The organism is Micromonospora sp. NPDC049004, from assembly GCF_040649315.1.
Classification (GTDB): domain Bacteria; phylum Actinomycetota; class Actinomycetes; order Mycobacteriales; family Micromonosporaceae; genus Micromonospora.
Map to the genome: position 1 here is coordinate 511731 of NZ_JBEZFG010000004.1, position 101463 is coordinate 613193.

Genomic DNA, 101463 nt, shown 5'->3' on the forward strand with positions numbered 1-101463 from the left:
CGTTGAGGGTCTGGGCGTGTTTTATACTACGGGGCCGGCGTGCGGGGGCCCCGGACGACCCCCGCGGGGGTTGGGGTTTCGCCCGAAAACAACACCGGTATCCGGACGAAACCGCGCCTTGCCGGATCGCCGCCCGGACTCCGCCTCGGCTCGACCGCCCTTATAAAACAGGCCCTTAGCTGAGAACGGTTCACATTGTTCCTACCGGCCAGTAGCGTGGGGCCTCGGTCATGAGGAACGAAGGGGAGCGGCGAATGACGGAGCGGATCGAGGGTCACGGCGGAGAACTGGCCCTCGCGGCACTACGCGCCCACGGCGTACGGGAGATGTTCACGCTGTCCGGCGGGCACGTCTTCCCGCTGTACGACGCCGCGCACAAGGCCGACTTCCCGATCTACGACGTCCGGCACGAGCAGTCCGCGGTCTTCGCCGCCGAGGCGGTGGCCAAGCTCCAGCGCCGTCCCGGCCTCGCCGTGCTCACCGCCGGGCCGGGAGTCACCAACGGCATCTCGGGCATGACCAGCGCCTTCTTCAACGCGTCCCCGGTGCTGGTGCTCGGTGGCCGGGCACCAGCGTTCCGCTGGGGATCGGGCAGCCTCCAGGAGATGGACCACCTGCCGCTGGTCGCCCCGGTCACCAAGCACGCCGAGACGGTGTTCAGCACCGACGACATCCCGCGTGCGGTGGGCGCGGCCCTCACCGCCGCGCTTACCCCGCACCGCGGACCGGTCTTCCTGGACTTCCCGCTGGAGACCGTCTTCTCGGTCGCCGACGCCGACCTGCCCGCGCCGTCCGGCGTCGACCCCGTCGAGCCGGACCCGGACGAGGTCAGCCGGGCCGCGACGCTGATCGCCGGTGCGCAGCGGCCGGTCATCATCGCCGGCTCGGACGTGTACGCGGGCGACGCGGTGGCCGCCCTGCGCGAGGCGGCCGAGGCGTTGCAGGTGCCGGTCTTCACCAACGGCATGGGCCGCGGCTCCCTGCCCCCGGAGCATCCCCTCGCCTTCGCCAAGGCCCGCCGCGCCGCGCTCTCCGGCGCCGACGTCGTTGTGGTGGTCGGCACGCCGCTGGACTTCCGGCTCAGCTTCGGGGACTTCGGCGACGCCAAGGTGGTGCACATCGTCGACGCGCCAAGCCAGCGCGCCACGCACGTGCAGCCGGCCGTGGCCCCGGCCGGCGACCTGCGCCTGATCCTCTCCGCGCTGGCCGACCACGCCGGTGACCGGGCCGACCACACCGACTGGATCGCCGACCTGCGGGTCGCCGAGGACGCGGCGAAGGCCCGGGACGCCGCCGAGATGGCCGCCGAGACCGACCCGATCCGGCCGGCCCGCATCTACGGCGAACTGCGCCGGGCCCTCGCCCCGGACGCGATCACCATCGGTGACGGCGGCGACTTCGTCTCGTACGCCGGTCGGTACCTGGAGCCGTCGCAGCCCGGCACCTGGCTGGACCCGGGCCCGTACGGCTGCCTGGGCACCGGAATGGGCTACGCGATGGGCGCCCGGGTCAGCCACCCGGACCGGCAGATCTGCGTGCTGATGGGCGATGGCGCGGCCGGCTTCTCGCTGATGGACGTCGAGTCGCTGGTCCGCCAGAAGCTGCCGGTGGTGATCGTCGTCGGCAACAACGGCATCTGGGGGCTGGAGAAGCACCCGATGAAGGCCATGTACGGCTACGACGTCGCCGCCGACCTCCAGCCCGAGCTGCGCTACGACACGGTGGTCAGCGCGCTCGGCGGCGCCGGGGAGACGGTCGCCAAGGCCGCCGACCTGGGCCCGGCCCTCAAGCGGGCGTTCGACGCCGGAGTGCCGTACCTGGTGAACGTGCTCACCGACCCGACCGACGCGTACCCCCGGTCGTCGAACCTGGCCTGAGTCGCACCCGCCGCCGCCGTCGCCCCTCGCGGGCGGCGGCGGCGCGGCGTCTTCCCGCAGCTAAATAGGCGGAATGTCAGCGTCGGTCGTCGTAACGTCAGCGCGGGATCGGCGGGATGTCAGCCCTGTCGCCCATGGTGGTGTCATCACCCGCAGACGACAGGAGTTGCGATGGACCACGCGATCCGCGCCGAGGGTCTGGTGCGGCGTTTCGGCGCCACCACCGCCCTCGCCGGAGTTGACCTGGCGGTCCCGACCGGGACGGTCTTCGGTCTGCTCGGGCCGAACGGCGCCGGCAAGACCACTGCGGTACGGGTGCTCGCCACCCTGCTGCGCGCCGACGAGGGACATGCCACCGTGGGCGGCTTCGACGTGGTCCGCGACGCCCACCGCGTGCGTCAGCTGATCGGCCTCACCGGCCAGTACGCCTCGGTCGACGAGACCCTGACCGGCGCGGAGAACCTGCTGCTGATCGGGCGGTTGCTCGGCCTGCGCCGGGCCGACGCCAAGCAGCGGGGCCGGCAACTGCTCGACGACTTCGGGCTGAGCGACGCCGCCGACCGGGCCGTGAAGACGTTCTCCGGCGGGATGCGGCGGCGACTGGACCTCGCCGCCAGCCTGGTCGGTAGGCCGCAGGTGCTGTTCCTCGACGAGCCGACCACCGGCCTGGACCCGCGCAGCCGCAACGACCTGTGGGACGTCGTCCGTACCTTGGTCGCGGACGGGGTGACGGTGCTGCTCACCACCCAGTATCTGGAGGAGGCCGACCAGCTCGCCGGCGAGATCGCCGTGGTCGACCACGGGCGGGTGATCGCCCAGGGGACGCCGGAGGAGCTGAAGGCGAAGACCGGCGGGCAGACCCTCACCGTGCGTCCGGTCGACCTCAGCGACCTGGGCACCGTGGTCGCCATCGCCGGCGAGGTGGCCGGCGTGACCCCCGAGGTCGCACAGACCGCGGTCACCGTCGCGGTGAACGACCCGCGCGTACTGCCCGTCATGGTGAGCCGCCTCGACGCGGCCGAGATCCCGGTCGCCGAGCTGGCGCTGCGCGGCGCGAGCCTGGACGAGGTCTTCCTCTCCCTCACCGGCCACCGGGCCGAGGACGCCCCGGCCGACACCGACCTGGAAAGGACCCCGGCATGACCTCCGTGACGCTCAGTCCCGCGCTCGCCCCGGCCCGGCGACTCGGAGTCGCCGCCGGGCTGCGGCACACCTTCACGCTGGCCTGGCGCAGCCTCGTGCAGATCAAACACAACCCGATGGAGCTGCTCGACCTCAGCATCCAGCCGGTGATGTTCGTGCTGCTGTTCACCTACGTCTTCGGCACGGCCATCGCCGGCTCGTCCGGCGAGTACCTCACCTTCATGCTGCCCGGCATCATGGTGCAGAACGCGCTCTTCGCCACGATGACGACGGGGTTCGGGCTGAACAACGACCTCACCAAGGGCGTCTTCGACCGGCTGCGGGCGCTGCCCATCGCCCGGTGGGCGCCGCTGGCCGGCCGGATCCTCGCCGACACCGTCAAGCAGGCGTGGTCGATCGCGCTGCTGCTCGGCGTCGGGTCGATCCTCGGCTTCCGGGTCGGCAACGGCGTGCTCGGCGTGGTGGGGGCGTTCGCGCTGCTGCTGGCGTTCACGCTGGCCGCGTCCTGGATCTCGGTGCTCGTCGGGGTGCTGGTGAGTGAACCGGACAAGGTGCAGATCTTCGGCTTCATGGTGATCTTCCCGCTGACCTTCACCAGCAACATCTTCGTCCCGACCGACCGGATGCCCGGCTGGTTGCAGAACTGGGTGGAGGTCAACCCGGTGACAGTGGTGGCCGACGCGCTGCGGGGCCTGCTGGTCGGTGGGCCGGTGGCCGGGCCGGTGCTCCAGACGCTGCTGTGGGGCGCCGGCATCGCGGTGATCTTCGCGCCGCTGGCCGTACGCGGCCTCAGGCGTCGGGTCTGAGGGGCGTACCGGCCGAGCTGGTGCTCACACCTCCGGCCGGTCACCCTCACGGGGCGGCTCACCGTCGCGGCGGCGCAGGTCGTCCTCACGCCGGCGCAGGTCCTCCTCCCAGCGGCGGAAGAGCTCCTGGTCCTGTTGGCGGGTGCGGTCCTGCACGGAGCGCAGGAACTCCGGGTCGTCGTCGGGAGCGAGCGGGCGGCGCGGCTGCCGGTCGGTGGAGCCGTTGCCGGAGGGCCACGCCGTGCGGGTCGCGGTGCCGGGCTCCCGGCCGGCGATGAACCAGGCGATCGACCCGACCAGGGGGAAGAACAGGATGATCAGCACCCAGGCGATCCGGGGAAGGGCGCGGATCTGGCCCTCCTCGGCGGAGAGGCAACTGATCAGCGCGCAGACGGCGAGGACGATCTGCGCCAGGAAGAGGAGAACGTACAGCCGGGCCATGCACCCATCATGGCGCACCGCGTCCCGTCACCACAGTCCGCGAACCGTCACCAGCACGCCGAGCAGTGCGAGCCCGACGGTGCCCAGCGCGACCAGCGGCAACGTCCGGCCGCCGGTGCGGGCGGCCCCGGTGCCGGTGCCGCGGGGCCAGCAGAGCACGAGCACGCCGCCCCAGAACAGGACGGCCGCACCGGCGACCACCGCTCCGAACGGGCCGCCGTTGGACGCCAACCGGACGGCGAGCGCGGTCACCACGGTCAGCGTCAGCAGGGTGCGTCGCCAGGCCAGCCGGGTCCGCTCCGGTTGCAGCCCGGGATCGCGTCCGGCGCTCACCGTCCGCCGATCGCGCGCGCCAGCACCGCGATGACCAGCAGCACCGCGCCGGCGCCCACGGCGAGGGCGAGGACGGCGGGGAAGCGGGAGGCGGGCAGCTCCTGACCGAGCCGGATGGCCCGTTCGGTACGCGCCCAGTGGTCCACGGCGCGGATCGCGACGGCGCCGCCGAGCAGCAGCAGCGCGACAGCGATGACCTCCCGCAGGTGGCTCATCGGCAGCTGCGGCAGGAACTGCGCGGCGGCCAGCCCGCCACCGACCAGCGCCAGGCTGGTGCGCAGCCAGGCCAGGAAGGTCCGCTCGTTGGCCAGCGAGAACCGGTAGTCGGGCGTCTCACCGACGGCCCGCGCCTCGGCCGGGTCGAACCACCGCCTGATCACCTCCCACATGCTGGGAGATTATCCGCTTCCCCCGGGTCTTAGCCTGAGCAGGTGACGGATCTTGATGTGACCACGCTGCGCACCGCCTACGACAACCAGCTCCGCCCGGAGATCCCCGACCCGGTTCCGGCCGGGGTGACCGTGGAGCGGGACGGGCCGCTGGTCCGGATCATCGGGCTCGACGCCGGGGGGTTCCTCACCTACCGCGACCTGGGCGGGTTGACCGGCGACGCGCTGGACGAGCTGATCGCCCGGCAGGTGGCGCTGTTCCGCGAGCGCGGCCAGTCGGTCGAGTGGAAGCTCAACGGGCACGACGAACCGGCGGACCTGGCGGATCGGCTGCGCGCCGCCGGCTTCGTGCCGGAGGACCGGGAGACCGTCGTGGTCGGGCCGGTCGCGCCGCTGGCCGCCGCGCTGCCCGTCGTCCCCGAGGGGGTACGCCTTCGTGAGGTGAGCGCCCGCGTCGACCTGGAGCGGATCGCCGCCATGGAGGAGGAGGTCTGGCGGGAGGACCGCTCCCACCTCGTGTGGGGTCTGGCCAAGGAGATCGACGCCGACCCGCACTCGATCACCGTGGTGGTGGCGGAGGTGGACGACACGGTGGTCAGCGCCGGCTGGGTGCGCTTCCCGGCGAACACCGGCTTCGCCACCCTGTGGGGTGGCTCGACCCTGGCGCAGTGGCGGCACCGGGGCATCTACCGGGCGCTGGTCACCTACCGGGCCCGGCTGGCCGACCAGCGGGGCCGGACGCTGCTGCAGGTCGACTGTTCCGAGGACAGCCGGCCGATCCTGGAGCGACTCGGCCTCGTCCCGGTCACCACCACCACCCCGTACGTCTACACTCCGTGATCATGGAACAGCGGTTGACGGACGAGGAGCGCCTGACCCTCAAGACGGGTGCCTTCGGCGCGGTCTTCCTGGTCTCGAACGCCGATCCGGGGATGCTGGGCGTGATCCGGGAGAGCGTCGCCGCCTCCGGCGCGTTGGCCGACGCCAGTGGGGTGGTCAAGGAGGCGCTGACCACCGGTCCGCTGCCCCGGCTGCCCCGGGACTCCCAGCTGGAGATCGAGTCGGTGGTGTTGCCGGCGCTCGGCCGGGCGGTGCGGATCCTGCGGGAGAAGTCGCCGGCCGACGTCGAGGCGTACCGCTCGGTGGTGTTGACCGCGGCGGACCGGGTGGCCCGCGCGCACGACGGGGTGGCCCCGGCGGAGGCCGCCGCCATCGACCAGATCCGGGGTGCGCTGGCCGAGCCGGCCTGACCGCACGAGGTGCCGGTGAGCTGTGTCACTCTGAGTGCCCGGTGGTCGCAACCTACTGGCAGGTAACATTGCGCCGTGGGCAACTGCACAGCAGCCCGCGGTTGACCTGGCGTCGACCGACGCGCGAGGCTGCGGCCCAACCGGGCGAGCCAATCGCAACACCACACAGGAGGGTCGTCGAAGCGCGATGAATATCGTCGTACTCGTCAAGCAGGTGCCTGATTCGGGCGCGGACCGCAACCTGCGCAATGACGACAACACCGTCGACCGCGGTTCGGCGAACAACGTGATCAACGAGATGGACGAGTACGCCATCGAGGAGGCGCTGAAGATCAAGGAGGCGCACGGTGGCGAGGTCACCATCCTGACGATGGGTCCGGACCGGGCGACCGAGTCGATCCGTAAGGCGCTCTCCATGGGCCCGGACAAGGCCGTGCACGTCGTGGACGACGCCCTGCACGGTTCCTGCGCCGTGGCCACCTCGAAGGTGCTCGCCGCCGCCCTCGGTCAGCTCAACGCCGACCTGGTGATCTGCGGCGCCGAGTCCACCGACGGCCGGGTCCAGGTCATGCCGCACATGATCGCCGAGCGGCTCGGCGTCGCGGCGCTCACCGGCGCCCGCAAGCTCACCGTCGACGGCGCCACGCTGACCGTCGAGCGGCAGACCGAGGAGGGCTACGAGGTCGTCACCGCCTCCACCCCGGCCGTGGTCTCCGTGTGGGACACCATCAACGAGCCGCGCTACCCCTCGTTCAAGGGCATCATGGCGGCCAAGAAGAAGCCGGTGCAGACGTTCTCCCTGGCCGACCTCGGCGTCGCGCCGACCGAGGTGGGCTTCGACGGTGCGACAAGCGCCGTCGTCGAGCACACCAAGCGCCCGCCGCGCTCCGGCGGCGCCAAGATCACCGATGAGGGCGAGGGCGGCGTCAAGCTGGTCGAGTTCCTCGCCACCGAGAAGTTCGTGTGAGAGGGGGGTTCTGACATGTCTGAGGTTCTCGTCGTCGTCGAAGCCACCAAGGAATTCGGCGTCAAGAAGGTCACCCTGGAGATGCTCACCCTCGCGCGTGAGCTGGGCACCCCGAGCGCCGTGGTGCTCGGTGGCGCCGGCGCGGCCGAGGCGCTGAGCGCCAAGCTGGGCGAGTACGGCGCGGAGAAGATCTACGCCGCCGAGGGTGACGAGATCGACGGCTACCTGGTGGCCCCCAAGGCGACCGTGCTGGCCGAGCTGGTCAACCGGGTGCAGCCGGCCGCCGTGCTGCTGGCCTCGGCTCAGGAGGGCAAGGAGATCGCCGCCCGCCTCGCCGTCAAGCTGGACAACGGCATCCTGACCGACGTGGTCGGCCTGGCCGCCGACGGCACCGCCACCCAGGTCGCCTTCGCCGGCTCCACCATCGTCAAGTCCAAGGTCACCAAGGGTCTGCCGCTGGTCACCGTCCGGCCCAACTCGGTCACCCCGGCCCCGGCCGCCGCGAGCCCGGCGATCGAGCAGCTGACCGTGTCGGTCACCGACACCGACAAGCTGGCCAAGGTCGTCGAGCGGGTCGCCGAGCAGAAGGGCTCCCGCCCCGAGCTGACCGAGGCCGGCGTCGTCGTCTCCGGTGGCCGGGGTGTCGGCAACGCCGACAACTTCAAGCTGGTCGAGGAGCTGGCCGACCTGCTCGGCGGCGCCGTCGGCGCGTCCCGTGCGGCTGTCGACTCCGGCTTCTACCCGCACCAGTTCCAGGTGGGTCAGACCGGCAAGACGGTCTCTCCGCAGCTCTACGTCGCGCTCGGCATCTCCGGCGCCATCCAGCACCGGGCCGGCATGCAGACCTCGAAGACGATCGTCGCCGTCAACAAGGACGGCGAGGCACCGATCTTCGAGTTGGCCGACTTCGGCGTGGTGGGCGACCTGTTCAAGATCGTCCCGCAGGCCGCCGAGGAGATCCGCAAGCGTAAGTGACAGTGCAGGAACCGAAAAGTGGCCGCCCGTCGCCGGGCGGCCACTTTTTCGTGGGGAGCTGATCAGCGGGCCGGGGAGCTGAGCCGGCCCGCTGATCAGCCCGTCAGGGTGCCTCTCAACAGGCTGTCGCCGGAGTGGCGGGTGTTGTTGTCGTACTTCTCAGCGGAGACGTCGACCACCGAGTAGCTCTTGAGGTCGACATTCGGAGGCAGGGGCAGCAGAGCGTCCGAGTCGACACCGAGGGTGCCGATCGAGAACATCTCCATGTTCGTCGGGTTGATGAGCCAGACCTCGTAGTACCCCGGCACGCGCGGGAGATTCGCCACATGCAGATGCAGTTGGCCGCTCTGCAGAACCCGCGCGTCACCCTGGGCGGACTTCGGCGTCGAACCGAAGGCCGCCAGGGGCGCGCTGGCCAGCACCGCGGGCGTCGGAGCGGGCGCCGGGTCGTCCGGGCGCAGCACCGAGACGGTGCCCACCACGCCGACCGCCGCCGCCGCGACGGCGGTCACCGCGGTGGCCGCCCAGCGCGACCAACCGGCACGCCGACGCGACCGTGACCGGCCGCCCCGTCCGGGGCCCGCGACATCCGGCGCCGCAGGCGCGGTCGGCGAGCCACCCGGCCGCTGCCCGATCGTCGCCTGCTCGGCGGCCTGCTGCCGGCGGGCCTCGGTCAGCGACGGTACGGCCTCGGCCGCCCTGATCTCGGCGGCGATGCCCCGCCAGATGTGCTCCGGCGGGTCGGGCAGGTCACCGAGACCCTGCGTCTCCACGCCGAGCCCGGCCACCTGCCGCAGAGCCGTCAGCTCCGCGCGGCAGTGCGCGCAGGTGTCGAGGTGGGTGCTCTCCCCGTTGTCCGCGTCGCTCTCACCGAGCGCCAGAAAAACCAGCCGCTCGTGCTCCAGGTGCTGCACCGTCCACCTCCCATCTGCGTTTCAAGCTCGCCATGCCGCGCCGGATGTGACTCTTCACTGTGCCCAGCGGCACCCCGGTCACCGTGGCTATCTGCTGGTGTGTCAGGTCGTCGTAGAAGGCCAGCTCCAGCATGCGTCGCTGGTCGTCGGGCAGGCGTGCCAGCTCGTCCGCGATGACCAGCCGGTCCACCACCCGGTCCGGGTCCGGTGTCGACTGCGCCGGCTCGGGCAACTGCCGGACCGTCTCCACCACGCGGGTCTCCCGCGCCGTGGCCCGCATCCGGTCGATCACCTTGCGCCGGCCGATGCCGAGCAGCCAGCCGATCAACGACCCCTTGGCCGGATCGAAGGTGTCCCTTCCCAGCCAGGCGGCCACGAACGTCGCCTGCGTCACATCCTCGGCGTCGGCGCGGTTGGCCAGCATGGAGGTGGCCAGGTGGAGGACGGCACGGCCGTAGCGGTCGTACGCCTCGCGCAGCGCCACCTCGTCGCCGGACCGAAACCGGGGCGCGAGGTCGTCCACCGGTGGGTCCGGTTGTTGTGGTAGCGCCGTCATCAGGCGTCCCGCCTTCGATGGGGCATACCCGACTGTAGCTGCCACAGTCCCCGCCCCACTTTCCCGGTCGATGTCATCTCACCAGCTCTTCGTCCGTCGGACCCGATCCGGATGCGGTGGTGGCCGGAAAAAGAAATCGCGTCGAGGGCGCATCCAGCCGTCGCGGAGCCGGCGTAACCCGTTCTGCAAGCCAGGCCTGAATCAGCACCAATCACCAGGAGGCAGACATGCAGCTCTCGTACTTCCGTCGGGTCGCCGCGGGCGGCGCCGTCGCCGCGTTGGCCTTCGCCGGCGTCGCCGCGTTCACCGCCAGCCCCGCGTACGCCGCCACCTCGAAGGTCTCCGTCGTGCACGGCATCCCGGACACCCCTGTCGACGTCTACGTCAACGGCAAGAAGACGCTCAACAACTTCAAGCCCGGTGACGTGGCCGGCCCGCTGAACCTGGCCGAGGGCGAGTACGACATCGCCCTCACCAAGCCGGGCGAGCCGGTCGGCAGCGCGATCCTCAAGGTCGACAACGCCGAGGTGCCGGGTGGGGCGAACATCAGCCTCGCCGCCCACCTCGACGCCGCCGGCAAGCCGAAGATCACGCCGTTCGTGAACGACGTCTCGAAGGTCGACGCCGGTAAGGCCCGGCTGATCGTCCGGCACACCGCCGCCGCCCCGGCGGTCGACGTGCGTGCCGGTGGCACCCCGGTCTTCAAGGGCCTGACCAACCCGAAGGAGGCCAAGGCCGACGTCGACGCCGGCACGGTGAAGGCGGACGTGGTGCTGGCCGGCACCGACACCGTGGCCATCGGCCCGGCGGACCTCAACCTCAAGGAGGGCACTGCCACGATCGTCTACGCGATCGGCTCGGCCGAGGACAAGAACCTCGACGTGGTGGCCCAGACGATCACCGGCCTGCACTCCGCCCCGGGCGGCGTGCCGAGCGGTGACGGTGGCCAGGCGGGCACCGGCGTGCAGACCTGGTGGTACGCGCTGGCCGGTGCCGGCGTACTCCTGCTGCTCGGTGGTGGGGTGCGGATGGCGACCGCGCGGACCGGTCGCAAGTGACGGTGCGCAACCGCGGCGCGCTGGCGGCCCTGGCCGCCGGCGTTGCCGCGCTCACCGTCGCCACCCTGGTGGCGTGCAACTCCCAGCCGGCCGGGAACGTCGGCGCCGAGGAGGCGAGCACGCTTGCCGCCAGCGCGACCCCCTCGGCCGTCGACGCCGACCCGTCGGTGCCGGTGGCCGCCGGTGAGCTGCCGGCCGGCGCCGGGATCGTCCCCCCGGTCCGGCTGGTGATCCCCGGGATCGACGTCACGGCCACTGTCAACGCGGTAGGCATCAACGAGCGGACCAACGAGTTCGAGGTGCCGCCCAGCGTCGATCAGATCGGCTGGTACCGCTACGGCCCCGGCCTGGAGGCGGACGCCGGTTCGGTGGTCATCGCCGGTCACGTGGACAGCGCAAAGCAGGGCAAGGGGGCGTTCTTCCGGCTGCGCGAGCTGGACCAGGGCGACACCCTGACCGCGACCGGCAGCGACGGCAAGGCGCGCGAGTACCGGGTCGTCGCCCGGGAGGAGTACGCCAAGACCAAGATCCCGCTGGAGCGGTACTTCGCCCGCGACGGCAAGCCGCGACTGACGCTGATCACCTGCGGCGGGCCGTTCGACGCCAAGGCCCGCAAGTACCGCGACAACATCGTCGTCACGGCGGTGCCCGCCTGACCGGGCGGCCGCGACGGTGCCGGGGTGGGGGAATCCCACCCCGGCACCGTCGCATGGAGCCCACTCCGCCCTCCGGTCCCGGACAACCCGGCCGTACGCTGAACGGTGATGGCTTACCTGGATCACGCGGCGACGACTCCGATGCTCGACGAGGCACTGGAGGCGTACGTCGCTACCGCCCGCGAGGTCGGCAACGCGTCCTCCCTGCACGCGGCGGGTCGTCGTGCCCGTCGCCGGGTCGAGGAGTCGCGCGAGCGGGTGGCCGCGGTGCTGGGCGCCCGGCCGTCCGAGGTGATCTTCACCGGTGGCGGCACGGAGAGCGACAACCTCGCGGTCAAGGGCATCTTCTGGGCCCGCCGGGGCGCCGGCCCCGACCGCCGACGGGTGATCTCCAGCGCCGTCGAGCACCACGCCGTGCTGGATTCGGTCGACTGGCTCATCGAGCACGAGAGAGCCGAGGTCGGCTGGCTGCCGGTGGACTCCGCCGGTCGTCTCGACCCGGAGACCCTGCGTGCCGAGCTGACCGCGCATGCCGACCGGGTGGCCCTGGTCACCGCCATGTGGGCCAACAACGAGGTCGGCACCGTACAGCCGGTGGCCGAGCTGGCCGCCGTCGCCGCCGAGCACGGCGTGCCCTTCCACACCGACGCCATCCAGGCCGTCGGTCAGGTGCCCGTCGACTTCGCCGCCAGCGGGGCCGCCGCGCTCACCGTCACCGGGCACAAGCTGGGCGGCCCGATCGGGGTGGGCGCGCTGCTGCTCGGCCGGGACGTCGCGGCCGTCCCGCTGCTGCACGGTGGCGGCCAGGAACGCGACGTCCGTTCCGGCACGCTGGACACCGCGGGCATCGTCGCCTTCGCGGTCGCCGTCGAGACGGCAGTGAAGGGCCAGCAGGAGTACGCGGCCCGGGTCGCCGCGCTCCGCGACGATCTGATCGAGCGGGTCCGTCGGGCGGTGCCCGAGGTGGTCTACAACGGTGATCCGACCGACCGGCTGCCCGGCAACGCGCACTTCTCCTTCCCGGGCTGCGAGGGCGACGCCCTGCTGCTCCTGCTGGACGCCCAGGGCATCGCCTGCTCAACGGGTTCGGCCTGCTCGGCGGGAGTGGCCCAGCCCTCGCACGTCCTGCTGGCGATGGGCGCCGACGACGACCGCGCCCGTTCCTCCCTGCGTTTCACCCTCGGCCACACCAGCACCCAGGCCGAGATCGACGCCCTCGTCGCAGCCCTCCCGGCAGCAGTGGAACGAGCCCGCCGAGCAGCAGCCCCCCGCACCCCCCGCTAACCCCCCCCCGGGCAGGCCCGGGCGGCTAGCCCCCGTTGATCATGAAGTTGTTGCCGCGACACGCCGATCGGCAGGACAACAACTTCATGATCGACGCGCTGGGGGCGTGGGCGCTGGGCGTGGGGGTGGGGGTTGGGTGGGCTGGTGGTTAGGGTTGGTGGGGGAGGGGATTGCTGGTGAGAGTTCTGGCGGCGATGTCGGGCGGGGTTGACTCGGCCGTGGCGGCGGCGCGGGCGGTGGCGGCCGGGCATGACGTGACAGGCGTGCACCTGGCGCTGGCCCGCAACCCGCAGACGTACCGGACCGGGGCGCGCGGCTGCTGCACCCTGGAGGACTCCCGGGACGCCCGTCGGGCCGCCGATGTGATCGGCATCCCGTTCTACGTGTGGGACATGGCCGACCGTTTCCACGAGGACGTGGTCGACGACTTCGTGGCCGAGTACGCCGCAGGTCGTACGCCGAATCCGTGCCTGCGCTGCAACGAGAAGATCAAGTTCGCGGCGGTGCTGGACCGGGCGGTGGCCCTGGGCTTCGACGCGGTGGTCACCGGCCACCACGCCCGGCTCGGCCCGGACGGGCTGCTGCGCCGCAGCGTCGACGTGGCCAAGGACCAGTCGTACGTGCTGGCGGTCCTCACCCGCGAGCAGCTGGACCGGTCGATGTTCCCGCTCGGCGACTCGACGAAGGCGCAGGTCCGCGCGGAGGCCGCCGAGCGCGGCCTGGCGGTGGCCGACAAGCCGGACTCCCACGACATCTGCTTCATCGCCGACGGCGACACCCGCGGCTTCCTCGCCGGTCGGCTCGGCGAGGCGCCCGGCGACGTCGTCGACGCGAGCACCGGCGCGGTGGTCGGCAGTCACACCGGCGCGTACGCCTACACCGTGGGGCAGCGTCGCGGCCTGCACCTGGACCGGCCCGCCCCCGACGGCCGGCCGCGCTACGTGCTCTCCATCACGCCCAAGACCAACACGGTCACCGTCGGTCCGGCCGAGGCGCTGGAGGTCTCCCAGGTACGGGCCACCCGCCCGGTCTGGACCGGTGGCCCCCGTCCGGCCGCGCCGGTCGAGTGCGAGGTGCAGTTGCGCGCGCACGGTGACGTGGTGCCGGCGACCGTCGACCTCGACGGCGACACGCTGCACGCCGAGCTGCGTCGGCCGGTCCGCGGTGTGGCTGCCGGGCAGGCCGTGGTGGCGTACCGACCGGACCCGGCCGGCGACATCGTCCTCGGCTCCGCGACCATCACCGGCTGACCGCACGGTCGCCGAGCGGCCGGCGCGGCCAGCGGGATAGCCTTCGGCCGTGACAGATCAGGCGTGGCCCTGGCCGGCCGGCGCGGCGACCGGTATCGGTTCGCTGCCCGGCACCGACATCGCCGAGGCCCAGCGGGTCGTCCTCGGTGAGCTTCCCGAGCTGCCGCACCTGCCCGAACTGCCCGCACGTGGCCCCGGCGCCGACCTGATCGGCCGCAGCGCCGGGCTGCTGGTCGAGCTGCCCGTCGAGCTGTACACCGGGCGTTGGCGGGTCGCCCCCCGCCCCGGCCGCGACCTGCGCCGGGCCCGGGACCTGATGGAACGCGACCTGGACCAGCTCGCCGAGCAGGCCGAGGGGTACGCCGGCCCGATCAAGGTGCAGGCCGCCGGCCCCCTCACCCTGGCCGCCTCGCTGGAACTGCCGATCGGCGGCCGGCTGCTGCGTGACACCGGCGCGGTCCGCGACCTCACCGGCTCCCTCGCCGAAGGGCTGCGCGGGCACGTCGCGGCGGTCGCCCGACGGCTGCCCGGGGCGTCGGTGCTGCTGCAACTGGACGAGCCGTCGCTGCCGACCGTGCTGGCCGGTCGGGTGCCCACCGAGAGCGGGCTGGGCGCGTACCGGGCGGTGGAGTCAGCCGACGCGGCCGCTCTGCTGCGCACTGTCGTCGACGCGGTGGGCGTACCCACTGTGGTGCACTGCTGCGCCCCGCAGGTGCCGCTGGAGCTGATCCGTTCCACCGGCGCCGTCGCGGTCGCCCTCGACCTCGACCTGGTCACCGACCTGGACCCGCTGGGCGAGGCCATCGACGCGGGCCTCGGACTGCTGGCCGGCGCTGCACCGACCCGGCCGCCGTCGGCCGGTGGCGCACCGACGTCCGCGCAGGTCGCCGACCGGGTACGCCAGATCTGGGACCGCCTCGGCTTTCCCCGTCGGCAGCTCGCCGAGCAGGTGGTCGTCACCCCGGCGTGCGGCCTGGCCGGAGCCACCCCCCAGTACGCCCGGGCGGTGCTCGCGGCCTGCCGGGACGCCGGCCGCCGGTTCACCGAGGAGTGACGTTTTCCTGTCGTACCCCGTGGGCAGGATGACGGTCATGATTGGACAGCTACGTTCAGTGGTGATCGACTGCCCCGATCCGCGGGCGCTGGCCGCGTTCTACTCCGAGCTGCTCGGCATCGCCCTGTTCGAGGCCGAGGGCGAGGCCGATGACGAGTGGGTGGTGCTGGGCGGCCCGCCCGGGCACCAGCCCCGCCTGGCGTTCCAGCGGGCACTCAACCTGCGGCCGCCGGCCTGGCCGGACCCGGAGCGCCCCCAGCAGTTCCACCTCGACGTGACGGTGGACGACATCGAGAGCGCGGAGAAGGCGGCGCTCGCGCTCGGTGCCCGGCGGCTGCCCGGCGAGGGCGAGGGCTTCCGGGTCTACGCCGACCCGGCCGGCCACCCGTTCTGCCTCTGCTGGGACTGAGCATGGCGTGGGTTGCGGCGGCCCGGCATCATGGCCGCCGTGATCCCCTCCTCTCCGTCGCGCGCCTCCGGTTCGCTCTTCGGCCTCGCCTACGGCGACGCCCTGGGCAAGCCCACCGAGTTCCTGACCGTCGCCGAGATCCAACGCCGCTACGGCCCGACCGGCCCGCGTGAGCTGACCGGCGAGCCGGCGCTGGTCACCGACGACACCCAGATGGCGCTGGCGGTGGGTTGGGCGCTGCACGAGGCGCCGTCGCTCACTCCGCAGGCGGTGGAGCCGCTGCTGCGACAGCGTTTCGTGGCCTGGTCGGTAAGCCCCGACAACAACCGCGCCCCCGGGATGACCTGCCTACGCGCCTGCGCCGACCTGGGCCGAGGGCTGCCCTGGCAGGAGGCGACGATCGCCGACTCCAAGGGCTGCGGCGCCAACATGCGCGTGACGCCGGTAGGGATGCTGGACACCGACCTCGACACACTGGCCGGACTGGCCCAGTTGCAGGCCGGCCTCACCCACGGCCACCCGACCGGGTTGGCCGCCAGCGACCTCACCACGTACGCCGTCTTCGCCCTGCGTGAGGGCGTCACGCTCGCGGAGCTTCCCGCGACTCTCACCGAGCGGGCGCGGTCCCAGCGCCGCGTCTACCACGGCGAGTGGCTGGGCGATCTCTGGCGGCGCCCCGGGGTCGACACGCCGGAGGAGTTCATCGCTCGCGGCTGGGACGAGTGCCTGGCGGCGCTGCGCCGACTGACCGTCGCCCTCGCCGAGCCGGACGACGGCGGCGACCCGTGCCGGGCAACGGGGGAGGGCTGGGTGGCCGAGGAGGCACTGGCCACCGCGCTGTTCTGCGCCGTACGCCACGCTGACGACCCGGTCGCCGCGCTGGCCCGGGGCGCGGCCACCGCCGGCGACTCCGATTCGATCGCCGCCCTGGCCGGCGCCTTCGTGGGCGCGGCCACCGGGATGGCGGCCTGGCCGCCCGGATGGGCCGACCGCATCGAGTACGCCGACCAACTCGCCACCCTCGGCGCGGCCTGGGACTGACCGACCGTCCCCGGGTCGGGGTGGGGTGATCGACTCGGGTTCCTTGAAGTCGGGGTGTTGCTGGCGAGCGGACACCCCGGGTTCCCGGAATCCGAGTCGATCATGGGTGCGGGGCCGGGGTGGCCGGTGGCCGGGGTGGCCTGTGGCCTGTGGCCCGGCGTCAGCTGGTGGGTAGGTGGCGCAGGCTGCGGACCTTGCGCCACAGGTCGGCGTCACAACGGCCGGCGCGGTCGGCGAAGTCGGCCGAGCCGATCCGGATCGGCTCGGTCAGGCTCAGGTAGCTGTCGTGCTCGGCGCCGGGATCCCAGTCCCGGGTGGGAATCCGGACGTGGTCGTCCCGGTCGCTCTTGTCCTGACTGGTGATCTTCAGAACATCGGCGCCCCGGGAGTCGGCACGCAGCACCAGGCAGGGCCGCACCTTCGAGCCGCTGCCGTCGACGTACGGCACGTCGGCCCACCAGATCTCGCCGGCCGCCGGAGTGCCGGCCGCCCGATCGGTGTCGCGGGAGCGCGGCGTGGTGGACGGCCGATCGGTGCCGCGTGGCCTCGGCGGCGCGGGACGACGACCACCCGTGCGGGTCGGGGCGCCGCGGCCAGGTCGGCCGGCCGAGCGTCGGCTGTTCGCCCGGTGCCGCCAACTGTTCCACGCCCAGCCGGCGGCCACCGCCAGCAGGATCGCCGCCGCCCAGAGCAACGCCCGGGTCATCGCCACCTCCGCGTCAGGGCGGCACGCCGGCCGCTTCGTTCGGCGATCCTCGCACGTCACCGCCCCTGCCGCCCGCCGACGACACCGCCGCCCGCGCCGCCCGGACCCTTCCCGCCCCGCGGGCCGACCGCGCACACCGCACGTGATCCACTCCACATCGCCGAGGTGGGGGCATCAGGGCGCTCGGACACCCCCAGGTCGGCGACCTGGAGTCGATCAACGGCCGGCGCAGGCCGGCGTCGATCGCCGTTCGGCGACGGGTGGGGCGTCGCCGCGCCCCGGGGGCGTGGCCGGGTTGGGCGGGGCGTCGCCGGGTTGGGCGTCGCCGGGCGGGGCGTCGCCGGGCCGCGCGGGGTGGTACCGGTGGCGCAGGTGGGCGCCGGATTGTCACCCCGGACCGATACCGTGCCTTAGTAGCGTGATCAGGGAGGTCGCAGGCGTGTCCGAAGGTGGCGGGGTGTCCGAGGAGCAGATCGGTCAACAGGTCAGCCCGGCTCAGGAGGCGGCGGCCGGCGCGGAGCCGACGCCGCAGGCGCGGGAGCGGCACGCCACGCTGAGCCGTGAGCTGACCGAGCATCAGTACCGCTACTACGTGCTGGACTCGCCGATCGTCACCGATGCCGAGTTCGACAAGCAGTTGCGTGAGCTGGAGGCGTTGGAGGAGGAGTTCCCGGCGCTGCGGACGCCGGATTCGCCGACCCAGCGGGTGGGCGGCACGTTCTCCACCGACTTCACGCCGGTCACGCACGCCGAGCGGATGCTCTCGCTCGACAACGCCTTCGCCGACGAGGAGTTGGCGGCCTGGGCCGAGCGGGTCGAGCGGGACGCGGGCGGGCCGGTTCCCTACCTCTGCGAGTTGAAGGTCGACGGTCTGGCGATCAACCTGACCTACGAGGCCGGTCGACTGGTCCGGGCGGCCACCCGTGGCGACGGCCGCACCGGCGAGGACGTCACCGCCAATGTGCGCAGCATTCGGGACGTGCCCAGCCAGCTCGCGCCGTCCGCCGAGTTCCCGACGGTGCCCGAGCTGCTGGAGGTCCGGGGCGAGATCTACTTCCCGGTGGCCGGGTTCGCCGACCTCAACGCGAGCCTGGTCGAGCAGGGGCGGGCGCCGTTCGCCAACCCGCGTAACGCCGCCGCCGGCAGTCTGCGGCAGAAGGACCCCCGGGTGACCGCCTCCCGACCGTTGCGTCTCGTCGTGCACGGCATCGGCGCCCGCCGAGGGTTCCAGCCCACCGCGCAGTCGGAGTCGTACGCGGCGCTGAAGGCGTGGGGGCTGCCGACGAGTGACCGGTGGCGGGTGGTCCCGGATCTGTCCGGCGTGGCGGAGTACATCGCCTACTACGCCGAGCACCGTCACGACGTCGAGCATGAGATCGACGGTGTGGTGGTCAAGGTCGATCCGGTTTCCATCCAGGGTCGCCTGGGCTCGACCAGCCGTGCACCCCGCTGGGCGATCGCCTTCAAGTACCCGCCGGAGGAGGTGACCACCAAGCTGCTCGACATCGACGTCAACGTGGGGCGCACGGGTCGGGTCACCCCGTTCGCCGTCCTCGAACCGGTGCGGGTGGCCGGTTCCACCGTCGCGCTCGCCACCCTGCACAACGCCCGCGAGGTCGAGCGCAAGGGTGTGCTGATCGGCGACACGGTGGTGCTGCGCAAGGCCGGCGACGTGATTCCCGAGGTGCTCGGCCCGGTGGTCGATCTGCGGCCCGCCGACGCCCGCCCGTTCGTCATGCCGACCACCTGCCCGGCCTGCGGCACCCCGCTCGCGCCGTCCAAGGAGGGCGACGTCGACATCCGGTGCCCGAACACCCGCAGTTGCCCGGCCCAGCTCCGCGAGCGGGTGTTCCACCTCGCCGGTCGTGGCGCGTTCGACATCGAGGTGCTGGGCTACAAGGGCGCGGCGGCGCTGCTGGACGCGGAGATCATCGCCGACGAGGGTGACCTCTTCCAGCTCGACGCCGACCAGCTGTCCCGGTCACCGTTCTTCGTCAACAAGGACGGCAGCCTCGGCAGCAACGCGGTCAAGCTGCTCGACAATCTGGCCGTCGCCCGGGAACGCGACCTGTGGCGGGTGCTGGTGGCGCTCTCCATCCGGCACGTCGGCCCCACCGCCGCCCAGGCGTTGGCCCGGCACTTCCGCTCGATGGAGGCCATCGACGCCGCCAGCGAGGAGGAGCTGTCCTCGGTCGACGGGGTCGGGCCGACCATCGCGGCCAGCATCCGGGAGTGGTTCGCCGTGGACTGGCACCGCGAGGTGGTCCGCAAGTGGGCCGAGGCGGGCGTACGGATGGCCGAGGAGGCCGTGGACGAGGGCCCGCGCCCGCTCGAAGGGTTGACGGTCGTGGTGACGGGCACCCTCGCGGGCTTCTCGCGCGACCAGGCCGCCGAGGCCGTGCAGACCAGGGGCGGCAAGGTCAGCGGGTCGGTCTCCAAGAAGACGAGCTTCGTCGTCGTGGGGGACAACCCGGGTTCCAAGGCCGACAAGGCGGCCAGCCTCAAGGTGCCGGTGCTCGACGAGGACGGGTTCCGGGTGCTGTTGGACGACGGCCCGGACGCCGCTCGGGAGGTCGCCCGGGTGGAGGGCTGACCGCGGCGACCTGCCGACGCGGCGGCCCGTCGCGTATACCAACTTAATTACGACTACGACCGATTCGTGACTGTCATACCGGGAAACCCGGGGCCGAGGGCGTTTCATTGGTTCACGGCGTGCTCATCGGCACGTCGACAGTTCCTCGGGAGGTGTGATGGAGGTCGCCGACCCGCGCAACTCCGTCCCACCTGGGCGGGTGACGCCGTTCACCGCCTTCGTCGTCGGCATCCTGGTGGTCGCGGCGGTGACCGCCACGGGTCCACTGACGACGCTCCCCGACGAGCTGCCCCACCTACCTGTGGCGTTCTGGACGATGGCCGCCCTCGCGGTGGTCTGCGACGCGCGCCCGTTCGTCCCGCCGGGGCGACGGCAGACCTCGGCGGTCTTTCCGTCCACCTGTTTCACCTTCGCGATCCTGCTCGGTTGGGGGCTCGGCCCGGCGGTGGCGGTGCAGGCCGTGGGGGTGATCGTCTCTGGTTGGCGGATGCGCCACGCCGCGTGGCGGACCGCGTTCAACGTCGGCCAGTACGCTTGCGCCCTCGCCGCCGCGTACGGCGTCATCCACCTCGGGCCGGGCACCGTCTTCGACGGCGGTCGCCTGCACGGCACCGACGTGGCAGCCGTCGGCGGGGCGACGTTGGCCTGGTTCGTCGTGAACTACGGCCTGGTGAGCTGGGCGGTACGACTGCGCTTCGGCGGCCGCTGGTGGCCCACCGTCCGTCAGGGCGTCGGTTTCGAACTGCTCTCCACCGGCTCGCTGCTGCTGCTCGCCCCGGTGCTGGTCGCGGCCGCCCGTCTCAGCGCGGCGCTGATCCCGCTGGTCCTGGTGCCGCTCTTCGCCGTGTACCGGATGGCCCGGCTGACCGTCGAGCAGCAGCACCTCGCCGCCGCCGACCCGCTGACCGGCCTGCCCAACCGCAAGGCGTTGCTGGCCGAGGTGGCCGAGCAGGTGCACCTGCACGCCGAGCGGACCGCCCGCGGCGAGCCCGGCGGGCACCTGGCGCTGCTGCTCATCGACCTGGACCGCTTCAAGAACGTCAACGACGCGCTCGGGCACGCGGTGGGCGACCGGCTGCTGGTCGAGGTCAGCGCCCGGCTCACCGACGTGGAGCCTCGGCCGCAGATGATCGCCCGGCTGGGTGGGGACGAGTTCGCCATCGTGATGACCGGGCTGACCGACGCCAGCCAGGCGCGTGAGATGGCCGACCGGGTGGTCGGGGCGCTGGCCGAGCCGGTGCCGTTGGACGGGTTGCCGTTGGACGTCGGCGGCTCCATCGGGATCGCCCTCTTCCCGGAGCACGGCGAGGACTTCGCCACGCTGATGCGGCACGCCGACGTGGCGATGTACGACGCGAAGCACCGCAACGACACGGTCGCCGTGTACGCCCCGGAGTCGGACCACAACTCGGCCGAGCGGCTCGGTCTGCTCGCCGACCTCCGGCGGGTGCTGGAATCCGGCCCGTCGGCCCCCGAGCCGGGTGAGCCCGAGCGGACGGCAGACGTACCCCTCGCCGTGGAGGCCGAGGTGCGCGGCGGTGACGGTGCGGCGCTGCCCACCCCGGCGGCGGCCAAGGCCGCGCCGCATCCGGGCGGTGCGCCGGTGCTCGGCCCGGCGTCGCCGGCGGGCGTGCGCTGGTGGGGCCGCCGGCGACGGTCCGGCGCCGAGCTGCTGCCCGACGACGAGCTGATCAACCGGATCGCCACCGCCGCCGACCCGATCCGGGGCCGCAACAGCCGCGCGACGATCCCCGGCACCCGTTCCGGCCCGTTCCGGGACCGGCACGCCGGTGGCCAGGGGCGGCGGTCGCCGAACGGCGGCGCGGTGCCACCGCCGGGCCGGGACCGCCGGGGGCGCGACGGCGGGTCGGCTCCCGAGGTGCAGGCGACCGAGTCGACCGGGTGGGTGCGCGACGGCGGCGAGCCGGTCGACGACGCCGGTGAGATCACCATGTACTACCAACCGCAGATCGCCATCGCGACCGGCGAGGTCGTCGGCGTCGAGGCCCTGCTGCGCTGGCGGCACCCGCGCCGGGGCATGGTCGACCCGGAGGAGCTGATCCGGGTCGCCGAGCAGAGCGCGGTGATGCGGCTGCTCACCCGGCGAGTGGTGGACGACGTGGTGGAGCAGCTCGCCAAGTGGTCGGCGGCCGGCATCGGGTTGCGTGCGGCGCTGAACGTCAGCGTGCGGGATCTGCACACCGGCGAGATCGCCGACCAGATCGCCGACCGGCTGGCCAGCTACGGGGTGCCCGCCGAGCGGCTGCAACTGGAGATCACCGAGGGCGCCCTGATGGCGGATCCGCGCCGGGTGTTGGCCACCATCTCCCGGCTGCACCGCATCGGGGTGGCCATCGCGCTGGATGACTTCGGCACCGGCTACTCGTCCCTGCAACATCTGCGCCGGCTTCCGCTGTCCGAGGTGAAGGTGGACCGGTCGTTCGTGCTCGGCATGGCCGAGGACGCCGACGACGCGGCGATCGTCCGGTCGATGATCGAGTTGGCGGGCGCGTTGGGGCTGCGGGTGGTCGCCGAGGGCGTGGAGGACGAGCGGACCTGGCGGATGTTGTACGCCGCCGGCTGCGACGTCGCCCAGGGCTGGTTCTACGCCCGGCCGATGCCCGCCGAGGAGCTGGTCACCTGGCTGGCCCGCTACCGGCCGGTCCGCCCGACGGGTGGCCCCGAGCCGGAGGCCGGCCGCCGGTCGACCCGCTGACCCACCCGAGCAGCCGGCGGAGGGGGCGGAACAATAGACTCGCTCCGGTCACCGCGCGTCACGCCGCACGCGTCGCGCGCCGGCACACCGCCCGACCAGCAGGACATCAGAAGGGGGCACGGATGGCCGCCATCTCCCGCGAGGAGGTCGCGCACCTGGCACGCCTGTCGCGGCTCGCCGTCACCGAGGAGGAGCTGGACACCTTCGCCGGCCAGCTCGACGTGATCCTCCAAGCGGTCGCCCAGGTCGGCGAGGTCGCCGCCGCGGACATCCCGCCGACCTCGCACTCGGTGCCGCTGACCAACATCTTCCGCGAGGACGTCGTCACGCCGTGCCTGACTCCGCAGGAGGCGCTGTCGGGTGCGCCGGACGTCGAGGACCAGCGGTTCCGCGTCCCGCGCATCCTGACCGAGGACGTGGCCTCATGAGCGGACGTGCACGGGCGACTGGCGTCGCGGAGCGAAGCGGAGGGACGGCATGAGCGACCTGACCAGAATGACCGCGACGGAGATCGCCGCGCTGGTCGCCGGCGGCGAGACCTCCGCCGTCGAGGTGACCCGGGCGCACCTGGACCGGATCGCCGCAGTCGACGAGCAGGTGCACGCCTTCCTGCACGTCGACACCGACGGCGCGCTCGCCGCGGCCCGCGAGGTGGACGAGCGCCGCGCCGCCGGCGAGGTGCTGGGCACCCTGGCCGGAGTGCCGGTCGCGGTGAAGGACGTGCTCGCCACCCGTGGCGTGCCGACCACCGTGGGGTCGAAGATCCTGGAGGGCTGGCGCCCGCCGTACGACGCGACGATCGTCCAGCGGCTGCGCGAGGCCGGCACGGTGATGCTCGGCAAGACGAACATGGACGAGTTCGCCATGGGCTCCTCCACGGAGTACTCGGCGTACGGCCCGACGCACAACCCGTGGGACCTGAGCCGGATCCCGGGCGGCTCGGGCGGTGGCAGCGCTGCCGCGCTGGCCGCGTACGAGGCACCGCTGGCGATCGGCTCGGACACCGGCGGCTCGATCCGCCAGCCCGGCGCGGTCACCGGCACCGTCGGCGCGAAGCCCACCTACGGCGGCACCTCCCGCTACGGGCTGGTCGCGTTCTCGTCGTCGCTGGACACCCCCGGCCCGTGCGCCCGCAACGTGCTCGACGCGGCCCTGCTGCACCAGGTGATCGCCGGGCACGACCCGCGTGACTCGACCTCCATCCCGCAGCCGGTGCCGGACGTGGTGGCGGCGGCGAAGCTGGGCGCGACCGGCGACCTGACCGGTGTGCGGCTCGGCATCGTCAGCGAATTCATCGGCGAGGGCGCCGAGCCGGGCGTGATGGCGGCGTTCCGCGAGTCGGTGGACGCGCTGACCAAGATGGGCGCCGAGGTTGTCGAGGTCTCCTGCCCGACGTTCGCGTACGCGCTGCCGGCGTACTACCTGATCGCCCCGAGCGAGTGCTCCTCCAACCTGGCCCGGTTCGACGGCGTCCGGTTCGGCCTGCGGGTCGGCGACGACGGCAACCGGTCGCTGGAGGAGGTCATGTCGCTGACCCGGGAGGCCGGTTTCGGTCCCGAGGTCAAGCGCCGCATCATGGTCGGCACGTACGCGTTGTCGTCGGGCTACTACGACGCGTACTACGGGCAGGCGCAGAAGGTCCGTACGCTGATCACCAGGGACTTCACCGCCGCGTTCGAGCGGGTCGACGCGTTGATCTCGCCGACCACCCCGTTCACGGCCTTCCCGATCGGCGCCCGCACCGCCGACCCGTACCAGATGTACCTGGCCGACCTGTTCACCATCCCGACCAACCTGTACGGCGGGCCGGGCATCTCGGTGCCCTGCGGCCTCTCCGAGGGGCTGCCCGTCGGCCTGCAGGTGATGGCCCCGACGATGGCCGACGACCGGATGTACCGGGTCGCCGCCGCGCTGGAGTCCGCGGTCGGCACGTTCACCCCACCGGCACTGTGAGGCAGGAGCCCAGATGACGACGACGCTTCCCGCGTACGACGAGGTCGTCGCGCGCTACGAACCGGTGATCGGCCTGGAGACCCACGTCGAGTTGGGCACGAACACCAAGATGTGGTGCGGCTGCCCGACGGATTTCGGTGGCGAGCCGAACACCCGGGTCTGCCCGGTGTGCCTGGGTCTGCCGGGGTCGCTGCCGGTGGCCAACAAGGCGGCCATCGAGGCGATCATCCGGATCGGCCTGGCGTTGAACTGCTCGATCGCCGAGTGGTGCCGGTTCGCCCGCAAGAACTACTTCTACCCGGACATGCCGAAGAACTTCCAGATCAGCCAGTACGACGAGCCGATCTGCGTCGACGGCTACCTGGACGTCGAGGTGAACGGCGAGACGGTACGCATCGAGATCGAGCGGGTGCACCTGGAGGAGGACACCGGCAAGACGCTGCACGTCGGTGGCGCGACCGGCCGCATCCACGGTGCGACCGAGTCGCTCGTCGACTACAACCGGGCCGGCATCCCGCTGGTCGAGATCGTCACGAAGCCGGTGACGGGCACCGGTGCGCTCGCCCCCGAGGTGGCCAAGGCGTACGTCACCGAGCTGCGCGACGTGATCCGTACGCTCGGCGTCTCGGACGTGCGGATGGAGGAGGGTTCGCTGCGCTGTGACGTGAACACCTCGCTCAACCTGCCGGGCCAGGAGTGGGGCACCCGCACCGAGACCAAGAACGTGAACTCGCTGCGGTCGGTGGAGCGGGCGGTCCGTTCGGAGATGCTGCGGCAGGCGTCGGTGCTGGACGCGGGCGGCCGGATCACCCAGGAGACCCGGCACTTCCACGAGGACACCGGCGACACCACGCCGGGGCGCTCGAAGGAGACGGCCACCGACTACCGGTACTTCCCAGAGCCGGACCTGGTGCCTGTCGCACCGGACCCGGCCTGGGTCGCCGAGCTGAAGGCCGCCCTGCCGGAGCTGCCCCGGGTGCACCGGCGTCGGCTCCAGGAGCAGTGGGGCCTGTCCGACCTGGACATGCAGTCGGTGCTCAACGCCGGCGCGGTCGAGCTGATCGAGGCCACCGTGGCCGCCGGCACCACCCCGGCGGCGGCCCGCAAGTGGTGGCTGGGCGAGCTGTCCCGGCGGGCCAACGAGAGCGGCGTGGAGCTGGCCGACATCGGCGCCACCCCCGCTCAGGTCGCCGAGTTGCAGGGTCTGGTCGACGCGGGCAAGCTCAACGACAAGATGGCCCGTACGGTGCTGGAGGGCGTGGTCGACGGTGAGGGCTCGCCTACCGAGATCATGACCAGCCGTGGCCTGGAGGTCGTTTCGGACACCGGCGCGCTCACCGCCGCCGTGGACGAGGCGATCGCCGCGAACCCCGGCATCGCCGACAAGATCCGTAGCGGCAAGGTCGCGGCGGCCGGCGCCCTCGTCGGCGCGGTCATGAAGACCACCCGTGGTCAGGCCGACGCGAAGACCGTCCGTGAGTTGATCCTGGAGCGCCTCGGCGTCCAGGGCTGATCCGCAGGGACGAACACCGCTGGCGCAGTGAGCGCCGGCGGTGTTCGTCGTGCACCCCGCCACCCCTCGTGTGGGCGTCAACGGCGACGCCCGGATGGAGCCACCGTGAACCAGCACGACCTCGATGTCCTCGACGAGATCCAGCGGCGGGTGCTCTGGCTCGCCACCCGGATCGTGGACGCCGCCAACCACGATCGGGCCACCGGCGACGGCGTGAAGGTCGGCGGCCACCAGGCGTCCAGCGCGTCCCTCGTCACGGCGATGACCGCGCTGTGGTTCGCGCACCTGGACGCCGAGGACCGTGTCGCCGTCAAGCCGCACGCCTCGCCGGTGTTCCACGCGATCCAGTACCTGCTGGGCAACCTGGACCGCTCGTACCTGCCCCGGCTGCGGGCCCGGGGCGGCCTCCAGTCGTACCCGTCGCGCACCAAGGACCCCGACGAGGTCGACTTCTCCACCGGCTCGGTGGGCCTGGGCGCGGCGGCGCCGCTGTTCGCCGCCGCCACCCGCCGGTACGTCGACGCGCACTTCGGCGCCCGGCCGCACTCCCGGTTCGTGGCGCTGATCGGCGACGCCGAGCTGGACGAGGGCAACATCTGGGAGGCCGTCGCCGATCCGGCCACCACCGGGCTGGGCAACGTGATGTGGCTCGTCGACTTCAACAGGCAGTCGCTGGACCGGGTGGTGCCCGGCATCCGGATCAAGCAGTGGCGGGGTCAGTTCGAGGCGGCCGGCTGGCACGTCGTGGAGGTCAAGTACGGCCGCCGGCTCGCCGAGGCGTACGCCCGGCCGGGTGGCGGGGCGCTGCGCGACTGGATCGACGCGATGCCCAACGAGCAGTACCAGTCGCTGTTCGGGTTGACCGGCCCGGCCCTGCGCAAGCAGTTCCTGGACGGTGCGCCGGCCGAGGTGGGCGCGTTCGTGGCGGGCATCGACGACGAGGAGCTGCGCCCGCTCGTCACCGACCTGGGTGGGCACGACCTGTCCGCGATGCTCGACGCGTACGCCCAGTGCGACGCGGTCACCGACCGGCCCAGCGTCGTCTTCGCGTACACCGTGAAGGGTTGGGGGTTGCCCATCGCCGGCAATCCGCGCAACCACTCGGCGCTGCTCAGCACCGAGCAGGTCGACGCGCTGCGGGCCGCGCAGGGCCTGACCGCCGAGACCGAGTGGGACCGCCTCGACCCGGCGTCACCGGCCGGCATCCAGGCCGGCGCCCGCCGCGAGGCGCTGTCCCGCGCGCCGCGCGAGCGCGCGCTGGGGGTCACCGTTCCGGAGAGCACGGGAGTACGCGCCAACAAGCCGATCTCCACGCAGGAGGTCTTCGGTCGGGTGCTGGTGGACCTGGCGCGGGACCGGGAGGTCGGCCGCTACCTGGTGACCACCGCCCCGGACGTGGCCACCTCCACCAATCTTGCCGGGTTCATCAACAAGACCGGGGTGTTCGCCCCCACCGAGCAGCGTTCCTGGACCGAGGACCGGATGCTGCGCTGGACCGAGAGCCCGTCCGGGCAGCACATCGAGCTGGGCATCTCGGAGATGAACCTGTTCCTGCTGCTGGGTCAGCTCGGCCTGTCGTGGGACCTGTCGGGGCAGCCGCTGCTGCCGGTCGGCACCGTCTACGACCCGTTCGTGCTGCGCGGCCTGGACGCGTTCCTCTACGGCACGTACTCCGGTTCCCGGTTCGTGGTGGCCGGCACCCCGTCGGGCATCACCCTCGCCCCCGAGGGCGGCGCACACCAGTCCACCATCACCGCCTCCGTCGGCCTGGAACTGCCCGGGGTGACGTTCCTCGAACCGGCGTACGCGGGCAGCCTCGACTGGCTGCTCTGCGACGCGCTCGGGCAGATCGCCGGTGGGGTGACCCCGGCCGCGACCGCAGCGCCGACCGAGGACGGGGCGTACTACTTCCGGCTGAGCACCCGCCCACTGGACCAGGCGCCGTTCGAGGCGGCCCGGGCCCGGCTCGGCGACGCGGTGCTGCGCCGCCAGGTGGTCGCCGGGGCGTACCGGCTGGTCGACGCGCACCAGGCGTACCCGCACCTGGCCGACGCCCCGGTGGTGCAGCTGGCCGCCTCCGGCGCGGTGCTGCCGGAGGTGCTGGCCGCCGCCGCGGAGCTGGCCGAGGAGGGCGTCGCCGCGCACGTGGTCGACGTGACGAGTCTCGACCGGCTCTACCGGGCCTGGCAGCGCACCCTGCGTCAGGGCGTACGGACCGCGACCGTGCCCAGCGTGCCGGGCGCCCTGCGGTCCGCGTTCGCCGACCGGGTGCCGGTGGTGACCGTGCACGACGCGGCGTCGCACGCGATGGCCTGGCTCGGGTCGGCGCTCGGCGCCCCGGCGGTGCCGCTCGGGGTGGACGAGTTCGGCCAGTCCGGCAGTGTGGCCGACCTGTACGAGCTGCACGACCTGATGCCGGGCAGCATCGTCAACGCCGCCCTGGCCGCGCTCGCCCTCCGCTGACGCGCCCCGTCCGCCCCGGCCCGCGCTCAGCGGGTCGGGGTGGGGGTGACCGACGCGGGAGTGCCGGCGTTCGGGTCCTGCACGATGTGGCGTTCCAGGTTGACCTGGGCCTGGCCGGTGCCGCCGACGGTGATGTCGTCGTACGCCTGGAGCATCTTCTGCGGGTCGAAGTAGAGCACTGTCATCGACAGCGGGGTCGGCTTCTCACCCTCCAGCCCGCGCAGCCCGGCCCCGCCGGTCGAGCCCTCGACGAACAGGGTGGTGGGCTGCTGGCCGGGTGCCTGCGGCAGCTTGGAGACCTGCCGGGCGTGGGTGTGCCCGGCGAGCACCAGCGGGCAGGTGCCGGCGAGCGGCCCGGCGGACGCCGGGTCGTGCACCAGCGCGATGTTGACCGGCCGGGGCGAGCTGCGCACCGTCGCGGCGAGCTGCGTTCCGACGCCGATCACCTGGTCGGCCACCTCCTGGGTCAGCCCGCTGCCGGCCGGTGAGGTGTTCTTGTCCGGGGTGAAGCGCGGGTCGCCGATACCGGCGATGGTCAGCCCGGCGACGGTGGTGGTGGAGTTGTTCAGCACTATCGCGTTCGGCTGGCGGGCCACCGCCGCGGCGGTCTTGCCCGAGTCGTGGTTGCCGCGGATGAACACGTACGGCTTCTTGAGCAGGCTGATCGAGCCGACGAAGGACGCCTCCGGCTCGCTGCCCCAGTCGGTGATGTCCCCGGTGTCGATGACCACGTCGATGCCGAACTGCTCCACCACCGTGCGGATCAGCTGCCAGCCGGTCGGGTTGAGGTGCATGTCGGAGACGTGCAGGACCCGGGTGGTGCCGGGCGCCGGCTCCAGCACCGGCAGCGCCGACACGGTCGTGTAGAGCTGGCTGACGTTGCCGACGATGCGTTGCAGCTGCTCGGCGTACTTGGTGTAGTCGTTGGCGATGCGGCGTGCGTCGCCGACGATGGCGGGGGCGTTGACCAGCAGGCCCTCGTAGCGCGGCTCCTCGATCGCCTGGGGGCGCAGGGTCGCCGCGGCCGTGCCGAGGCTGCCGGCGGTGACCAGCAGCGCCAATCCGCCCGCCCAGGCGGTACGCCGCACATCGCGGAAGATCAACCCGGCCAGGATGAGGGTGACCAGCACCGCCGAGGCGAGGGTCCGCAGGCCCAGCCGCATCACGCCCGAGCGGACGTCCTCCACGGCGCTCTGGCTGGCTCGGCTGATGCTCGCCGGGTCGTCGAGCAGCGCCTCGGTGCGTCCCTGGTCCAGCGCGCCCAGCCGCACGGTGAGGTGGGTCGGCCCGCTGTGGCTGTCCAGCAGCAGGGCGCCGAGCGGTGGCACGTCGATCGTCGTCCCGCCCTCGCTGGCCGGGGAGAGGGTGAGGTTGGCCCGGAACGGGCCGATGTCGGTGTTCACCCGCCCACCGGCCAGCACCCCGAGCACGGCGCCGGCCAGGGCCACCACGAGCACCGCGAGGATCACACCCGTGCGCCGCACCGGCCCGCCGGGCCTACCGATCCGCCGGCGCGACGGGCGCGACGGCTCGCCACCGGTCACCGGGTCACCCCGGCCCTCGGCGTCGTCGTGCTGCTCGTCGCGTTGCCCGTCCATGCTGAGATTCTGACCTGCCCGTCGGAAGATCTTGGCAAACCCGCGCGGAAGGTGACGCAGGTCAGCTGCGACCGCCGTCGCCGCCGGCGAAGACCACCCGCAGGAGGCGGTCGTCGTCGGCCGCCGGGTCACCCCGCCCGTCGTGGTTGGAGGTGCTCACCCAGAGCGAACCGTCCGGCGCGGCGGCCACCGCGCGCAGCCGACCGTACCGGTTGGTGAGCAGCTCGCTGGGCTGCCCGAGCAGCGTGCCGGTGTCGGTCAGCTCCATCACCCAGAGTCGCTTGCCGCGCAGGCAGCCGGTGACCAGCAGCCGGTCCGTCGCCGCGAGCCCGGAGCAGGACGCGTCGGCCGTCGCCCACTGCGTGATCGGGTCGGTGAACCGCTTGTCGCCGGCCCGCCCCTCGACGTCCGGCCACCCGTAGTTGCCGCCCTTGGTGATCTGGTTGATCTCGTCCCAGGTGTTCTGGCCGAACTCCACGGCGTACATCCGCTTGGCGTCGTCCCAGGCGAAGCCCTGCACGTTGCGGTGACCCAGCGACCAGACCGGGGAGCCGGGGTACGGGTTGCCCGGCGCGGGCTTGCCGTCGGCGGTGATCCGCAGGATCTTGCCGCCGAGGCTCTTCGTGTCCTGTGCGTTGGGGCGCTCGCCCGCGTCACCCGTGCTGACGTAGAGCTGCCCGTCCGGGCCGAAGCCCAACCCGCCACCGTTGTGCACGTTCGCCTTCGGGATGCCGGTGAGGATCGCTGTGGGTTGGCCGCCGAGTTGCAGGCGGGCGACCCGGTTGTCCTGCTCGGCGGTGTAGTAGACGAAGACCGTCCGGTCCCGGGCGTAGCCGGGGGAGACGGCGATGCCGAGCAGGCCACCCTCGCCCGCCGCCGCCACGTCGCTGATCGTCTGCACGACCCGCACCCGCAGCCCGTCCGGGCCGGACTCGGGACCGACCTGGAGGATCCGGCCGCTGTCCCGTTCGGTGACCAGCGCGCCGCCGTCGGGCAGGAACGCGATGGCCCACGGCACCCGCAGCCCCTTGGCCAGGACGGTTGTCACCGCCTGCTGGCCCGCGCCGCCGGCGCTCGCCGGCGCCGACGGGGTCGGCAGGTTGGGCGGCTCGCCCGCCGGGTCGGGCTCCGGCTCGCCGAAGCTGCAACCCGTGGCGAGCAGCAGCGCCGCGCAGGACGCCGCGAGGACCACCCGGAGGCGGCGGACGCGAGAATACGGGAGACGGGCTCTCACCCGGCCCAGGGTAGCCCGCCGGACGGCCCGGCCGGGCCCGACGGATGGGCCCCGGCTCGTGCCGCGACCGCTCAGCGGGCCCGCACGGCCAGCAGCGCCGTGTCGTCCTCGCGGTGCTGGATCGAGGCGAGGAGCAGGTCACACAGGTCGTCGAGGGGGACGGTGTCGGTGCCGGTCAACCGGTGCACCAGCTCGGCGAGCCCGTCGTCGATGGACCGGTCCCGACGCTCGATCAGCCCGTCGGTGTAGAGCAGCAGCGTGTCGCCGGTGGCCAGGCTTGTCGAGTGGCTGGTCCGCGGCGTCGGCCGGGCCAGGCCCAGCAACGGCTCCGGCGTCGCTTCGAGGACCTCCACCGCACCGCCGGCCCGCACCACCAGGGCCGGCGGGTGCCCGGCGTTGCACCAGGTCACCGCACGGACGCCGGAGCGCGGGTCACAGATGCGCACCAGCGTCGCGGTGGCCGCGATGGGCAGCCGCAGCCCCCGGATGGCGCTGTCCAGGTGGCTCATCAACGCCCCGACCGCGTCCGGCCGGCCGAACGCGTTGCCACGCACCAGGTTGCGCAGCTGGCCCATGGTCGCCGCCGCCTCGATGTCGTGCCCCGCCACGTCCCCGATCGCCGCGATCAGGTCACCGTCGGGTTGCACGAAGGCGTCGTACCAGTCGCCGCCCACCTCCACCCGGTCGGCCGCCGGCTGGTAGCGGGCCGCCAGCTCCAACTCCGTCACGACCGGCAGCCGCGGCAGCATGCTGTGTTGCAGCACCTCGGCGACGTGCCGCTGCTCGCCGTACATCGAGCTGTTGCCGACGGACTGCCCGGCCCGGCGGCCGATGTCCACGGCGGTGAGCAGGTCGCGGTCGTCGAACTGCTGACGGTCGGCGGCGTTGACCAGCGTGATCGCGCCCAGCACGGTGCCTCCGACGGCGCGCACCGGCACGCTGAGGTAGGAGGCGATGCCCAGCCGCTCGGCGATCGCCGACATCTCCGGATCGGTGGTGCCCCGCGCCACGTCGTCCAGCGACGCCACGCCGCCGAGCCGCGGCTGGCCGGTGCGCAGCACCGCCCGGATGATGGAATCCTGGCTCAGCCCCGTACGCAGCAGTTCGGCGAAGCGGTCGACGTCCGGCGCCCGGGCCGGATCACGGTGCACCGCGACCACCTCCCGGGGCTGTCCCGATGGCCCGACCAGCGTGAGCAGGCACCAGTCGGCGAGCAGCGGCACCATGGTGGCGGCGAGCCGGCGCAGCAACGTGCCCACGTCCAGCGTGCCGGCGAGCGTCTCGCTCACACCGGCCAGCAGCTCCAGCCGCTGGTGTGCCCGGACGACCCGCCGACGCGCCTCCTGCGCGCCGTCGAGCGCGATCCGCAGTCGCAGCTCCGACGAGCAGGCGGCGGCGAGGTCGGCGAGCGTCCGCAGCTGCCCGGCGGTCCACGCCCGGGGCTTGTTGTCGATGGCGCACAGCGAGCCGAGCACCCGGCCGGAGAGGTCGGTCAACGGCATCCCGGCGTACGCGACGACGCCGAGGTCGTCGATGGCCAGGTTGTCGCGTACGCGGGGGTAGAGCCGGGCGTCCGGCAACACCATCGGCACCTCGATGTCCACCACGTGCTGGCAGAACGAGTGGCTCAACGGGGTCTGCCGCCGCTGCGACCACGGCTCGGGCAGACCCACCGCGCCCGGGAAGAACTGTTGGTCGGCGGAGACCAGGGAGACCAGCGCGACCGGGACCTCCAGCAGGTCACTGACCAGTCGGGCGAACCTGTCGAACGCCTCGTCAGGTGCGGCCTCCAGACCGGTGTCGGCCAGCGCGCGCAGCCGCGCCGCGTCGCCGAGCGCCGGGGGTGGGGCGGTCGAACGTCGCGCGCTGGCGGGGGAGCCGTCGGTCATCGAGCACCTGTCTGCCGGGGCGGAGGCCGACCGGCCCTCCGATCCTTGGTTATACCTCGTCAGGGCCGGGACCGAACATCGGTGTGCCGAGTCTCGCCCGCGTCGACGCCGCGCGCCATCCCCCGGGACGCCGGATCACCGCCGTGCCCGCACCGGCCGTCGCGCCGGAGGCTATCGTCGGCGGACGTGAAGGTATGGATCCCGCATCAGGCCGGCCTGAACCTCGTCGGCGAGCTGCCCCCGGACGTGACTGTGGAGGTCGCCGAACACGCCGACCGGTTGCCGTCCGACCCGGCCGACGTCCGTTTCTGGGTGCCGCCGTTCCTGAGCGGGTCGGACGCGACCGCGCTGCTGCACGAACTCCCCGATCTGGAGGCGGTGCAGCTGCTCTCCGCCGGGGCGGACGCCTGGGTCGGCCGGATGCCCGAGGGGGTCACCCTCTGCGACGCCCGAGGGGTGCACGACCCGTCCACGGCCGAGTGGGTGGTCACCGCGATCCTCGCCCAGCTGCGGGCCTTCGGAGCCTTCGCCCGCGCGCAGGCGCAGCGGCGGTGGGCGTACGACGGCAACGCGCCGACCGACGAGCTGACCGGCAAGCGGGTGCTGATCATCGGGGCCGGCTCGATCGGCACGGCGGTGCGGGACCGGCTGGCGCCGTTCGAGGTGAGCTTCACCCTGGTCGCCCGGACGGCCCGGCCCGAGCAGGGCGTGCACGCCGTCGCGGAGCTGCCCCGGCTGCTGCCCGACGCCGACGTGGTGGTCGTGCTGGTGCCGCTCACCGACCAGACCCGTGGCCTGATCGACGAGGACTTCCTGGCGGCGATGCCGGACGGGGCGCTGCTCGTCAACGCGGCGCGCGGCCCGGTGGCCCGTACCGAGGCGCTCGTCGCCGAACTGGCCACCGGTCGGATCTCGGCCGCGCTGGACGTCACCGACCCGGAGCCGCTTCCCGCCGACTCCCCGCTGTGGACGATGCCGAACGTGCTGCTCACCCCGCACGTGGCGGGCTCGGTGCGCGGGCTGCTGCCGCGCGCGTACCGGCTGGTCGGCGACCAGGTACGGCGGTTCGCCGCCGGTCAGCCGCTGATCAACACGGTGGTCGACGGCTACTGATCGGGCCGCGCGGCAGGGGTCGGGCTCACGGGCCGGGTGTTTCAGCGGTCCCGTCCGGCAGCGTCTGGCCGGTGGCCGAGACCAGTCGGGGCAGGTCGGTGCCGCGGACTGCCGGTAGGAGGACCTGCTGGCCGTCGTCGAGGCGGGCGACGGCACGCCCGCGCGCGTCGGTGGCCAGCTCGACGACCCGGTCCCAGCCGATCCGACGTTGCCCGAACAGCGCCCGCAGGCGCAGTTCCCGGGCGTCGGCGTCGGTGCCGGCCCGCCAGGCCCACACGCCGACGGCGAGGGGGACGAGCAGCACCGGCAGCAGGTACGCCCGGGCGTTGGCCAGCGGCAGGGCGCCGACGAAGGCGATGACGGCGGCGGCCAGGACGGCTTGGTTGTAGCGGAAGCGGACCGTGTCGGGCGTACTCACCCCGCGATGATCCCACCCCTGGTCGGCGCGGGTCGCGGCGGGCGGCGCCACGGGGCCCGGAAGCCGTACAGTGACACAGGTCACTGCTTCGCGCCGGTGATCGACGCGTAACCAATCTGGTCGCCGGTCGTTTCCCACTGTTGGGCAGCGGACCCGCAACGTCCGCCGCCTCGCACCGCCGCACCGCCCCGTGCCCCCTCACGAAGGCGACCGCCGTGCTCCTCGCGTACCCGTTCCGTGTTCTCGTCCCCCGCCGGGCGGCCCCGGAGGTCGCCGTGTCCACGGCCGTGGCGCTGCTCGTCCTCGCCGGGGCCGCCGATCTGGTCCCGACCCCGGTGGTGATCGCGCTGTCCGGCGGCGCGGGCGCCACGCTCGCCGGCGTACGACTCTCCCGGCTCGCCGGCCACCGATCCGGCGACCCGCCGTCCACCGACCCCTCGTGGCGGACGGCAGCTGTGCTGCTCGACGCGGCGGTGGTGGCGGCCGGCTGCGTGGCCGCCGCGTTGCCGCTGGTCGACGCCGGGCACCGCGCTGCCGCGCTGCTCGGATCGCTGACCGTGGCGGTCCTGTCCGTGGCCGGGCTGCGTCGGCTCCCCGTCCGGCCGCCGCGCACGGCGCGGCTGCGAGGGCTGGTCGAGGCGACCGGCCCGACTGTCGGTCTGACCCTCGCCGGCTGGTTGCTGCTGCCCCCCGACACTCTGCCGGCGCCGGCCCGACTGGTGGCGGCGCTGGCGCTCGGAGTGCTGGGCATGGCCGCGCTTCACACGTTCACCGGGTCTTCTCGGCGCTCGGGCGACGCGATCTGCCGGGGCGGCGTCCTGCTCACCCTGGTCGGGCTGGCGCTGCTGACGGTCCTGCCACCCGCGCCGACGGGCCGGGCGGCGCTGCTCGCGGTGCCGCCGCTGGTGCTCGGGATGCTGCTGACCGCGCTGGGCGCGAGGTCCGCGGTGGCGACGGCCAGCGCGCAGCCGGTGACCGGGCCGCTCGCCGTGACCTGGCCACGGGTGGTGCTCCCGGCGTCGGTGCTGCTGCTCGCGGCGGGGCTGCACCTGGGATCCGGCCGCACTCCGGACCGGACGAGTGTGCTGCTCGCCCTGGCGGCGGTCCCACCACTGGTCCTGCGTGAGCTGCTGCGCGCCGGCGACGCGGGCGCCGGAGGGCGGCCCGCCGCACACCGCCGACGCCCCGATCGCACGGTCCGACAGCATCGGGCGGCGCAACCGCCCTGGCCGGGTACGACCGAGGGCGCGTCCACGCACGACCTGAGCCCCGACGCCACGCCGTGGTCGTCCGAGCCGGGCGCGACCGCCGGCGTCGACGGCGCCTGGCTTTCCGACGGTGGTGCCGCCGCGATGAACGGTGGTGCCGCCGCGACGAGCGGCGTCGACGAGGCGTGGCCCGACGTGGGTGTCGCCTGGTCGACGTTCGACCACCGGTCCGGTTCGGCCGGGGACCGGGCGGCGCTGCTGGACGCCCTCGCCGCCATCGGCGACGTGCCCGCGCCGACCGGCGCGCTGCTGCTGGTGGAGCTGCACGGCGTGGACGGGCTCGGCCTGGTCGCGCGGGAGGACGTGCTGGCCGAGGCGGTCCGGCGGGCTCGCGCGGTCGTCGGGCCCGACGACCTGGTGACCGGCTGCACCGGCACCGGCTTCGCGGTGGTCACCCCCGCCGGGCCGGTGCTGGCGTACGCGCTGGGCACCCGGCTGCTGACCGCGCTGACTCCGCCCTACCAACCGGCCGGGTCGGTGCTGCGCGTGCAGGCGAGCATCGGGCTGGCCGAGGTCGGTGGGGCGGGGCCTGCCGACGTGCTCCGTCAGGCCGAGCTGGCCCGGCGGCGTGCGGTGCAGCTCGGCCGGGACCGGGTCGAGTGGTACGACGCGTTCCTGGAGGAGCAGTTGGTGCGCCGGCTCGACCTGGAACGTGAGCTGCCCGGCGCGGTGGCGCGGGGGGAGCTGGACCTGGTCTACCAGCCGGTGCTCGACCTGACCGACCGGCAGCCGGTGGGCGCCGAGGCGCTTCTGCGCTGGCGCAGCCCGGTGCTGGGCACGGTGCTTCCGGCCGAGTTGCTGCCGGTCGCCGAGGATCTGGATCTGGTCGGTGAGTTCGAATGGTGGGTGCTGGACCGGGCCTGCCGACAGTTGGCCGACTGGTCGGCGGGCCCCCGTGAGCTGTGGATGGCGATCAACGTGACCACCCGGGAGTTGACCATTCCCGACTTCGTGCAGCGCACCGCCGCGGTGCTGGCCGCGTACGGGGTGTCGCCGGAGCGGTTGGTGGTGGAGGTGGCCGAGCCGCAGATCGGCGCCGACCTGTCGACAGTGGTGGCCCGGCTGGCGGGGCTCCGGTCGCTGGGTGTCCGCACCGCGCTCGACGACTTCCGGGCCGAGCACGCGTCACTGGCGCAGCTGCGCCGCCTGCCGATCGACCTGCTGAAGGTGGGCCCCGAGCTGGTGGGGGCACAGCCGGCGGGCCAGCCGCCGTTGATCGACGTGGTGGTCAGCGTGGGCGAGCGGTTGGGTGTGGAGATCGTCGCCGAGGAGTTGGAGTCACCGGCCCAGGTCGAGGGGGCGCGTCGGGCCGGCTGCCGCTACGGGCAGGGCTTCGCGCTGGCCCGTCCGGCCACCGCCGAGCGGGTCGAGGCGTACTTCGAGGAGTTCCCCTCGGCGTCCCGCTGAGGCACTGAACCGGTTCACTTGTCGCGCGGCGGTGCGGTGCTGCCGCGCGGGGTCAGCTGCGGGCTCTCGTCCTGCACGCGCGTCGCCGGCTGCCCCCCGATGACGGCCAGCAGGTGGCGGGCGGCGTGCGCGCCGTACGCCGGGATGTCGCGGCCCAGTGCCGTCAGGGGTGGGTGCACCAGCCGGCACAGGGGCGAGTCGTCCCACGCCACGATGGACAGGTCGTCCGGCACGGTGAGGCCCATCTCCTGGGCGACCGAGAGCCCGGCGACGGCCATCACGTCGTTGTCGTAGATGACCGCCGTGGGCCGCGCGGCGGAGCTGAGCAGTCGGCGGGTGACCCGGCCACCCTCCTCACCTGTGTAGTCGGAGAAGACGGTGACCGCCTCGGTCAGGCCGAGGCGCTGGCACACCGCCGCGAAGGCGTCGGTACGGATCTCGGTGTGGCGCAGGTCGGGCAGGCCGCCGACCCGGGCGATGCGGCGGTGCCCGAGCGCCACCAGGTACTCCACCGCCTCGGTCAGCGCGACCGCGTCGTCGGACCAGAGGCTGGCCAGCTCGCCGGTGCCGCCGGGCCCGCCGATCACCACGGCCGGCAGTTGGAGCTGTTGCAGGGCGGCGATGCGGCGGTCGTCGGTGCGCAGGTCGCAGACGAGCACCCCGTCCACCCGGCGCTCGCCCCACCAGCGCCGGTACACCGCGATCTCGGCGTCGTGGTCGGCCACCACCTGGAGGGTCAGCGCGTACGAGCGGGCCGAGAGTTCGGCCTCCACGCCACTGATCAGCGCCATGAAGAACGGCTCGACGCCCAGCGTCCGGGCGGGCCGGCACAGGGCCAGGCCGACGGCGCCGGCGGTGGCGGCGGAGAGCGCCCGCGCGGCGCTGCTCGGGCTGAACCCGATCTCGGTAGCGATGGCGAGAATGCGTGCCCGGGTGGCCGCCGAGACCCCGGGCTGCCCGTTCAGCGCGTACGACACGGCACCCTTGGACACGCCCGCGCGACGGGCGACGTCGGCGATTGTCGGCCGCTTCACCGGCGTGCTCCTCTACCGCTCGGGGCTCGTCAACCGGTCTTTGACAGCCCGGAAGTCGAATCGTACGGTGGCTGAGCTTATCCGGTTCAGTCCACGTTCTCTCGACCACGAAGGTCACGAAGGTGCGGTGAAGTCTTGAGTCGACAGGCACTCCACGACGGCTGGACCCTGCGGGCGGCACCCGGAGCGCAGGTGCCGGCGGAGATCGCCGGTCGGTCCGTGCCGGCGACCGTCCCCGGGTGCGTGCACACCGACCTGCTCGACGCCGGACTGATCGCCGATCCATACCTCGACGACAACGAGCTGTCCCTGGCCTGGATCGGGCGTACCGACTGGCACTACCGGACGACCTTCGGGGCTCCGGCCGGCGACCACGACCGGGTCGACCTGGTCTGCGCCGGCCTGGACACCGTCGCCACCATCAGCGTCAACGGGGTCGAGGTCGGCCGTACCGAGAACATGCACCGCGGCCACCGGTTCGACGTCTCCTCGTCGCTGCGCGACGGCGACAACGACCTGGCCGTCGCGTTCGGATCGGCCTACCGCTACGCCGAGGCGCAGCGCGACCGCCTCGGCGACCGCCCCAACGCGTATCCGGAGCCCTTCCAGTTCGTCCGCAAGATGGCCTGCAACTTCGGCTGGGACTGGGGGCCGACGCTGGTGACCGCCGGCATCTGGCAGGACATCGCCCTGCACGCCTGGTCAACGGCCCGGCTGGCAGGCGTCCGCCCGCTGGTCACCCTCGGCGGCGGCGACGGCCGGGTCGACGTGCACGTCGAGGTCGAGCGGGTCGCGGACGTCCCGCTGACCGTCCGCGCCACAGTCGCCGACGCCCATGCCGAGGTGGTCGTTCCGGCCGGGCAGCGCACGGCCGTGCTGACCCTCACCGTCCGCGAGCCCGCGCTGTGGTGGCCACGAGGGTACGGCGAACAGAGCCGTCACCTGCTGGAGGTGACCCTGCACGCGCCCGACGGGGACACCCTGGACGGCTGGTCGCGGCGGATCGGCTTCCGCTCGGTGCGGCTGGACACCACCCCCGACGAACACGGCACCCCGTTCGTGCTGTCGGTCAACGACGTTCCGGTCTTCGTCCGGGGCGTCAACTGGATCCCCGACGACGCGTTCCCCACCCGGATCACGCGCGATCGGCTGGCCGGGCGGTTCGACCAGGCGATCGGGGCCAACGTCAACCTGCTGCGCGTCTGGGGCGGCGGCCGGTACGAGTCGGAGGACTTCTACGAGCTCGCCGACGAACGCGGTCTGCTCGTCCAGCAGGACTTCCTCTTCGCCTGCGCCGCGTACCCCGAGGAGGAGCCGTTCGCCAGCGAGGTCGCCGCCGAGGCCGCCGAGCAGGTGACCCGGCTGACGCCGCACCCGTCGCTGGTCCTGTGGACCGGCAACAACGAGAACATCTGGGGCTGGCACGACTGGGACTGGCAGGAACCCCTCGCCGGCCGCACCTGGGGCCGGGGCTACTACCTCGACGTCCTGCCCCGCATCGTCGGCGAACTGGACCCGACCCGCCCGTACTGGCCGGGCAGCCCCTGGTCGGGCACCGACGCCGTCCACCCCAACGACCCGGCGCACGGCACCACCCACATCTGGGACGTGTGGAACACCGACGACTACACGAAATACCGGGAGTACGTCCCGCGCTTCGTCGCCGAGTTCGGCTACCAGGCCCCACCGGCGTACGCGACGCTGCGCCGGTCGATCTCCGACGAGCCGCTCGCGCATGACTCACCCGGGATGGCGCACCACCAGAAGGCCGCCAACGGCGACGCCAAGCTCCAGCGGGGCCTGGACGCGCACCTGCCCGCCCCGGCCGACTTCGACGACTGGCACTACCTGACGCAGCTCAACCAGGCGCGGGCCATCCAGCTCGGGGTGGAGCACTTCCGCTCCCACCGCGACGTCTGCGCCGGCACGATCGTCTGGCAGCTCAACGACTGCTGGCCGGTCACCTCCTGGTCGGCCGTCGACGGCGACGGTCGCCGCAAACCCCTGTGGTACGCGCTGCGCCACGCGTACGCCGACCGGCTGTTGACAGTGCAGCCCCGCGACGGTGGGCTGGCCCTGGTGGCGGTGAACGAGACAGCCGAGGCATGGACCGCGCCGGCCACGGTCACCCGCACCACCCTCGCCGGGGAGCCGAGGGCGAAGACCTCGGTCGACCTCGACGTCCCGGCGTACTCCTCGGTGGTGCTGTCGCTGCCGGCGGAGCTGGCGCGGCCGGACGAGAGCCGCCGTGAGCTGCTGGTCGCGGAGGCTGGCGACGCCGTGGAGCGGGCGCTGTGGTTCTTCGCCGAGGACCGGGACGTCGACTGGCCGGCGGCGGCGTGGGACGCGACTGTCGAGCCGGTCGAGGGCGGTCAGCGGGTCCGGGTGACGGCGCGCACGGTGCTGCGCGACCTGACCCTCTTCCCGGATCGGCTGGACGCCTTAGCCACAGTGGACAGCGCCCTGGTCACCCTGCTGCCCGGCGAGTCGACGACGTTCACGGTGAGCGCGGGCGCGTCACTGGACGGGGCGGCTCTGACCCGTCGGCCGGTGCTGCGCTGCGTAAACGACATCGAGCGGAGCTAGGAGACCGTTACCGGCCGACCGGCCCGGAGGCTGGTGCGGTGGTAAGCGTCATACCTGTCAGTCATATCTATGACTCACAGGTATGACGCTCGTCGGCGCGTGTGCCGTCCGGCCACCGCCTTGGCCGCTAGTTGAAGATTTCTTCAAGTGATAAAGTCTTCGTGTCGACCGGGGAGGGGTGTTCATGTCGGTGCCGCTGTACCAGGCGAAGGCCGAGCTCTTTCGCACCCTCGGGCATCCGGTGCGCATCCGGGTGCTGGAGCTGCTCCAGGACGGCCCGAAACCGGTCCGCGACCTGCTCGCCATGATCGAGGTCGAGGCATCGAATCTCTCCCAGCAGCTCGCCGTGCTGCGGCGGGCCGGAATGGTCACCTCACACCGCGACGGCCCTCTCGTCATGTACGAGCTCAGCACCCCCGACGTCGCCGACCTGCTGGCCGCCGGTCGACGCATCCTCGGCTCGGTCCTGACCGACCGGGACTCCCTCCTCGACGAGTTGCGCGCCACGAGCGGCGACCGGTGAGCGTCGCCATCCGGGCGACCCGTGAGCGGATCCTCGGGCTGCTGCCCGGCCGGGCCGACTGGGCGGCCGTCCACCGTTCACCGCGCCGCGACCTGCTGGCCGGGCTCACCGTGGCGGTGGTGGCGCTGCCACTGGCGTTGGCGTTCGGCGTCACCTCGGGGCTCGGCGCCCAGGCCGGTCTGATCACCGCCGTGATCGCCGGCGCGGTGGCCGCCGTCTTCGGCGGCTCCAACCTCCAGGTCTCCGGGCCGACCGGGGCGATGACCGTGGTGCTGGTGCCGGTGGTGCAGCAGTTCGGAGCCACCGGCGTGCTCATGGTCGGGGCGATGGCCGGCCTGGTGCTGATCGCGCTCGCCGTGGCCCGCCTGGGCCGGTACGTCCGCTACCTGCCCACCCCGGTGCTGGAGGGCTTCACCGCCGGCATCGCCGTGGTCATCGCCCTGCAACAGGTGCCCGCCGCGCTCGGCGTCACCGACGCGCACGGGGAGAAGGTCTGGGCCGTCGCCGCCGACGCGGTAGCCCGTTTCGTCGTACACCCGCGGCCGGCGGCGCTCGCGGTGGCCCTCGCCGTCGCGGCGCTGATGCTGCTGGGCGCCCGGTGGCGGCCCGGCCTGCCATTCTCCCTGCTCGGCGTGGCGGCCGCCACCGTCCTCGTCGAGGTCGCGCCGCTCGACCTGGTCCGGATCGGTGCGCTGCCGCAGGGCCTACCAGCGCCCTCACTCGGCTTCCTCGACCTCGGCGCGCTCGGCGTGCTGCTGCCCAGCGCGCTCGCCGTCGCCGCGCTCGCCGCCCTGGAGAGCCTGCTCTCCGCCACCGTCGCCGACGGCATGACCGTCGGCGAGCGGCACGACCCGGACCGGGAACTCTTCGGTCAGGGGCTGGCCAACCTCGCCGCCCCGCTCTTCGGCGGCATTCCGGCGACCGCCGCCATCGCCCGTACGGCGGTCAACGTCCGCGCCGGGGCGGCCTCGAAGCTGGCGGCCCTCACCCACGCCGTCGCCCTCGCCGCCATCGTGCTGGCCGCCGCGCCGTTGGTCGGCCGGATCCCGCTCGCCGCCCTGGCCGGGGTCCTGCTGGCCACCACGGTCCGCATGGTGGAGGCTGGTTCGTTGTGGGCGCTGGCCCGCGCCACCCGGGGCGACGCGATAGTGCTGGTACTCACCTTCGCCGTCACGGTGATCTGGGACCTCGTCACCGCCGTGGCGGTCGGCGTCGGCGTCGCCGTGGTGCTGGCCCTGCGCGCGGTAGCCCGCAGCGCCCGGCTGGAACAGGTGCCCCTCGACCCCGGTGAACACAGCGACGAGGAGTACGCGCTGCTCACCGAACACATCGTCGCGTACCGGCTGGACGGGCCGCTCTTCTTCGCCGCGGCCCACACCTTCCTGCTCGAACTCTCCGAGGTCGCCGACGTTCGCGTGGTCATCCTCCGGATGTCCCGCGTGACCACCATGGACGCCACCGGCGCGCACGTCCTCGGTGACGCGATCCGACGGCTGCGCGGACGCGGCATCGCCGTCCTGCTCTCCGGCATCACACCCGCCCACGACCAGGTGCTCACCACCCTGGGGGTGGCTGACGAGCTGCGCCGCGAAGGGCTGGTCTTCACCGACACGCCGGCCGCGATCCGGCACGCCCGTGCGGCCGCGCTCTCCGTGGCGATCGGCCCGACCGGCTGATATCGGGGCATCCGGGTCGACGGGATGCCCCGATATCGCCGACGTCGCGTGGTCGCGGCCTGTTGTCTACTCCGGGACGCGGCGGTAGGCGCCGTCGCTGGCCGAGGTGGCCATCGAGGCGTACGCGCGCAGCGCCGCCGACACCGGCCGCTGCCGGTCCACGGGGGTGTACGGCTTGTCGCGCTTCTCCTCGGCCACCCGTCGCGCCTCCAGCTCGTCGGCGGGCACGTTCAGCTCGATGGACCGGCCCGGGATGTCGATGACGATCTCGTCGCCCTCGCGGACCAGGGCGATCAGCCCGCCGGAGGCGGCCTCGGGGGAGGCGTGCCCGATGGAGAGGCCGGACGTGCCGCCGGAGAAGCGGCCGTCGGTGAGCAGCGCGCAGGAGCGGCCCAGCCCGCGACCCTTGAGGAACGAGGTGGGGTAGAGCATCTCCTGCATGCCGGGGCCACCCTTGGGGCCCTCGTAGCGGATCACCACGACGTCGCCGGCGACGACCTCCTTGGCGAGGATCGCGGTCACCGCGTCGTCCTGCGACTCGTAGACCTTCGCCGGGCCGCGGAAGGTCAGACAGTCGTCCGGCACGCCTGCGGTCTTCACGACGCAGCCCTCCGGGGCCAGGTTGCCGTGCAGGATGGCGAGGCCGCCGTCCGCGGAGTACGCGTGCTCGCGGTCGCGGATGCAGCCCTCGGCCGCGTCGGTGTCGAGCGTCGACCAGCGGTTGGTGGTGGAGAAGGGCTCGACGGTGCGGACCCCTCCCGGTGCCGCGTGGAACAGCTCGACAGCCGTCGGCGTCGGCGAGCCGCCGCGCACGTCCCAGTCGGAGAGCCACTGCGCCAGCGACGGGGAGTGCACGGCGTGCACGTTCCGGTTGAGCTGCCCGGCCCGGTCCAGCTCGCCGAGGATCGCCGGGATGCCACCGGCCCGGTGCACGTCCTCCATGTGGTACTTCGGGGAGTTCGGGGCGACCTTGGCCAGGCACGGGACCCGCCGGGAGATGGCGTCGATGTCGGCGACACCGAAGTCCAGCTCCGCCTCGCGGGCGGCGGCCAGCAGGTGCAGCACGGTGTTGGTGGAGCCGCCCATCGCCACGTCCAGGGCGACCGCGTTCTCGAAGGCGGCCTTGGAGGCGACCGTACGGGGGAGCACCGAGTCGTCGTCGCCGTCGTACCACCGCTTGGCGATGTCCACGACGGTGCGGCCGGCCTCGACGAAGAGCGACCGGCGCGCGGCGTGGGTGGCCAGCGTCGAACCGTTGCCGGGCAGGGCGAGCCCGATCGCCTCGGTGAGGCAGTTCATCGAGTTGGCGGTGAACATCCCGGAGCAGGAGCCGCAGGTGGGGCAGGCGGAGCGTTCGATCTCGCCGAGCTGGTCGTCGGTGACCGCCTCGTTCGACGACGCGATCATCGCGTCGATCAGGTCGATCTTGCTGTGCACGACGCCCTCGATCGCCGTCGTCTTGCCGGCCTCCATCGGGCCGCCGGAGACGAAGACGGTCGGGATGTTGAGGCGCAGCGCCGCCAGCAGCATGCCTGGGGTGATCTTGTCGCAGTTCGAGATGCAGACCAGGGCGTCCGCGCAGTGCGCGTTGACCATGTACTCCACCGCGTCGGCGATCAACTCCCGGCTGGGCAGGGAGTAGAGCATGCCGCCGTGGCCCATCGCGATGCCGTCGTCGACAGCGATCGTGTTGAACTCCCGCCCGACGCCGCCGGCCTCGGCCACCGCGTCGGCGACCAGACCGCCCATGTCCTTCAGGTGGACGTGACCCGGCACGAACTGGGTGAAACTGTTCGCGATGGCGACGATCGGCTTTCCGAAATCGTCGTCGGTCATCCCGGTGGCCCGCCAGAGGGCCCGGGCGCCGGCCATCGTCCGACCGTGTGTGGAAGTCCTCGATCGCAGCTCAGGCATGCGTACCAGCATGACACCGCCGCCGCGTCAGGCATCCGGTGTATCCGCCGTGTCCCAACAGATGCACATCCGGTCTCCCACGGCGTGCGCTCATCCGGCACTCTTGATGGCGTGCATCTCCCCCCGGGCATGGTCGCCGTCGCGGCGTTGAGCGGTCTGGTCGCAGCCGCGGCCACCGTGCTGCTGACCATTGTCGCGCGGAGGCGCAGCGGGCCGCGCCGGCCGGCGCACCTGCTGCTCGCGGCCGCCGCCGGGACGTCCCTGGCCAGTCTGTTGGTCGGTCTGGTGGCCGTGCTCTCCACCAACGAGCACTGGGCCCACGAGCAGAGTCAGCGCACCGGCTGGGCCACCGTGGCGGCGATTGGCACGGCGGTGAGCGGGCTGGCCTTCGCGGCCGGGCTGCTCCGGCTGCCGGGGGTCGCGGCCACCGCCGCGGGGACCGCCCGGCTCGCCCTGGACGGTCTGACCATGGCGGCGGCGCTGTGGTTCGTCGGCTGGGTGCTCTTCTCCGAGCCGACCCGGCTGCTCGGCGCCGCCACGCCGATGGCCTGCCCGGCGATCCTGGTGGCGACGGTGAGCGCTGCGCTCGGCGCCGGCCTCGCCGTGATCGTCGTCTTCCGGGCGGCCGCCCCGCGTCAGCGGCTGGCCGTGCTCACGGCCGGGATCAGCGCGGTGAGCTGCGGCGGGCTGGGCCTCAGCGCCGGGCTCTGCCAGGCAGGGCCGACCATGGCGCTCGCCGGCGCCGCGGTGCTGGCGGCCGGCCTGCTGACCACCGCGCTCGCCGTCCACCAGGCCGACCGGCCCGGGCACGTCGAGCTGGACCTGATCGGTCGCGACGGCGAGTACGCCATCGCCCCGATGCTGGCCATGGCGGCCTCGGCGATGTACCACCTCCTGCAGGACGGGCGGTTCACGGCGCCCGCCATCGTCGCCGGCAGTGTCGAGGGCTTCGCCCTGGTGGCCCGGCAGTACCTCACCCTCAAGGACGTCCGGGACTACGCCGGCCGGCTGGCCGAGCGGGAGGCGCACTTCCGCGAGCTGGCGCACACCGACCCGCTGACGTCGCTGGCCAACCGGCGGGGGCTGCTGCGCGCGCTGCACGACGGCGCGGCGGCGGGCACCCCGTGCGTGCTGCTCGGTCTGGATCTGGACGGTTTCAAGAACGTCAACGACATGCGCGGCCACGACGTGGGCGACGCCGTGTTGGCCGAGGTGGGCCGCCGGCTGCGCGGCAACCTGCGCCCGGGTGACGTGGCGGCCCGGCTCGGCGGCGACGAGTTCGCCGTGCTCATGCCGGCCCCGCCCACCGAGGCGGACCGGGTGGCCGAGCGGCTGCTCGGCGTGCTCAACCGGCCGTACGACCAGCCGGAAGGCCCGGTCTTTCTGTCCGTGAGCATCGGCGTGGCCGGGTGGGCCGGCGAACCCGACGTGGAGCTGCTGCTGCGCCACGCCGACCTGGCGCTGCGCTACGCCAAGCAGCGGGGCAAGAACCGGATCGAGCGTTACGACGCCGCGTACGACCAGTTGCTGCGCCGCCGCACCACGCTGGAGCACGAGCTGCGGGGCGCGATCGAGCGCGACGAGCTGCGGTTGGCCTTCCAGCCGGTGGCGTCGCTGCCGTCGGTGCGGCCGGTCGGCGCCGAGGCGCTGTTGCGCTGGCACCACCCCGAGCTGGGCAACATCCGCCCGGACGAGTTCATCCCGCTCGCCGAGGAGTGCGGGATGATCGCCACGCTCGGCGCCTGGGTGCTGCACCAGGCCTGCTACCAGCTCTCCCGTTGGCTGAGCGACGGGCACGACGTCTGGGTCTCGGTGAACGTCTCGCCGCGCGAGCTGCACGCCCCGGAGTACGTGGTCCAGGTCGCCGAGGCCCTGCGCGCCCACCACGTGCCCCCGCAGCGGCTGGTGCTGGAGGTCACCGAGCACGCGGTCGCCACCGACCTGGACGAGCTGATCCGGCGGCTGACCGCGCTGCGGCTGACCGGCGTACGGATCGCGCTGGACGACTTCGGCGCCGGCTACTCGTCCCTGGGGCAGCTGCGCCGGCTGCCGATCGACATCCTGAAGATCGACCACAGCCTGGTGGCCGAGCACGAGCCGGTCCGCCCGGTGGGCCAGGACGGTCCGGCGTTCGCGCCCATGGTCGACATCGTGATGCGGCTGGGCCACCAGTTGGGTCTGGAGGTCATCGCCGAGGGGGTCACCACGCCTACCGAGCTGGCCGCGGTGGTCGCCGCGGGCTGCCGGTTCGGGCAGGGCGCGCTGTTCGGCTGGGGAGTGCCGGCCGAGCACCTGGAGGCGATGCTGGAGGCGGCCACCTCGCCGGGTGCGCGGCCCGCTCCGCTGCCCGCTCCGCGCCGGGTGTCCGGCGGGTCCGGGCAGGTCATGCCGTCTGGTGACGGCGCGGCGTCGGCCGACTCGCCGCCCTCCGTTAACCAACATGTGGGATCAGTTGACTCATCGCGTGAGATGCGTCAGGCTTAGCCGCATGTCGTCGTACCGGTCGCTGCGAGTACTTACCTGAGCGCACTCTCCCTCATCGAGAGTGCGCTGGCCCCGTGCATCTGCACGAGGGCCGTTTTTATTGCCGTCGGAACCTGTCGCGACGGGCCCATGCCCGCCTCGCATCGCTGAACAAGCCCCAGCCACTCCAGCCGAAGGCCAGAACCGCCATGACGAGACCCACGCCCGAGACCCTCGCCCACACCGCCCGGCGGGCCCGCGCGACCGCCGACCCGGCCGGCACCGTCGACCCCGCCGCCGCGCGCGCCGCGGCCACCCCGGCTGTCCCGGCCGTACGGACAGCCGCGCCGGCCCAGGTCTCCGGCGCCGGCTCGCTGGTGCGGTCCCTGGAGGCGCTCGGCGTCGACGTCGTCTTCGGCATCCCGGGCGGCGCGATCCTGCCGGCGTACGACCCGCTCTACGACTCCACCGTCCGGCACATCCTGGTCCGCCACGAGCAGGGCGCCGGGCACGCGGCGACCGGGTACGCGCAGGCCACCGGCAAGGTCGGCGTCTGCATGGCCACCTCCGGCCCGGGCGCGACCAACCTGGTCACGCCGATCGCCGACGCGTACATGGACTCGGTGGCGATGGTGGCGATCACCGGTCAGGTGGCCCGCCCGTCGATCGGCACCGACGCCTTCCAGGAGGCGGACATCCAGGGCATCACGCTGCCGATCACGAAGCACAACTTCCTCGTGCAGACCGCCGAGGAGATCCCGCAGGTGCTGGCCGAGGCGTTCCACCTGGCCAGCACGGGCCGGCCCGGCCCGGTGCTTGTCGACATCCCCAAGGACGTGCTCCAGGCGTCGACCACCTTCTCCTGGCCGCCCACCCTGGACCTGCCCGGCTACCGGCCCACGCTGCACCCGCACGGCAAGCAGATCCGGGAGGCGGCGCGGCTGATGGCCGCGGCCCGGCGGCCGGTGCTCTACGTCGGCGGCGGGGTGCTCAAGGCCGGTGCCACCGACGGGCTGCGCCGGCTGGCCGAGCTGACCGGCATCCCGGTCGTCACCACGCTGATGGCGCTCGGCGCGTTCCCCGACTCGCATCAGCAGCACCTGGGGATGCCCGGCATGCACGGCACGGTCGCCGCGGTCTATGGCCTGCAGAAGGCGGATCTGATCGTCGCGCTGGGCGCACGCTTCGACGACCGGGTCACCGGCAAGCTGGACTCGTTCGCCCCGGACGCGGCGGTCGTGCACGCGGACATCGACCCCGCCGAGATCGGCAAGAACCGGCACGTGGACGTGCCGATCGTCGGTGACGCCAAGCACGTCATCGACGAGCTGATCGCCGCGGTTACCGCCGAGCGGTCGGCGGGGCACACGGCCGACCTCGGTGACTGGTGGACGCAGCTGGACGACCTGCGCAACCGTTACCCGCTGGGCTACGACGAGCCGGTCGACGGGACCCTGTCCCCGCAGTACGTGATCAAGCGGCTGGGCGAGATCGTCGGCCCGGACGCGATCTTCGTGGCCGGGGTGGGCCAGCACCAGATGTGGGCGTCGCAGTTCATCTCCTACGAGAAGCCGTACACCTGGTTGAATTCCGGCGGCCTCGGCACGATGGGCTACGCGGTTCCGGCGGCGATGGGCGCCAAGGTCGGCAAGCCGGACACGGTGGTCTGGGCGGTGGACGGGGACGGCTGCTTCCAGATGACCAACCAGGAGTTGGCCACCTGCGCGTTGGAGGGCATCCCGGTCAAGATCGCCGTCATCAACAACGGCAATCTCGGCATGGTCCGCCAGTGGCAGACGCTCTTCTACAACGAGCGCTACTCCAACACCGAGCTCGGCACCCACAAGCACCGCATCCCGGACTTCGTCAAGCTCGCCGAGGCCCTGGGCTGCGTCGGGCTGCGGTGCGAGAGCGCGGCTGACGTGGACAAGACCATCGCCGCCGCGATGGAGATCAACGACGCGCCGGTGGTGATCGACTTCGTGGTCGGCAAGGACGCGATGGTCTGGCCGATGGTCGCCGCCGGCACCAGCAACGACGAGATCATGTTCGCCCGTGGCGTCCGCCCGGTCTTCGACGAGGATGACATCTGACCATGAGTGAGCGAAGCGAACGAATCATCAAGCTCAGTGCTGCGCATGGCCATGCCATGACCGAGCGAAGCGAGGCCATGGCATGACGATGCACACGCTGTCCGTGCTGGTGGAGAACAAGCCCGGCGTACTCGCCCGGGTCTCCGGCCTGTTCTCCCGGCGCGGGTTCAACATCGACAGCCTCGCCGTCGGCGAGACCGAGAACCCGGACGTCTCCCGGATCACCATCGTGGTCAACGCGGAGTCGTCCCCGTTGGAGCAGGTCACCAAGCAGCTGAACAAGCTGGTCAACGTACTCAAGATCGTTGAGCTGGATCCGCAGGTCTCGGTTGCCCGCGAGCTGCTGCTGGTGAAGGTCCGTGCCGACCGGTCCGCGCGGTCGCAGGTGCTGGAGACCGTCAACCTGTTCCGCGCCCGGGTGGTCGACGTCGCACCGGACACCCTGACCATCGAGGCAACCGGCACACCGGACAAGCTCGACGCGCTGCTGCGCGACCTCGAGTCCTTCGGCATCAAGGAAATGGTCCAGTCCGGGCTGGTGGCCATCGGGCGCGGCTCGCGTTCGATCACCGCCGGCCCCGCGCTGCGCGCCGCCTGACCCATCCGCACAGACCACGACGGGCACTCAGGCCGTCGTACGAAAGGGAAGTTCTCATGAGCGTTGAGGTGTACTACGACGACGATGCCGACCTCGGCCTGATCCAGGCCAAGAAGGTCGCGGTGATCGGCTACGGCAGCCAGGGGCACGCCCACGCGCTGTCGCTGCGCGACTCCGGCGTCGACGTGGTGATCGGTCTGCCGGAGGGCTCGAAGAGCCGCCCGAAGGCCGAGGAGCAGGGCCTGCGGGTGCTCACGCCGGCAGAGGCCTCGGCCGAGGCGGACGTGATCATGGTGCTCGCGCCGGACACCGCCCAGCGCAAGATCTACGCCGAGTCGATCGAGCCGCACCTGGCTCCGGGCAAGGCGATCTTCTTCGGCCACGGCTTCAACATCCGGTACGGCCTGATCAAGCCGCCGGCCGAGGTGGACGTGGCGATGGTCGCGCCCAAGGGCCCCGGCCACCTGGTCCGCCGCCAGTACAGCGACGGAAAGGGCGTGCCCTGTCTCGTCGCCGTCGAGCAGGACGCCAGCGGCAACGCGCTCGCCCTCGCCCTCGCGTACGCCAAGGGGATCGGCGGCACCCGGGCCGGCGCGATCAGGACCACCTTCACCGAGGAGACCGAGACCGACCTCTTCGGCGAGCAGGCGGTGCTCTGCGGCGGCGCCTCGGCGCTGGTGCAGACCGGTTTCGAGGTGCTCACCGAGGCGGGTTACGCCCCGGAGGTCGCCTACTTCGAGTGCCTGCACGAGCTGAAGCTGATCGTCGACCTCATGTACGAGGGCGGCATCGCGAAGATGCGTTACAGCATCTCCGACACCGCCGAGTACGGCGACCTGTCCCGGGGCTCGCGCATCATCGACTCCCGGGTCAAGGACGAGATGCGCAAGATCCTGGGTGAGATCCAGTCCGGCGAGTTCGCTCGCGAGTGGGTCGCCGAGGACGAGGCCGGCCGGCCGAACTTCACCAAGTGGCAGGCCGAGGGTGCGGCGCACCCGATCGAGGAGACCGGCCGGAAGCTGCGCGGCATGATGAGCTGGGTCGACCGCCCGATCACCGAGACCGCCTGACACGTTCCACACCAGCACGGTCCACCGGCGGCCGGCGGTCCAGCGCTCTCCCCGGCGCGGGTCGTCGGCCGTTGGCCGTAGCACCTAGCGCCAGCGGCTTTCCATCGCCTCGGCCTCAGCGGCTGTCCAGGCGGCCTGTTCGTGCTGGCCGAGGCCCTCGAAGACGCTGGCCTGGGTGCGCAGCGCAACGACGACCCGGTGGTGGAGAAGGCGGTATCGATCGGGATCGTGTTCGGCCAGCCAACGGTAGTGCCCGACCGCCTCCTTGACCGCCGCCACGGCCGCCTCCGGCTCGCCGAGCCCTGCGTGGCACTTCGCCAGCACGAACAACAGTCCGCCGAGGATCGGCCGGGCCCGCAGTGGCCGCAAACGGGTCACGAAGGTCAGCTCCTCGCGGACGTCCGCCGCCAGCGCCAGGGTTTCGGCCCACCGTCCCTGGGCGGCGAGGGAATCAGCCAGCCCTCCCACCGCCTCGAAGTGGGCCTGCCAGTAGTTCCGTCTTGTCCAGCCGGAGAGCCGCCGAAAGATTTCGACCGCCCCCTCTCGGGCGATCAATGCCTCAGCTGGCGAGTCGAGCACGGCCCGGCAGTATGCGACCACGGTGAGGGACCGAGCCAGAGCAACCTGCTCATGGATGTTGAGCGGCGCGCAGCGTAACCACGTCTCCCGGGCCCGTTCGGCGAGCGACAACGCGTCCCGGGGTTCGTCGTGGCAGAGTTGGGCGGCCACCATCAGCTGCGCCGCCGCTAGGACGACGAGGCCGTCCCGGTTGGTCGCGTTCTCGACGTACCCGATCGCCTCCCGGCCCTGCGCGATTGCGGATCCGACGGTGCGATCGTCGGGAACCGAACCCTGCGCGACGAGCGCCCGCGCGAGCCCCACCTCGTGCCGGCCCGGCCGGTCCTGGACCAGCCGCCGGTAGAGCGCGACCGCCTCGTCCGCGGCGGCGGTGCGCCGGGGCACGAAGCTGCGTCGAATTTTCACCTGGTGGGACCGGGTGACCAACGCCTCGGCCAGCCTCGGACCGAACCGCGCGAGATCGACGCGGGTCAGCTGTCGGAGCAGCGTGATGCGCACGGCGAGCGACAAGGGCGGCTCCTCCCGCAGGGCTGTGCCTCCGGTTGTAGCGGGCGCGGGCAACCGTGTCGGTCCGGTGAACGGGTGATGTCCATCGCTCGGCCGCGCGTGTGAGGGCACTCACCCCGAAGACCGGAACACGCCGGCCAGCGTGGCCCCTACGATCGCGGGTAGGTGCGCTGAGCCGGCACCTGACGGCCACGGCACGGATCAGCGCGGGGCGCAGTGCGGCGCCCCGCCGCCCGGGCCGATCGCAAACACGACCTCTACGAGGACCGATGAATCCTGTCGTACTGATCGCCGAAGAACTCGCCCCCGCCGCCATCGAGGTGCTCGCTCACGACTTCGACGTCCGTCACGTCGACGGCACCGACCGTCCGGCCCTGCTCTCGGCGCTCTCCGAGGCCGACGCCGTCATCGTGCGCAGCGCGACCCAGATCGACGCCGAGGCGGTCGCCGCCGCGCCGCGACTCAAGGTGGTCGCCCGGGCCGGCGTCGGGCTGGACAACGTCGAGGTGCCGGCCGCCACCGCACGGGGCGTCATGGTCGTCAACGCGCCCACCTCCAACATCGTCTCCGCCGCCGAGCAGGCCGTCGCACTGCTGCTCGCCGTGGCCCGCAACACCGCGAGCGCCAGCTCAGCGCTCAAGGCGGGGGAGTGGAAGCGGTCGAAGTACACAGGTGTCGAGGTGCAGGGCAAGACCGTCGGCGTGGTCGGGCTCGGTCGTATCGGGGTGCTCTTCGCGCAGCGTATCGCCGCCTTCGGCACCCGGCTGATCGCGTACGACCCGTACATCCAGCCGGCCCGTGCGGCGCAGCTCGGCGTCCGCCTCGTCGGGTTGGACGAGCTGCTTCGCGAGAGCGACTTCATCTCCATCCACCTGCCGAAGACCCCCGAGACGGTGGGCCTGATCGGTGAGAAGGAGCTGGCGATCGTCAAGCCCGGCGTCCGCATCGTGAACGCCGCCCGCGGTGGCCTGGTGGACGAGCAGGCGCTCGCCAACGCCATCGCCGAGGGTCGGGTCGCCGGCGCCGGCGTCGACGTGTACTCCAAGGAGCCGTGCACCTCCTCGCCGCTGTTCGCCTTCGACAACGTGGTGGCCACCCCGCACCTGGGCGCCTCGACGCACGAGGCGCAGGACAAGGCGGGCCTCGCGGTGGCCAAGAGCGTGAAGCTGGCGCTGCAGGGCGAGTTCGTCCCCGACGCGGTGAACGTCCAGGCCGGCGGCGTGGTCGCCGAGGACGTCCGCCCGCTGCTCCCGCTGGCCGAGAAGCTGGGCCGCGCGTTCACCGCCGTCGCCGGTGGGGTCGCCGCAAGCGTCGCCGTGGAGGTGCGCGGCGAGATCGTGGGCCACGACGTGTCGGTGCTCAAGCTCGCCGCGACGAAGGGCCTGTTCAGCTCCGTCGTCGAGGAGCAGGTCACCTACGTCAACGCCCCGCACCTGGCCGCCGAGCGCGGCGTCGAGGTCACGCTGGAGAGCCTGGCCGAGACGGCCGACCAGCCCACCCTCGTGACGGTGCGCGGCGCTCTGCCGGACGGCCGGACGGTCAGCGTCTCCGGCACGGTCACCCACTCCGGCGCCCGCGACGTCCCCCGGCTGACCGAGGTGGACGGTTTCGACGTGGAGATCGCCGCGGAGGGCATCCTGCTCTTCCTGCGCTACGCCGACCGGCCGGGCGTCGTCGGCACCGTCGGCACCCTGCTCGGCGAGTCGGGCATCAACATCGCCGCGATGCAGGTGGCCCGGCGTGAGGCGGGCGGCGAGACCCTGATGACGCTCACCGTCGACCAGGCGCTCGGCGCGGACCTGCTCACCTCGGCGGCCGACTCGATCGGCGCGACCGCCGCCAGCGCGGCGGACCTGCGCGACGAGTAGTCGGCGGTCACGCCACCGGCCGCGCACGATCGGCCGCGACGGCACAGACGGCAGCACCACGGGGGGGCCCGGCGACGCGCCGGGCCCCTCTGTCGTACCCCCGGGTGCGGGGGATGCCCAGCCCTCGGGGTGTCACGCGGCCGGGATGCCCGGCCCACCCCGCCTCGGGTCAGTGGGGCAGCCGGGCCGGGGGCGGGTAGACCGAGCCGTCCTGCGGGTCGAAGAGCATCAACCCGTGCTCCCCGGCCAGTCGCTCGATGTCCAGCAGCACCTGGTCCGCGCAGGTCGGGTGCAGGTTCAGCTCGACGTGGTCGTGGGCGGCGTGCAGCGGCGCCACGGCCCACGGGCTGTCCGGGCCGGGGTGTCGGTCCGGATAGGACGCCGTGATCGCCCGGTAGAAGCCGACAACGCGCGGGTCCGGGTAACGGTCCACGTGCCGCCCCTGCCGGCAACCGTCGACAGCTGCCCGCACGTCCTCGGGCGTCGCCCCGTCCTCCAGGGCCCACACACTCAGATCGAAACTCACGGCGGACAGCGTGCCATCCGTCGTTCACCATGTCGAAACTGCCTCGCCGCAGGCCAATCGCCGACCCGCCACGCACCGGTCGGGAGAGTCCGCTGTGGAGACTCTTGCGTCGAGTTGCGTCGATTCGCTAGCGTACGACTGCGGTTACTGGCCGCAGGTCGCGGCGCCGGCCCGTCTTCGGGTGGCGCGGCCGACGTCCGGCCCGACCGGTCCGCACCCCTCGATTGTGCGAGCCACGCGCACTCGTCGCTGACCGGCCCCCACAGCCGTTGCCGAGGCCGTGGGGGCCGATCGCAGCGGCCCGACCGGCCGACCGCGCGGGCGGCCGAGGTGCGAATCGGGCCGGGGTTCAGCGCCGGTGGGCGAAGAGCGCGCGATAGTCGGAGCCGCCCCGGAACCACGCCAGGCCGGTGGGCCCGGCGGCGTACAGCGCGGTGGCGTACGCGTCGGCGACCGTCAGGTCCGGGCCGACGACAGTCGCGGCGACGAGCTGGTTGGCCGGCTCGCCGGTGTGCGGGTCGACCACGTGCCCCTGGCGCCCGGTCACTCCCGAGGTGCCGACGGCCCCGGCGGTCATCTCCAGCACCAGCGGTGCGCGCTCGGGTGCCGTCGGGTGGTGCACCGCCACCCGCCACGGTCCGCCGTGCGGCGCCCGGCCGCGGACCACCAGGTCGGCGCCGGTGAGTACTGCGTAGTCGTGGATGCCCGCGGCGCGCAGCCGGGCGGCGGCACGTTCCACTGCCCAGCCGCCCAGCAGGCCGCCCGGGTCGAAGCCGCCGGGCACCGCCCAGGCGTCGAACCAGCCGTCGGTGGCGGCCCGCATGGCCGTGCAGCGGTCCACCAGGTCGGCCAGCGGCGGGTACGACTCCGGGGTGATCTCCCCCCGCCGCAGCATGGAGACCAGGCTCTCCGGGCGGTTCGGGCCGTAGGTCAGGTCGATGGCGCGCAACTCCGCGACGCTGTCCCGCAGCGCCTCGCCGACGCCTCGACGGCCGAGCCGGGCGGGAGCGTTGAGCAGCAGGGTGTATTCGGCGGTGGCGGTGCGTACGGTGTGCTGCACGGCGATCCGGCCATCGGTGGCGGCGGTCGGGTCGATCCGGTGTCGGCGACTGCCGAGTCGCAGGTCCGGCCGGCGATTCCGGAACGTCGAAGGATCCGGCCAGCGGGTCCGCGGCTGCTCGTCGATGCGCATGGCGCCTGCCCCCTCCCAGTTGACGTCGCGTCGTCACGACCACCGTTCGCGGGCCCCCTGACCCGCTGCCCCCACCGTAGGCAGCGCAGATGATCGCCCCATGAGTCCCAGCTGAGAGGGTGCTGTGTATCCGCCGGTCCCAGATATTGGAAGGATCGTACCGGGTTGCGGGACACCGACGTACCGTTGCCGGGACAGGGCAGTCGAGCGTGGGGAGTACGGGCGTGGCGCGGATCGCGGTGGTGGCCGGGGACGGCATCGGGCCCGAGGTGGTCGCGCAGGCTCGGAAGGTCCTCGACGCGGTGCTCCCCGGCGTGCAGGCCACCGAGTACGACCTCGGCGCCGCCCGCTGGCATCGTACCGGTGAGGTGCTGCCCGACTCGGTGCTGACCGAGCTGGCCGGGCACGACGCGATCCTGCTCGGCGCGGTGGGTGACCCCACGGTTCCGCCTGGTGTCCTGGAACGCGGCCTGCTGCTCAAGCTCCGGTTCGCCTTCGACCAGTACGTCAACCTGCGCCCGTCGCGGCTCTGGCCCGGCGTCGCCGGTCCGCTGGGCAACGTGAAGCCCGGCGAGGTCGACCTGGTGGTGGTGCGCGAGGGCACCGAGGGGCTCTACGCCGGCGCCGGCGGCACCCTGCACCGCGACACGCCCGCCGAGGTCGCCACCGAGGAGAGCCTCAACACCCGACACGGCGTGGAGCGGGTCATCCGTGACGCGTTCGCCCGTGCCGACCGCCGGGAGCGGCGCAAGGTCACCCTGGTGCACAAGACCAACGTGCTGACCCACGCCGGGTCGCTGTGGGCGCGGGCCTTCGAGGCGGTCGCCGCCGAGCACCCGGACGTCACGACGGAGTACCAGCACGTCGACGCGGCCGCGATGTTCCTGGTGACCCAGCCGCAGCGCTACGACGTGGTGGTCACCGACAACCTGTTCGGCGACATCCTCACCGACATCGCCGCCGCGGTCACCGGCGGGATCGGGCTGGCCGCCAGCGGGTGCATCAACCCCGAGGGCGCGTACCCCTCGATGTTCGAGCCGGTGCACGGCTCCGCGCCGGACATCGCCGGGCAGGGCGTCGCCGACCCGGTGGCCGCGGTGCTGTCGGTCGCGTTGCTGCTGGAGCAGCTCGGGCACGCCGAGGCGGCGACGCGGGTCAACGCGGCGGTCGCCGCCGAGCTGGCCGGCCGCACTCCGGGGGCGGCACTGCGCACCGCCGAGGTCGGCGACCGGCTCGCCACCCACGCCGTAGCCTGACCGCCGCGACCCGCCAGGGTCAGCGGCGGTATCCGCCTGTCCGGGCAGTCCACCCGGTCCCGAGCGGCCCTACCTTCTGAACGACCGTTCGGGGTAAGTTTCTGGCACAACCATGTCGGTGTGCGATCCCGCATGCCGTTGTTCCCCAGGGAGGTCAGCGCTATGAGCGGTGGTGACAAGCTCGACTTCGAGATCCGTCCGAATCCCGCGCCGGTATCCGCCGCCGACCGGGCCGCCCTGCTGGCCAACCCGGGGTTCGGCCGCGTCTTCACCGACCACATGGTCACCGTGCGGTACGCCGACGGCAAGGGCTGGTACGACGCCCGGGTGGAGGCGCGTGGCCCGATCCCGATGGACCCGGCCAGCGCGGTGCTGCACTACGCGCAGGAGATCTTCGAGGGGTTGAAGGCGTACCGGACCGCCGACGGCGGCGTGACGATGTTCCGGCCGGACGCCAACGCGGCCCGGTTCGTCGAGTCGGCGCAGCGGATGGCGATGCCGGAGCTGCCGCCCGAGGTGTTCGTCGACTCGCTGCACAAGCTGATCGAGATCGACCGGGAGTGGATCCCCACCGGCGAGGACGGCAGCCTCTACCTGCGGCCGTTCATGTTCGCCAGCGAGGTCTTCCTCGGCGTCCGCCCGGCCAACGAATACCTGTACATGGTGATCGCCTCGCCGGTGGGGGCGTACTTCACCGGTGGCGTCAAGCCGGTCACGGTCTGGGTCTCCCCGGATTACACCCGCGCGGCGCCCGGAGGCACTGGCGCGGCCAAGTGTGGCGGCAACTACGCCACGTCGCTGGCGGCCCAGGCGGAGGCCATCGAGGCCGGCTGCGATCAGGTGGTCTTCCTCGACGCGGTGGAGCGCCGTTTCGTCGAGGAACTGGGCGGCATGAACGTCTTCTTCGTCTACGACGACGACTCGGTGGTCACCCCGCCGCTGAACGGCACGATCCTTCCCGGCATCACCCGGGAGGCGATCATGACGCTGGCCGGCAAGGCCGGGCACTCTGTCGAGGAGCGGCCGGTCTCGTTCGCCGACTGGCAGGCCGACGCGGCCAGCGGCCGGCTGCGCGAGGTCTTCGCCTGCGGCACCGCCGCGGTGATCACCCCGATCGGTCAGGTGAAGTTCCCCGACGGTGAGTTCCTGATCGGTGGCGGCGAGCCCGGCCGGGTCAGCATGTCGCTGCGGCAGCAGCTGGTCGACATCCAGCGCGGCAAGGCCGCCGACCCGCACGGCTGGGTGCGCAAGGTCCTCTGACGTCCGGCGCTGACCGGCCCGTGCGAACGGGCCGGTCAGCGCGGCGGGTCAGATCTCGTCGAGCAGGTGGTCGCGCAGGGCCGCGAGCTGCTCGTCGGTCACCCCGGCGTGGCGCAGGTACGCCTCGATCGAGCCGTGGCCCGCGCGCAGCTCGTCCAGGAACATCTGCATGGCCTCGGCGGGCGAGGCCAGGAACGGCGCGGGCACCGCCGCCGCGTTCGGCATGGTCTCGGCCAACCAGGCGCTGAACCGGGCCGACGCCTCCGTGCTCAGCGCGTAGTCGGCGGTGATGTCGGCGTCGTCGACGCCCAGGGCGGCGAGGGTGAGGGCGCAGACGATGCCGGTGCGGTCCTTGCCGGCCACGCAGTGCACCACGACCGGGGCGTTCGCGGAATCGGCGATCAGTCCGATCGCCTCGGCCAGCCCCGCGGTGCCGGTCTGGGCCAGGTCGGCGTACCGGTCGGCGAGGTAGCGGGCCAGGTCGGTGCCCTTCTCGTGCGGTGTACCCGACCAGTCCTCGTGCTCCGGGTGGATGTTGCGGTAGGTCAGCCCCTGGTACGCGGGCACCCGACCGTCGCGCTCCACCTCGGTGGGGCGGCGCAGGTCGATGACGGTGCGGATGCCGATCGCGGCGAACGCGTCCCGGTCCTGCTCGTCGAGGCGGTGCAGGGAGTCGGAGCGGTAGAGGCGGCCTCGGCGCACGGTGCGGCCGTCGTGGCTGAGGTAGCCGCCGACGTCGCGGAAGTTGAAGGTGGCGGGCAGCGGGATGTGTCGTTTGTCCTCGGTGGCGTCCACGTTCACACGGTAACGGCCGGTGGGCTCGCGTCCCACCGGCCGTTGAGCCCGATCGTTCAGCGTGCGGTGCCCGGCGGGAGAGCGCCGTACGTCTCGTCGTAGTAACCGCCCAGCTGGTCCCGGTACGTCGGGTCGCTGTGGCTGGTCTCGTCGTACTCCGGGGCGGCCTTGATCTGGTCCCGGGTGCGATCCACGGAGACGGTGCGCTGGTCGTGGTCGACCTGGTTGACGGTGCCGGCGGGCAGCATCACCTTCTTGCCGAAGATCCACGGCCCGGTGTCCACGACCAGGTAGCTGCCGCCGACCTCGTGACTGGCGCTGTCGATCTTGCCGACTCCGCCGTCGGTGGCCTCGACCTTGTAGCCGACCAGGTCGGCGTCGGCCACTCCGGCCGCGTCCCGGTAGCGCCAGGGGTCGAAGGTGCCGGTCGGTGCGCCGCCCGCGACGGCGCCCTGGTCACCGCCGTGCAGCGGGTCGGGCCCGGCGTGGGCGGCGTGCGGGTCGATCCTGTCCATGCCGTTAACTCCTGACTGTCGCCGATCGTCTCGGCGTCGCTGGGTGCGTCCCCGCAGGAGCTACCCGGCGGCGGGGTCCCGGAAACGGCGACCGGCAGGCGTGCGGGGTGTCAGGCCAGAGCTGCCCGGGTGTCGTCTTCCGGCGGGTCAGGCGTGGCGACACCGGCCGTGCCGTCCCGAGATGTGGATAGTTTCTCCCACGAACGGGGGCGAGTGGCAGAGTAGCGAGCGTGACCAGCACCGCCCTGATTATTGCGACCTAGCGCGCCGGCTCTCCCTCCGCCGAGCGCGCAGACCTCCCGCATCCGCGGGGGGTCTTTTTGTTGCTCCGAGAAAGGATCCTGATGACGTTCCAGGTCTTCGACACGACATTGCGCGACGGCGCCCAGCGCGAGGGGCTCACCTACTCGGTGGTCGACAAGCTGGCGGTGGCCCGACTGCTCGACGAGTTCGGTGTCGGCTTCATCGAGGGCGGTTGGCCGGGCGCGGTGCCCAAGGACACCGAGTTCTTCCGCCGGGCCCGCACCGAACTGGACCTGCGGCACGCCGTCCTGGTCGCGTTCGGCGCCACCCGCAAGGCCGGTGTGGCGGTCGCCGACGACCCCCAGGTGCGCGCCCTGCTGGACGCGCAGACCCCGGCCGTCGCGCTGGTCGCCAAGGCCGACATCCGCCACGTCGAGCGTGCGCTGCGCACCACCGGCGCGGAGAACCTGGCGATGATCCACGACACCGTCAGCCACCTTGTCCGCGAGGGCCGCCGGGTGTTCGTCGACGGCGAGCACTTCTTCGACGGCTACCGCCACGCCCCGGCGTACGGCGCGTCAGTGGTGCAGACCGCGCTCGCCGCGGGCGCCGAGCGGATGGTCCTCTGCGACACCAACGGCGGCATGCTGCCGTCCCAGGTGACCGCCGCGATCGTCGACCTGACCAACCGGCTCGGCGTCGACCCGGCGCTGTTCGGCATCCACGCGCAGAATGACACCGCCTGCGCCGTGGCCAACACGATCGCGGCCGTCGAGGCCGGCGTCCGTCACGTGCAGGGCACCGCCAACGGGTACGGCGAGCGCCCCGGCAACGCCGACATCTTCGCTGTCGTCGCCAACCTCCAGCTCAAGCTCGGCATGCCCGTCCTACCGGAGGGCTGCCTGGCGCAGATGGTGCGGGTCTCGCACGCCATCGCCGAGATCGCCAACATCGCCCCCGACACCCACCAGGCGTACGCCGGGGCCGCCGCCTTCGCCCACAAGGCCGGGCTGCACGCGAGCGCGATCAAGGTCGACCCGTTGCTCTACAACCACGTGGACCCGTCGGTGGTGGGCAACGACATGCGGATCCTGGTGACCGAGATGGCCGGTCGGGCCAGCGTCGAGCTCAAGAGCCGTGAGCTCGGCCTGGACCTGACCGACCGTCCGGAGGCGCTGACCCGGGTCACCAAGCGGGTCAAGGAGTTGGAGGCCGACGGTTGGTCCTTCGAGGCGGCGGACGCCTCCTTCGAGCTGCTGGTCCGCTCCGAGCTGCCCGAGGGCGGCCCGGCCCGGCCGTTCACCCTGGAGTCGTACCGGGTGTTGGTCGAGCACCGCGAGGACGGCGCGGTCGTCTCCGAGGCGACCGTGAAGATCCGGGTACGCGGCGAGCGGGTGATCGCCACCGCGGAGGGCAACGGCCCGGTCAACGCCCTCGACGAGGCGCTGCGGGTGGGGCTGGCGCGGCACTATCCGCGGCTGCGCGAGTTCGAGCTGGCCGACTACAAGGTGCGCATCCTGGAGGGCAGCCACGGTACCGGCGCCGTCACCCGGGTGCTCCTGGAGACGGCCGACGACACCGGCCGCGACTGGACGACTGTGGGCGTGCACCCCAACGTGGTCGAGGCCAGCTGGCACGCCCTGGTCGACGCCCTCACCTACGGCCTCGCCCCCGCCTCCGCCTCGTCGCCAACCCCCTGACCCTTCGCGATCTTGCACTTTGTGTCGCCGGTTCGCGGCTTGTGCCCCGGATGTCGGGGCAGTAAGTGCAAGATCGCGGGGAGTCAGGCCGCGGGCAGGCGGAGGGTGGCCAGGACGGGGCGGTGGTCGCTGCCGGGCAGGTTGAACACGGCCAACTCGTCGGCGGCGATGCGGCGGTCGAGGAGCACGTGGTCGATCGTGACCGGGGGGATGAGATCACCGTCGTACGGCCCCCACGTGCCGGTCAGACCCTTGCCGGTGGCGTCCGCGGCGTCGACGTAACCGGTGCGCAGCAGCGCGCGCAGCGGCCCGTGGTCCAGGGTGGAATTGAAGTCCCCGGCGAGGATCCGCAGGCCACCGTCGGGGGTGGCCGGTGGCTGGGCGACCAGGTCGGCACGCCAGGCGTCGACCTGGTCCAGCGCGTACGGCGCCGAGGGGTGCGCCGACTCGACCCGGACCGGGGGCCCGCCGGGGACGGCGAGCGTGCCGTACGCCTGGGTGAACCCCCAGCCACCACGGTTGTGGCGGATGCCGCCCTCGCTGATCGGCCACCGCGAGTAGAGCGCGGAACCGGGCGTGCCCACCTGCGCGTTGAGCTGCCGGTACGGCAGCAGCCGGTCGAGGCCGACGCGGTCCAGGCCGGCCTGCGCCTCAGGTGTGAACTCCTGCACGGTGAGCACGTCGACCCGGTGCTGCCGGACCAGCTCGACGAGTGCCCCCGGGTCGGCGGCCCCGACGAGCAGGTTGGCCGTGAGCAGCCGGATCGTCGGGCCGGTCGCCGCCGGCTGTGGGGCGGCCAGCGCCCGGGGGGCTACCACGCCGACAAGTGCCACCGCGGCCAGGGCCGCGACCGCCGCCGGCCACCAGCGCCGCAGGGCGACGGTGAGGCCGAGGGCCAGCACGCTGAACGCGGCGACGTACGGGGTGAAGGCGAGCGCCTGCACCAGTGGCCCCCGGTCCAGCCCCGCCAGTCGTACGGCGGCCCAGGCGGCAGTGGGCCCGACCGCCACCCAGCAGAGCGCCGTGCCGATCGACGCCCGGCGGCGGGTCGGCGTGGGCGCAGTGTCGACGATCATGGCGGTCAGCGTAGCGGTGGCGGGTCCCCGCCATTTTTGTGAATGGTTGACACGTTCATCTTTCGCAATTATCTGACGGCTGCACGACAGGCCGATAATGCGAGATCAACTATTGACCTCCCGCTTTTTGCGGTGCTACGTTCCATCTGGTTAAACGACGCAACGCTGAGTAGTAACAGCAGCTCAGGCCGGATGCAGATCAACGAGAAATCAGCTTTCCCGACTGCGGGCGAGCGAGCTTCAACCGGTTCTCGTGTCGTCGTCGATCTCATTATTGGCAGTCATCCGTCCCGCCCCGCGGGTCGGCCGAATTCGCACGGTCACACAAGGGGGACCTGTCATGAGAACATTCTTCCGACGTAAGGCGGCGGCGGTCACGCTCGCTGTCCTGGCGCTCACCCTGGCTGGTGGGGGGATCGCCGTCGCCCAGCCGTCGGCGAAGACGCCGCAGGCGTCCGTCCAGCCGGCGGCGCGCGGCACCAACGCCCAACCACCGGTCACGGCCGAGTCGGCCCGCAAGGCCAAGGCCGCGCTGAAGGCCAACACCACGCTCGTCGCCTCCACCACAATCGTCGTCGTCAACTCCAACGGCACCAAGGCGCGCGGCACCGGCACGGTCATCAAGTACGGCACCGGGCAGTACGAGGTGCAGTTCGGCCAGGTCGTCACGGCTGGTGTCTTCGTGGCCACCGTCGGTCGCGCCGACGCCTGCTGCATTCCGCCGGCCGGCGAGATCTCGGTGGCGCCCCGGCTCAGCACGCCGAACGCGGTCTTCGTGCAGACCCGCAACTCGGCGGGCACCCCGACCGACCTGGGCTTCCACCTGGTCGTCCACCTGCCCTGACCGATTCGAACGTCCGGCCCCCGCAGTCGACTGCGGGGGCCGTGTCGTGTCCGGGGGTTCCTCGTCGCCGCCGGCCGGCTCCTGCCCTGTCGGGGTGGTCATGCCCGTGCGAGCGGGTCCTCCCGGTTGTTCCCCGTCCGGGCGGCTCCTGCTCATTCAGGACACAACGGACCCGTCCGGCGCTCACAATCCGACGTTTGCCGAGGCCCCCGCCCGGGAAGCAAGCACCGTGACGGACATCTCGGACACCCTGGCCAGCCTGCCCACCTCGGTCGATCCCGAGCCGACCGGCGCCGAGCTGGAACAGACCCTCTTCGAGGTCAAACGCGTGATCGTCGGGCAGGATCGGCTCGTCGAACGTCTGCTCACCGCACTCATCGCCAACGGGCACTGCCTTCTGGAGGGCGTGCCCGGCGTGGCCAAGACCCTTGCGGCGCAGACCCTCGCCACAGTGGTCGGCGGGACCTTCTCCCGGATCCAGTTCACCCCGGACCTGGTCCCCTCCGACATCGTCGGCACCCGGATCTACCGGGCCTCCAAGGAGACCTTCGACATCGAGCTGGGCCCGATCATGGCCAACCTGGTGCTCGCCGATGAGATCAACCGCGCGCCGGCCAAGGTCCAGTCGGCGCTGCTGGAGGCGATGGCCGAACGGCAGGTCTCCATCGGCGGGCGCAGCTGGCCGGTGCCGACGCCGTTCCTGGTGCTGGCCACGCAGAACCCGATCGAGTCCGAGGGGGTCTACCAGCTCCCCGAGGCGCAGCGCGACAGGTTCCTCATGAAGGTCGTCGTCGACTATCCCAGCGACGCCGACGAGCTGGCCATCCTCTACCGGATGAGCACCGACCGGCCCCGGGCCCGCCAGGTGCTCGACCCGCAACGCCTGCGACTGCTCCAGGAGCACGCCGAGCGGGTCTTCGTCCACCACGCCCTGGCCGAGTACGTCGTCCGGCTCATCCTCGCCACCCGGGACCCGGGCCGGTTCGGGCTGGCCGAACTCGCGCCGCTGCTGGCGTACGGCGCCAGCCCACGGGCGACGCTCGGCCTGGTCGCCGCCGCCCGCGCGCAGGCGCTGCTGCGGGGACGCGAGTACGTGCTGCCCGAGGACGTCCGGGAACTGGCGGTGGACGTCCTGTCCCACCGGCTGGTGCTCTCCTTCGACGCCGTGGCCGACGGGGTCTCGGCCGAGAGCCTGGTCCGGCGGCTCGTGGAGGCGGTGCCGCCGCCCCGGGTGGCCACCGGGCACCCTCAGCACGCCCCCGACCTGGCGGCGGCGTGAGACGCGCCGGCCGTACGTCGGTGGCCACCCCGCCCGACCCGAGCCTGGCCGAGCTGACCCCCGACCAGCGGCTGCGCCGACTGGAACTGACAGTCACCCGCCGGCTCAACGGTCTGCTGCACGGCCAGTACCGTGGCCTGCTCCCGGGGCCGGGCAGCGAACCCGCCGGCAGCCGCGAGTACCGGCCGGGGGAGGACGAGGTCCGCCGGATGGACTGGGCGGTGACCGCCCGGACCGCCGTGCCGCACGTCCGACAGGTCGACGCCGACCGGGAACTCACCACCTGGCTGCTCGTCGACGCCAGCGCCAGCATGGAGTTCGGCACCGCCGCGCTGGACAAGCGGGAGCTGGCGGTGGCGGCCGTGGCGGCGGTGGGCTTCCTGACCGCCGGCATCGGCAACCGGCTGGGCGCCCAGGTGCTGCGCGCCGACGGGGTACGACGCTTTCCCGCCCGCAGCGGGCGTACCCATCTGCTCGGTCTGCTCCGCGCGCTGCTGACCGCGCCGCGCGCGACCGAGCCCGGCGACCGGTCCCGGTCGCGGCCGGAGACCCCGCAGCCGGCCGCGGCGGCGGAGTTGGCGGACGGGCTCGACGCGGTGCACCGGGTCGCCAACCAGCGCGGGCTGGTCGTGGTGGTCTCCGATTTCCTCGACGGCCTGCCCGACGACCCCGAGGAGCCGCCACCCTGGGAGCGGACCCTGCGTCGGCTGTCCGCCCGCCACCAGGTGCTGGCGATCGAGGTGACCGATCCGCGCGAGCTGGAACTGCCCGACGTCGGGCTGATCACGCTCGTCGACCCGGAGACCGGCCGCCGCCGCGAGGTGTGCACATCGGACCGCCGCCTGCGGGAGCGGTACGCCGCGGCCGCCGCCGCCCAGCGTGAGCAGGTCCGCCAGGCGCTGCGCCGGAGCGCGGCCACGCACCTGGCGCTGCGCACCGACCGGGACTTCAGCGCCGACATCGTCCGGCACGTGCACGCCCAGCGGCGGATGGCCGCCGCGCCGGCCGGAGCCGTCCGGGGAGGTGCCGCGTGACCTGGGAGTCCCCGTTGCGACTCTGGCTACTGATCGGCGTGCTCGCGCTGGTCGGCGCGTACCTGGTGATGCAGCGCAGACGCAGCCGGTACGCCGTCCGCTTCACCAACCTGCGGCTGCTGGACCGGGTGGCGCCCGTTCGTCCGGCCTGGCGCCGGCACGTCCCGGCCGGGCTGTTCCTGGCCATGCTGGCGCTGCTCGTGGTCGGTTTCGCCAGGCCCACCGCCGAGGTCCGGGTCCCCCGGGAACGCGCCACGGTGATGGTCGCCGTCGACGTGTCCACCTCCATGCTCGCCACCGACGTGGAGCCGGACCGGCTGGCGGCGGCCAAACAGGCGGCCCGACGTTTCGTCGAGGGCCTGCCCGACGAGTTCAACGTGGGGCTTGTCGCGTTCGCCGGCAGCGCCGCCGTCCTGGTGCCGCCCGGCACCGACCGGGACGCCCTGGACGAGGGCATCGGTCGTCTCGCCGAGGGGGTGACCGGGGTGCAGGGCACCGCGATCGGTGAGGCCATCAACACCTCGCTCGGCGCGGTCAAGAGCCTGGACAGCGAGGCCGCGAAGGAGCCACCGCCGGCCCGGATCATCCTGCTCTCCGACGGGGCCAACACCTCCGGGATGGACCCGATGGAGGCGGCGGGAGAGGCGGTCGCGGCGAAGGTGCCGGTGCACGCGATCTCCTTCGGCACGCCGTCCGGCTTCGTGGACCGGGGCGGACGGCCGATCCAGGTGCCGGTCGACGGGCAGACCCTCAAGGCCGTCGCCGACGAGACCGGCGGAATGTTCCACGAGGCCAGCACCAGCGACGAGTTGCGCGCGGTCTACGACGACATCGGCAGCTCGGTCGGCTACCGCACCGAACGCCAGGACGTCTCGGCCCGGTTCATCGGCCTCGGGCTGGTGTTCGCGATGGGCGCCGCCGCCGGCTCGATGCGCTGGTTCTCCCGACTGCCCTGATCCACAGCGCCGACGTCGACCGTGAGGAGTACGCATGGCAGTGCAGACCGGACTGGGCGAACCGCGCGGTCCCTGGTTCATCTCGCCGGAGCTCGACCCGGACGGGCGCGGGTGGTGGGACGCGCCCGGCTCGGGGCGGGACCCCGGCGGGCGGCGCCCCGGCCGGCTGCTCGCCGCGTTGGCGGTCATCGCGGTGTCGGCCGTCTCGGGCGCCCTGGCCGGCGGCGTGGTGGCCAGTCGGGACGGCACGGGGTCGTCCGCGGCGTCCGCCGCACCGGTGCCGGCGGAGCTGGTCACCGCCGCCGAGCGGACCGTGCCCGGTGTGGTGTCGGTGCTCGCCGGTGGCGCGAACGGCGCGTCCGCGACCGGTTCCGGGTTCGCCATCGACGACCAGCAGCACCTGGTCACCAACGACCACATCCTGGCCAAGGGCGGTGGTGGACCGGTCACGGTGGAGCTGCCCGACGGCCGCCGGTACGAGGCCGAGGTGGTCGGCCGGGAGCCGCGCAGCGACCTGGCGGTGCTGAAGGTGCCGCCGTCGGCCGGCCTCGCCCCGTTGCCGCTGGCCAAGCCGGGTGCCACCCGGGTCGGTGAGCCGGTGCTGGCGGTGGGCTCACCGCTGGGGCTGTCGGGGACGGTCACCGCGGGCATCGTCAGCGCGCTGGACCGCCAGGTGCGGTTGGGCAACAGCCGGCACCGCGCGGTGCAGACCGACGCGTCGATCAACCCCGGCAACTCGGGCGGGCCGCTGGTCAACGCCCGAGGCGAGGTGGTCGGGGTGAACACCGCGATCGCCACGATCGACGGCAACGGGTCGATCGGCATCGGCTTCGCCATTCCGATCGACCAGGTGCAGCAGACCGCTGACACGATCATCGGCAAGGGTGGCTGAGCTGCTCGTACGGCCCATCGGGCCGCCTCCAGTGTCGGATATCCGGCCACACGTCATCGGGCCATGGAAATATGACGCTCGGTATGGATACTGGCGGAGGTGGAGCGTCCTCTTCTCACGGTCCTCCTGCTGGTGGGCCTGATCATCGGATGTGCGGTGGGGTCGGCGTACGCCCGGGCGCGACGCGGGTGGACCGACTACCAGACCGCGAAGAAATCGGTGCCCGGCGCTCGCCGGGGCGCGTGGTTGCTGATCCGCGGGGTCGCGGTGAAGGCCGCCGTGATCGGGCTGCTGCTGTTCGGCGCCGTGGCGTACGCCGCGGTCGGCTCACACGACGAGACCGCCGGTCCGGCGCCGAGCCCGTCCACGACGCAGAGTGAGCCTCCGCGCCGGTGACCCGGGGCGGGCCGCAGCCGGCTAGCCTCGGGGCGTGGACGACGGACTGCGGGTGACCGATCGGTGGGTCGTCCCCGCCGGGGAGCTGCGGGAGCGCTTCTCCCGCTCGTCCGGCCCCGGCGGGCAGGGCGTGAACACCGCCGACTCGCGGGTCGAGCTGAGCTACGACCTGGCCAACTCTCCGTCGGTGCCCGACTGGATCCGGTCGCGGGCGCTGGAACGACTCGCCAACCGGCTGGTGGACGGCGTGCTCACGATCGCGGCCAGCGAGCACCGGGCGCAGCTCGCCAACCGGGAGGCGGCCCGCGAGCGGCTGGTCGCGCTGTTGCGCGAGGCGGCCGCGCCGCCCCCGCCGCCGCGTCGGGCGACCAAGCCGTCCCGGGGTGCCAAGGAGCGCCGGCTGGCCGAGAAGAAGCGCCAGTCGCAGCGCAAGCGCGACCGCCGCGTCGACGGCGACTAGTCCATCGTCACCGAGCTGTGTGAGTGACCTCTCCGACTGTCGGCTGACAGAATCTGGAATCTGTCAGCCGAAGTGTGTATGGTCGGCATGTCACCCCAGGAGAGGAACACCCCATGGAAACCCGCACCCTCGGCACCACCGGCCCCACCGTCTCCGCGCTCGGACTCGGCCTGATGGGCATGTCGGATCTCTACGGCCCCGCCGACGAGGCCGAGAGCATCGCCACCATCCACGCCGCCCTGGACGCCGGCATCACCCTGCTCGACACGGGCGACTTCTACGGCATGGGCCACAACGAGATGCTGCTGCGCGACGCGCTGCGCGGCCGCAACCGGGACAACGCGGTGATCAGCGTGAAGTTCGGCGCTCTGCGCGACGTCGACGGCGGTTGGAACGGCAACGACGTCCGACCCGTCGCGATCAAGAACTTCCTGGCGTACACGCTGCGCCGGCTCGGCACCGACCACGTCGACATCTACCGCCCCGCCCGGCTCAACCCCGACGTGCCGGTGGAGGACGTCGTGGGCACCCTGGCCGAGCTGGTCAAGGCGGGTCACGTCCGGCACATCGGCCTGTCCGAGGTCAGCGCCGACACGCTGCGCCGGGCGCACGCCGTGCACCCCATCAGCGACCTCCAGATCGAGTACTCGTTGATCTCCCGCGCCCCCGAGGCCGAGATCCTGCCGACCGCACGTGAGCTGGGCGTCGGGATCACCGCGTACGGAGTGCTCTCCCGAGGGCTGATCAGCGGCCACTGGACGCCGCAGCGGGAGACCGCCGGCACCGACTTCCGCAGCCACCTGCCGCGCTTCGCCGGCGCGAACCTGGACCGCAACCTCGCCCTCGTGGACGCGCTGCGCGCCATCGCCGAGGCGCGGGGCGTCACCGTGGCGCAGATCGCCATCGCCTGGGTGCTCGCCCGGGGCGAGACCGTCGTACCCCTGATCGGCGCCCGCCGTCGGGACCGGCTCACCGAGGCCCTCGGCGCCGTCGCGATCACGCTGACCGAGACGGACCTGGCCGCCATCGAGGCCGCCGTCCCCGCCGACGCGGTGGCCGGCAGCCGGTACGACGAGGCGCAGATGGCGTTCCTGGACAGCGAGCGGTCATGACAACCCGGTCGTGGCGCGACCGCCGGCCGGGGGTCGCGCCACGACGGGCCACGCGGTCAGGGAGGCTGGGACGATGAGCGACACCACAGCCCTGACCGCCGATCGCATCCTCGACACCGCCGAGGAGGTGCTGCGCCGGTACGGCCCGGCGAAGGCCACGGTGCTGGACGTGGCACGCGCGCTGGGTGTCAGCCACGGCAGCGTCTACCGGCACTTCGCCAGCAAGGCCGCGCTGCGCGAGGCGGTCGCCGAACGCTGGCTGGCCCGCGTCTCCACCCCGCTGATCGACGTCGCCACCGGTGCCGACCCGGCCCCGCAACGGCTGCGCCGGTGGCTGGCCGAGCTGAGCGGCACCAAACGGCGGATGGCCCGGGAGGACCCGGAGCTGTTCGACAACTTCCACCAACTCGCCACGCTCTCCGAGGGAGCGGTCGCCACCCACCTGGAGGTTCTCGCCGGTCAGCTCAGCCTGATCGTCGCGGACGGAGTCGCCGCCGGCGACTTCACCGTGCCCGACCCGGCGGTGGCCGGTCGCGCGCTGTTGCAGGCCACCGCGCGGTTCCACCACCCGTCGCACCGGACGGAGTGGAGCGAGCCCGGCCTCGACGACGACCTGGCCGCTGTGGTCGCGCTGCTCCTCGACGGCCTGCGAGCCCGCGCGCGCTGACTCCGGGCCACGGCACGGGCCAGCCGCCCGGCCGGGCCGGGCCGTCGACGCTCAGCCGGGAACGGCGGCCAGCAGCCGGTCGCGGAGCACTGCCGCCCGGTCGGCGAACTCGCGCTGCGCTGCGGCGTACTCCGCCCGACCCTGGACGGTCTCCACCCGCACCGGCGGGTGACCGAGCGCCGCCAGGTCGTACGGGCTGGCCCGCATGTCCAACGTGCGGACCTCCCGCGCCAGCTCGAAACAGTCCGCCACCAGTTCCGAGGGCACCAGCGGCGACAACTTGTACGCCCACTTGTAGAGGTCCATGTTGGCGTGCAGACAGCCCGGCTGCTCGTGCGCGTGCTGCGTCTCCCGGGTCGGGGTGAGCAGGTTCAACGGCCGGGCCGGCGGCGTGAAGAACCGGAACGCGTCGAAGTGGCTGCACCGCACCCCGCGCTCCTCGACGACCGCGGCGGTCCGCTCCGGATCCAACCGCAACGGCCAGGCGTTGTGCCGCAGCTCCTCGCGGGTCTGCCGGTACACCATCGCCCACTCGTGCATCCCGAAGCAGCCGAAGTGCGCCGGTCGGGCGGCAGTGGCCGCCAGCAGCGAGCGGATCCACGCGATCGACTCGCCGCGTCGCTCGCGTACCGCCGCGGTGTCGAGGGTGACCCCGGCGGCGGTGGCGCGGTAGTCCCGGCCGAACTCGGCCGGGTCGGCGTCGCGCAGCTCGACCCCCGCGCCCGGGTGCCAGCGGCGCAGCTGCGCCGGCCGGTGCGAGTAGTAGGTGAACAGGAAGTCGGCCACCGGATGCCGTTCACCCCGACGTCGTCGGGCCAGGTGTGGCGTCAGCCACACGTCCACCCGCTCCTCGTGGGCCCGGCGGCGCGCACGCCAGGCCGCCACGTCGAGCACGGCGGGGGCGAGGGCGGCGGTCACGGACCCCAGGGTACGACCGCCGCCCGATCGCCGGTCAGGGCATGTGCACCCGGACGCCGGCCGAGAACACGCCGCTGCGCAGCTCCAGCTGCTGGGGCGGGTCCCGCCCGTCGACGGTGAACACCAGCGGGAGCACCACCCGGCTGCCCGCGGCCACCGGGTCGGCGAAGACGTCCCGACCCAGGTTGGCCGTCCGGGTGGCCGGCTCGTCAGTGCTCACCCACCGCCCGCCCGGCAGGTAGGCGCGTTGCAGCTGGCCGTGCCAGGGCTGCTGGCTGCCGGTGACGTTGCGCACACCCACGGTGGCCTGGCAACGCCGACCCCCGGCCGGTGCCGCGCCGGTCCCCCCGGCCGCGCCCGCCGCGCCACAGGTCATCCGGTAGACGGTGAACTCGAACGCGGACTCCCGCAGCGGCACACCCACCGGTCCGGAGACCCCGGTGCCCATCCACGCGCCGCTGGTCGGCTGCTTCTGGGTGTCGATCGACGACACCTGCCGGGTCGCCGTCCAGCCGGCCGTGCCGATCACGCCCGCCAGCACCACCACCGCCGCGCCAACCAGCAGCCAGACCGGCGGGGTACGCCGCCGTCGGCGCGGGTCGGGAGTCGCCGGACGTGGGTAGATCGTCCCGCGCCCACCGTCCGGCGTTCCGTTGGTGGCCAGGGCGGCGGCGGTAACCCGCCGTCCGCGCCGTCGACGCCACACATAGACCACGAGGGCGCTGAGCAGCACCAGGACGCCCAACCCGGCCAGCAGCACCGGATACCGCCGCCAGGGCGGCGCCTGAGTGACCTCGGCAGCCGGGGCGGCTCCGGCCGCCTGCCAGGTGGCGGTGGCGCAGTCGTACGGCCGGGTGCCGTCACTGGTGAACGCGCAGGCCGGTGCCGTCAGCGGCTGACCCGGCGCGACAGCGGTCAGCGCGGTGCCCAGCGTGGTGGTGCTGTGCGCGGGCAGCCGCAACCGCCAGGTCACCTCGCCCGTGGACCCGCCGGAGCGGCTGGACTGTCCGCCCCCGCTGATCGCGGTGGGCGACGACCCCGACGGCAACTCCTGGCGCACCGTCGTGTCGAGCGGCGAGTTGCCCACATTGCGGACATGGATGCGGTACCGCGGCGCCGGGCTGCTCTCCGACGCGACCGCCACCGTGACCGGAGGCGGGGGCGCGGACACCGGCACCCGCGACGGCGGTGCCACTGCCGGCGGCGCCGAGGGCGGGGTGGGCTCCGCGCTCGCCGCCACGGGCAACCGCGCGGCCACCGCCACCGCCGGCGGCGCCGGGCTGACGGACGCGGGCGGCGTGACAGCCGTCGGTCCGGGCGCTGGCGCCGTCGGACGTGGCGTCGGCGCGGCTGGTCGTGGCACGGACTCGGCTGGTCGTGGCGTGGCGGCCGCTGGTCGTGGCGCGGCTGCCGCCTCCGGGGCCGCCGCGGGCAGGGCCGGCACGGCGGCGAGGATGCCGAGGCAGTGTACGAACACCGCGAGGGCTCTGTGGTGTCGTGTCGATGCAGGCATACGAACGAACCTCCGGAGCCGACGCTAGGGGTGCGCGCCCTCCGTGCGGGTACGAAATCCCGAAGCCCACCCCGACCGCCCGGACCTGCGCTAGGGTGCCGCGACGCTGACGGGTTGCGCACACCCGGCGGCCCGTTGTGGCCGGTGAGCGTGTCGGCGGGGCTAGATTGGCCGGGTGCGTATCGCTCGTTTCGCTCATGCCAAGGGAATGTCGTTCGGAGCCGTCGAGGGCGAACCGGAGGCCGGGCCGCAGGGCCTGACCATCGCCGAGATCGAGGGTCACCCGTTCGGCCAGCTCTCCTTCAGTGGGGCCCGCTGGGCCCTCTCCGACGTCCGGTTGCTCTCGCCGATCCTGCCCAGCAAGGTGGTCTGCGTGGGCCGCAACTACGCCGACCACGCCGCCGAACTCGGCAACGAGGTGCCCAAGGAGCCGTTGCTCTTCCTCAAGCCGTCCACCTCGGTGATCGGTCCCCGCGACGCCATCCGGTTGCCGATCTTCTCCAAGCAGGTCGAGCACGAAGCGGAGCTGGCGGTCGTGATCGGTGCGCCGGGTGCCCGCCGGGCCGACCGGGCCGCCGCCGAACGCGCCATCTTCGGCTACACCTGCGCCAACGACGTGACCGCCCGGGACCTGCAGCGCTCGGACGGGCAGTGGACCCGCGCCAAGGGCTTCGACTCGTTCTGCCCGATCGGTCCGTGGATCACCACCGGGTTGGACGTCTCCGACCTGGAGATCCGGTGTGAGGTGGGTCGCAACCCGGACGAGATGGAGGTACGCCAGCTCGGCCGCACGAAGGACATGGTCTTCGACGTGGCCGGCCTGGTGTCGTACATCTCGCACGTGATGACCCTGCTGCCCGGCGACGTGGTGCTCACCGGCACTCCGGCGGGGGTTAGCCCTCTCGTCGAGGGGGATACGGTCACCGTGCGGATCGAGGGCATCGGCGAGCTCAGCAACCCGGTGGTCCCCGTCGCCTGATCCGTCCGATGCCCCTGTTTCCGCAGCTCACGGGCGGTTCGGGGGGATCGGATTTGGCCTGCCGGCACCGGGAGGGTAATGTTCACTCCCGGCGCCGCAAGGGGCCAATGGGGTATGGGGTAATTGGCAGCCCGACTGATTCTGGTTCAGTTAGTCTAGGTTCGAGTCCTGGTACCCCAGCGCAGCTGGGATTCGCGAGAATCCCGGACGCTGGATTCTGACGGAGTTCTCCTCCGCCCCGCGAGGGGCGGAGGGTGGCCTCTGGTAGAGTGCAGCTCCTCCGCCCGCAAGGGTGGGGGAGCGAAAGTGGTTCTGGCCCCGTCGTCTAGCGGCCCAGGACGCCGCCCTCTCAAGGCGGTAGCGCCGGTTCGAATCCGGTCGGGGCTACATCTGTGCACAACCCGTCCCACCTCGGTGGGGCGGGTTGTTTCGTTGGTGCAGCTTGTTTCGTTGGTGCGCACGGCCGTCCACGGCGCCCAGACCCCACGCTCGCCCCGACGGACGGTGCCGCTAGACTACAGCGGCACCGCCTGCGAGGGCGGTGAACAGGAAGTTCTGGCCCCGTCGTCTAGCGGCCCAGGACGCCGCCCTCTCAAGGCGGTAGCGCCGGTTCGAATCCGGTCGGGGCTACAAACCAAAGGCTCACCTCGCCCCGCGAGGTGAGCCTTTTCCGTACCCCTGGGTCTCGCTGTTGATCATGAAGTTACTGCCCTCCGCCGCGGCGTGTCCGGGCAATAACTTCATGATCAACGGGATGGGGGCAAGGTTAAAGGCCCGAGAGGCGTTGGCCGGCTCTGACGACCGCCATGGCGTGGCGTTCGCCGGGGCGGCGGCCCAGGCGTTCGATCGGGCCGGAGATGCTGACCGAGGCGATCACGCGGCCGGTGCGGTCGCGGATCGGGGCGGAGACGCTCGCCACACCGGCCTCCCGTTCGGCCACGCTCTGCGCCCAGCCACGGCGGCGGACCTCGGCAAGGGTGCGGCCGGTGAACTTGCTGCGCGGCAGCAGTGGCATCACGGCCTCCGGAGGCTCCCAGGCGAGCAGGATCTGGGCCGCCGAACCGGCGGTCATCGGCAGCACCGAGCCGACCGGGACGGTGTCCCGCAGGCCGCTGGCGCGCTCCGCGGCGGCCACGCAGATCCGCTCGTCGGCGCGGCGCAGGTAGAGCTGGGCGCTCTCACCGGTGGCGTCGCGTAGCGCGGCGAGTAGGGGCTCGGCGGCGGTCAGCAGGACATCCGGGGCGGCGTTGGCCAGCTCGCCGAGCCGAGGCCCGGGGCGCCAACGGCCCTGGGTGTCCCGGACCAGCATCCGATGGATCTCCAGTGCCTGTGCCAGCCGGTGCGCGGTGGCCCGGGGCAGCTTCGTGCGTTCAACGAGTTCGGCAAGGCTGGCGCCGTCGACACAGGCGGCCAGGATGACCACCGCCTTGTCGAGAACGCCGACACCGCTCATACTGTGTCCCACAAGCCGAAACTTACCTCCCAGAATTTAGGATGTCCAGATGGTGGGAGTCACTCCTGAGCCGAGGACCCTGGCCGAGAAGGTCTGGGACGCGCACGTCGTACGGTCCGCCGCTGGTGAGCCGGACCTGCTCTTCATCGACCTGCACCTGCTGCACGAGGTGACCAGCCCGCAGGCGTTCGACGGGCTGCGGCTCGCCGGGCGCCGGGTGCGTCGTACCGACCTGACCCTCGCGACCGAGGACCACAACACCCCGACCGGGTACGCCGATCCGGCGTTCCGGCTCCGCCGCGGTGACCTGCTCACCATCGCGGATCCGACCTCGCGTACGCAGATCGAGACGCTGCGCCGCAACTGCGCCGAGTTCGGCGTGCGGCTGCACCCGCTCGGCGACGAGAACCAGGGCATCGTGCACGTCATCGGCCCGCAGCTCGGGGTCACCCAGCCCGGCATGACGATCGTGTGCGGCGACTCGCACACCGCCACCCACGGTGCGTTCGGCGCGCTCGCCTTCGGCATCGGCACCAGCGAGGTGGAGCACGTGCTGGCCACCCAGACGCTCCCGCAGAGCCGGCCGAAGACCATGGCCGTCAACGTCACCGGCCAGCTCGCCCCCGGCGTCACCGCGAAGGACCTGGTGCTCGCCCTGATCGCCCAGGTCGGCACCGGTGGTGGGCGCGGGCACATCGTCGAGTACCGCGGCGCGGCCATCCAGGCCCTCTCCATGGAGGGGCGGATGACCATCGCCAACATGTCGATCGAGTGGGGCGCCAAGGCCGGCATGATCGCGCCGGACGAGACGACCTTCGCGTACCTCAAGGGTCGGCCGAACGCGCCGCAGGGCGCGGACTGGGACGCGGCGCTGGCGTGGTGGCGGACGCTGCCCACCGACGAGGGCGCGCGCTTCGACGCCGAGGTCACCCTGGACGCCAGCCGGATCACGCCGTTCGTCACGTGGGGCACCAACCCCGGGCAGGGCGCACCGCTGAGCGCGCCGGTGCCCGACCCGGAGGAGTTCGTCACCGACTCCGAGCGCGCCGCCGCCCGTCGCGCGCTGGAGTACATGGATCTGCGCCCCGGCACCCCGCTGCGGGAGCTGCCGATCGACGTGGTCTTCGTGGGTTCCTGCACGAACGGCCGCCTGGAGGACCTGCGGGCCGCCGCCGACGTGCTGCGCGGCCACAAGGTGGCCGACTCCGTCCGGATGCTCGTGGTGCCCGGCTCCGCCGCCGTCCGGGAGGCCGCCGAGGCCGAGGGGCTGGACAAGGTCTTCGCCGACGCCGGCGCCGAGTGGCGGTTCGCCGGCTGCTCGATGTGCCTGGGCATGAACCCCGACACGCTCAAGCCCGGTGAGCGCTCCGCGTCCACCTCCAACCGCAACTTCGAGGGCCGGCAGGGCCGGGGCGGCCGTACCCACCTGGTCTCCCCGCCGGTCGCCGCCGCCACCGCCGTGGTCGGGCGGCTGGCCGCCCCCGCCGACCTGTAGAAGGGACCGACGAGATGGACAAGTTCACCACCCACACCGGCACCGCCGTACCGCTGCGCCGGTCCAACGTGGACACGGATCAGATCATCCCCGCCGTGTACCTCAAGAGGGTGACCCGCACCGGCTTCGCCGACGGGCTGTTCAGCGCCTGGCGGGAAGACCCGGCATTCGTTCTCAACGATGAATCCTATTCTGGTGCGTCGATCCTCATCGCCGGTCCGGAGTTCGGCACCGGCTCGTCCCGGGAGCACGCCGTCTGGGCGCTGCGGGACTGGGGCTTCCGCGCCGTGGTGGCTCCGCGCTTCGGTGACATCTTCCGCGGCAACGCACTCAAGGAGGGCCTGCTGCCGGTCGAGTTGGAATTGAAAGCCATCGAGGAGTTGTGGGATCTCGTCGAGGCCGAACCAACCACTCCGGTGACCGTCGACCTGACCGCCCGACAGCTCCGGGCCGGGGACGCGACCTGGTCGTTCCCGCTTGACGACTTCAGCCGGTGGAGGCTGTTGGAGGGTCTGGACGACATTGGACTCACCCTCCGGCACGCCGATGACATCGCCTCCTACGAGGCGTCCCGACTGCCGTTCCTGCCCTCGGTGGCATAGCCGTACGCCCACTCGCACAGCGGATTTCGCCCCCACCGGTCCAACCGGTGGGGGTGAATCCGTTACGACACAAGGGCTTTTTTCCACCGAATGTTTGTGTCCAGGCAGCACAGGGCATACGGTGCGCGCAGAATGGCTCGCGTCGAGTCAGTTGCACAATCGGGAGGAAGTCGTGAACAAGGCCGAGCTCATCGAGGCGCTCGCTGTTCGCCTGGGGGACCGGAAGACGGCGACGGCCGCGCTCGACGCGGTCCTCACTGAGGTCCAGGCGGCAGTCACCAAGGGCGAGAAGGTGGCGATCACCGGATTCGGAGCATTCGAAAAGCGTGTACGTGGCGCACGAACAGCGCGCAACCCGCGTACCGGCGAGGCGGTGAAGGTCAAGAAGACGTCCGTCCCGACCTTCCGCCCCGGCGCCGGGTTCAAGGAGATGGTGGCCAGCGGCAAGGTGCCGAAGGCCACGGTGGCGGCGAAGAAGACCGCCACCACCACGGCCAAGACCGCCGGCACCAAGGCGGCGGGCACCAAGGCCACCGCCACCAAGGCGGCCAGTAAGAAGACCGCCCCGGCCAAGGCGAGCAAGACCACCACCACCGCTGCCACCAAGGCGGCAAGCAAGAAGACCGCCCCGGCCAAGGCGAGCAAGACCACCACGGCGACCAAGACGGCCGCCAGCAAGAAGACCGCCACGGCGAAGAAGACCACCGCGGCGACCAAGTCCGCCACGGCGAAGAAGACCACCGCGGCGGCGAGCAAGAGCACGGCGGCCAAGAAGGCGCCGGCGAAGAAGGCTCCGGCCAAGAAGACGGCCAGCAAGCGCTGACCGACTGTCCGCCCAAAGGGCGTCCACCTCTCGGTGGGCGCCCTTTGCGCGTACCCGGACCGTTGACCCGGCCGGACCGTACGCGCAGAATCGCCGTGCCGGCCCCCCTTCAGGACCGGTCCGCCGACGAAATGGGGCGCCGGTGCGTTACCGCCAGCTCACCACCGGATCGCTCGCGCTGGGCGTCGTTCTGCTCATCGACGTGCTGCGCGTCTGGCTGCCCGGCATCATCACCATCTTCGGGCAGGCCGCGTCCACCCCGGCCGAGGTGATGGGCGCGTTCGCGCTCGGCTGGTTCGTGCTGGCGATGGCCGTGCCGGCGCTGGTCCGGCGGGTGGGCGCCCGCCGCGTCACCGTCGTCGCCGCCGTGCTGCTGGCCGTGGCCCGGCTCGCGCTCACCAGCGCCCCCGGCGGCCGTCCGCAGCTCTGGTTGGCCACCGCCGGTCTGTTCGCCGGTCTGGTCTGGTTGGTGGGTGTCGCCGGTGGCACCGACCGTCCGGTGCCGGGACTGGCCCTGGGGTTGGCGGTCAACGCCGCCGTCCACGCGCTGCTGGACACCTACGATCTCGTCTGGCGGGGCGGCTGGGTGGCGTGGCTGCTCAGCGCCGTCGCGGTGGTGCTGTTCCTGCTCGGTACGACGCTGCCCGCCGCGCCGCCCGGCCCCGGTGGCGCCCGGTCGTGGCTGCTGGCCGGGCCGGTGCTGCTGCTGGCCGGCATGGTGGCCCTCGCGCCGGCCCTGGCCCAGGCCGGGATGTCGTACCTGGTCGCGGGTGGCGACGTCGCTCGCTCACCGCTGTTCGGCCTGGCGCCGGTGCCGGTGGCGGTCGCCGGGTTCCTGCTGGCCGCGCTGGCGGGCCCGACCCGGGGTCGGGGTCGAGCGCTCGGGCCGGCGGCCCTGCTGGCTGGCGTGGTGCTCTTCGCCCTCGACCGTGGCGACCTGCTCGTCGCGGCCATGCTGCTCACCGCCCTCGGACTCGGCGCCTGCCTCGCGCTCACCGACGCGCCGGGCCGCGCCGACGCCGCGGCCGGCGCCGACGCTGCACGTCGCGCCGACGACGCCGACGTTGCGGCCGGTGCCGACGCTCAGGGTCGCGCCGACGCCGCGGCCGACGTCGCCGGTGCCGGTGCCGAGGGCGCGACGGGCACGGACGACACCCGCCGGTCGGCGGCCCGTCGGGGGTACGCGGTAGCCGCCGGCATGCTGCTCTTCGTGCTGGGTGCGGTGGGTTACTACTCCGCCTACGACCTGGGCTACCCGAACGCGGCGGTGCCGGTGGTGGTGGCCGGCGTGGTCGCCGCAGTGGCCCTGGCGGCCCGTCCGTCCGGCGACCGGCGTCCCGGCCCGCTTCCGCCGCTGCGGACCGCTGGCGGGGTCGCCGCGCTGGCTCTGCTCGCGCCGCTCGTCGCCGACGAGGTGGCGGTGGCGAGCAACCGGGAGGGTCCGCCGGAGCGGTTGACAGTGGTGGCGTACAACATCCGGATGGGCTTCGGGCTGGACGGCCGGTTCGACCTGGCCGCCCTGACCGCGGCGATCGACCGGCAGCGGCCCGATGTGGTGCTGCTCAGCGAGGTGGACCGGGGCTGGCTGCTCAACGGCGGCCACGACACGCTGGACCTGCTGTCCGACCGGCTCGGCATGCCGTACGTGTTCGGGCCGGCCGCCGACCCGGTCTGGGGTGACGCGGTGCTCAGCCGCTGGCCGGTCACCGACCCACGGTCCCGGCCCTTGCCGGCCCTCGGCGCACCCACCGGAGCGCAGGCTCTGGCCGTCACCCTGGACCTCGGCGACGGTGTCCAGGCCGCTGTGGTGAGCACCCACCTGCAACCGCCACCGGACGCGGGCCCGGTGGCACAGGCTCGCGCGGTGGCCGACTTCGCCACCGGGTACGCGGCCGGCCGGCCCCTCGTGGTGGCCGGCGACCTGAACACCGAGCCGGGCGATGAGGCGTTCGAGCAGTTCACCGCGGCCGGGCTGGTCGACGCGTTGGCGGTCGCCCGTCCGCTGGCGACCAGCCCCGCCGACGATCCGCGCCAGCAGATCGACCACGTCTTCGTCTCGCCCGGCCTGACGGCGACGGACCCGGTCGCGCCGCGCGGCGAGGCGAGCGACCACCTGCCGGTGGCGGTGACCCTCACCCTGCCGCCCCGCTGACCCCGCGCCGGGATCGCCGCTGGCTGGCCGGCCACCGCCACGTCGGCGCTCCGTTGCGGAGGCTGGCTGGCTGGCCGGCCACCGCCACGCCGGCGATCCGCGGCGGATCAACCGCCGAAGCGCCGGGCGGGCCTACAGACGGTCGGCGGCGACCAGCCGCTCGCCGCTGAAGGCGAGCAGCCAACCGCCGCCCTTCGGGGTGGTGAAGTCCTCGTCGGCGCGGCCGGTCAGCTGCTCCAACGCGCCCGGCAGCACCTTGCCCTGGCTGCACACCGCCACCTGCCCACCGGCGCAGCCCAGCTCGAGCAGTTGGGCGGCGGTGGCCAGCACCCGCTCGTCCTGTTGCTGGCCCGGCTGGGGCTCGTCCAGGTCGCCGCAGACCTCGATGGGCAGGTCGAGCAGCCCGGCCGCCGGATCCAGGGTCTGCACGCAGCGGCGCGGCGAGGCCGACAGGAGCCGGGCCGGCCGCACCACGGCGATCAGCGCCGCAAGCGCGTACGCCTGGGCCCATCCCTCGGCGTCGAGCGGGCGGGCGGTGTCCGGGCCGGTCCACGTGGCGCGCTTGCCGGCGTGCCCGTGCCGGACCAGCGCGATCGTCGCGGTCACCGGCGGCAGCGCGGCGAACGCCGCCAGCACCTCGGTGTCGTGCGGGTAGCTGACGAGGTGGATCGCGTCGTCCACGGCCAGCCACCGGATGTCGTCGACCTCGGTGCCCGGCTGGAAACCGCCCTCGGCGACCGCGAGCATCGACCAGTAGTCGACCAGCTTGGCCTGCCCCTCGCTGCGGTAGCGCACCGACGGCAGCCGCACCTGCGGTACGCCCCGCACGTCGGCCTCCTCGGCGACCTCCCGGACCGCCGCGAGCAGTGGATGCTCGCCCGGTTCGAGCTTGCCCTTGGGCAGCGTCCAGTCCCCGTAGCGCGGGCGGTGCACGACGCAGACCCGTACGCCGTCGGCGGTCGGTCGCCAGCAGACCCCGCCGGCAGCCCGGATGCCCGTCACGGCAACCATCTGGTCCGCCGTCGCCGCGTGGCCCGGTGCCACGCGGCGGGGAATCGGGCCCGCATCAGGCGGACCGTGTCGCGTTCCCGCTCGGCCAGCCGTCCGGCGGTGACCGCCAGTTCGTGGTCGCCCGGTCGGTCGGCGGCGAGGGCGAGCCAGGTCTCGGCGGCCACCGCGGCGTCCTGGTGTTCGCCGAGCACATCCTGGACGCCGGCCAACGCGCGGGCCAGCCGCCGCGCGTCCCTGCCGACGGCCGGGACCACTGCGGTGACCGCGTAGCGGGCCTGCTTGCCCTCCTTGCGAACGGCGTGCCAGCGGTCGTCGGGCGCGAGGGGGTCGAGCCCGTCGACGCCGTCGGGGCCGGTGAGCTGCCGCCACGGGCGGGCGACCAGCTTCGGTAGCGTGCGCGCCGCCGGGGTGGCGGCCCGTCGGGTGAGCCGGGGCGCGCGGGCGGCCAGCACCAGGGCGTCCACCAGGGCCAGGTAACGCGGCGAGCGCAGCGCCTCGTCGATGGCGGCCAGCGCCTGCCGCTGCCGCTGTGCGAGCGCCTCGTCCAGCCGGTCCACCGCGCCCGTGTCGAGCGGGCTGAGCGGGTCGGCGGTCGCGGTGCGCCGCAGTCGGTCGCGCAGCACCTCGGCGTCGCGCGCCGCGCCGAGCACCCCGGCGAGCCAGCGCAACTCGTCGCGCAGGGGCCGCGCCCAGCTGCGCCGCACCAGCGGCCGGAAGGTCCGCAGGTCGCTGCGCAGCCGTCGGCAGGCCACCCGCAACTGGTGTACGGCGCTGTCGCCGCCGTCGGTGGTGGTGCGCAGCCGCACCAGCGGGTCGTGCGCCAACAGCCGGCCCACCTCCTTGCGGACAGCCTCGGTGACCACCTCGCCGGCGGTCGGGTCGGCCGTCAGCCCGCCCGGGGAGACCAGGTCCGGTTCGGCCTGCGCCACCGACCCCAACGCCCGTACGTGCTTGGGGGTGAACGACCCGGCCCGGGCCCCGGCCTCGCGCAGCACCTCGCCGATCCGTTCCAGCAGCTTGCGGTCGCCGGCCTTGCGCTCCACCTCCACCTCACGGAACGCGCCGGTGGTGGCGCCGGCGTCGTCGAGGACCGTCACCCGGTCGTCCACCACCTCGGCGAGCACCGTGCCGGCCCTGTCGCACACCTCGTGGGCGTGCCGGACGGTGCGTACCACAGTCACCGGCGCGAGCGACGCGCCCCGGTGCAGGACGGTGACCAGCTCGACCAGCTCCGGCGGCGGCTGCGCGACCGGCCCGGGGCGGGAGATCTCGTGCCGGACGCCGGGCGTGCCGGTGGGCAGCTTCACCGTCCACGGCAGCTCGTCACCCTCGCGGTGCCGCAGCGACGCCCCGGCGCGGGCCAGCCGCAGGTCGACAGTGTCGAGGTAGCGGGCGACAAGCGTCACCGGCGGCAGCTCCCGGACCCGGCCGCCGGCCGGGGACGTGGCGGACAGGTCCGGCAGCACGAAGGTGTCGTCCACCTCGTACTTCTGCTCCTCCTCGACCATCAGCTCAGCCTATGCCGCGATCGGTCAGCCGGCCGTGCCACCGACGCGGCGCAGCAGCAGTTCCTGCAGATGCACCCGGGCCGTGTCGTCGCCGCCGGCACGCCGTGTCCAGGTGCCGTCGCCGGCCAGCTCGAACGCGTCCACGTCCGGGCTCATCGCGGCGGTGAGCACGTGGTCCAGCTCGGCGCGGGCGACCGGATCGCTCACCTGCACCAGCGCCTCCACCCGCCGGTCCAGGTTGCGGTGCATCAGGTCCGCCGAGCCCATCCAGAACTCGGCCTCGCCGTTGTTGCCGAAGCGGAAGACCCGGGAGTGCTCCAGGAACCGGCCGAGGATCGAGCGGACCCGGATGTTCTCCGACAGCCCCGGCACCCCCGGACGCAGCGTGCACATGCCCCGGATGAGCAGGTCGACGTGGACGCCGGCCTGGGACGCCCGGTACAGCGCGTCGGTCACGCCCTCGTCGACCAGCGAGTTGACCTTGAACTGGACCAGGCCGGGCATGCCCAACCGGACGTGCGCGATCTCCCGCTCGATGCGTTCGATGAGGCCACTGCGGATCCCCTGCGGGGCGACCAGCAGCCGCCGGTACGCGGTCTGCCTGCTGTAGCCGGTGAGCACGTTGAACAGGTCGGTGAGGTCCGCCCCGATCTCCGGGTCGGCGGTGAGCATGCCGAAGTCCTCGTACAGGCGGGCGGTCTTCGGGTGGTAGTTGCCGGTGCCGATGTGGCAGTACCGGCGGATCTGGTTGCCCTCCTGCCGGACCACCAGGGCGGTCTTGCAGTGCGTCTTGAGCCCCACCAGGCCGTACACCACGTGGCAGCCGGCGCGTTCCAGGGTGCGGGCCCAGCCGATGTTGGCCACCTCGTCGAAGCGGGCCTTCACCTCGACCAGCACCACCACCTGCTTGCCGGCGGCGGCCGCGTCGACGAGCGCGTCCACGATCGGCGAGTCGCCGCTGGTGCGGTAGAGGGTCTGCTTGATGGCCAGCACGTTGGGGTCGGCGGCGGCCTGTTCGATGAAGCGCTGCACGCTGGTGGCGAACGAGTGGTACGGGTGGTGCACCAGGATGTCCCCGTCGCGCAGGGTGGAGAAGACGCTGCGCGGCACCTCGCCCTCGGCGAGCCGGGGATGCGTTGCCGGCACGAACGGCGGGTCCTTGAGGTCCGGCCGGTCGGCCTCGCCGTACACCTGCCACAGCGCGGACAGGTCCAGCAGGCCGGGCACCCGCAGCACGTCCTGGTCGTCCATGTCCAGCTCGCGGACGAGCAGCTCCAACATGTGGTCGGAGATCGACGCGGCGACCTCCAGGCGGACCGGCGGGCCGAACCGGCGGCGGGCCAGCTCCCGTTCGAGGGCCTGGAGCAGGTCCTCGTCGCGGTCCTCGTCGACCTCCACCTCGGCGTTGCGGGTGACCCGGAACAGGTGGCACTCGACCACCTGCATCCCGCTGAACAGCTGACCCAGGTGCACCGAGATCAGGTCCTCCACCGGCAGCATCCGCACGCCCGGCTGGTCCCGGTCGACCCGCACGAAGCGCGGGACGTTGTTGGGCACCTTCACCCGCGCGAACAGCTCGGACCCGCCGTCCGGGTCCCGGACCGCCACCGCCAGGTTCAAGGAGCGCCCGGAGATGTACGGGAACGGGTGCGCCGGGTCCACCGCGAGCGGGGTGAGCACCGGGAAGATGTGCTCCCGGAAGTAGGTGCGCAGCCGCTCCCGTTCGGGGTCGCCCAGGTCACCCCAGCGCAGTATGCGGATGCCCTCGTCGGCCAGCCGGGGCAGGACGTCGTCGACGAAGCAGGCGGCGTGCCTGGCGACCAGCTCGGCGGTCCGTTCGGCGATCAGCTCCAGCTGCGTACGCAGGGGCAGCCGGTCCCCGCCCCGCACCGGCAGGCCGGCGGAGAGCCGCCGCTTCAGGCCGGCGATCCGCACCATGTAGAACTCGTCGAGGTTGCTGGCGAAGATCGCGAGGAACTTGGCCCGTTCCAGCAGGGGGGTGCGCTGGTCCTCGGCGAGGGTGAGCACCCGCGCGTTGAAGTCGAGCCAGGACAGCTCCCGGTTGAGGAAGCGGTCCTCCGGCAGCGGGGGAGCGGCCGGTGGCTCCTCGTCCCCCTCACCGCCCGTGGAGAGGCCCGTGGAGAGGCTGCCGGAGGGACCGGGCAGGGCTGCCCCGGCCGCCGGGCCGTCCGTCTCCGTGGGCGGCACGCCGGGTTCGATGACCTCGTCGAGCCCGGAGGAGGCGGCGCCCGGGTCGTCGGCGAGCGTGTCGGCACGGGCGGCGCCGGCCCGTTCGGCCCGGGACGGGCGGAAACGGCCGTCGGTGCCGCGAATGCGGGCGCCGTTGCGGGGGTCGGTGGCTGAAGGGGTGACCGGATGCTCGCGAGGGGTGCTCACCCGCTCATAATCACCCGATTCGAGTTAACGCAAAATGAACTTGGCCTCGCCAGCTCAGTTCATCGTCGGCAATGTCACCCGGACGACCTCGCCGTCGGGATCGGTGTCGATGCGCACCCGCTGGCCGAGCCGGAGCAACCGCAGGCCGGAGGCGTCGAACGCCCGGGCGGGAAAGCGCAGCTCGGTGCCGTCGTCGAGCAGCAGGACACCGCTGCGCGTCGCCGCGTCGTAACTGGCCACCGTGCCCTGCATGCTGGCACCGTACACCGGTCGGATCGGCTTGTTCAGCGCGCCGGCCCGCCGGCTCAAGGCAGCTTGTTCAGCGTGTCGGGCAGCCGGCGGCGAGCAGCGCCGCGGTGCGCGGTCCCAGCCCCAGCCCGGCGGCGACGGCCAGGTCGTCGGCGGTGTCCACGTCCCGCCGCAGGCTGGGCCAGTCGCCGGTGAGCGGCAGCGCCCCACTCGCCGCGTGCGCCGCCGCCGAGCCGACGCCGAACCGTGGGTCGAGGTCGACGCCCGGCGGCGCGGCGAGCAGCACCGTCCCACCGCCGGGGGCGTCCGCGACGAACCGGCGTACCCCCTCGGTGTCGCGCTGGGCCGCGAGCAGCGCGTCGGCCAGCTCGGCCGGGCGCAGCGCCGGCAGATCGGCGGTCAGCCCGGCCACCCACCGCCCGGAGATCTGTGCCGCGCCGTGCCGGAACGCGGCGTTCAGGCCGGCGTCCGGCACGTCGGGCACCGTCCCCGCCCCGGCGGCGCGCGCCGCGGCCACCACCCGGGTGTCGTCGGTCACCACCAGAGCCTCGACGACCGCCGGGCAGGCCAGCACCGCGCGGAGCGTGTCGGCCGCCAGCGCCAGCGCCAGCTCCTCATGCGGTACGCCGGGCAGCGCGCCCCGCAGCCGGCTCTTGGCCGCTGCCAGACGCTTCACCGGCACCACTACGGCCCACCTCGGCTGACTCACGTCCGCAATCCTGCCAGCCGGACGACGGGACCCTCGCTGGCCGTACCGGGGGCGAGCAGGCATGATTTCCGCTGCGGGTGTCGCGGTGGGCTCGCGGCGGGTCGGGGCGGGACGAGGAGGCACAGTGGCACGGCGGAGGCTGGGGTTCTGGCAACGGTTCGCCGTGGGGCTGGTGAAGCCGGTGATGATCGTCTGGACCCGGCGGACCTGGCGCGGCCAGGAGCACCTCGCCAAGGACGGCGGAATGATCATTGTCGCCAACCACATCTCGCACGCCGACCCGTTGGTTTCCGCGCACTTCATCTACGACTCCGGGCGGTGGCCGCAGTACCTGGGCAAGGCCAGCGTGTTCCGGGTGCCGGTGATCGGCTGGATTCTGCACCGCTGTCGGCAGATCCCGGTCGAGCGCGGCAGCGTGGACGCGGTCCGCTCGCTGGACCGGTCGGTAGCCGCGCTCGACGAGGGCGGCGCGGTGGTGATCTACCCGGAGGGCACCACCACCCGACAGCCGGACCTGTGGCCGATGAAGGCCAAGACCGGTGCCGCCCGGCTGGCGCTGGCCACCGGCGCCCCCGTGGTGCCGCTGGTGATGTGGGGCCCGGAGCGGATCTTCGACCCGCGAACCAGCCGGCTCAACCCACGCCCCCGGATCCCGGTGACGGTGGTGGCCGGCAAGCCGATCGACCTGAGCCGCTGGGCGGGCGCCCCGCCGACCCGGGCCACTCTCGAGGAGATGACGGACGCCATCATGCTGCGGCTGCGGGACATGCTCGTCGAGATCCGTGGTGGCACCCCGCCCCCGCTGTGGGAACGGCCGGCCCGACCGTCCGTCGAGCGCCCGCAGGGTGAAGCGGCATGAGCGGCCACGTCGCGGTGCTGGGCGCCGGCTCCTGGGGCACCGCCTTCGCCAAGATCCTGGCCGACGCGGGTCGGGACGTGACCGTGTGGGCCCGCCGCGCCCCCGTGGCCGAGAGCATCCGCGCCGAGCGTCGCAACCCGGAGTACCTGCCGGACCTGCTGCTGCCGGCCCGGGTCACCGCCACCACCGACGCCGCCGAGGCGATCAGCGGCGCCGAGCTGGTGGTCCTGGCCGTGCCCTCGCAGACCCTGCGCGGCAACCTCGCCGAGTGGGCCGGGCACCTGCACCCGGACGCCACCCTGGTGTCGCTGATGAAGGGCATCGAACTCGGCACCACCAAGCGGATGAGCGAGGTCATCGTCGAGACCGCCGGGGTGGCCGCCGACCGCGTGGTGGTGGTCTCCGGCCCGAACCTCGCCCCCGAGATCGCCGCCGAGCAGCCGGCCGCCACCGTCGTCGCCGGGACGAACAGCCATCGCACGGTGCTCGTGCAGTCGTCGATCCGGACGCCGTACCTGCGGCCGTACACCAACGACGACGTGATCGGCTGTGAGCTGGGCGGCGCGGTCAAGAACGTGATCGCCCTGTCGTACGGCATCGCCACCGCGATGGGCTTCGGCGACAACACCCGGGCCATGTTGATGACCCGAGGGCTGGCCGAGACGGCCCGCCTGGGCGTGGCCCTCGGCGCGGACCCGATCACCTTCGCCGGCCTGGCCGGCATGGGCGACCTCGTCGCGTCCTGCTCGTCCCCGCTGGCCCGCAACCGCACCTTCGGCGAGCACCTGGGCCGGGGCGAGACGCTGGAGCAGGCCCAGGCAGCGACCCGGCAGACCGCCGAGGGCGTGAAGAGCTGCCTCGCGATCCGTGATCTGGCGCGGGCGCACGGCGTGGAGATGCCGATCACCGAGCACGTCGAACGGATCTGCCACGAGGGGATGGACCCGCGCCTCGCCGTGGACACCCTGATGAGCCGGACCGCCAAGCCCGAGTCGTACGAGTGAGGAACCGATGAGCGAACTGGGAGACGGCACCCGCTGCGTCCGCGCCGGCCTGCCCGAGCCGGCACCGGGTGACCCGTTCCTGCCGGGCCCGGTCTTCGCCGCGCCGTACCACCTCGACCCCTGGCAGGGCCAGGGCACGTCGCCGAACGGCTACGGCCGCCCCGACAACCCGACCCGGCGGCTGTTGGAGGCCGCGGTGGGCGAGTTGGAGGGCGGCGACTGCCGGGTCTTCGCCAGCGGTCAGGCCGCCATCACCGGGACGCTGCTCACCCTGCTGCGCCCCGGGGACACCGTCATGCTGCCCTCCGACGGCTACTTCCCCGTCCGGGCGTTCGCCACCGCCGTGCTGGAGACGATCGGCGTACGGGTGGTCTTCGTGCCGACCGTGGGGCCGTACCCGTCCTTCGAGGGCGTCCGGCTGGTGCTGGTGGAGACCCCGGCCAACCCGGGTCTGGACGTGGTCGACGTGGCCGCCCTCGCGGAGCGGGCGCACGCCGCCGGCGCGCTGCTCGCGGTCGACAACACCACTGCCACCCCGCTCGGGCAGCGCCCGCTGGACCTCGGCGCCGACCTGGTGGTGGCCTCCGGAACGAAGGCGCTCACCGGCCACTCCGACCTGCTGCTGGGCTACCTGGCCAGCCGGTCCGCCGAGGTCATCGAGGCGGTGACGCTCTGGCGTACCGCCACCGGCTCGGTGCCCGGAGCGTTCGACGCCTGGTTGGCGCACCGGTCGCTGGCGACCCTCGACCTGCGGCTGGCCCGCCAGAGCGCGAACGCCGCAGCCGTCGCCGACCTGCTGGCGGGCCGGCCGGACGTGACCGGTCTGCGCTGGCCGGGGCTGCCGGACGACCCCGCGTACGCGGTGGCCTCGGCGCAGATGCGCCGGATGCCCGGGGTGCTCTCGTTCGACCTGGGCGACGCCGACCGGGTGGCCCGCTTCGTCGAGGCCGCCCGGCTGGTGGCGGCGGCCACCTCGTTCGGCGGTCTGCACACCACTGCGGACCGGCGGGCGCAGTGGGGGGACGACACGGCCCCCGGCTTCGTCCGGCTTTCCTGCGGTGTGGAGGACACACCCGATCTGGTGGCCGACATCGCCGCCGCCCTGGACGCCGCCGGGCCGGCCTGAGTTATCGTGTCCGCGGCCCGCGGGTGTGGGCCTCGACCGGAGGAGGTGAGACCGATCCGCCAGCCAGTAGGACCGGCGCTTCCTCCCGTGTCCACGCCGCTCTAGCGGCCTCGGGAGCGCCGGCGAGCGTTCCCGGAGGCTTTCTGATGGTGACACCCTTCCCCACCGACCGGACCACCCTCGTGAGCCGGCTGCGCGCCGCCGGCTGCGTCTACGCCGAGGACGAGGCCGAGCTGTTGCTGGCCGCGGCGGACTCCCCGGCGACGCTTGCCGACCTGACCGCACGGCGCGTGGCGGGCGAGCCGCTGGAGTACCTGCTCGGCTGGGCCGAGTTCTGCGGCCTGCGGATCTCCGTCGACGCGGGCGTCTTCGTGCCGCGCGGTCGGACGGCCCTGCTGGTCGACGCCGCCGTCGAGCTGACCGGCCCGGCGCCGGCAGTTGTCGACCTCTGCTGCGGCTCCGGGGCCACCGCTGTCGCGCTGGCCCGCCGGCTCGCGCCCCGCTGGTTGGCCGCCGCCGACATCGACCCGGCGGCGGTGGCGTGTGCCCGCCGCAACCTCGCCGGACTGCCCGCCGAGGTGTACGAGGGTGACCTGTTCGCGCCGCTGCCGGCGCACTGGCGGGGGCGGCTCGACCTGGTGGTGGCCAACGCCCCCTACGTGCCGACCGAGGCGGTGGCGCTGATGCCGCCGGAGGCGCGGCTGCACGAGGCCCCGGTGGCGCTCGACGGAGGGCCGGACGGGCTCACCGTGCTGCGTCGGGTGGGCGTCGACGCGGCGCACTGGCTGGCGCCCGGTGGGCATCTGGTGGTCGAGGCCGGCGAGACGCAGACCGACGCGCTCTGCGCGGCGTTCCGCGCGGCCGGGCTGGTCCCGACCGTCCGGCACGACGAGGACCGGGACGCCACCGCGGTAACCGCCCGCCGCCCAGCCTGATCCGCCCAGCGGCGCTGCGGCGGAAGTGCCTGGTCGACCCGCCCCCTTGTTCGCGTCCTTTGCTCTGCTTCAACCGGCGCAACACTCGCGGCCGATTTGTGTTGCGTGGAGTGAAGCAGAGCAAAGGACGCGCGACAGCAATCCGGGGCACCGGGGACAGGAACTCCGATGTCACCGGAGCTCGGCTGGTACCCCCAGCCCCAGTTTCAGCGGGCGGGCGTGGCGGGGGAGCGGGGTTGGCACTAGCCTCGGCTCACACTCATGAGGGCGGGAGGCGGTTGCGGTGGGCAGCGCAGGTGTGCCGGTGGTCGTCGGCCTGGACAACGGCGGCACCAGCAACAACGCCACAGTCCTGACGGTGGATGGCAGGTTCCTGGTGGACGGGCTGCTGGAGATCCCGAGCGAGGTGCGTGAGGGGCCGGAGGCCGCGATCGAAGCGCTCGCCCAGGCGCTGGACGGGGCTCTGGCGCAGACCGGCGTCTCTCGTGACCTGGTCCAGGCCGTCGGGCTGGACACGCCCGGCCCGGCCAGCGCCACCGGCGTCATCTCGTCGCGCGGCTCGACCAACTTCTCCCAGCCGGCCTGGCGTGGTTTCGACGTGCGGGGCGCGCTCCAGCGGCGGCTCGGCCTGCCGGTGATCTACCACAACGACGGCAACGCGGCAGCGCTCTACGCCCACCACGTGTACTTCGGCGACGAGGCGATGACGCGATCGTCGGTCTCGGCGATCGTCGGCACCGGCCTCGGCGGCGGGGTGGTCGAGAGCGGCAAGGTGATCGCCGGCGCCGCCGGCATGGCGGGCGAGCTGGGTCACGTGCACATCCCGCTGAACGGGCTGCTCGGCCCGGGTCAGCCGGAGCCCATCTGCGCCTGCGGCTTCACCGGCGACGTGGAGAGCGTCGCGTCGCTGACCGGCATCGAGAACAACCTGCTGCCGTACTGGCTGACCCGCTACCCCGACCACCCGCTGGCCGCCGAGCCGGCGGCGCGGGCCGCGAAGCTTGTGCGGGGCTACGGCGAGCGGGGTGACGCCATGGCCCGGGACCTCTTCACCCAGCAGGCGATGGCGCTGGGCCGGCTGTTCACCGTGGCGGCCAACTTCACCGATCCCCACGCGTACTTCGTGGGGGGCGGGGTGGTGGAGGCGGCGCCGGAGTTCCGCGACTGGTTCCTGGCGACGGTCCGCGAGCACACGGTCCTTCGCGAGGAGCAGGCCGCGGTGGCCACGTTCGCGCTGGTTCCGGATCGCGACATGGCAGGTGCCAGGGGTGTGGCGATCGCCGCCCTGGAGGCGTTGCGCGCGGTCCCGGAGCCCCGTCCGCTGGTCGCCTGAGTCGTCCCCGGTTCGTCGGCCGAGCCGGCCCGCCGTGAGCCTCCCCGTCCGCGCCCCGCTGATCGGGCGGTGCGGGCCCGGTCAGCGGGGCGCGGGGGCGGGGTGGTCGCGCTCCGGTCAGCGGCGCGGCGGGGCCTGGGCGAAGGCGGCCCAGGCCGCCGGGCGGAACAGCAGGGCCGGGCCGGCCGGGTCCTTGGAGTCGCGGACGGCCACCAGTTGGGGGATCGTGGCCACCTCCACGCAGGCGCCCTCATCGCCGCTGCGGCTGCTCTTGCGCCACGCCGCCGTGGCCAACGCCGCTGTGATCGTCGGTGTCATCGGTCCTACCGTCCCTTCAGGACTGACAGGAGCATCGCCCGGCTGTCCGCCGGACTGAGCGCCACGCTGCGCAGATGCTCCATGATCTTGGTGCAGGTACGCGTCTCGCCCGCGCGGTCGAGGATCATCTGACCGGCGACGGTCTCCACCGACGCGATGATCGGGTCCTCCGGGTCGGCGAACTCCAGAATGTGCAGCGAGCCCCGGGTGCCCCGGTGGTAACCGGCGGAGAGCGGGATCACCTGAACGGTGATGTTCGGCAGTTCGGCCATCTTGACGAGGTGCCGTAGCTGGCCGTCCATCACCGACTGGTCACCGACCGGGCGCAGCAGCGCGCCCTCGTCGATGATGGCGTCGAGGATGGGTGGGGTGTCGGCGGTGAGCCGCACCTGGCGGTCGAGTCGGATCTTGACCCGCTGCTCCACCAGCTCGTCGCCGAGGGTGTGCGGGCCGCCGCGCATCACGCCGCGGATGTAGTCGGCGGTCTGCAGCAGGCCGGGCACCACCGAGGGCTCGAAGTTGGCGATGGCGGTGGCCTCCGCCTCCAGGGCGATGAAGTCGATGGTGCGCGGGTCGAGCAGGTACGAGTACGACACCCACCAGCCCGGTTTGCGGGCGTCCTTGGCGAGCTGCACCGCGGCGGCCACCTCCTCGGAACCCACCCCGTACGAGGTGAGCAGGGCGCGCACCGTGGCCGGGCTGATCAGCGTCTGGGCGTTCTCGTAGCGGGAGAGGGTGCTGCGGGTGCTGTTGATTTCATCCGCGGCGGTCTCCAGCGTCAGCCCGGCGGCTTCCCGGTGATGGCGTAGGGCGATGCCGAGCCGGCGGGCGCGGGCGGTCTTCGGGGCCATGCATCGATGGTCGCACACATTCATGGGAACGGGTACATGAGAGATGGCCGATGAGAGTTGCATTCATGGCTGTAGACGTGTCAATCTGTCATCGCGTCCTCACCGCCGGTTGTCGTGGCGACGGTGGTGGTGAGCGACCGGAGGGGATAGGGCGCGCGGCGATCGGGTTTCTCCCCCGTACCCGATCGCCGCGTGCCGCCCGTTCCAGCCGCCGGAAGGAGACGACGTGCACACCGGTCCGAAGTCTCTCGCCCCGCAGCGCGAGGGGCGGCGATGACCCGCTTCCTGGTCGTGCTCACCGACGTGCGTCCCGTCGAGGGCGTCGACCGCAACGAACGCGTCACCCCGGAGCGTCGCCGCCAGGTGGTCGGCGCCAGCAGCAGGGAGGCCGCCGACCGGATCGCGGGCGCCTTCATGGCGCTGGGGATGGTGCGGGCCGGGCGGCAGCGGGTGAAGGTGATCGCGGTCGGCCGCCGGCACGCCGGAGACTGATCAGGCCCCGAACATTCCGTCACGCACCGTATATGCTCTGTTGACCGATTGCCGTGTCGCTTCGGGGCTCGCCGGGTATCGCCGCGCCTGATCGCCACGCACAGTAAGGTCAACCGGGTGAGCGCCACCGGCGAGCACGACCAGCCGCAGTCGCGTACGAAGAGGTGACCGGAGTGACCACCCCAGGCAAGACCCGCGTGGCGATCGTCTTCGGCGGCCGCAGCCCGGAACACGGCATCTCCTGCGTCAGCGCCGGCAGCGTGTTCGCCGCACTCGACCCGGACGAGTACGAGGTGGTGCCCGTGGGCATCACCCGCGCCGGCCAGTGGGTGCTGACCAGCGGCGACCCCGCCCAGCTCGCCATCAACGCCCGCCAGCTCCCGGAGATCACCGCCGAGTCCGGGACGGACCTCGTGCTGCGCGCCGATCCGACCGGCAACGGGCTGATGGTGCTCGACCAGACCGAGGGGCCCCGGGCGCTGGCCGACGTGGACGTGGTCTTCCCGGTCCTGCACGGCACGTACGGCGAGGACGGCACCATCCAGGGCATGCTGGAGATGGCCGGCATCCCCTACGTGGGGGCGAACGTGTTCGCCTCCGCCGCCGCCATGGACAAGGAGTTCACCAAGAAGCTCTGCGCTGTCGAGGGCATCCCGGTCGGCGCGTACGCGGTGCTGCGCAACGGGATGACGCTCAGCGAGCAGGACAAGAAGCGGCTCGGCCTGCCGGTCTTCGTCAAGCCGTCGCGCGCCGGCTCGTCGTTCGGCATCACGCGCGTCACCGACTGGGCCGAGCTGGACGCGGCGGTCGCCACCGCCCGGCAGTTCGACCCGAAGGTCATCATCGAGGCCGCGATCGTCGGCCGCGAGATCGAGTGCGGTGTGCTGGAGGGCGAGGCGGGCGGTGTCCCCGAGGCGTCCGTGCTGGCCGAGGTGCGGGTCGTCGCCGACCACGACTTCTACGACTTCGAGGCCAAGTACCTCGACGACTCCTGCGAGTACGACATCCCGGCCGGCCTGCCGGACCGGGTGACCCGCCAGGTGCGGGAGTACGCCGTCCGCGCGTTCACCGCGCTGGACTGCGCCGGCCTGGCCCGGGCCGACTTCTTCGTCACCCCCGAGCTGGACGTCTACCTCAACGAGATCAACACGATGCCCGGGTTCACCCCGACGTCGATGTTCCCCCGGATGTGGGCGGCCTCCGGCCTGGAGTACCCCAAGCTGGTCAACCGGCTGATCCGCACCGCCCAGCGGCGCGGCGTCGGCCTGCACTGAGCAGTCGCCCCCGACGCGCGGCCCGCCGTACGGGCCGCGCGTCAGCGGATCAGCGCTGGCAGCCGGCGGGGATGGTCCCGCCCGAGGGCACCGACGCCACGATCGCGCTGGAGATCGGCGAAACCCACTGCAGCGGCTGCTCGTACGAGCGTGGAATGCGGACGGTGACCGGTGTCTCCCGATCGACAGTGGTGAGCACTGTCACGTCGGTCTCCTCGACGGGATGCCAGCAGACCCGGTTGACGGTCCAGACCTCGTCGGTGGCCGGGACGGTCGGCGCGGCGCCCCCACAGGCCACGGTGAGCGCGGGGTCGCCGTACGCGGCGTTCTGCTCCGGACCCGCAGTGACCGGGCGCTGGGCCAGGTCACGGATGGTCTGCGGCAGCTGGGAGAGCAGCGCGCGGCAGACCGTGGCCGGACGCTCGGCCAGCGCCGGGGCGGCCATCTCGACCGGGGCGGTGGACTGCGCCCGTGCGGTGCTCGGCGAGGGGCTCGGCGAGGCGGCGGGCGTGTCCGGGGCGAGCTTGGCGAAGGCCAGCACGGCCACCAGCAGCGTGATCGGCAACGCGATCAACGTGGCCAGCAGGGCGGCGCCCCGGATCGTCCGGTCCCGGCCGGCCGGCGCGTCGGCGCCCTGCTCGGCGCTGTCGCGGATACCGTCAGCCGGCTCGGGCGTCCCGTCGGCCGGCTCGCGCTTTCCGTCGGCCGGCTTGGGCTTGCCGTCGTCGTCGAGAGCAGCCGAGGAGGTCGTCATCTCGTCCACTTACAGCCGCACCACCGAACACGTGAGGGTGCGGGTGATGCCGGGCACCATCTGCACCTTGCTGACGATGAGTTTGCCGAGCTCGTCGACGGTGTTCGCCTCGGTGAGGACGACCACGTCGTACGGCCCGGTGACGGCGTCGACGCGTACCACGCCGGCGATGTCCGCGATGAGACCCGCCACGTCACGTGCGCGGCCGACCTCGGTCTGGATGAGGATGTACGCCTGTACCACGACTCGACCTCCGTCCGTCGCCGCCCGGGAGCGGCCCGAAGGGTGAAACTACCTTACGGACCAGGTCTGATCCCTATCGGTGGTCAAGGAGCAGCGGTGAGCGAGCGCGGCGGTGCCGGGCAGTACGGGCCGAACGCCGGCGGTGGCGCCAGCGTGGCCGGGATCGGCGAGTTCGGGCTGATCGGGCGGATCACCGCCCGATTGGCGATGGGCCCGACGACAGTGCTCGGCCCGGGTGACGACGCGGCGGTGGTGGCCGCGCCGGACGCCCGGGTGGTCGCCTGCACGGACGTGCTTGTCGACGGACGGCACTTCCGGCGGGACTGGTGCTCGGCGCGCGACGTCGGTCACCGGGCCGCGGCGGCCAACCTGGCCGACGTCGCGGCGATGGGCGCCACCCCGACAGCCCTGCTGGTCGCCCTCTGCATGCCCGCCGACCTGGAGACGAGTTGGGCGGAGGGCCTGGCCGACGGGTTGGCCGCGGAGGCCGCCACTGTCGGCGCGAGCGTCGTCGGCGGGGACATGTCGGCCAGCCCCACCCTGACCATCGCGGTCACCGCCCTGGGCGACCTCGCCGGCCGGGCGCCGGTGGTGCGCTCCGGCGCCCGCCCCGGGGACGTGCTCGCCCTGGCCGGTCGCATCGGGTACGCGGCGGCCGGGCTGACCGTGCTCAGCCGGGGATTTCGCACACCCCGGCTGCTGGTCGAGGCGTACCGGCGGCCGCAGGTCGCCTACCCGGCCGGGCCGCAGGCCGCCCAGCTCGGCGCGACCTCGATGATCGACGTCTCGGACGGGCTCCTCGCCGATCTCGGGCACGTGGCGCAGGCCAGCGGTGTGGCGATCGACGTGCGCCGCGGCGCGTTCGAGGTGCCCCGGCAGATGGCCGACGCCGCGCGGGCGCTCGGCGTCGACCCGTACACCTGGATTCTGGCCGGTGGCGAGGACCACGCGCTGGCCGCGACCTTTCCCGCGACGGTGGCGTTGCCGCCGGAGTGGCGACCCATCGGCCTGGTCACGGAGGGTGCCGGAGTGACTGTCGACGGCGGCGCCTACGACGGGCCCCGGGGCTGGGACCACTTCCGGTGACGCCGCGCGCCGGCCGTATTCTGGACACCGTGAGTGAGATCGAGATCCGGGTGGTGCGGTTCGACGCGCCGGTGGCGCAGCAGCTGATCCGGGCCGCGCTGGCCGACCTCGGTGCCCGCTACGGGGGTACCGGCGACGACACCCCGGTCGCCGCGAGCGAATTCGAGCCGCCGGACGGCGCGTTCCTCGTCGCCTACCTGGCCGGTGAGCCGGTCGGCTGCGGCGGCTGGCGCAGCCACGGTGCGGACACCGCCGAGCTGAAGCGGATGTACACCGCCCCGGCGGCCCGTGGTCGCGGCGTGGCCCGGACGGTCCTCGCGGCCGTCGAGCGCTCGGCCCGCGAGCAGGGCCGCAAGCGGATGGTCCTGGAGTGCGGGGACAAACAGCCCGAGGCGATCGCCATGTACGCGTCCGCCGGTTATGACCGGATCCCGAACTTCGGCTTCTACAAGGACGCGGAGGGCTGCGTCTCCTTCGGCCGCACGCTCTGAGCGGCAGGCGCCCACCCGGGCGCGGACACGACAGAGCCGGCGGACCGCAGGGGTCCGCCGGCTGAGCCGAACGAGAAGAGTTGGTGCTGCCGCGTCAGGCGCGGGTGACCTTGCCGGCCTTGATGCACGAGGTGCAGACCTGCAACTTCTTGGTGTTGCCGCCACCGGCCGGGGTACGCACCGACTGGATGTTCGGGTTCCAGCGGCGGTTGGTCCGCCGGTGCGAGTGGGACACGTTGTGGCCGAAGCCCGGTCCCTTGCCACAGACGTCGCACACGCTAGCCACGGGATACTCCTGGGATTGAAACGTTCATGAGGTCGCCGGCAGGCGCTGCCCGGGCAACCTGGTCAGGTTACCCGATGACCCGCCGACCCGGCCAACCGGCCCGGTCGGGCGGTCGTGCACGGCCCGGCCCGGGCCTGCTGGTGGGCCGGTGGGCCGGCCCGGCGGCAACCGTACCGGAGGCGTCGGCCCGGCCCGGGAGCGCCGTCGGACCGGGCGCGGGCGGACACGCCGGACGAGTCCGACGCGTGTCGGTGCGCAACAGTAGGCTTCTGGCCGTGCTGGACACCCTCGACGCCGCCGCGGTCCGCCGCTGGTGCGCGAGCGGGCTGGCCGCGCTCAAGCGCCACCAGGGCGAGATCGACGAGCTCAACGTCTATCCGGTGCCCGACGGCGACACCGGCACCAACCTGGTGCTCACCCTCACCTCGGCCCAGCAGGCCCTGTCGATGGACCTGGACACCCTCCCCGACAGCGGCCCCACCGCCCACGGGCACGCGCTGCGGCTGATGGCCCAGGGCGCGCTGCTCGGCGCCCGGGGCAACTCGGGGGTCATCCTGTCGCAGATCCTGCGCGGCTTCGCCGACGCCGTCGTCGCCGTGCCGGTGGTGCGCGGGCAGGCACTGGCGGTCGCGCTGCGGGCCGCGACCGCCGCCGCGTACACGGCGGTCGGCCGTCCCGTGGAGGGCACCCTGCTCACCGTCGTCGCCGCGGCTGCCACCGGGGCCGAGCAGGTGGGCGGCGACGACCTACCCGCGGTGGCGCGCGGCGCGGCGCGGGCCGCGGCCGAGGCCCTGGCCCGTACGCCCGAGCAGTTGCCGGCCCTGGCCCGCGCGGGGGTGGTCGACGCGGGCGGGCGCGGGCTATGCGTCCTGCTCGACGCCCTGGTCGAGGTGCTCACCGGGGAGAGCGCCACAGGGCTCGCGCCGCCGCCGCGCACCGCCCGCCCGGCGGCCACCGTCGCGCGCGAGACCGGTTCGACGGAGTACGCCTACGAGGTGCAGTTCCTGCTCGACGCCCCCGCCGACGCGGTGGCCGTGCTGCGCCGGACCCTGGAGGCGCTGGGTGACTCGCTCGTCGTCGTCGGCGACGGCCGCGAGCCGGGCGGCACCTGGAACGTGCACGTGCACGTCAACGACGTGGGCGCGGCGGTCGAGGCCGGGGTCGCCGCCGGCCGCCCGTACCGGATCTCGGTGACCCGCTTCGCCGACCAGCCCGAGCCGTCCGCCGGCCCCAGCGAGGACGGTCGGGCCGCCGTGGTGGTGGCCACCGGCAGCGGGATCGCGGAGCTGTTCGCCGCCGAGGGCGCGACTGTGGTGCCCGGCAACCCGTCCACGGGTGAGCTGCTGGACGCCGTGCGCGGCACCGGGGCGTCCCGGGTCGTGGTGCTGCCCAACGATCCCAACACGGAGGCGGTCGCGAGCGCGGCGGCCCGCGAGGCGCACCGGCACGGCATCAAGGTGAGCGTGGTGCCGACCCGTTCGCCGGTGCAGGCCCTCGCGGCCCTGGCGGTCCGCGACGGCACCCGCCGCTTCGAGGACGACGTGATCGCGATGGCCGAGGCGGCCGGCGCCTGCCGCTACGCCGAGGTCTGCCATGCCAGCCGGGAGGCGCTGACGGTCGCCGGCCCGTGCCGCCCCGGCGACGTGCTGGCGCTGGTCGAGGGGGAGGTGCACCTGATCGGCACCGATCTCACCGACACCTGCGCCGCGGTGGTCGACCGGATGCTCGGCGGTGGCGGGGAGCTGGTCACCCTGCTGGCCGGGGTGGACGCCCCCGCCGGGCTCACCGATGCCGTCCGCGCGCACGTCGCGCGGCGCTGGCCGTTCGTCGAGGTGCAGGCGTACCCGGGCGGTCAGCCGTTCTATCCGCTTCTGGTGGGGGTCGAATGAGCGAGCCGGCCACTGTGGACACCCCGTTGAAGAAGCTCGTCGGGGACAAGACGGCCAAGGCGTTGGCCACCCACCTCGACCTGCACACCGCGGGTGACCTGATCTACCACTTCCCGCGCCGCTACGACGAGCGCGGCGAGCACACCGACATCCGGTCGCTGGACGTCGGTGAGCAGGTCACCGTGCTGGCCCAGGTGCAGCGCACCGCCGTACGCCCGATGCGCCAGCGCCGGGGCAACCTGCTGGAGGTGACCGTCGGCGACGGCTCCGGCGGCCTGCTGACGCTGACGTTCTTCGGCAACCAGGCGTGGCGCGAGCGCGAGCTGCGTCCGGGCCGGTGGGGGCTGTTCGCCGGCAAGGTCACCGAGTTCCGGAGCAAACGCCAGCTCAACGGCCCGGAGTACGTCCTGCTCGGCGAGGGCGGCGAAGGCGAGGCGGCGGTCAGCGACGAGATCGAGGAGTTCGCCGGCGCGCTGATCCCCGTGTACCCGGCGGCGGCGGCCGTCCCGACCTGGGTGATCGCCCGCTGCGTACGGGTCGTGCTGGACACGTTCACCCCGCCGGAGGACCCGCTGCCGGCCGCCGTGCGGGCCAGCCGCAAACTCGTCGACCTGGGCGCCGCCCTGCGGGAGATCCATCGGCCGTCCACCAAGGAGGAGCTCTACCGGGCCCGACACCGGCTCAAGTGGGACGAGGCGTTCGCCGTCCAGGTGACGCTGGTGCAGCGCAAGCACCGGGCCGCCGACTGGCCGGCCCGGCCCCGCCCGCCGCGCGCGGGTGGGCTGCTGGACGCGTTCGACGCCCGACTGCCGTACGAGCTGACCGCCGGCCAGCGCGAGGTGGGCGCGGAGATCGCCGAGGACATTGCCGCAGCGCACCCGATGCACCGGTTGTTGCAGGGCGAGGTCGGCTCGGGCAAGACGGTGGTGGCACTGCGGGCCATGCTCCAGGTGGTCGACGCGGGCGGGCAGGCCGCGCTGCTGGCCCCCACCGAGGTGCTGGCCGCCCAGCACCACCGGGGCATGCTCGACCTGCTCGGGCCGCTGGGCCGGGCCGGTGAGCTGGATTCCGCCGAGCACGCCACCCGGGTGGAGCTGGTCACCGGCTCGTTGGGCGCGGCAGCCCGCCGACGGGCCCTCGCCGAGGTGGCCAGCGGCAACGCCGGGATCGTGCTCGGCACCCACGCGTTGCTCTACGAGGGCGTCGACTTCGCCGACCTGGGTCTCGTGGTGGTCGACGAGCAGCACCGCTTCGGCGTGGAGCAGCGTGACGCGCTGCGCGCCAAGGCCGACCAGCCCCCACACACGCTGGTGATGACGGCGACGCCGATCCCGCGCACGGTCGCGATGACCGTCTACGGCGACCTGGAGGTGTCCACACTCTCCCAGCTGCCCCGGGGTCGCTCGCCGATCGCCTCGCACGTGGTGCCGGCCGCCGAGAAGCCGGCCTTCCTCGACCGGGCGTGGCGGCGGCTGCGCGAGGAGGTGGCCGCCGGCCACCAGGCGTACGTGGTGTGCCCGCGCATCGGTGACGGCCCGACGTCCGACGAGGAGCCGCCACCCGAGGACGACAACGGGCGCCGGCCGCCTCTCGCCGTGACCGAGGTGGCCCCGCTGCTGGCCGAGGGGCCGCTGCACGGGCTGCGGATCGGGGTCCTGCACGGCCGGCTGCCCGCCGACGAGAAGGACGCGGTGATGCGCTCCTTCGCGGCCGGTGACCTGGACGTGCTGGTGGCGACCACGGTGATCGAGGTCGGCGTCGACGTGCCGAACGCCACCGTGATGATCGTGCTGGACGCCGACCGGTTCGGTGTCTCCCAACTGCACCAGCTGCGCGGTCGGGTCGGCCGGGGTGCCGCCGCCGGGCTCTGCCTGCTGGTCAGCGAGGCCGCCGAGGGCTCGTCGGCGCGGGAACGGCTGGACGCGGTGGCGTCCACCGGCGACGGCTTCAAGCTCGCCGAGCTGGATCTGGAGCAGCGCCGTGAGGGTGACGTGCTGGGCGCCACCCAGTCCGGGCACCGTTCGCACCTACGCCTGCTGTCCCTGCGCCGCGACGCCGACCTGATCCGCGACGCCCGCGCCGAGGCGATCACCCTCATCGAGGAGGACCCGGAGCTGGCCCGCAACCCCGCGCTGGCCGCGTCGGTCGCCGCGCTCGTCGACGAGGACCGCGCGGAGTACCTGGAGAAGGGCTAGGCGCGCTGCTTGCTGACCCCATCCGGTTTCCCGGAAACCGGGGTGTTCCGGCCACGGTGACACCCCGGTTTCCTGGTTGCCGAGTTGATCATCTGCACAGACCGAGGGCGCGTCGACCGGGTGGTCGACG

General features: G+C 73.0%; 89 protein-coding genes and 3 tRNA genes. 61 read left to right on the forward strand and 31 right to left on the reverse strand.

Annotated features, from left to right (window positions below; genetic code table 11):
- Window positions 1-254: 254 nt before the first annotated feature.
- The 3 genes from AB0B97_RS15715 to AB0B97_RS15725 all read left to right on the forward strand — a co-directional run bounded on the left by AB0B97_RS15715 (window position 255) and on the right by AB0B97_RS15725 (window position 3826).
- Window positions 255-1877, forward strand: a complete 1623-nt coding sequence (locus AB0B97_RS15715; RefSeq protein ID WP_357494129.1) for an acetolactate synthase — start codon at window positions 255-257, stop codon at window positions 1875-1877.
- A 171-nt stretch (window positions 1878-2048) separates the two neighbouring features.
- Window positions 2049-3020 carry an ATP-binding cassette domain-containing protein gene (locus AB0B97_RS15720; RefSeq protein WP_357494131.1) on the forward strand — a complete coding sequence of 324 codons (972 nt, stop codon included), beginning with the start codon at window positions 2049-2051 and terminating at the stop codon, window positions 3018-3020.
- Complete coding sequence (locus tag AB0B97_RS15725; RefSeq protein ID WP_357494133.1) at window positions 3017-3826, forward strand: ABC transporter permease; 810 nt, start codon at window positions 3017-3019, stop codon at window positions 3824-3826. Before AB0B97_RS15720 ends, AB0B97_RS15725 begins: the two co-directional genes overlap by 4 nt.
- Before the next feature lie 24 nt (window positions 3827-3850).
- On the opposite strand, the gene AB0B97_RS15730 is transcribed toward AB0B97_RS15725, so the two are convergent.
- The 3 genes from AB0B97_RS15730 to AB0B97_RS15740 are packed head-to-tail and all read right to left on the reverse strand — an operon-like array spanning window position 3851 to window position 4989.
- Window positions 3851-4267, reverse strand: a complete 417-nt coding sequence (locus tag AB0B97_RS15730; RefSeq protein ID WP_357494135.1) for a PLD nuclease N-terminal domain-containing protein — start codon at window positions 4265-4267, stop codon at window positions 3851-3853.
- A gap of 27 nt (window positions 4268-4294) precedes the next feature.
- Entirely contained in the window at window positions 4295-4600 is a 306-nt protein-coding gene (locus AB0B97_RS15735) for a DUF202 domain-containing protein (protein WP_357494137.1), read from the reverse strand.
- Window positions 4597-4989 carry a DUF202 domain-containing protein gene (locus tag AB0B97_RS15740; RefSeq protein ID WP_354855211.1) on the reverse strand — a complete coding sequence of 131 codons (393 nt, stop codon included), beginning with the start codon at window positions 4987-4989 and terminating at the stop codon, window positions 4597-4599. Before AB0B97_RS15740 ends, AB0B97_RS15735 begins: the two co-directional genes overlap by 4 nt.
- Before the next feature lie 42 nt (window positions 4990-5031).
- Here AB0B97_RS15740 and AB0B97_RS15745 point away from each other — a divergent pair, with 42 nt between their 5' ends.
- The 4 genes from AB0B97_RS15745 (at window position 5032) to AB0B97_RS15760 (ending at window position 8181) form a co-directional block, all read left to right on the forward strand.
- Window positions 5032-5829, forward strand: a complete 798-nt coding sequence (locus AB0B97_RS15745) for a GNAT family N-acetyltransferase (RefSeq protein WP_357494139.1) — start codon at window positions 5032-5034, stop codon at window positions 5827-5829.
- On the forward strand, window positions 5826-6239 hold the full coding sequence (locus AB0B97_RS15750; RefSeq protein ID WP_354855213.1) for a hypothetical protein: 414 nt from the start codon (window positions 5826-5828) through the stop codon (window positions 6237-6239). Before AB0B97_RS15745 ends, AB0B97_RS15750 begins: the two co-directional genes overlap by 4 nt.
- A 187-nt stretch (window positions 6240-6426) precedes the next feature.
- Window positions 6427-7206: an electron transfer flavoprotein subunit beta/FixA family protein gene (locus AB0B97_RS15755; protein WP_344357351.1), complete on the forward strand. Its 780-nt coding sequence runs from the start codon at window positions 6427-6429 to the stop codon at window positions 7204-7206.
- Window positions 7207-7221: 15 nt separating this feature from the next.
- The gene (locus AB0B97_RS15760; RefSeq protein ID WP_234581336.1) at window positions 7222-8181 is read left to right on the forward strand and encodes an electron transfer flavoprotein subunit alpha/FixB family protein; all 960 of its coding nucleotides are present in this window, start codon (window positions 7222-7224) and stop codon (window positions 8179-8181) included.
- A gap of 95 nt (window positions 8182-8276) precedes the next feature.
- Here AB0B97_RS15760 and AB0B97_RS15765 read toward each other — a convergent pair whose 3' ends face one another.
- A complete protein-coding gene (locus tag AB0B97_RS15765; RefSeq protein WP_357494142.1) occupies window positions 8277-9095 on the reverse strand; it encodes an anti-sigma factor in 819 nt (272 codons plus the stop codon).
- Window positions 9049-9651 carry a sigma-70 family RNA polymerase sigma factor gene (locus AB0B97_RS15770; protein WP_234581334.1) on the reverse strand — a complete coding sequence of 201 codons (603 nt, stop codon included), beginning with the start codon at window positions 9649-9651 and terminating at the stop codon, window positions 9049-9051. Before AB0B97_RS15770 ends, AB0B97_RS15765 begins: the two co-directional genes overlap by 47 nt.
- 227 nt (window positions 9652-9878) lie before the next feature.
- Between AB0B97_RS15770 and AB0B97_RS15775 the strand changes: the two genes are divergently transcribed.
- The 7 genes from AB0B97_RS15775 (at window position 9879) to AB0B97_RS15805 (ending at window position 16403) form a co-directional block, all read left to right on the forward strand.
- Window positions 9879-10709 (forward strand): DUF4397 domain-containing protein, encoded by an 831-nt coding sequence (locus tag AB0B97_RS15775; RefSeq protein WP_357494144.1) that lies wholly within the window; start codon window positions 9879-9881, stop codon window positions 10707-10709.
- Window positions 10706-11365, forward strand: coding sequence for a class F sortase (locus AB0B97_RS15780; protein WP_357494146.1), 660 nt, complete (start codon window positions 10706-10708; stop codon window positions 11363-11365). Before AB0B97_RS15775 ends, AB0B97_RS15780 begins: the two co-directional genes overlap by 4 nt.
- A 108-nt stretch (window positions 11366-11473) precedes the next feature.
- Window positions 11474-12649: a cysteine desulfurase family protein gene (locus AB0B97_RS15785; protein ID WP_357494148.1), complete on the forward strand. Its 1176-nt coding sequence runs from the start codon at window positions 11474-11476 to the stop codon at window positions 12647-12649.
- A 176-nt stretch (window positions 12650-12825) separates the two neighbouring features.
- On the forward strand, window positions 12826-13899 hold the full coding sequence (gene mnmA / locus AB0B97_RS15790) for a tRNA 2-thiouridine(34) synthase MnmA (RefSeq protein ID WP_357494150.1): 1074 nt from the start codon (window positions 12826-12828) through the stop codon (window positions 13897-13899).
- Between the two features lie 49 nt (window positions 13900-13948).
- A complete protein-coding gene (locus AB0B97_RS15795) occupies window positions 13949-14953 on the forward strand; it encodes a methionine synthase (protein WP_234581327.1) in 1005 nt (334 codons plus the stop codon).
- 37 nt (window positions 14954-14990) lie between these two features.
- Window positions 14991-15362: a VOC family protein gene (locus AB0B97_RS15800; RefSeq protein WP_234581326.1), complete on the forward strand. Its 372-nt coding sequence runs from the start codon at window positions 14991-14993 to the stop codon at window positions 15360-15362.
- 30 nt (window positions 15363-15392) lie between these two features.
- On the forward strand, window positions 15393-16403 hold the full coding sequence (locus AB0B97_RS15805) for an ADP-ribosylglycohydrolase family protein (protein ID WP_357494153.1): 1011 nt from the start codon (window positions 15393-15395) through the stop codon (window positions 16401-16403).
- Window positions 16404-16563: 160 nt separating this feature from the next.
- On the opposite strand, the gene AB0B97_RS15810 is transcribed toward AB0B97_RS15805, so the two are convergent.
- Entirely contained in the window at window positions 16564-17109 is a 546-nt protein-coding gene (locus AB0B97_RS15810) for a type II toxin-antitoxin system PemK/MazF family toxin (RefSeq protein ID WP_357494155.1), read from the reverse strand.
- A 457-nt stretch (window positions 17110-17566) separates the two neighbouring features.
- On the opposite strand from AB0B97_RS15810, the gene ligA reads away from it, so the two are divergent.
- From ligA to AB0B97_RS15840, 6 genes are all read left to right on the forward strand, one after another.
- On the forward strand, window positions 17567-19702 hold the full coding sequence (ligA, locus tag AB0B97_RS15815; RefSeq protein ID WP_357494157.1) for an NAD-dependent DNA ligase LigA: 2136 nt from the start codon (window positions 17567-17569) through the stop codon (window positions 19700-19702).
- A gap of 157 nt (window positions 19703-19859) precedes the next feature.
- The gene (locus tag AB0B97_RS15820; protein ID WP_357494159.1) at window positions 19860-22418 is read left to right on the forward strand and encodes a bifunctional diguanylate cyclase/phosphodiesterase; all 2559 of its coding nucleotides are present in this window, start codon (window positions 19860-19862) and stop codon (window positions 22416-22418) included.
- 122 nt (window positions 22419-22540) lie between these two features.
- Complete coding sequence (gatC, locus tag AB0B97_RS15825) at window positions 22541-22846, forward strand: Asp-tRNA(Asn)/Glu-tRNA(Gln) amidotransferase subunit GatC (protein WP_210906830.1); 306 nt, start codon at window positions 22541-22543, stop codon at window positions 22844-22846.
- A 49-nt stretch (window positions 22847-22895) separates the two neighbouring features.
- Entirely contained in the window at window positions 22896-24371 is a 1476-nt protein-coding gene (gene gatA, locus AB0B97_RS15830; RefSeq protein WP_357494161.1) for an Asp-tRNA(Asn)/Glu-tRNA(Gln) amidotransferase subunit GatA, read from the forward strand.
- Between the two features lie 13 nt (window positions 24372-24384).
- Window positions 24385-25884 (forward strand): Asp-tRNA(Asn)/Glu-tRNA(Gln) amidotransferase subunit GatB, encoded by a 1500-nt coding sequence (gene gatB / locus AB0B97_RS15835; protein WP_234581317.1) that lies wholly within the window; start codon window positions 24385-24387, stop codon window positions 25882-25884.
- 105 nt (window positions 25885-25989) lie between these two features.
- Window positions 25990-28347, forward strand: coding sequence for a pyruvate dehydrogenase (locus tag AB0B97_RS15840; protein WP_357494164.1), 2358 nt, complete (start codon window positions 25990-25992; stop codon window positions 28345-28347).
- 26 nt (window positions 28348-28373) lie between these two features.
- Here AB0B97_RS15840 and AB0B97_RS15845 read toward each other — a convergent pair whose 3' ends face one another.
- The 3 genes from AB0B97_RS15845 to AB0B97_RS15855 all read right to left on the reverse strand — a co-directional run bounded on the left by AB0B97_RS15845 (window position 28374) and on the right by AB0B97_RS15855 (window position 33068).
- Complete coding sequence (locus AB0B97_RS15845) at window positions 28374-29945, reverse strand: metallophosphoesterase (RefSeq protein ID WP_234581315.1); 1572 nt, start codon at window positions 29943-29945, stop codon at window positions 28374-28376.
- A gap of 61 nt (window positions 29946-30006) precedes the next feature.
- A complete protein-coding gene (locus AB0B97_RS15850; RefSeq protein ID WP_357494166.1) occupies window positions 30007-31179 on the reverse strand; it encodes a PQQ-dependent sugar dehydrogenase in 1173 nt (390 codons plus the stop codon).
- Window positions 31180-31250: 71 nt separating this feature from the next.
- Window positions 31251-33068 (reverse strand): SpoIIE family protein phosphatase, encoded by a 1818-nt coding sequence (locus AB0B97_RS15855; protein ID WP_357494168.1) that lies wholly within the window; start codon window positions 33066-33068, stop codon window positions 31251-31253.
- Window positions 33069-33254: 186 nt separating this feature from the next.
- Here AB0B97_RS15855 and AB0B97_RS15860 point away from each other — a divergent pair, with 186 nt between their 5' ends.
- The gene (locus tag AB0B97_RS15860; RefSeq protein WP_357494170.1) at window positions 33255-34181 is read left to right on the forward strand and encodes a 2-hydroxyacid dehydrogenase; all 927 of its coding nucleotides are present in this window, start codon (window positions 33255-33257) and stop codon (window positions 34179-34181) included.
- Window positions 34182-34206: 25 nt separating this feature from the next.
- On the opposite strand, the gene AB0B97_RS15865 is transcribed toward AB0B97_RS15860, so the two are convergent.
- On the reverse strand, window positions 34207-34599 hold the full coding sequence (locus AB0B97_RS15865) for a PH domain-containing protein (RefSeq protein ID WP_357494172.1): 393 nt from the start codon (window positions 34597-34599) through the stop codon (window positions 34207-34209).
- A 215-nt stretch (window positions 34600-34814) separates the two neighbouring features.
- Here AB0B97_RS15865 and AB0B97_RS15870 point away from each other — a divergent pair, with 215 nt between their 5' ends.
- Entirely contained in the window at window positions 34815-37274 is a 2460-nt protein-coding gene (locus tag AB0B97_RS15870) for a GGDEF domain-containing phosphodiesterase (protein WP_357494174.1), read from the forward strand.
- 14 nt (window positions 37275-37288) lie between these two features.
- Here AB0B97_RS15870 and AB0B97_RS15875 read toward each other — a convergent pair whose 3' ends face one another.
- The gene (locus AB0B97_RS15875) at window positions 37289-38308 is read right to left on the reverse strand and encodes a LacI family DNA-binding transcriptional regulator (RefSeq protein ID WP_234581306.1); all 1020 of its coding nucleotides are present in this window, start codon (window positions 38306-38308) and stop codon (window positions 37289-37291) included.
- 135 nt (window positions 38309-38443) lie between these two features.
- On the opposite strand from AB0B97_RS15875, the gene AB0B97_RS15880 reads away from it, so the two are divergent.
- The 3 genes from AB0B97_RS15880 to AB0B97_RS15890 all read left to right on the forward strand — a co-directional run bounded on the left by AB0B97_RS15880 (window position 38444) and on the right by AB0B97_RS15890 (window position 43093).
- On the forward strand, window positions 38444-40894 hold the full coding sequence (locus AB0B97_RS15880) for a glycoside hydrolase family 2 protein (protein WP_357494176.1): 2451 nt from the start codon (window positions 38444-38446) through the stop codon (window positions 40892-40894).
- Window positions 40895-41078: 184 nt separating this feature from the next.
- On the forward strand, window positions 41079-41417 hold the full coding sequence (locus tag AB0B97_RS15885; RefSeq protein WP_357494178.1) for a metalloregulator ArsR/SmtB family transcription factor: 339 nt from the start codon (window positions 41079-41081) through the stop codon (window positions 41415-41417).
- Window positions 41414-43093 (forward strand): SulP family inorganic anion transporter, encoded by a 1680-nt coding sequence (locus tag AB0B97_RS15890; RefSeq protein ID WP_357494180.1) that lies wholly within the window; start codon window positions 41414-41416, stop codon window positions 43091-43093. The genes AB0B97_RS15885 and AB0B97_RS15890 overlap by 4 nt, the downstream gene beginning before the upstream one ends.
- Before the next feature lie 66 nt (window positions 43094-43159).
- On the opposite strand, the gene ilvD is transcribed toward AB0B97_RS15890, so the two are convergent.
- The gene (ilvD, locus tag AB0B97_RS15895) at window positions 43160-45007 is read right to left on the reverse strand and encodes a dihydroxy-acid dehydratase (RefSeq protein WP_234581299.1); all 1848 of its coding nucleotides are present in this window, start codon (window positions 45005-45007) and stop codon (window positions 43160-43162) included.
- 111 nt (window positions 45008-45118) lie between these two features.
- Here ilvD and AB0B97_RS15900 point away from each other — a divergent pair, with 111 nt between their 5' ends.
- The 4 genes from AB0B97_RS15900 (at window position 45119) to ilvC (ending at window position 51231) form a co-directional block, all read left to right on the forward strand.
- Window positions 45119-47491, forward strand: coding sequence for an EAL domain-containing protein (locus tag AB0B97_RS15900; RefSeq protein WP_357494182.1), 2373 nt, complete (start codon window positions 45119-45121; stop codon window positions 47489-47491).
- A 188-nt stretch (window positions 47492-47679) separates the two neighbouring features.
- The gene (locus AB0B97_RS15905; RefSeq protein WP_357494184.1) at window positions 47680-49563 is read left to right on the forward strand and encodes an acetolactate synthase large subunit; all 1884 of its coding nucleotides are present in this window, start codon (window positions 47680-47682) and stop codon (window positions 49561-49563) included.
- A gap of 82 nt (window positions 49564-49645) precedes the next feature.
- Window positions 49646-50161: an acetolactate synthase small subunit gene (gene ilvN, locus AB0B97_RS15910; RefSeq protein ID WP_124815780.1), complete on the forward strand. Its 516-nt coding sequence runs from the start codon at window positions 49646-49648 to the stop codon at window positions 50159-50161.
- A gap of 56 nt (window positions 50162-50217) precedes the next feature.
- Window positions 50218-51231 carry a ketol-acid reductoisomerase gene (gene ilvC, locus AB0B97_RS15915; protein WP_234581295.1) on the forward strand — a complete coding sequence of 338 codons (1014 nt, stop codon included), beginning with the start codon at window positions 50218-50220 and terminating at the stop codon, window positions 51229-51231.
- Between the two features lie 84 nt (window positions 51232-51315).
- On the opposite strand, the gene AB0B97_RS15920 is transcribed toward ilvC, so the two are convergent.
- Complete coding sequence (locus tag AB0B97_RS15920) at window positions 51316-52320, reverse strand: hypothetical protein (protein ID WP_357494187.1); 1005 nt, start codon at window positions 52318-52320, stop codon at window positions 51316-51318.
- 266 nt (window positions 52321-52586) lie between these two features.
- Here AB0B97_RS15920 and serA point away from each other — a divergent pair, with 266 nt between their 5' ends.
- Entirely contained in the window at window positions 52587-54185 is a 1599-nt protein-coding gene (serA, locus tag AB0B97_RS15925; protein ID WP_357494189.1) for a phosphoglycerate dehydrogenase, read from the forward strand.
- A gap of 169 nt (window positions 54186-54354) precedes the next feature.
- Here the strand turns inward: serA and AB0B97_RS15930 are convergent, their stop codons facing one another.
- Window positions 54355-54711, reverse strand: coding sequence for a hypothetical protein (locus tag AB0B97_RS15930; protein WP_234581292.1), 357 nt, complete (start codon window positions 54709-54711; stop codon window positions 54355-54357).
- A gap of 349 nt (window positions 54712-55060) precedes the next feature.
- Window positions 55061-55903 carry an FAD:protein FMN transferase gene (locus AB0B97_RS15935; protein WP_357494191.1) on the reverse strand — a complete coding sequence of 281 codons (843 nt, stop codon included), beginning with the start codon at window positions 55901-55903 and terminating at the stop codon, window positions 55061-55063.
- Between the two features lie 224 nt (window positions 55904-56127).
- On the opposite strand from AB0B97_RS15935, the gene AB0B97_RS15940 reads away from it, so the two are divergent.
- Both AB0B97_RS15940 and AB0B97_RS15945 read left to right on the forward strand, forming a co-directional pair.
- Window positions 56128-57159 carry a 3-isopropylmalate dehydrogenase gene (locus AB0B97_RS15940; RefSeq protein ID WP_234581289.1) on the forward strand — a complete coding sequence of 344 codons (1032 nt, stop codon included), beginning with the start codon at window positions 56128-56130 and terminating at the stop codon, window positions 57157-57159.
- Between the two features lie 162 nt (window positions 57160-57321).
- On the forward strand, window positions 57322-58419 hold the full coding sequence (locus tag AB0B97_RS15945) for a branched-chain amino acid aminotransferase (protein ID WP_357494193.1): 1098 nt from the start codon (window positions 57322-57324) through the stop codon (window positions 58417-58419).
- Window positions 58420-58467: 48 nt separating this feature from the next.
- Here the strand turns inward: AB0B97_RS15945 and AB0B97_RS15950 are convergent, their stop codons facing one another.
- Entirely contained in the window at window positions 58468-59214 is a 747-nt protein-coding gene (locus AB0B97_RS15950) for a tyrosine-protein phosphatase (protein WP_357494195.1), read from the reverse strand.
- Between the two features lie 56 nt (window positions 59215-59270).
- Window positions 59271-59729, reverse strand: coding sequence for a PRC-barrel domain containing protein (locus AB0B97_RS15955; protein ID WP_234581286.1), 459 nt, complete (start codon window positions 59727-59729; stop codon window positions 59271-59273).
- Between the two features lie 344 nt (window positions 59730-60073).
- Here AB0B97_RS15955 and cimA point away from each other — a divergent pair, with 344 nt between their 5' ends.
- Window positions 60074-61672, forward strand: a complete 1599-nt coding sequence (gene cimA / locus AB0B97_RS15960) for a citramalate synthase (RefSeq protein ID WP_357494198.1) — start codon at window positions 60074-60076, stop codon at window positions 61670-61672.
- A gap of 83 nt (window positions 61673-61755) precedes the next feature.
- Here the strand turns inward: cimA and AB0B97_RS15965 are convergent, their stop codons facing one another.
- Entirely contained in the window at window positions 61756-62748 is a 993-nt protein-coding gene (locus tag AB0B97_RS15965) for an endonuclease/exonuclease/phosphatase family protein (RefSeq protein WP_357494200.1), read from the reverse strand.
- 340 nt (window positions 62749-63088) lie between these two features.
- Here AB0B97_RS15965 and AB0B97_RS15970 point away from each other — a divergent pair, with 340 nt between their 5' ends.
- From AB0B97_RS15970 to AB0B97_RS16010, 9 genes are all read left to right on the forward strand, one after another.
- Window positions 63089-63592, forward strand: coding sequence for a hypothetical protein (locus AB0B97_RS15970; RefSeq protein WP_357494203.1), 504 nt, complete (start codon window positions 63089-63091; stop codon window positions 63590-63592).
- A 229-nt stretch (window positions 63593-63821) separates the two neighbouring features.
- Window positions 63822-64871 carry a MoxR family ATPase gene (locus AB0B97_RS15975; protein WP_234581276.1) on the forward strand — a complete coding sequence of 350 codons (1050 nt, stop codon included), beginning with the start codon at window positions 63822-63824 and terminating at the stop codon, window positions 64869-64871.
- Window positions 64868-65905, forward strand: coding sequence for a DUF58 domain-containing protein (locus AB0B97_RS15980; RefSeq protein WP_357494205.1), 1038 nt, complete (start codon window positions 64868-64870; stop codon window positions 65903-65905). Before AB0B97_RS15975 ends, AB0B97_RS15980 begins: the two co-directional genes overlap by 4 nt.
- Entirely contained in the window at window positions 65902-66861 is a 960-nt protein-coding gene (locus tag AB0B97_RS15985; protein WP_234581272.1) for a VWA domain-containing protein, read from the forward strand. Before AB0B97_RS15980 ends, AB0B97_RS15985 begins: the two co-directional genes overlap by 4 nt.
- 34 nt (window positions 66862-66895) lie before the next feature.
- Window positions 66896-67753, forward strand: coding sequence for a trypsin-like peptidase domain-containing protein (locus AB0B97_RS15990; RefSeq protein ID WP_357494208.1), 858 nt, complete (start codon window positions 66896-66898; stop codon window positions 67751-67753).
- Between the two features lie 99 nt (window positions 67754-67852).
- The gene (locus AB0B97_RS15995) at window positions 67853-68149 is read left to right on the forward strand and encodes a hypothetical protein (protein ID WP_357494210.1); all 297 of its coding nucleotides are present in this window, start codon (window positions 67853-67855) and stop codon (window positions 68147-68149) included.
- 34 nt (window positions 68150-68183) lie between these two features.
- A complete protein-coding gene (arfB, locus tag AB0B97_RS16000) occupies window positions 68184-68609 on the forward strand; it encodes an alternative ribosome rescue aminoacyl-tRNA hydrolase ArfB (protein ID WP_234581267.1) in 426 nt (141 codons plus the stop codon).
- A gap of 113 nt (window positions 68610-68722) precedes the next feature.
- Window positions 68723-69721, forward strand: coding sequence for an aldo/keto reductase (locus tag AB0B97_RS16005; protein WP_357494212.1), 999 nt, complete (start codon window positions 68723-68725; stop codon window positions 69719-69721).
- A gap of 73 nt (window positions 69722-69794) precedes the next feature.
- The gene (locus AB0B97_RS16010) at window positions 69795-70388 is read left to right on the forward strand and encodes a TetR family transcriptional regulator (protein WP_357494214.1); all 594 of its coding nucleotides are present in this window, start codon (window positions 69795-69797) and stop codon (window positions 70386-70388) included.
- A gap of 51 nt (window positions 70389-70439) precedes the next feature.
- Here the strand turns inward: AB0B97_RS16010 and AB0B97_RS16015 are convergent, their stop codons facing one another.
- Together AB0B97_RS16015 and AB0B97_RS16020 are read right to left on the reverse strand one after the other, a co-directional pair.
- Entirely contained in the window at window positions 70440-71306 is an 867-nt protein-coding gene (locus AB0B97_RS16015) for a 3-methyladenine DNA glycosylase (protein ID WP_357494216.1), read from the reverse strand.
- Between the two features lie 34 nt (window positions 71307-71340).
- Window positions 71341-72819 (reverse strand): hypothetical protein, encoded by a 1479-nt coding sequence (locus AB0B97_RS16020; RefSeq protein ID WP_357494218.1) that lies wholly within the window; start codon window positions 72817-72819, stop codon window positions 71341-71343.
- A 175-nt stretch (window positions 72820-72994) separates the two neighbouring features.
- Here AB0B97_RS16020 and AB0B97_RS16025 point away from each other — a divergent pair, with 175 nt between their 5' ends.
- The 4 genes from AB0B97_RS16025 (at window position 72995) to AB0B97_RS16040 (ending at window position 74428) form a co-directional block, all read left to right on the forward strand.
- Complete coding sequence (locus AB0B97_RS16025) at window positions 72995-73798, forward strand: fumarylacetoacetate hydrolase family protein (RefSeq protein WP_234591312.1); 804 nt, start codon at window positions 72995-72997, stop codon at window positions 73796-73798.
- Between the two features lie 108 nt (window positions 73799-73906).
- Window positions 73907-73978, forward strand: a tRNA-Gln gene (locus tag AB0B97_RS16030).
- Between the two features lie 134 nt (window positions 73979-74112).
- A tRNA-Glu gene (locus AB0B97_RS16035) sits at window positions 74113-74185 on the forward strand.
- Window positions 74186-74355: 170 nt separating this feature from the next.
- A tRNA-Glu gene (locus tag AB0B97_RS16040) sits at window positions 74356-74428 on the forward strand.
- A 136-nt stretch (window positions 74429-74564) separates the two neighbouring features.
- Here AB0B97_RS16040 and AB0B97_RS16045 read toward each other — a convergent pair.
- A complete protein-coding gene (locus AB0B97_RS16045) occupies window positions 74565-75251 on the reverse strand; it encodes an IclR family transcriptional regulator (RefSeq protein WP_007456408.1) in 687 nt (228 codons plus the stop codon).
- 49 nt (window positions 75252-75300) lie between these two features.
- Between AB0B97_RS16045 and leuC the strand changes: the two genes are divergently transcribed.
- The 4 genes from leuC to AB0B97_RS16065 all read left to right on the forward strand — a co-directional run bounded on the left by leuC (window position 75301) and on the right by AB0B97_RS16065 (window position 80323).
- The gene (gene leuC / locus AB0B97_RS16050) at window positions 75301-76746 is read left to right on the forward strand and encodes a 3-isopropylmalate dehydratase large subunit (protein ID WP_357494221.1); all 1446 of its coding nucleotides are present in this window, start codon (window positions 75301-75303) and stop codon (window positions 76744-76746) included.
- Between the two features lie 14 nt (window positions 76747-76760).
- The gene (gene leuD / locus AB0B97_RS16055) at window positions 76761-77348 is read left to right on the forward strand and encodes a 3-isopropylmalate dehydratase small subunit (RefSeq protein WP_357494223.1); all 588 of its coding nucleotides are present in this window, start codon (window positions 76761-76763) and stop codon (window positions 77346-77348) included.
- Window positions 77349-77520: 172 nt separating this feature from the next.
- Window positions 77521-78171 (forward strand): HU family DNA-binding protein, encoded by a 651-nt coding sequence (locus tag AB0B97_RS16060; protein WP_234591306.1) that lies wholly within the window; start codon window positions 77521-77523, stop codon window positions 78169-78171.
- A 142-nt stretch (window positions 78172-78313) separates the two neighbouring features.
- Window positions 78314-80323 carry an endonuclease/exonuclease/phosphatase family protein gene (locus tag AB0B97_RS16065; RefSeq protein WP_357494225.1) on the forward strand — a complete coding sequence of 670 codons (2010 nt, stop codon included), beginning with the start codon at window positions 78314-78316 and terminating at the stop codon, window positions 80321-80323.
- A 132-nt stretch (window positions 80324-80455) separates the two neighbouring features.
- Here AB0B97_RS16065 and AB0B97_RS16070 read toward each other — a convergent pair whose 3' ends face one another.
- The 5 genes from AB0B97_RS16070 to cofC all read right to left on the reverse strand — a co-directional run bounded on the left by AB0B97_RS16070 (window position 80456) and on the right by cofC (window position 86197).
- Window positions 80456-81334 carry an NUDIX hydrolase gene (locus tag AB0B97_RS16070; protein WP_357494227.1) on the reverse strand — a complete coding sequence of 293 codons (879 nt, stop codon included), beginning with the start codon at window positions 81332-81334 and terminating at the stop codon, window positions 80456-80458.
- On the reverse strand, window positions 81322-82842 hold the full coding sequence (locus tag AB0B97_RS16075) for a CYTH and CHAD domain-containing protein (protein ID WP_357494229.1): 1521 nt from the start codon (window positions 82840-82842) through the stop codon (window positions 81322-81324). Before AB0B97_RS16075 ends, AB0B97_RS16070 begins: the two co-directional genes overlap by 13 nt.
- 24 nt (window positions 82843-82866) lie before the next feature.
- Window positions 82867-85239 carry an RNA degradosome polyphosphate kinase gene (locus AB0B97_RS16080; RefSeq protein WP_234591297.1) on the reverse strand — a complete coding sequence of 791 codons (2373 nt, stop codon included), beginning with the start codon at window positions 85237-85239 and terminating at the stop codon, window positions 82867-82869.
- 54 nt (window positions 85240-85293) lie between these two features.
- On the reverse strand, window positions 85294-85491 hold the full coding sequence (locus AB0B97_RS16085; protein WP_007456426.1) for a hypothetical protein: 198 nt from the start codon (window positions 85489-85491) through the stop codon (window positions 85294-85296).
- Window positions 85492-85558: 67 nt separating this feature from the next.
- Window positions 85559-86197, reverse strand: coding sequence for a 2-phospho-L-lactate guanylyltransferase (cofC, locus tag AB0B97_RS16090; protein WP_357494231.1), 639 nt, complete (start codon window positions 86195-86197; stop codon window positions 85559-85561).
- A gap of 124 nt (window positions 86198-86321) precedes the next feature.
- Here cofC and AB0B97_RS16095 point away from each other — a divergent pair, with 124 nt between their 5' ends.
- The 5 genes from AB0B97_RS16095 to AB0B97_RS16115 all read left to right on the forward strand — a co-directional run bounded on the left by AB0B97_RS16095 (window position 86322) and on the right by AB0B97_RS16115 (window position 91454).
- Window positions 86322-87056 carry a lysophospholipid acyltransferase family protein gene (locus AB0B97_RS16095; protein WP_357494233.1) on the forward strand — a complete coding sequence of 245 codons (735 nt, stop codon included), beginning with the start codon at window positions 86322-86324 and terminating at the stop codon, window positions 87054-87056.
- Window positions 87053-88060, forward strand: a complete 1008-nt coding sequence (locus AB0B97_RS16100; RefSeq protein WP_234591408.1) for an NAD(P)H-dependent glycerol-3-phosphate dehydrogenase — start codon at window positions 87053-87055, stop codon at window positions 88058-88060. The genes AB0B97_RS16095 and AB0B97_RS16100 overlap by 4 nt, the downstream gene beginning before the upstream one ends.
- 7 nt (window positions 88061-88067) lie before the next feature.
- Window positions 88068-89186 (forward strand): cystathionine gamma-lyase, encoded by a 1119-nt coding sequence (locus AB0B97_RS16105; RefSeq protein WP_357494236.1) that lies wholly within the window; start codon window positions 88068-88070, stop codon window positions 89184-89186.
- A 146-nt stretch (window positions 89187-89332) separates the two neighbouring features.
- Window positions 89333-90121 (forward strand): putative protein N(5)-glutamine methyltransferase, encoded by a 789-nt coding sequence (locus AB0B97_RS16110; RefSeq protein WP_357494238.1) that lies wholly within the window; start codon window positions 89333-89335, stop codon window positions 90119-90121.
- Window positions 90122-90404: 283 nt separating this feature from the next.
- Complete coding sequence (locus AB0B97_RS16115) at window positions 90405-91454, forward strand: ROK family protein (protein WP_357494240.1); 1050 nt, start codon at window positions 90405-90407, stop codon at window positions 91452-91454.
- Window positions 91455-91571: 117 nt separating this feature from the next.
- On the opposite strand, the gene AB0B97_RS16120 is transcribed toward AB0B97_RS16115, so the two are convergent.
- Complete coding sequence (locus AB0B97_RS16120; protein WP_234591412.1) at window positions 91572-91772, reverse strand: DUF397 domain-containing protein; 201 nt, start codon at window positions 91770-91772, stop codon at window positions 91572-91574.
- A gap of 5 nt (window positions 91773-91777) precedes the next feature.
- Complete coding sequence (locus tag AB0B97_RS16125) at window positions 91778-92623, reverse strand: helix-turn-helix transcriptional regulator (protein WP_234591405.1); 846 nt, start codon at window positions 92621-92623, stop codon at window positions 91778-91780.
- A 273-nt stretch (window positions 92624-92896) separates the two neighbouring features.
- Between AB0B97_RS16125 and AB0B97_RS16130 the strand changes: the two genes are divergently transcribed.
- The gene (locus AB0B97_RS16130; protein WP_234591403.1) at window positions 92897-93115 is read left to right on the forward strand and encodes a hypothetical protein; all 219 of its coding nucleotides are present in this window, start codon (window positions 92897-92899) and stop codon (window positions 93113-93115) included.
- Between the two features lie 173 nt (window positions 93116-93288).
- A complete protein-coding gene (locus AB0B97_RS16135) occupies window positions 93289-94389 on the forward strand; it encodes a D-alanine--D-alanine ligase family protein (RefSeq protein WP_357494243.1) in 1101 nt (366 codons plus the stop codon).
- Window positions 94390-94438: 49 nt separating this feature from the next.
- Here the strand turns inward: AB0B97_RS16135 and AB0B97_RS16140 are convergent, their stop codons facing one another.
- Window positions 94439-95143: a DUF3515 family protein gene (locus AB0B97_RS16140; protein WP_357494245.1), complete on the reverse strand. Its 705-nt coding sequence runs from the start codon at window positions 95141-95143 to the stop codon at window positions 94439-94441.
- A gap of 9 nt (window positions 95144-95152) precedes the next feature.
- A complete protein-coding gene (locus tag AB0B97_RS16145; protein ID WP_007456453.1) occupies window positions 95153-95386 on the reverse strand; it encodes an Lrp/AsnC ligand binding domain-containing protein in 234 nt (77 codons plus the stop codon).
- Between the two features lie 96 nt (window positions 95387-95482).
- Here AB0B97_RS16145 and AB0B97_RS16150 point away from each other — a divergent pair, with 96 nt between their 5' ends.
- Together AB0B97_RS16150 and AB0B97_RS16155 are read left to right on the forward strand one after the other, a co-directional pair.
- Window positions 95483-96472, forward strand: coding sequence for a thiamine-phosphate kinase (locus AB0B97_RS16150; RefSeq protein WP_357494247.1), 990 nt, complete (start codon window positions 95483-95485; stop codon window positions 96470-96472).
- Window positions 96473-96501: 29 nt separating this feature from the next.
- Complete coding sequence (locus tag AB0B97_RS16155) at window positions 96502-96963, forward strand: GNAT family N-acetyltransferase (protein WP_357494249.1); 462 nt, start codon at window positions 96502-96504, stop codon at window positions 96961-96963.
- Between the two features lie 94 nt (window positions 96964-97057).
- Here AB0B97_RS16155 and rpmB read toward each other — a convergent pair whose 3' ends face one another.
- Entirely contained in the window at window positions 97058-97249 is a 192-nt protein-coding gene (gene rpmB, locus AB0B97_RS16160; protein ID WP_007456456.1) for a 50S ribosomal protein L28, read from the reverse strand.
- Window positions 97250-97524: 275 nt separating this feature from the next.
- Here rpmB and AB0B97_RS16165 point away from each other — a divergent pair, with 275 nt between their 5' ends.
- On the forward strand, window positions 97525-99138 hold the full coding sequence (locus tag AB0B97_RS16165; RefSeq protein ID WP_357494251.1) for a DAK2 domain-containing protein: 1614 nt from the start codon (window positions 97525-97527) through the stop codon (window positions 99136-99138).
- Window positions 99135-101333 carry an ATP-dependent DNA helicase RecG gene (gene recG / locus AB0B97_RS16170; protein ID WP_357494253.1) on the forward strand — a complete coding sequence of 733 codons (2199 nt, stop codon included), beginning with the start codon at window positions 99135-99137 and terminating at the stop codon, window positions 101331-101333. Before AB0B97_RS16165 ends, recG begins: the two co-directional genes overlap by 4 nt.
- The last annotated feature ends 130 nt before the right edge of the window (window positions 101334-101463 follow it).

Bases quoted from the DNA above. Each gene is read 5' to 3' on its own strand.
- AB0B97_RS15755 (WP_344357351.1), top strand. From the start codon at position 6,427: ATGAATATCGTCGTACTCGTCAAGCAGGTGCCTGATTCGGGCGCGGAC.
- AB0B97_RS15820 (WP_357494159.1), top strand. From the start codon at position 19,860: ATGGAGGTCGCCGACCCGCGCAACTCCGTCCCACCTGGGCGGGTGACG.
- AB0B97_RS15955 (WP_234581286.1), bottom strand. From the start codon at position 59,729: ATGGACAGGATCGACCCGCACGCCGCCCACGCCGGGCCCGACCCGCTG.
- AB0B97_RS16105 (WP_357494236.1), top strand. From the start codon at position 88,068: ATGAGCGAACTGGGAGACGGCACCCGCTGCGTCCGCGCCGGCCTGCCC.
- AB0B97_RS15730 (WP_357494135.1), bottom strand. From the start codon at position 4,267: ATGGCCCGGCTGTACGTTCTCCTCTTCCTGGCGCAGATCGTCCTCGCC.
- AB0B97_RS16075 (WP_357494229.1), bottom strand. From the start codon at position 82,842: ATGGTCGAGGAGGAGCAGAAGTACGAGGTGGACGACACCTTCGTGCTG.
- AB0B97_RS15965 (WP_357494200.1), bottom strand. From the start codon at position 62,748: ATGATCGTCGACACTGCGCCCACGCCGACCCGCCGCCGGGCGTCGATC.
- AB0B97_RS15905 (WP_357494184.1), top strand. From the start codon at position 47,680: ATGACGAGACCCACGCCCGAGACCCTCGCCCACACCGCCCGGCGGGCC.
- leuC (WP_357494221.1), top strand. From the start codon at position 75,301: ATGGTGGGAGTCACTCCTGAGCCGAGGACCCTGGCCGAGAAGGTCTGG.
- ilvC (WP_234581295.1), top strand. From the start codon at position 50,218: ATGAGCGTTGAGGTGTACTACGACGACGATGCCGACCTCGGCCTGATC.
- AB0B97_RS16120 (WP_234591412.1), bottom strand. From the start codon at position 91,772: ATGACACCGACGATCACAGCGGCGTTGGCCACGGCGGCGTGGCGCAAG.
- AB0B97_RS15760 (WP_234581336.1), top strand. From the start codon at position 7,222: ATGTCTGAGGTTCTCGTCGTCGTCGAAGCCACCAAGGAATTCGGCGTC.
- AB0B97_RS15715 (WP_357494129.1), top strand. From the start codon at position 255: ATGACGGAGCGGATCGAGGGTCACGGCGGAGAACTGGCCCTCGCGGCA.
- AB0B97_RS15970 (WP_357494203.1), top strand. From the start codon at position 63,089: ATGAGAACATTCTTCCGACGTAAGGCGGCGGCGGTCACGCTCGCTGTC.
- ilvN (WP_124815780.1), top strand. From the start codon at position 49,646: ATGACGATGCACACGCTGTCCGTGCTGGTGGAGAACAAGCCCGGCGTA.
- AB0B97_RS15725 (WP_357494133.1), top strand. From the start codon at position 3,017: ATGACCTCCGTGACGCTCAGTCCCGCGCTCGCCCCGGCCCGGCGACTC.
- AB0B97_RS16100 (WP_234591408.1), top strand. From the start codon at position 87,053: ATGAGCGGCCACGTCGCGGTGCTGGGCGCCGGCTCCTGGGGCACCGCC.
- AB0B97_RS16140 (WP_357494245.1), bottom strand. From the start codon at position 95,143: ATGACGACCTCCTCGGCTGCTCTCGACGACGACGGCAAGCCCAAGCCG.
- ilvD (WP_234581299.1), bottom strand. From the start codon at position 45,007: ATGCCTGAGCTGCGATCGAGGACTTCCACACACGGTCGGACGATGGCC.
- AB0B97_RS15945 (WP_357494193.1), top strand. From the start codon at position 57,322: ATGAGCGGTGGTGACAAGCTCGACTTCGAGATCCGTCCGAATCCCGCG.
- cimA (WP_357494198.1), top strand. From the start codon at position 60,074: ATGACGTTCCAGGTCTTCGACACGACATTGCGCGACGGCGCCCAGCGC.
- recG (WP_357494253.1), top strand. From the start codon at position 99,135: ATGAGCGAGCCGGCCACTGTGGACACCCCGTTGAAGAAGCTCGTCGGG.
- AB0B97_RS15855 (WP_357494168.1), bottom strand. From the start codon at position 33,068: ATGACCGACGGCTCCCCCGCCAGCGCGCGACGTTCGACCGCCCCACCC.
- AB0B97_RS15785 (WP_357494148.1), top strand. From the start codon at position 11,474: ATGGCTTACCTGGATCACGCGGCGACGACTCCGATGCTCGACGAGGCA.
- gatB (WP_234581317.1), top strand. From the start codon at position 24,385: ATGACGACGACGCTTCCCGCGTACGACGAGGTCGTCGCGCGCTACGAA.
- gatC (WP_210906830.1), top strand. From the start codon at position 22,541: ATGGCCGCCATCTCCCGCGAGGAGGTCGCGCACCTGGCACGCCTGTCG.
- AB0B97_RS15990 (WP_357494208.1), top strand. From the start codon at position 66,896: ATGGCAGTGCAGACCGGACTGGGCGAACCGCGCGGTCCCTGGTTCATC.
- AB0B97_RS15805 (WP_357494153.1), top strand. From the start codon at position 15,393: ATGGCCGCCGTGATCCCCTCCTCTCCGTCGCGCGCCTCCGGTTCGCTC.
- AB0B97_RS15740 (WP_354855211.1), bottom strand. From the start codon at position 4,989: ATGTGGGAGGTGATCAGGCGGTGGTTCGACCCGGCCGAGGCGCGGGCC.
- AB0B97_RS15810 (WP_357494155.1), bottom strand. From the start codon at position 17,109: ATGACCCGGGCGTTGCTCTGGGCGGCGGCGATCCTGCTGGCGGTGGCC.
- AB0B97_RS16110 (WP_357494238.1), top strand. From the start codon at position 89,333: ATGGTGACACCCTTCCCCACCGACCGGACCACCCTCGTGAGCCGGCTG.
- AB0B97_RS16045 (WP_007456408.1), bottom strand. From the start codon at position 75,251: ATGAGCGGTGTCGGCGTTCTCGACAAGGCGGTGGTCATCCTGGCCGCC.
- AB0B97_RS16085 (WP_007456426.1), bottom strand. From the start codon at position 85,491: ATGCAGGGCACGGTGGCCAGTTACGACGCGGCGACGCGCAGCGGTGTC.
- AB0B97_RS16130 (WP_234591403.1), top strand. From the start codon at position 92,897: ATGACCCGCTTCCTGGTCGTGCTCACCGACGTGCGTCCCGTCGAGGGC.
- AB0B97_RS15845 (WP_234581315.1), bottom strand. From the start codon at position 29,945: ATGGACGGGCAACGCGACGAGCAGCACGACGACGCCGAGGGCCGGGGT.
- AB0B97_RS15775 (WP_357494144.1), top strand. From the start codon at position 9,879: ATGCAGCTCTCGTACTTCCGTCGGGTCGCCGCGGGCGGCGCCGTCGCC.
- AB0B97_RS15720 (WP_357494131.1), top strand. From the start codon at position 2,049: ATGGACCACGCGATCCGCGCCGAGGGTCTGGTGCGGCGTTTCGGCGCC.
- AB0B97_RS16020 (WP_357494218.1), bottom strand. From the start codon at position 72,819: ATGCCTGCATCGACACGACACCACAGAGCCCTCGCGGTGTTCGTACAC.
- AB0B97_RS15885 (WP_357494178.1), top strand. From the start codon at position 41,079: ATGTCGGTGCCGCTGTACCAGGCGAAGGCCGAGCTCTTTCGCACCCTC.
- AB0B97_RS15770 (WP_234581334.1), bottom strand. From the start codon at position 9,651: ATGACGGCGCTACCACAACAACCGGACCCACCGGTGGACGACCTCGCG.
- AB0B97_RS15935 (WP_357494191.1), bottom strand. From the start codon at position 55,903: ATGCGCATCGACGAGCAGCCGCGGACCCGCTGGCCGGATCCTTCGACG.
- leuD (WP_357494223.1), top strand. From the start codon at position 76,761: ATGGACAAGTTCACCACCCACACCGGCACCGCCGTACCGCTGCGCCGG.
- serA (WP_357494189.1), top strand. From the start codon at position 52,587: ATGAATCCTGTCGTACTGATCGCCGAAGAACTCGCCCCCGCCGCCATC.
- AB0B97_RS16125 (WP_234591405.1), bottom strand. From the start codon at position 92,623: ATGGCCCCGAAGACCGCCCGCGCCCGCCGGCTCGGCATCGCCCTACGC.
- AB0B97_RS16005 (WP_357494212.1), top strand. From the start codon at position 68,723: ATGGAAACCCGCACCCTCGGCACCACCGGCCCCACCGTCTCCGCGCTC.
- AB0B97_RS16010 (WP_357494214.1), top strand. From the start codon at position 69,795: ATGAGCGACACCACAGCCCTGACCGCCGATCGCATCCTCGACACCGCC.
- AB0B97_RS15800 (WP_234581326.1), top strand. From the start codon at position 14,991: ATGATTGGACAGCTACGTTCAGTGGTGATCGACTGCCCCGATCCGCGG.
- gatA (WP_357494161.1), top strand. From the start codon at position 22,896: ATGAGCGACCTGACCAGAATGACCGCGACGGAGATCGCCGCGCTGGTC.
- AB0B97_RS16070 (WP_357494227.1), bottom strand. From the start codon at position 81,334: ATGGTTGCCGTGACGGGCATCCGGGCTGCCGGCGGGGTCTGCTGGCGA.